A 112,732-nucleotide genomic window follows, 5' to 3' on the forward strand; every position below is an offset into this window, starting at 1 on the left:
GTACGTATAGATACATTACGGCCATCCCAGAGACCCGTCAAAAGCGCGCCACACCCCGGGCGTGTCGGGCCAAACGTGGCTATTTGTCAGTACCTGTAGTGGTCGGCCTTGTACGGTCCGTCAACGGGAACGCCAATGTATGCGGCCTGCTCAGGAGTGAGAATTGTGAGCTCAACGCCCAGAGCATCGAGGTGCAGCCTGGCGACTTTCTCATCGAGGTGCTTCGGCAACACGTACACACCGATCGGGTACTTCTCCGGGGAGCAGTACAGCTCGATCTGCGCCAGCACCTGGTTGGTGAACGAATTGCTCATCACGAACGACGGGTGCCCGGTGGCATTACCGAGGTTCATCAGCCGGCCCTCTGACAACACGAGGATGCTGCGGCCATTCGGCAACCGCCACTCATGCACCTGCGGCTTGATCTCAACCTTCACCGCACCCGGAAGATTCTCCAGGCTCGCCATGTCGATCTCGTTGTCGAAGTGCCCAACGTTGGACACGATCGCGAGGTGCTTCATCTGGAGCATGTGCTCCGTGGTGATCACGTTGACATTGCCTGTGCAGGTGACGAAGATGTCTGCCTGCCCTGCGACGGATTCGATCGTGGCCACCTGGAATCCGTCCATGGCTGCCTGCAGTGCGTTGATGGGGTCGATTTCGCTCACGATGACACGTGCACCCTGCCCACGAAGTGCTTCGGCTGCGCCCTTACCCACATCGCCGTAGCCGGCGACCAACACGACCTTGCCGCCGATGAGGACATCCGTTGCCCTGTTGAGGCCATCTGGCAACGAGTGCCGGATGCCGTACTTGTTGTCGAACTTCGATTTGGTGACCGAATCATTGACGTTGATCGCGGGGAACAGGAGCTGGCCGGAGGCGGCGAGCTCGTAGAGGCGATGCACCCCCGTTGTTGTCTCCTCAGTCACGCCCATGATCTCGGTGGCGATATGCGTCCAACGATCCGGTGCCAGGTCGAGGGAACGGCGGAGCGAGTCAAGGATCACGCGATACTCGTGACTGTCACCGCTCGCAGCGCTTGGCACGGCACGAGCCAGCTCGAACTCGCGCCCTTTGTGCACGAGCAGCGTTGCATCGCCGCCGTCATCGAGGATCATGTTCGGCCCAACCCAGCTTTCGCCGGCCGCGGCCGCTTCTGCACTCCAGTCGAAGATCTGCTCTGTGCACCACCAATACTCCTCGAGCGTTTCCCCCTTCCAGGCGAACACCGGCACACCGGCCGGAGCGTCTGGGGTGCCCGTCGGTCCGACGGCGATCGCAGCGGCAGCCTCGTTCTGCGTCGAGAAGATATTGCAGCTGGCCCAGCGCACCTGCGCACCGAGGGCGACCAGCGTCTCAATCAACACCGCAGTCTGGACCGTCATGTGCAGGGACCCGGCGATCCGCGCACCGGCAAGCGGTGCCGACTGGGCGAACTCGGCCCTGAGCGCCATCAAACCCGGCATCTCGTTTTCGGCCAGCCGCAGCTGATGACGACCAGCTTCGGCAAGAGACAGGTCGGCGACTTTGAAAGAGAAAGGGGCCAACGTGGCCGGATCGGCAGCAGTCATGCGCTCATTCTGTCAGCCAGGGTGGCGATAGTGGAGGGGAGATTTGAGACGATTATCGGCCCAGATATGCCCGCAGCCACCGGGTGAGTTGCCGATACGCGGCAAAGCGCACGGGCTCGGTCGACAGGAAGATATCGTGCAGGGCGTTGTCGATTCGAACAAGGGTGACTGCAGGCCCCAGCTTCGTGGCGCGCACCGCGATGTCGTCCACTCGCAGCACGATGTCGGCCGTCTTCATCTCCGGTGTCCATTTGGGCAGCAGGAGCGAGCGAGCGGACAGCAACATGAAAACCGGGGCGTCGATGGTGAGGCCGTTCGCGACCCTCGTGTGTCCGGCGAGAACCGCGCGCAACCAGGCAGGGTGCGTGGTGAACCCGCGGGGCGGACGCCACTCGAGGCTGTACGTCCACGCGCCATCCTGGGCAGCGGACACCGTTCGGGTGTAGAAACCCAAGTCGACGTTCGGGAGTGGGGCCAGCGGATCGACGATCGCGCCGATCTGCACAATAGGCAGAATAGCGACCCGGCCGACCCCCGTCGCCTGGAACTCAAGCCACGGGCTGTTCAACACCAGCGCCGCAACCCGGCCGGGGTGGCGGTCTACCCACAGGCTGAACGTCAGGCCCCCGGTGGAGTGACCCATCAGGATGAGCGGCCGTTTGTTCGACGAGCCGGGCGCATGCCCCATGGCGGCCAGGGCCGATTCAATGTCCTCGTCGTAGTCGATGAGGTCGGTGATGAACCCCGGCGTCTGATAGTTGCGCAGGCTGCGACCGTATTTCCGCAAGTCGACCGCGTAAAAGCGGGCTCCAGCGTTGTGCCAGTACTCAGCAAGCTCGGTCTGGAAGAAGTAGTCAGACCAGCCGTGCACGTACAGGACGTCGGCATTCATCGCCGGCGGCCGCGAGAACTCCCACCGGATAGGTGGCGAGTAGCGCACCAGCGTCGCGACGACCTCGCCCTCGTTGTCAGGGCGAAGCGGCAGGGTCAGCTGCTCGAAGTGTTCACCCAGGACGTCTGGAACCCAACCGCTTGCCTGTGGAGCCGTCATGCCAGGAGGCTACTCCCCCTGACCCGACTAGTCGGCGCGCGAGACCTTGACCATTTCCTCACGCGGAACGACCTTGATACGGGTGCGCCCCTCAGCCTCACCGAGCGCGAGCTCGTGCTGGTCGAGGTTGTGCCATCCGCTCAGGTCTGTGTAGTGGATGCCGCGTGAATCAAGCATCTCGACGACGCTCTCCTCAGAGGGCGACTCAGGGTGCCACCAGTCGCCGGAGTCATTGATGAGATGGCGAACCGTCTCCATGGCGTCCGACTTGGTGTGGCCGATGAGCCCGACGGGCCCACGCTTGATCCACCCTGTGGCGTAAACGCCATACATCTGTTCGTTCGCGCCGGCCGAGCCAGAGGTGGGGTCGCCCTTGCGCAATACCTGGCCTTCGCGGTTCGGGACAACGCCGCGCTTCTTGTCGAACGGGATGTCGGCCAGCGGAGAACCGAAGTAGCCGACAGCGCGGTACACGGCCTGAATCGGAAGTTCACGGATCTCACCGGTGCCGATGACTCCGCCCTCACCGTCGGGTGCGGTGCGCTCGAACCGGATCGCGCCGACGTGGCCTGAGCCGTCATCGACAATCTCGATGGGCTTTGAGAAGAAGTGCAGGTGCAGGCGACGACTGGCCTGGCCGGTCTCGCGCTTCCGCCACTGGTTCAGCACCTTGTCGATGACGAAGACCTGCTTGTTGCTTGCCACGGCGTTGCGCGCCGCATCGTCGTAGTCGAAGTCTTCGTCGTAGACGATCATGTCAACGTCGCGCAGCTCGCCGAGCTCGCGGAGCTCAAGCGGAGTGAATTTGACGGATGTCGGACCGCGGCGCCCAAAGACGTGCACGTCGGTCACCGGGGAGGCCTTCAGCCCCTCGTAGACGTTGGCCGGGATCTCGGTCGACAAGAGGTCGTCGGCGTGCTTGGCCAGGATGCGGGACACATCGAGAGCGACGTTTCCGTTGCCGATGACCGCGACCTCCTTGGCATCGAGGGGCCATTCGCGCGGGAAATCGGGGTGACCATCGAACCAGCTGACGAACTCAGCTGCCCCATACGAGCCCTCAAGCTCGATGCCGGGAATGTTCAGGTCTGCGTCTCGCACGGCACCCGTTGCGAAGATGACGGCGTTGTAGTGCTTCTTCAGGTCTTCAAGCGTGATGTCTGTGCCGTAGTGGACGTTTCCGAACAGGCGAATATCGCCCCGGTCGAGCACATCGCGCAGCGCGTTGATGATGCCCTTGATGCGGGGGTGGTCAGGCGCTACGCCGTACCGGACCAGTCCGTACGGAGCAGGAAGGTGATCGAAGAGGTCGATCGAAACGTCGAAGTTCCGCTCTGCCTTGAGGAGGATGTCTGCGGCGTAGATGCCAGCGGGTCCTGCGCCGACGATGGCCAATCGCAACTTGGTCATGGGGGTGCCTTTCTAGCTGGATCGTTCGACGATAGTCTCGGCGAATTTGGTGAGCGCCTTCTTGACTGAACCGGACGGCAGCGGAGCGAGGGATGCAACGGCATCCCTGGCCCAGCGGTGCGCCTCTGTCAGCGTCTGGGCGGTGACGTCGTGCTCACGAAGCGCGGTGATCGCGGAGTCAGCGGCGTCTGTACGGCCAGCGCCCGCGAGGGAGCTGCCCATCACGTCTGCGTCGAGACGGGCGAGCAGGTCGGCGGCCAGAGCATCCGTTTCTGCGCGTTCCCGCAAGCGAAGCAGTGGAAGTGTTTCGACCCCTGCGCGCAGGTCGGTGCCTGGCACCTTGCCGGTTGTCTCCGGCTGTGGCGAGAGGTCGATGACATCGTCGATGAGCTGGAAGGCGATGCCGATCTTCTCGCCGAACTCAACGACGGGCGTCTCGAACTCGGCTGGGGCACCTGAGAAGGCGATGCCGGCCTGAGCGGATGCCGCGATGAGCGACCCCGTCTTGTCTGCCAGCACCTGGATGTAGTGCTGGACCGGGTCTTCGCCGTTCTGCGGGCCGAGTGTCTCGTGCAGCTGGCCAAGGACCAGCCGCTCGAACGTGTCGGCCTGGAGGCGGATGGCACGCTCGCCGAGCCGCGCCATCAACTGGCTGGCGCGCGCGAACAGCAGGTCGCCGGTGAGGATGGCAACTGAGTTGCCCCACACGGTCTGTGCACTGGGCACGCCACGGCGTTTGTCTGCGTCGTCCATGACGTCGTCGTGGTACAGCGACGCCAGGTGGGTGACCTCGATGGCTGCAGCTGCGGTGATCACGTCTGGGACGCCGCCGCGACCCAGGTGCGCGGTGAGCAGGGCGAGCATGGGACGCACGCGCTTGCCGCCGGCTTCAAGCAGGTAGCGGCCGGTGACGTTCGCGATCTGGTCAGCGAAGGTGATCTCAGCGTTCAGCGCGTCTTCGACCTTGTCGAGGCCTTGATCGATGTCGGAGGCCAGTCCACGGTCTGATTTCGTGGAGAAAATGCGATCGGTGAGACCGAGCTGCGACGTTATCGACGCACTGCGACGGACCACGGGGACGCTCGGATTCACTCTGTTAGCCTAACGATCGCTACTGGGGAGGGGCTCAGGATGCGGAATTGCTTGGTTTCACGCCGCGGTGCAATGCCGCGATGCCGAATGTCAGATTACGGTAAGCCACCGAGGTATAGCCCGCCCGTCGAAGCCAGGCACTCAGCTCTTTCTGCTTGGGCCAGGCCTTGATCGATTCGCCGAGGTAGTCATACGCCTCGACGTTGGAGGAGGCGAGCCTGACGATTTTCGGCATCACGTACTTCAAGTAGGCGAAGTAGACGGCCCTGAATGGCGCGAATGGCGGAGTCGTGAATTCGCAGATGACGACGCGCCCGCCGGGCTTGGTGACCCGGTAGAACTCGGCGAGTGCCTTCTGCGGTTCGACGACGTTGCGCAGGCCGAACGAAATGGTGACGGCGTCAAACTCGTTGTCGGCGAAGGGAAGCGCTGTGGCATCCGCTTGCACGAACTCAACCCGGGAGTTGCCTGCCTGGCGCTCGCGCCCGACCGAGATCATGCCCGCCGAGAAATCAGCGGCGACCACGTGGGCGCCTGTCTTGGTGAGTGCGGCGCTTGAGGTTCCTGTGCCAGCAGCCACATCGAGGATGCGCTCCCCCGGTTTCGGGTCGACGGCCTTGGTCGTCGCAATGCGCCACAGGCTGTCCTGCCCCACAGACAGCACGGCATTGGTGCGGTCGTAGTGCGTGGAGACCTGGTCAAACATGGCGGCAATCTGCTCCGGCTGCTTGCTGAGGTCTGCTCTATTCACCCCTCCAGTCTAGGTTGCCGCTGCGCGCGCAGCACGCCGCATGATCGCGCGCACGCACGGGCGTAGGCTGAGGGAGTGAATGCACAGGCTTTGACGGTCGAAACCACCCCCCTCGCCGACATCCGCCAGTTGGTACTCCTGCTTGACCAGCACGACCCGCTGCTCTGGATGCGACGCAATCAAGGCCTCGCCGGTATCGGTACAGCGCTGCGCCTGGAGTTCAGCGGACCGACTCGCATGGCGGATGCCGCGGCAGCGTGGCGCGACGTCGTCGAGGCCGCCACGGTGACAGACCCGTTGGCGCGCACCGGAACCGGTCTCGTGGCATTTGGCGCGTTTGCCTTCGACGACACGTCGGCCCAGACCAGCGTGCTCATCGTTCCAGAGGTGATCGTGGGCCGCGAGAACGGTGTCTGCTGGGTCACCCGCGTGTGGCCGACCGGGCAGGCAGCGCCTGACATCCCCCTCGTACTCACCCCACTCGGCGACGAGTACCGCATCTCGCTGCTCCCAGGCGCGCTCAGCCCTGATGGCTACCGCGACGCCGTGGCCAGCGCCATCACGCACATCAGTGACCAGGACGTGAGCAAGGTCGTACTGGCCCGCGACCTCGTCGGCCGTCTCCCCGTCGAATCCGACGTTCGCCGTGCCATCACCGAGCTGGCGCTCGGATACCCGGACTGCTGGACCTACGCGGTCGACGGGCTCATCGGTTCGAGCCCTGAGACGCTGATCCGCGCTGATCACGGCGAGGTGAACGCCCGCGTACTGGCCGGCACGATGTCGCGCGGCGCTGACGCAGAGGCCGACACCGAGGCCGCGCTTGCCCTGGTCACCTCGACCAAGGACGCCGACGAACACGAGTTCGCGGTGCAGAGTGTGCTCGGGTCACTGCGCCCGCACACCTCACACCTCACCGCGAGCGAAATCCCATTCACCCTGAAGCTGCCCAACCTGTGGCACCTGGCCACCGACATCGAGGGCACCCTGAGTGACGGATCGACGTCGCTCGACCTCATCGCGGCCATGCACCCGACGGCCGCCGTCGCTGGCACACCGACGCAGGAGGCGCTCGCGCTCATTCGCGAGCTCGAGCCGTTCGACCGTGGTCGCTACGCCGGCCCCGTCGGCTGGGTGGGAGCGGATGGCGACGGCGAGTGGGCCATTGCCTTGCGCTCTGCCCAGGTCACCCCAGATGGCGACATCACGGCATACGCCGGCTGCGGAATCGTGCTCGACTCGGAGCCAGAGCGGGAGCTGGCGGAGACCAAGATGAAGTTCAGGCCGATCGTCGAAGCATTCGGCTAGCTCGGGCATTCGGCTAAATCACGACGCCGCGACCCGCGCTCTCTCCGCCCGAACGTCGTAGTCGGCGGGCGGCCACGTGAGCTTCATCGCCGTGAACGCATCGATCAGGAGATGCTGCACGGCGAGCCTGGCGTACCACTTCTTGTCGGCGGGAATCACGTACCAGGGCGCGTCTGACACCGACGTGCGTTCAAGGGCGATCTGGTACGCGGCCTGGTAGTCGTCCCAGAGCAGGCGTTCGTCGACGTCGCTGGGGTTGTACTTCCAGTATTTGTCAGGGCGGCTCAGCCTGGCGGCCAGCCGCCGCTTCTGTTCGTCCTTGCCGAGGTGCAGCATCACCTTGATGATCGTGGTGTCGTCGTCGATGAGTTCCTGCTCGAACGCGTTGATCACGCCGTAGCGTTTCTCAATCTCTGCCGGCGGCGCGAGGTGGCGTACCCGGCCGATCAGCACATCCTCGTAGTGCGAACGGTCGAAGACACCGAGCTTTCCTGCGCCAGGAACGCGTCTCCTGATGCGCCACAGGAAGTCATGCCGGAGTTCTGCCTGCGTGGGCGCTTTGAAGGCGATGTGATCGACGCCTTGCGGATCGACTGCCCCGACAACATGGCGCACGATTCCACCCTTGCCTGCCGTGTCCATCGCCTGCAACACCAGCAGGACTTTGCGGTTGTCGCCCGTCGTGCTGTTCGCGAAGAACTGCTCCTGCAGGTCTGAGAGGATGCCTGCTCCCGTGGCGAGTGCCTTCGTTCCGCGTGACTTGCCGCCGTGAAACCCAGGCGACGAGTCGGTTTTCAACGCGGACAGCTGGAATCCCTCCCCCACGCGAAGCAGATCGGACGGATCAGCAGTCCAGAATTGTTCGGTGCGAGAGCTCACGGGATCACCTTTCGTCGCTGGTTAGTCTGACGCCGCCTGCCTCAGTTCACCAGTGGTTGCGCCAGCCAGGGCACCACTGTCGGCGCCGGCCCCTTCATCCTCCTCCGGCTTCCGCGCTGCGGACAGCCGCAGCGTGGCAGCGAGTCCGATCACCAGGAAGCCTGCTGCGGCAAACGCCGAGTAGCGCGTTCCCTCGCTGAAGGCCTCGCGGGCGGCATCCGCTACGGCCGGACTCTGCGCCTCGAGCGCTGGAATGGCGCCGCCGGCACTGTCGACCACTGCATTGACGATCTCGCTGCGCGCCGCCTCTGGCAGGTCGCTGAGCTTCGCGTCGAGCGATGCGCCGACAGAGGTGAACAGCACGGTACCGAGTACCGCGATGCCGAGCGCCGAGCCGATCTGCCTCGACGTGCTCTGCGTTGCAGACCCCTGGCCGCTCTTGTCGACAGGGACATCCTTCAGGACGACGCCGGTGAGCTGTGCCGTGGCCAGGCCGACACCGATGCCGTAGACAAAGAGGAACGGCACAACGATGACCCAGGTCGCCGTGGCTGAGATTGCGAACCCGAGCCCTGCGACACCCAGGATCTCGGCGACGATGCCGATGCGCACCACAACCTCAGGGGCGACCCGACCTCCGAACGCACCGGAGACACCGCTCGCCACGAATGAACCTGCGGCGAGCGCGAGCAGCACAAAGCCGGTCTGCAGGGCGTCATAGCCGAGCACGTTCTGCAGCCACAGCGGCAGGGACAGGATGATGCCGAACTCACCGAGTGAAACGATCATCGCAGCGATGTTGCCGTTGCGGAACGACGGGATGGTGAACAGCGAGAAGGCGAGCAGCGTTGAGCGTCCGGCACGCTGGCGACGGATGCCCCACCAGACGAACGCAATCCCTGACAGCACGGTGATGGCGAACGCGACGGGGATGGGCGACAGCTCGAACGGCCAGGTCCAGTCGCCGATGACGAATGGCGCGCGGTCGCGGCTCAGCCACCACCCATAGGTGCGTCCTTCGATGAGGCCGAAGACCAGGGTTGAGAACAGCACCATAGAGAGGAGAGCGCCGACGACGTCGATGCGGCGGGGTGCGCCATGCTCCTTCGACTCTGCGACGCAGAGCAGCACGCCGGCGATGATGATGATCGCGAAGGGGATGTTGATGCCGAATGCCCAGCGCCAGGAGAACGACGTGGCGAGCCAGCCGCCGAGCAGCGGACCGACGGCAACCATTCCGCCGATCGTCGAGCCCCAGATCGCGAACGCAATGCCGCGCTCCTTGCCCCTGAACGTGGCATTGATGAGCGAGAGCGTCGTCGGGAGCACCATCGCGCCACCCACTCCCTGCAGGAGCCGTGCCGCGATCAACAGGTCGCCCGTTTGCGCCAGGCCGGCGAAGACGGATGCGATGGCGAAGATCACCACGCCGATAATCAGGATGCGCCGACGTCCGTACCTGTCGCTCAGGCTTCCGAACACCAGCAGCAGTGCCGCGAACACGAGCGTGTAGCTCTCCTGCACCCACTGCACCTGGGTCGAGGTGATCGCGAGGTCGTCGACGATCGACGGGATAACGACGTTGACGATTGTCGAGTCAACGATGATCAGCGCGACGGCGATGCTGATGAAGACGAGGCCGGCCCACCGGCGCCGATCCGCGGTCATCGGGCGCCCGCCACGCGGATACGCGTTCCGACCACGATCTTCGCACTGATCATTCGGTAGTTCATTCGGACACCCTTCGGTGGTGGGCGGCTGATCGCCGCGATTCGTTGTGTGTTTCGTCAGCTGTTGTGACAGCCCCGCTCAGGTCGTCGAGGAAGCTGATGATGGCCCTCTGATCGGCTGGCGTGCGGTCGTGGGCGACGGCCAGCATCCGCTCGTGCATATCACCGAGCGTTTTGCGCACCTCGTGATGGGCATCGGGAGACGGATGCACAATTTGGGCACGACGATCGGTCGGATGCGGTTCGCGGGTGATGTGCCCTGACCGCGACAGCCTGGCCAGCAGTTTGGCCGTCGCCGCAGAGCTGATTCCGAGAACGGAGGCGAGCTCTTTCGGCCCGACCTGGTGACCCCTGGCTTCAGCGGCGATGAGATGCCGGAGCGCCAGCAGGTCGGTCTCGTTCATGTCCATGTCTGCCTGCGTTTTAGCGCGCATCGCAGAGTCAGCGGCCTTGAAGCGGCGCAGTGCCCGCAACACCAGGATTGCCCTTTCAACGTCTTCCACGTCTTCGTCATACCAGTACGAATCCGTCGTCTCCGGGGCCTCCCAATCTGTCATGACTCCATGCTAACGTTGATCTACCTAACTTGGTTAGTGATTTCTGATGTGAGGATTCGATCCTTCCCGGGATGGAAGTATCGCGAGAGGATGAGCCCATGCTGAACACGGCACAGCGCGAAGAGCTCGTCATCCTGGTCGATGACGATGGCCGCGAGATTGGCACTGCCCCCAAGGCCAGTGTCCACGGAGCTGATACCTCCCTGCACCTCGCATTCTCCTGTTATGTCTTCAATGAGCGCGGGCAGGTGCTCATCACACGAAGAGCGCTGTCAAAGCTCACCTGGCCTGGCGTCTGGACCAACTCGCTGTGCGGGCATCCGCTGCCGGCTGAACCGCTCATCACGGCCGTGAGCCGACGCGCAGAGTACGAGCTGAACCTGCCGATCTCCGACACCACGATCGCCCTCCCCCTGTTCCGCTACCGCGCAACGGATGCGAGCGGCATCGTCGAGAACGAGCTCTGCCCTGTCTACATCGCGACCACTTCCGCAGAACCGGTGCCGAACCCCGACGAGGTCATGGACTACACCTGGGTCGACCTCGCGAGTCTGCGCACCTCCGTACAGGAGACCCCGTGGGCGTTCAGCCCGTGGATGGTTCTCCAGGTCAACGAGCTGGAGGTGTTCCGTGCCTGAACTAACCTCGGCTGGCGTCGAGACAGAGCTGCAGCGCCTGCTCGCCGCGGCCCGGCTGCGCGCCAGTGACTACGGCGATCACTACGTCGCCCTCTGGGATGCCTTTGCGAACGCAAGCAATGGCGGCAAACGGATGCGCCCTGCTCTTGTCTTTGCCGCATACTCCGGCTTGGGCGGTCGAGACCAGAGCCTCGTCACCCCCGTCGCCGTCAGCTTTGAGCTCCTGCACACCGCGTTCATCATTCACGACGACGTGATCGACCGCGATCTCACCCGGCGTGGCACAGCGAATATAGCCGGCGAGTTCACGGCGCGGGCACTCAGCCAGGGCGCCTCTCCAGACCAGGCCGGCGTCTGGGCCGTAACGGCTGGGATTCTGGCCGGTGACCTCGCCCTCAGCGAGGCACATCGTTCCCTCGCCACCCTTGATACCGACGCTGACACGCGTGGAAAGCTACTCGACCTCCTCGATCGGTCTGTCTTCATCTCCGCGGCCGGCGAGCTGGCTGACGTGACGAACACTGCGTCGCTGACGCCCGTGACGATCGCGCAGGTGCTGGAAACCCTGGAGCACAAGACTGCCGTCTACTCGTTCGAGGCACCACTGCAGGCCGGGGCCATCCTGGCCGGGGCGTCAGCGGAGACGCTCGAGATCCTGGGGCAATTCGGACGGCTCATCGGTGTGGCATTCCAGCTGACCGACGACATCCTGGGTGTCTTCGGCGACCCGGAGATCACGGGCAAGAGTGCACTGAGTGACCTGCGCGAGGGCAAGCAGACCGCGCTGATGGCCTGCGCACGCACCACGAAAGCCTGGCCGGTGATCGCCCCACATCTCGGTGCACCCAACGCCGGCGAGGCCGAGGCCAGTCTTGTCAGGGCGAATCTTCGATCAAGCGGAGCCCTGCAGGCTGTGCACGAACTGACAGAGGACTACGCCGCACGCGCCGTCAGGACTCTCAACTCGCCGCATTTGCCCGACCGGCTGCGCGCCACGCTGGGCGAGCTGGCCGATAGCGCTGTGAATCGTCAGCAATGACAGGCAAGCGAACAACGGACGTCACCGGCATCGCTCAATACAATGCCGCTGCCCTGGCCAGCTCTGCCGTGGTGATCGGCCAGTACTCAACGTCGTTCGGGCTGGCTGCCCGACTCCTCGAGGCCCGCACGCGGGAGCACATCCGCGCCATTTACGCGCTCGTGCGTATTGCAGATGAAATCGTCGATGGCGCCGCGGCCGGTGCAGGTCTCACCACGCACGAGCAGCGCGAACTGCTCGATGACCTCGAACGTGAGACGCAGGCGGCCACCAGGCGGGGCTACAGCACGAACCTTGTCGTGCATGCCTTCGCACTGACCGCAAGGGAAACCGGCATCGACGACACCCTCACCGCACCGTTCTTCGCGTCGATGAGGCGCGACCTCGACCCAGCGCCGTTCACGCCGGCCGGCGTCGCGGAATACATCTACGGCTCCGCTGAGGTCATCGGCTTGATGTGCCTCTGCGCGTTCGAGGTAGGCGAAACCCGTACCCCTGACGAGGCAGCAATTTTGCGCTCAGGGGCGCAGAGCCTTGGCGCCGCCTTCCAGAAGATCAATTTCCTGCGCGACCTCGCCTGCGACAGCGAGATGCTCGGACGCAACTACTTTCCAGGGGTCGATCCAACCCAGATGACCGAAGCGGAGAAAGACGCCATCCTCGACGACATTGACGCCGACCTGCTCGCTGCCGGTAACGCGCTCCCCCTGTTGCCTGGCGGATGCCGGTCGGCCGTTACCGCCGCACATCGCCTGTTCGCCATGCTGGCCAAGCGCCTGCGCGCGACAAGTGCAACCGACTTGCTGGCCACCAGGGTACGGGTACCAGACGCCCAGAAGCTGCTGCTTGCCCTCAGCATCTCGGTCGCAGCCGGCAGTGAGGCGCGCAAGCGATGACCGCAAGCAAGACGGCCATCGTCATCGGCGGCGGCATCGCCGGACTGGCCAGTGCTGCCCTGCTGGCCAGGGACGGACACTCTGTCACGCTGCTGGAGGCGAATCACACGCTCGGCGGTCGGGCTGGGAGCTGGGAGGCCAAGGGATTCCGGTTCGACACCGGCCCGTCGTGGTATCTCATGCCTGAGGTGTTCGATCATTTCTTCCGCCTGCTCGGCACCAGCGCCGCAGAGCAACTCGACCTCACCACGCTCGACCCCGGCTATCGCGTTTACTTCGAGTCAGATCCAGAGCCCGTCGACATTGCGACGGATCGTGCCAGCAACGTCGCCACGTTCGAGAGGCTGGAGCCGGGAGCAGGGGCCGCCCTCGATCGCTACCTGGATTCTGCCGAAGACACCTACCGCACCGCCGTCGACCGCTTCCTCTATACAAGCTTCGCGTCGTTCCGCCCCTTCATCGACCGTGCCGTCACGAGTCGCCTCGGCCGCCTCACCACCCTGCTCACGAAGCCTCTCGACCGCTTCGTTGCCGGCTACGTCACCGATCGTCGACTCCAGCAGATCCTCGGCTACCCTGCCGTGTTCCTCGGGTCCTCCCCCGATCGGACGCCGGCCATGTACCACCTGATGAGCCACCTCGACATGAACGACGGAGTGCTCTACCCACAGGGCGGGTTCAGCACGATCATCGACCGCATTGCGGCGCTGGCGCTGGCAGAAGGCGTGACGATCACGACGAATGCCAGGGTGAGCAGCATCCTCACGCATCCGTCATCCGGTCGCCAGACGAGAGCCGCCGGCGTGCGGTACTCAAGCGCAGACGGCCAGGTTCACGAACTCGCCGCCGACATCGTCGTGTCGTGTGCAGACCTGCACCACACAGAGACAGAGCTGGTGGCCCCAGAACACCGCACGTACCCTGAACGCTGGTGGCAGAAGCGGATGTCGGGGCCAGGTGCCGTCCTCGTCATGCTCGGCGTGCGGGGCGAGATTCCGGACCTGACGCACCACACCCTGTACTTCACGAGCGACTGGGCCACGAACTTCGGGAAGATTTTCGGGAAGCGCCCAGCCGTGCCGACGCCGGCCTCGTTCTACGCGTGCATGCCGAGCTACACCGACCAGAGCGTGGCTCCGAATAATGATTCGAACCTGTTTCTCCTGGTTCCGATCCCGGCCGACCCCAACCTCGGGCACGGCGGCATCGACGGCACCGGCTCGCCCACCATCGAGGCCATCGCCGACAGGGCCATCGCCCAGCTCGCCGAATCTGCCGGGATCCCCGACCTCGTCGATCGCATCGTTGTGCGCCGCACCGTTGGCCCTGCGGACTTTGCCGCCGACCTCAACTCCTGGAAGGGCGGTGCGCTGGGTCCAGCGCATACGCTGCGCCAGAGCGCCTTCTTCCGCGGGTCGAACAAGTCGAAGCACATCGACGGCCTGTTCTACGCCGGCGGAAGCACGATCCCGGGGATCGGCCTGCCGATGTGCCTGATCAGCGCTGAGATCCTGCTCAAGCGCATCCGCTCTGACGCAAGTGCATCACCGTTGCCTGAGCCGCTCACCCCAGCACACCTGAACCCCGCAGCCCAGAATTCTGTGCCCGAGAATACCGAGTCGCGATGAGCGTCCTGTATCTCGCCTGCCTGCTGGGCGGCCTCGGCTGCATGGCGCTGCTCGACTGGCGCTACCGGCTGCTGTTCTGGAACGCCCCTGCCAGGGCCGCGCTGGTGCTGGCCTGCGGGTTGGCCTTCTTCGTGCTGTGGGATCTTGCGGGCATCGGACTGGGTATCTTCTACCGGGGCGAGACGGAGATCATGACCGGGGTGCAGATCGTGCCCAACCTGCCCATCGAAGAGCCGGTCTTCCTGCTCTTCCTCTGCTACCTCACCCTGGTGCTCTACCGCGGGGCGCTGCGCATCCGTGCGAGCCTTGAGCGCCGACCGAGGAGAGCGCAATGACATACGTCGCCCTGAATGCCGCGTTCATCGCACTGTCCGTCGTCGTGCTGGCGATCGCGGTGCTGATGCGACGCCTGACGCGGGAATCGGCGCCCGCGATCATCGGCACGGTCGTGATCGTATTCATCATGACCGCCGTGTTCGACAACCTGATGATCGCCGTCGGCCTGTTCGAGTACAGCTCACAGCACACCTCAGGGCTCAGGATCGGGCTCGCCCCGCTGGAGGACTTCGGTTATCCCCTCGCTGGCGCCCTGCTGCTTCCCGCACTGTGGGCGCTGTTCGGCGGGGTCGAAGAATCCAACCGACCGTACAACTCGCGTGACCTGCAGACGGCGGAGGGCGCCAATGACTGAGCAAACGCTGACCGCTGCGCAGGGCATCCGCCAGATTGTGCTGTCGTCGCGGCCTCTTAGCTGGATCAACACCGCGTTCCCGTTCGCCGCCGCCTACCTGGTGGCCGGCGGCCAGGTCGATGCGCTGCTGATCGTGGGCACCGTGTTCTTCCTGATTCCGTACAACCTGCTGATGTACGGGATCAATGACGTCTTCGACTACGAATCCGACCTGCGGAATCCGCGCAAGGGCGGTGCAGAGGGCGCGCTGCTTGAGCCGGGCATGCATGCGCGCGTGATGCTCACCGGCATCCTCCTCGCCATCCCCTTCCTCATCGCCATGATCATGCTGGCCGGCTGGAGCCACCCGCTGGCCTGGCCGATCCTGGCCGTCAGCCTGTTCGCCGTTGCGGCGTACTCCGTGCCAGGCCTTCGATTCAAGGAGATCCCGTTCCTGGACTCGGTGACATCGAGCATCCACTTCGTGAGCCCCGCCGTCTTCGGCCTTGCGCTGGTGGGGGCCGATGTAACGCCAAGCCTGGTGGCGCTCCTCACGGCGTTCTTCTTCTGGGGAATGGCAAGTCACGCCTTCGGCGCGGTTCAGGATGTCGTGCCAGACCGCGAAGCCGGCATCAGTTCCATTGCAACGGTGTTGGGTGCGGCTGTGACTGTGCGACTGGCGATCGTGCTGTGGCTGCTGGCCGGGGTGCTCATGCTCTTCACTGAATGGCCAGGACCGCTGGCCGCTGTGCTCGCGCTTCCCTACGTGATCACAGCCCTGCCGTGGATCAGCGTGCCAGACGAGCGCTCAGACCAAGCTAATGCCGGCTGGAAGCGATTCCTGTGGTTGAACTTCCTGAGCGGCTTCATCGTGACCATGCTGCTCATTGGCTATTCAATGGCATAGGCGCAGGCCTGGATATGATCAGCACGTGCTAGAGATCCGACCCAACTGCGAGTGCTGCGATCGCGACCTCGCGCCGACAGACGACAGCGTCTTCATTTGCTCGTTCGAGTGCACCTGGTGCGCAGACTGTGTCGACACGTTCGCCGGCCGGCGCTGCCCGAACTGTGGCGGCGTGCTCACACAGCGGCCACCCCGCGCACTCGAGAAGCTCGTCGGAAGCCCGGCGTCGACGATGCGCGTCGTGAAGAAGGATTGCCGCGCCGGCTGAAACCGGTCAGTTTCGGTCGCGTCGCTAGCGCTGTCGTGTACCCCGTTGGTCGAGGAAGCCGTTCGCGGTCGTCCATTGGGTAAATGGAAGCGGATTCAACGCTCCTCCGACATCCGCTCGAGACCCCTTCGCCGCGACCGGTAACGCGGAGATTTCGAGACGCGTCCTCGTTCCTCGGGCGCTCCTCAATCAGCGAACAGCTAGCGCGGCAGCGGTACTTCTAGGATCGACGGCCCTGCCACCGGCGAGGTCAGTGCCCGCTCCAGTTCGCTCCGGTTCGTCGCGCGGGTGTACTCCCAGCCATACGCCGCCGCGAGGGCGGCAATGTCAACCTGGTGCGGCGTGAACAGCACCCGATCGACAGCGCTCTGGGGAGCGGATGCGGCCACCTCAAGACCATCGAAGATCGTTCCGCCGCCGTCGTTGCCCACGATGACCTGCACGCGAGGCTGAGGCTCACCCGGCACCTGCAGGAGCGAACCGACGTCGTGCAACAGGGTGAGATCTCCGAGCAGCACACGCGTCGTGCCCGACGATCGCGGGATGTCACCCGATTGGCTGGCAATGGCGATGCCCATGGCCGTCGCAATCGTGCCGTCGATTCCGGCGAGCCCCCGGTTGGCGTGCACGGAGATCTTCTTGCCTGGCACGCGCTGGTCAGCGACGCGGATGAGCCTGGAGGCGCCGAAAACGAGCCTGTCGTGCGGCCAGGTCGCCCGCCACAGCGCGTCGACCAGGATGCCGCGGGTCACAAGGGCTCGCAGTGCGGCCAGTTCGGACTTGGCGAAGCCGCCACGCACCCGGTAGTCGGGCGATGACGCCGCAGCCACGTCGGGTACCGCGTTCTCCGCTTCGTCGATCGCGTCACGCAGGTGCCGGCTGGCAGCGACCCAACGACCGACCCATGCGCGGCCGTCGCGAGTGTCGGCATCCGCCATCGACGCCTCACTGACGACAATGCGGTCGGCGAAGTGATCGACGCTGTGGCCGGGGTTGTATCGCTCTGCGCCGGACGCAGACACGACGATCGTCTCAATGCCGTCGCGCTGGATGAGCGCGGGAACCTGGCGGCTGAGGGTTGGGTGGCCGAAAACGATGACGCGCTCGATGGCACCGCCCCACTCCGGCTCATCGAGGAGTTCGCGATAGGCGATGACGAGGTTGGGTCCGAACCGGGCGCCGCTGGTGACTTCGGCCAGGAGCGGCCACCCTCCAGCCCTGGCCACGCCTTCGGCCGCCGGGCCAGCTGACGCGCCGGCAACCACGACGGTGCGCTTTCCCGGTTCGACGACGATCACAGACTCTGACTCTGTCGTCGGGGAGAGCTCGGGCACTGGGTGGGGTTCGGAGGCTGGTACTGCGGTAGCATCGGCGTCGAGTTCAACCGGAGCGGACAGGGGCTCCCTGAACGCGAGATTGAGCTGCACTGGACCTGCAGGGCCTGCTGTAGCCGCAGAACCTGGCCCTGTACCCAGCGCGGTCCCGAGCGACAGGGCGGCCAGCCGCAGTGCCTCTCCGGTCTCGTCTGCTGCTCCCGTCGGCGCTGGGACGTCGAGCGACAGCCTTGTCGCACTGCCGTAGATACCGGGCTGGACCGTGGTCTGGTTCGACCGGATGCCGCGAAGCTCTGCTGGCCGGTCGGCCGTCAGGAGGATCATCGGCACGCGTGAATGGTGCGCCTCAAGGACGGCGGGGTGCAGGTTCGCCACAGCGGTGCCGGATGTGGTGATCACCAGGGCGGGAAACCCGCTGTCAACAGCGAGGCCAATGGCCAGGAATCCGGCGCTTCTCTCGTCGGTGCGCACGTGCATGCGCACGGCACCGATCCGTTCGTACTCTGCACTGGCCAAGGCCAGAGCCTGCGAGCGCGACCCCGGGGACACCACAATGTCGCTCACGCCCAGCCGGATGAACTCGCCGAGGAGCGCGATACTGAAGTCTGTCGCCGGGCTGCCGCTGGATGCGATTCCGTTGGCTTCAATTCCGCTCGAGGCGACGCCGCTCTGCACCGACTCAGGCATCCCGTCGGCCAGGCATGTCGCCGTCTGAGGGGTCGGTCTTCCCCGGGGTGCCGTGGCCTGGGCCGCGATCGTCGTGCTTGCCCGGCTTGTCGTTGTCGTCGCCACCCGGGTTATCGAGATCGGCCAGTTCCTGCTCCATGCGGCGGATGCGCTCCTGCTGCGTCGCCTCGTCGCCGAGCCTTCTCAGGAACTCGGGGTCGTCATCCGGCGCCGTGGATCGGCGAATGCCGCGGTCGGTTGCCCCCCGACGCCCACGGCCGACAACCAGCCAGAGCAGGGGCCCGATCACGGGCACGAAGAGGATCACGAGGAGCCAGGCCCAGCGGGGCAGCCCTCGGATTCTGGCGCGCTCCAGCATCGCGCAATCCACCAGGGTGTAGACGGACAGAACGACGACGACGATGACGCCGATGAACAGCAGGCGGGACATAGCCCAAGTCTAGGCCGGTCACCCGTGAGCTCGGTGAGCATGCTCCCATCTGGGTCAAACTAAACTGGCCACATGAAGGCTGTTCCTGCGTGGTTGTTCTACTCGGTACTCCGGGTATTGGTGTTCGCTGTGCCATTGGCGATCTTTCTGATGCTGGCCATTCAGCCGTGGCTGGCAACCGTTCTCGCCGCCATCATCGGATTCTGCCTGTCGTACATCTTCCTCAGGAAGCCACGGAACGAGGTCGCTGCCGGCCTGTACCGTCTGCGCAACCGCACAAGCGAACCTGACGGCGCAGACGAAATGGCAGAGGACGCGGCCGTCACGGCCACGTCCCCCGCGTCAGAACCGCTCGGATCAGAAGGCGAAAGCCGCGCCGAGCAGGATGCTGTAGCCGAGCGCGGCGAAACTGGTGAGCTGAAGCGCAAGGATTAGTTCGCGCGACGTCTTCGCCGTCAGGGCGATCAGGCACGCGGGTAGTGCGAGCAACAGCACGAAGAACGTCAGGTAGGCCGCTGGGTAGAACAGCGTGAAGAAGCCGACGATCACGAACGGCGCGAGGATGAGCACGCAGTAGGCGATGCGCGATGCCCTGTCGCCCAGCAGCACCGCGAGGGTGCGCTTGCCTGCAGCCTTGTCTGGCACGATGTCGCGCACGTTGTTGATCATGAGCACGGCACAGGCGATGAGCCCGATGCCGATGGCTCCCAGCCAGCTTTCGGTGTTGACACGGCCGACCTGCACGTAGGTGGTGCCGAGCGTGGCGACGAGGCCGAAGAACACGAAAACGAAGATCTCACCGAGCCCCGAGTAGCCGTATGGCCTCTTGCCGCCCGTGTAGAACCAGGCAGACACGATGGCCACCGCTCCGACGATCAGTAACCACCATTGCTGGGTGAGGATGACGAGGACCAGGCCGGCGATGGCGCCGAGCCCGAAGAACGCCAATGCAACGTTGAGCACGGCACGCGGATTCGCGCGACCGGATCCGGTCAGCCTGGCCGGTCCGACGCGGTGCACGTCCGTCCCGCGGATGCCGTCTGAGTAGTCATTGGCGTAGTTCACGCCGATCTGCAGGCAGAGAGCGACGACCAGCGCGAGAACCGCCCTGACCGGGTGGTACACGCCGGGGTCACTGGCGACGATGGCCGCTCCCGTTCCCAGGATGACCGGTGAGACGGCCAGCGGAAGCGTACGGAGCCTGGCACCGGAGACCCAGTCGCCGAATGAGGCAGGCTTCATCTTCTTGGGCGGCTGAGCGCCATTCTTCCGCGCCGGATGCCCGGACCTGCCCTCCGTCTTCGACGATTCGGGCTGCTTTCCAGCCCGTGTCGCCTTGCCGAGTTCTTCTGCCGGATTCATCCGCTGCATTTTGGGGCCTGACGGCCGCGTTCCCTGTGCCACTCCCTTATGGTACTTCGAAGCGCTGTGAGCCACAGATCCCTAGTCGGCCAGCGTGTGTGCCAGGCCCTGGCGATCCGCTTTGCCAGAGGCAAGCAGAGGTATCTCGGCCACCACCACGATGCGTGCAGGGCGGGCGGACTTACCGATCGCCTTCGCCACCGCGTCGCGAACCTCTGCCAACCCAAGCGGAGGACTCCCCGTGGTGACGACGACGGGAACCTGTCCCCACTCCGGGTCGGCCGCCATGAGCACCACGGCGTCGGCAAACCCGTTCAGCGTGCGCACCACGCGTTCGACGGCGTCGAGCGACACCTTCAGCCCGCCGGAGATGATCACATTGTCTGCCCGACCGAGCACACGCACCAGGCCGGTTTCGGCATCCACCTCGCCGAGGTCGCCCGTGCGGAACCACCGAACCCCGTGCTCCTCCACGAAACGGGATGCCGTGCGTTCGGCGTCTCCCAGGTACCCCTCTGCCAGCACGGCGCCGGCAATCTCCAACTGCTCGCCCCCGTCATCATTGCCATCCTCGCTGCTGTGCGCGCTGGCGACCCGCACCCTGGTGTTGCCGATGGGAGTGCCGTTGTACACGCATCCGCCCGACGTCTCTGAGGAGCCATAGGTGCGCACAACAGTCACGTCGAGGGCAGCTGCCCGTGCGATGACCTCTGGCGCAATCGCCTGCCCCCCAACCAGGATCGCGGTGAAGCGGCGCAGCACCCGCAGGACGTCGTCGTCATTCTCCGCCGCGTCGATCAATCGGGCCAACTGAACCGGGACCAGCGAGGTGTAACGCAACGGATCGGTGAGCCGCCCCGCCGCCGCCACGAAGGCCGCGGGGTCGAACCGGCCGGGCGCAAGCATCACCGGCGTGCTTTCGGCAGCGATCGACCGCACGAGAACCTGGATGCCTGCGACGTAGTGGGCAGGCAGCGCGAGCAGCCACTGGCCAGGTCCGCCGAGAGCGACGCTCGTGGCGGCAGCGCCCGCGAGCAGGGCGTCGACGCTCAGCATCACCCGCTTCGGCACACCCGTTGATCCTGAGGTCTCAATCACGACAGCAACAGCGCGCGGGACAGGGTCGAACGAGGGGGCGTCACCCTCTTCGGGGAGACCTCCGGCCAGGGGCAGGATCGCCGGCCCCTCCCCCGCCAGCGCGAGGCGCAGCGCAACCATGACCTCTTCGGGAGAGTCGCCTGGCACACCAACCAGTTCTCGCATCACAACCTCAGAACTGCCAGGGGTATGGCGCCCAGTCCGGCTCACGCTTTTCGAGGAACGCATCGCGACCCTCGACGGCCTCATCGGTGCCGTAGGCCAGGCGCGTGGCTTCACCGGCGAATACCTGCTGGCCGACAAGACCGTCGTCGACGGCGTTGAAGGCGAACTTCAACATGCGGATGGCGGTGGGCGACTTGGTCAGGATCTCGTGCGCCCACTCCAGCGCTGTCTCCTCCAGCTGCGCGTGCGGCACGACAGCGTTGATGGCGCCCATCTCGTATGCCCGCTGCGCAGAGTATTCGCGGGCGAGGAAGAACACCTCGCGGGCATTCTTCTGACCGATCTGGCGGGCGAAATATGCGCTGCCGTAGCCGGCGTCGAACGACCCGACGTCGGCATCCGTCTGCTTGAACTTGCCATGCTCCTCGCTGGCGATGCTGAGGTCGCACACCACGTGCAGTGAGTGCCCGCCACCAGCTGCCCAGCCAGGGATCACGGCGATGACGACCTTGGGCATGAAGCGGATGAGGCGCTGCACCTCAAGGATGTGCAGGCGTCCGCCGCGCGCGGCGTCGATACCGGTTGCCGACTCACCGTCGGCATACTTGTAGCCGTCACGCCCGCGGATGCGCTGGTCGCCACCCGAACAGAACGCCCAGCCGCCGTCCTTCTGGCTCGGGCCGTTGCCCGTGAGCAGGATGACGCCGATGCGCGGGTTGGTCCTGGCGTCTTCGAGCGCAGCGTAGAGCTCGTCGACGGTGTGCGGGCGGAAGGCGTTCCGCACCTCAGGCCGGTTGAACGCGACGCGGGCGACGCGACCTGACAGGTCGTGGTGGTACGTGATGTCGGTCATGGCCCCGAATCCGGGTGCCTCGCGCCACTGGCTCTGGTCGAAGATCTCCGAAACCGGGTTTCCCGATGGGTTCTCTGGGGCGTCGGAAGTACCGGATTCATGGGGCGTCATGGTTCCAGCCTACGCGGGGGCCCGTGCGGCCGGCATCCGTTGCACCACTGCTTTTAAACCACACGAAAGTCAACCCCCTTGAGGGGACATGAGGCTGCCGCTGTACTTATGTGCGGGGCTACCCGGGCTCCAGGAACATGAGGGGGGCTCATGACAATTTTTGCCGTGACACAACAGAATGCAACGCGCGACGGAGAAACCGAGAGCTCACCGTCGCCGTTGCTGTCAGACGCAACGGTCGAGGCCTTTAGGCGGCAGGACGCACGCGCAGAGGCCGCCTATGCGAATGACGACCGGGCGGGGCGAGTGACCTCGTCCACCGATATTTTCGGAGACTACCTGCACAAGATCGGCGTGAGCCCGCTCTTGACCGCCGAGGAAGAAGTCACGCTGGCGCGTGACATCGAGGTGGGCGTGCTGGCTCGCGAAAAAATGGAGCACACGAATGACGCGGTGCTTCAGCGAGAACTGGCGTGGCTCGCCCACGCCGGCGATGTGGCGAAACGTCGCTTCATCGAGTCCAACCTGCGCCTCGTCGTCAGCATCGCAAAACGCTATGCAGGCCGAGGCGTTCCGGTGATGGATCTCGTTCAGGACGGCAACCTTGGCCTCATTCGCGCGGTTGAAAAGTACGACTACGCGTCTGGCTACAAGTTCTCCACCTACGGAACCTGGTGGATTCGACAGAGCATCCATCGCGGCCTGGCAGACAAGTCCCGCATGATCCGGATTCCGGTGCACACCGTCGAGAAGATGAACATGGTCAAGCGGATGCGGCGTGAGTTGCTCGGTGAGCTGGAGCGCGAACCCACGGAACAAGAGCTGGCAACGGCAGCACAGCTCTCTGCGGGCGACATTGCGGCCCTGCAGCGCTTCGACAATGAACCGATCTCGCTCTACACGCCGATCGGCGATGGCAGCGGCGACATCTCGGAGATCATCATCGACGACGACACGGTGCAGCCGGAAGACTACGCGGTCGGCACGCTCCAGCACGCCGACATCGAGCACTTCCTCGACTGCCTGCCAGAGCGAGAACATCGCATCCTGAATGCCCGTTTCGGGCTCACCGGTGAAGATCCGCTCACGCTGAACGAGATCGCGAACATTGAGGGCGTGACCAAGGAACGCATCCGCCAGTTGCAAAAGCGTGCACTCAGGCTCATGAACGTGAGCAAGCTACAGCGCTACCTCACCGACTGAACGGCGTGCGTACCGGTGCAGACGATGCGCCGGCGCACCCTCTGCGCCAGACTGGACTCATGCTTCCCACACTGGCAGAGCTCATGTCGACGGCGCAGGTGGTCTCACTCCCCCTCGTCACACGCTTTCGCGGCATTGAGACGAGGGAAGCGCTGGTGTTTGAGGGGCCATACGGCTGGAGCGAGTTCTCCCCGTTCGTCGAGTATGACGACGTGGAGGCCGCCGCCTGGCTCGTGGCGGCCATCGACTTCGGCTGGAACGCGCCGCCTGCGCCGGTCCGCGAGAGCATCAGGGTCAATGCGACGGTGCCTGCCGTCGGGCCAGAGCTGGTCGCTCGCGTCCTCGCCCGTTTCCCCGGATGCCGCACCGCAAAGGTGAAGGTGGCCAACACGGGCCAGACGTTGGCGGAAGACATCGCGAGGGTGCGCGAGGTACGTACCGTGCTTGGACCAGAAGGCTTCATCAGAATCGACGCGAATGGCGCGTGGACCGTCGATGAAGCTGAGCGCGCCATCCACGCCATGGCCGAGTTCGACCTCGAGTACGTCGAGCAGCCATGCGCGAGCGTCGAAGAGCTGGCTGAGATCCGCCGGCGTACGGCCTATCTAGACATTCCCATCGCCGCCGACGAAAGCGTGCGCCGTGCTGAGGATCCGCTTGCGGTGGCCAGGGCCGGTGCCGCTGATCTGCTGGTGATCAAGGCCCAGCCGCTCGGCGGCATCCGATCTGCCCTTGCGATCATCAGACAGACCGGCCTGCCCGTCGTGGTGTCGAGCGCACTCGACACGTCCATCGGCATTTCGATGGGCGCCCACCTGGCCGCCGCGGTTCCTGAGCTCTCCTACGATTGCGGGCTCGGAACCGCGTCACTCCTGGCCGCCGACGTCACGACGCGTCCACTCATCCCGGTCGACGGCGCCATTCCCGTGCGACGCGTTGTAGCGGATGCCGGCCTGCTAACCGCCCACGCCTCCTCCCCCGCCAGGCGCGGATGGTGGCTGGAGCGACTAGCCAGGACGTACGACGTCGTTGCTGCGGGCTGAGCTGGTTTTACAGGCCTGAATTGGTTTACAGGCCTGAGTCGGTTTACAGGCCTGAGTAGGCGTGCAGTCCCTTGAAGAACACGTTGACGATGCCGAAGTTGAACAACACTGCGGCAAAGCCGATGATGGCCAGCCAGGCTGAACGCGATCCGCGCCAGCCGCGCGTTGCGCGAGCGTGGATGTAACCGGCGTAGATGACCCAGATGATGAAGGTCCAGACTTCCTTGGTGTCCCAGCCCCAGTAACGGCCCCATGCCTTCTCAGCCCAGACTGAACCGGCCATGAGGGTGAACGTCCACAGGATGAAGCCGATGATGTTGACGCGGTACGCCAGGTTCTCCAGCGTGAGGGAAGACGGCAGGGTCGCCAACAGGCGCAGACGCATGGACTTGGCGTCGGCCGCGAGGCTCTCGCGGCGGAACTGCAGCAGCTGCGCAACCGACAACCCGAAACCGAGGGCGAAGAAGCCCGTGCCGAGCGTGGCGACGAATACGTGAATGACCAGCCACACCGACTGCAGTGCCGGCGGGAGCGGGACAACGTCAACGTAATAGTTGAGTGCGGCGATGCCGAGCAGCACCAGAACGAGCCCGGTGATGAATGTGCCGAGGAACCGCAGGTCGACGCGGGTCAGCACAACGAGGAACACCAGCATGATGATGGCGGTTCCGGTCATGGCGAACTCGTACATGTTTGCCCACGGCACGCGGCCGGCCGCAATACCGCGGAGCACCGTTGCCACGATGTGCAACACGAACGCCAGCACGGTCAGCGAGACTCCCACACGGAGGCTCGGTGACTTGGTGTACGGCATCGAGGCATCGTTTGTGATGCGCGCGCTGATCCGGGTGAGCGTCTTCGTCGCGCCTGAGCCGGCTTCCGCGGTCGTCGACGCCGTTCCGGCAGCCAGGGCAGCCGCAGCGCCCTCAGCCTCTGTCACGGCAGCCGAGCGCCTCGCCAGGTCGATCGCGAAGGCAATGAACGCCAGCGCATAGACGGCCATCGCCGAATACAAGCTGAGAACGGAAATCTCGTTGAGGGTCACGGTGTAAGCCTAAGTCTGTTGGTCTGTGGGGGCGAGCGAGGCAGCGGGCGCGCTGTCTGCGAGTGTCTCGATGTGTCGGTCGGCCAGGTCGGCCACCGCAGCTTCGAGCGCGGGGTCTTCGCCGCGGGCGAGACCGGCATACTCGAGGCGGAGGGTGCCATCTTCCTGCTCGATGGCCTTCACCCAGACACGACGACGCGGAATGAAGAGCGAGGTCAGCAAGCCGAGCAGCACCAGGACGGCGAAGAGCAGCACCCAGCCCTGGGTCGGATCGTGGTGGATGTCGAAGGACGCGAACCGCAGCACAGAGCCGGAGAAGTCGCCGACAGCGGCATCCGGACTCTCGTTCTCAAGCGTCACAGACCCGAGCCCGTTCGGGAGTTCCTGCGTCTGACCCGGCATGAGCTCGAGCCCCACCGTCCCGCTGGTACCGCCGGCAATTTGGGTCATCGAGTCGGTGTCGAGTGAATAAACGGATGTCGGCACACCGTCGTCGAGGCCGAGGTCACCCGAATACACGCGCAGCGTGAGCATCGGGTATTCAAGGTCTGGGTACGAGGAGTAGTAGGCACCAGAGGACATCGTCGCTTGCGTCGGGTAGAAGAACCCGACCATGCCGACCTGCTCTGCGAGGCCGTCCGGCACCTTCACGACACCGAGAGAGGTGAGGTTGGCATCCTTCGGCAGGAACGGAATCGAGTCGGTGAAGACCACCGTCCCGGCTGGGTCGCGCACGGTGATCGTCGGCGCGTAGCCATTGCCGAGCAGATAGACGTCGGTTCCGCCGGTGCGGAGCGGACCGTTGACCTTGACCTCGGCCTGTTCGGTCTCTTCACCGCGGTGGGTGACGGACACCCCGGCGGAGTAGTCGGTCGCCTGGCCGTATGCCTTGATGTTCTCTGTCTCGTACGTGGTCGTGAAGCTGTTGAGCGTGAGCTTGTACGGGTCGAGGCTGGTGTCGTCGAAGAAGCGCCCAGGGTTGAACGAGTCGAAGGCGCTCACGGTGTTCACGAAGGTCTGACCCTCGACGAGAACCCGCTGGCCACTGAACCCGAAACCGCTGCCGAAGCCGACGGTGATCAGCATGCCGACGAGCGCGCTGTGGAACACCAGGTTGCCGGTCTCCCGCATGTAGCCGCGCTCTGCAGAGACGGAGAACTCGTTGCGCTGGTTGAACAGGGCAACGCGGTAACGACGGGACTTCAGGAGTGTGCGCGCAGAGTCGATGGCCTGGGCGGCGCCAACACCGGCGGGAGCCTCACGGGTGGTGAAGCCGGCCAGGCGGTTCAGGCGCGCCGGCGTCTTCGGTGGCTTCGCACGCAACGCCTTGAAGTGGTGGATGGTTCGCGGGATGACGCATCCGATGAGCGACACGAACAGCAGGAGGTAGATCGAGGAGAACCAGGCAGACGAATAGACGTCGAACGCCTGGATCTTGTCGAGAACAGGTGCGAGGTCCGGGTTGTCGGTGAAGTACTGCGTGACACCGTTCGGGTCTGAGCTGCGCTGCGGGACGAGCGAGCCGGGAACCGCGGCAATGGCCAGCAGGAGGAGCAGGAACAGCGCCGTGCGCATGCTCGTGAGCTGGCGCCAGAACCACCGCAGCCAGCCGACGACGCCCAGCTTCGGCTGGGCGATGGCGGAGTCGGCCTGAGGCGGCCGGGAGTCAATGTGATCAGATGGCCGGGACAAAACCGCCAATCACCCCCTGGAGGTCGAGCAGCCAGGCTGTCCAGATTCCACTCACCATGAGCACACCGATAGCAATGAGGAGCACGCCTCCCAGCAGATTGATGACACGAATATTCCGCTTCAGAAATGACACGGCCCCTGTGGCCCAGTTTAGGCCGAGAGCAATGAGTACAAATGGGATGCCAAGGCCCAGCGCATAGAACAGCGCCAGCAAGCCACCCTGCCACGGGGATCCTGTGGTGAGGCTGAGCGAATTAATGGCGGTGAGCGTTGGGCCGGTGCACGGCGTCCAGCCGACCGCGAAGACGGCGCCAAGGATGGGGGCGCCTGCCAGGCCCATTTTCGGCTTCCACTGGGCTTTCACCGTGCGCTGGGCGAAGCCGAACTGGCCGACGAAGACCAGGCCCATCAGGATGACGACCACACCGGCCAGGCGGGTGATGAGGTCGCGGTACTGGTTGAGCCAGAACCCGGCGAATCCGAAGACGACGCCGGTGAGCACGAAGACGAGCGTGAAGCCGAGGATGAACAGGCCGACGCCGAGGACGAGTCGGTTGCGCCCGCGCTTGTCGCCCTTGTCTGCGCTCGACCGACCATCGGTGAATCCGCCGATGTAGGCCAGGTAGCCGGGGACAAGCGGCAGGATGCACGGGGAGGCGAATGAGATCAGGCCGGCCAGGACAGCCACGGGGATGGCGAGAAGCAGCTGGCCGCTGAAGACGATCTCGCCGAAGGGATTGCCCACGACTAACTGCCCTCAGCGACAGTGTCGCGGATTAGCGTCTCGAGAATCGATGGCGTGGTCACCTGGCCGAGAATGCGCGCCGCAACCCGGCCTGTCTCGTCGACGACTAGCGTGGTCGGCACGGCGTTCGGGGGGATGCTGCCGCTGAAGGCCAGCTGGGCGCTGCCGTCGTTGACGTCCATGACAGACGGATATGTGATGCCGTACGCCGTGTTGAACGCCAGCGCGTTCGCCGCCTGGTCGCGCACATTCACGCCGACGAAGCTGGCGCCTTTGTCGGCGAACTCCTCGTTCAGCTTCTGGAGAGCTGGGGCTTCTGCCCGGCAGGGTGCGCAGCTGGCGTACCAGAAGTTCACGACGACGACCTGGCCGAGGTAGTCGGCAGACGAGAGCGCCTCGCCAGACTCGGTGGTGCCGGCGAAGTCGACGACCTCGCCGCGGCTCTCGATCGGGATCTCGGTCACGCTGCCGTCACCGGCGATGAAGCCCTTGTTGCTGCCCTCGCGATACTGCTCAGCGAGCGTGTCGCTCGACGAGCATCCGGCCAGCAACGCTGCAACAACAGCGGCGCCAACTATCAGCAGGCCAGATGCGCGCTTCATACGGCACCAACATCCTTCGACTTGCCCTGCAGCGACAGGGCGGGGTTCGCGTACCCGACTTCGACAAATCCGTCGCCGCGTCGCTCCAGCGTCGTGATGCTCGACAGCGCACAGCGCCGTTTCCGCGGATCGTGGGCAAGGCTCTGTCCGGCCAGTGTGCGATGCACCATCCAGATGGGAAGTTGATGGCTCACCAGGACAACGTCACCGCTGTCCACTGAGTTGTAGGCATCGTCGATAGCGGCGAGCATCCGCTTGGAGATCGACGCAAATGGTTCGCCCCAGCTGGGCTTCAGCGGATTCACCAGCGACGGCCAGTTACGAGCGTCGCGCAGGGCGCCGCCAGGACCGCGCATCCGCTTGCCCTCGAAGTGGTTCTCCGGCTCGATGATGCGGGGATCAATATCGATGGGCAGGTCAAATGCTGCCGCAATGGGCGCCGCGGATTCCTGCGTACGCTGCAGCGGGGAGGCGATGATTCGGCTGACAGGCCGACCGCGCTCCGCCAGATCAGTGGCAGCGACAGCCGCCATCTGGGCGCCTAAATCGGAGAGGCCAAAGCTCGGCAACCGTCCATAAAGGACGCCATCGGGGTTGTACACCTCTCCGTGACGGACGAGATGAACTTGACTAGCTACCACGCCATCCAGTCTACGGAAGGCAATCCCGCGAATTCGCCGAGAACCGAGCGGCTAAACTCAATGTGTGACTGATCGCGTACTCATCAAAGACCTTTCCGCTCAGGCTGACGGACCCACTACGGTATCCGGCTGGGTTGACACCGTCCGTGACCAGAAGAAGGTGCAGTTCGTCGTACTGCGCGATGAATCTGGCGCGGTGCAGCTGGTCAATCCACGCACAACGGATGACGAGGGCACGGTCGTCGCAGACGACCTCTCGACCACGATCTCCGGCCTCTCGCAGGGCAGCTTCATCACCGTGACCGGTGAGCTGAAGCACGACGAGCGCGTCAAGCTCGGTGGCATCGAGGTGAAGCTCTCGGGTATCGAGGTGCTCTCGCTCGCCATTCCGGAGACGCCGATCGCCGCCGACTCCAGCCTCGACAAGCGACTTGACTGGCGCTTCCTCGACCTGCGCCACCCGAAGCAGAACCTCATCTTCCGCATCCAGACCACGTTCGAGCACGCGCTCCGCACGTACTGGATCGAGCACGACTTCATCGAGCTCCACACCCCGAAGCTCATGGCATCCGCGAGCGAGTCTCGCGCAGAGCTGTTCGAGGTCGACTACTTCGACACCAAGGCGTACCTCGCGCAGAGCCCGCAGTTCTTCAAGCAGATGGCGCAGTCCGCCGGCTTCGGCAAGATCTTCGAAGTTGGCCCCGCGTTCCGCGCAGACCCCTCGTTCACGAGCCGTCACGCCACGGAGTTCACCAGCATCGACTCTGAGATCAGCTGGATCGACAGCCACGAAGACGTCATGAAGCTGCACGAAGACCTCATGGTTGCCGGCTTCAGCGCCGTCAAGGAGAAGCACGGCGAGGAGATCAAGGCGCTCTTCGACGTCGAGGTCACCGTTCCGAGCACCCCGTTCCCCCGCATCCCCTTGGCAGAGGCCAAGGAAATCGTCAAGGAGCGCGGCTACGAGGTTCCCCGCGAAGACGACGACATGGACCCTGAGGGCGAGCGCCAGATCGCCGCGTACGTCAAGGAGACCTACGGACACGAGTTCGTCTTCCTCACCGACTACGCAGCGAGCATCCGCCCGTTCTACCACATGCGCCACGAAGGCGACCAGAGCCTGACGAACAGCTACGACCTGATCTTCAACGGCACTGAGATCTCGACCGGCGCCCAGCGTGAGCACCGCGTTGACGTGCTGATCGAGCAGATGAAGGACAAGGGGATGGAGCCGGAGGAGCTCGACTTCTACCTCGACTTCTTCCGCTACGGTGCTCCGTCGCACGGTGGATTCGGCATGGGCCTCGCCCGCGTGCTGATGCTCATGCTGCACCAGACGTCGATCCGCGAGGTCACGTACCTCTTCCGCGGCCCGACGCGCCTGCTGCCGTAGCCTCAACAGCACCTACACGAAAGAGCCCGTCGAGAAATCTCGACGGGCTCTTTCGTTTCGCTGGTTGAGGAGGCAGCGCAGGCCGTCTCGAAACCATCCGGCTCGCTACACCTCGACGTCGACGCAGGAGCGCGCCGCCACGACCGATTTGATGAAGGCCCCTGCGCGCTGGTGCTCAGGGTGCACCTGGTAGCGGGCAACCGCCGCCAGGTCGTCGAAGTCTGCGATGAGCACGACGTCCCAGTTGCCGTCGCCCACGACATCCGCTCCGACCTGCAGCGCGCGAATCTCGGGGACAACCCCGACAAGGCTGCTGAGCTCGTCGATGATTCGGGCAGCGTGCGCGGCCTTTTCTGTGGCGTCAGCGGATGCGAGTTGCCAGGAGACAACGTGGCGGATGGTCATCGAACCTCCAGGAGAGCGGTGCGGAGGCGCACTGGATCGATGCGCCAATAGTTGTGGACTTTGCCGTTGATGAGGAGCACTGGGATGTCCTCGACATACTTCTCGTGCAGCTGCGCGTCATCGAGGATGGACAGCTCCTCAAGCGCCAGTTGAGGGGCCCCAGGGGCGTCGGACAGGGCTGCCACGACATCCTGGACGACCTCACGGGCATCGTCGCAGAGGTGGCAACCAGGCTTTCCAATGAGGGTGAGCTGAACTGTTGACATTCGTTCAGCCTATAAGCGCCCGCGAGCAACACGCTCAAACTAGAATCGTTCGCACATATGGCTACCGCAACTCTGCCCCGCTCGATCGCGTTCTTCGACGTTGATAACACGTTGCTTCGTGGAGCGAGCCTGTACCACGTCGGCATCGGCGCCTGGAGGAGCAAGTTCATCACGGCACGCGACATCATGTCGTTCGGCTGGAAGCAGGCGCGCTTTGTGGCCGTCGGCGAGAACAGGGCCCATCTCGACATCGTGCGCGAGCGAGCACTTGAGGTGGTCGTCGGGCACAATCGGAGCGAACTCATCTCGCTCAGCCATGAGATCTTCGACAGCCGGCTCACGCAGCGGTTGTGGCCGGAGACCGTCGCCGTCGCGCACGAGCACTTGGATGCCGGGCGAGAGGTCTGGCTGGTCACGGCGACCGCCCAGGAGATCGCCGACGTCATCGCGGCGCGATTGGGCTGCACAGGCGCCGTCGGTACCGTGCTCGAGTCGGTCGAGGGTGTCTTCACCGGTCGACTGGTTGGCAACGTCATGCACGGCAGCCACAAGGCCGAAGCCGCCCAGGCCGTCATGGATGCCAGCGGCGCCTCCCCCGCTGACTGCTGGGCGTACTCAGACTCACACAACGACATTCCGTTGTTGAACCTGGTCGGGCATCCGGTCGTCGTGAATCCAGACGCCACGCTGCTTCGCTATGCCACTGCTCGAAACTGGCCGATCATGCGACTGAAGCCCGCGAGCATCAAGGCCGCCGTGCGGGCAAGCAAAAAGCGCCAGACCACAGGGGCCTGACGCTAATTACGCCAGTAGGCGGTTACTTAACCGTCTACTTCTTGTTGCGACGCTGGTGACGAGTTTTACGAAGCAGCTTGCGGTGCTTCTTCTTCGCCATGCGCTTGCGTCGCTTCTTAATTACAGAACCCACACGGACCTCACAAGATTTGGAATAGTCGCGGGATTCGCGACTGACACGAAAAGCCCATTCTATCGGAAAAAATCACGCGCTTGACGCCTCAGACGAGATTGGCTGGTCGATGACCTTCGCAACGGCCGATTCCGGCACCCGAAAAGAGCGCCCAAAACGGATGGCCGGCAGCTCCCCAGCGTGAACCAGGCGGTACACCGTCATCTTCGAAACACGCATGACGTCGGCAACTTCCGCAACGGTGAGGAATCTCACTTCAGACAGGTCGCGTGGCATTTTCTTGACGTCCCTTGCTTCATCCGGCCGACAGGCCAACAAGCCCGCCAAGGGTGATGTGGGGGCTTGCTGGCAACTCTAGAGCGGGCCTCGGCTAGCGTCTAGTCGTTTTTGCGCCACTTGCGAGGCTTTGCGTCCTTGACGACGTGAGTCACCTGGTACGACGTATCGGCGATCGCCTTGCCGATGGCAGTTGCGAATGCGCGCTGCTCGTCCTTCAGTCCGACGTCGGTGCCCGACAGTGCGGCCGCGGTCTCTGCGTCGAAATCAACGCTGAGGAACGGGATCAACCAGTCTTCGATCGCTTCGAGCGGCGAATAGTCCAGGTGGTAGAAGCGGTGCTGACCCTCTTCGCGCACACCTACGAGACCGGCCTCACGCAGCACCTTCAGGTGCTTGGAAACCGTCGGCTGACTGAGACCAAGCTGGCTGACGATGTCGGAGACACTGATCTCTCCGCCGGCATCTCCACCCTGGTTATATCGCTCGAGAAGAATGTGCAGGATGTCACGCCGCGTCGAGTCCGCCACAACGTCAAATATGTCTGCCATGGCATAAGGCTAGTCATTACCGATGGGGAGTACCATGTCAAGTCGCCGTGGCCACAAATAATGATGGGGGTATCCACCGCACATGAGCGCAATACGCCCCCGAACCGACATACATTCCAACACCTGGTTCGGCCGAATTCGCGACGCGATCGACGGGCTGGTCCGCACCTCACCGTCGCGGTTCGCCATCCTGGTCTTCACCGCGTTGATCCTGCTGTTCACCCTGCTGTTCTCGCTGCCGATCGCGTCGGCCACGGGCCAGGTCACCGCCCTGCACGACGCCGTATTCACCGCCGTGTCCGTGATCTGTGTGACAGGCCTCGCCACCGTTGACATGGCAACGCACTGGTCTCCGTTCGGCAACGCCCTCGTATTCATCGGCGTGAATGTCGGCGGTATCGGTGTGCTGACCCTCGCCTCGATCATGGGCATGGTCATCTCGCGTCGGCTTGGCCTTCGCGCAAAACTGATGGCCGCCAGTGACTCGAACCCGTCACGCCTGCACGTCGGACCCGTCGCTGAGGGCCAGGCCATCCGCTTGGGAGAGGTCGGCAACCTGCTCCTCACCGTCGCGGTCAGTGCATTGGTGATCGAGGTCGGCGTTGCCCTGCTGCTGTTCCCCCGCATGCTCATCGACGGTGTCGGGCTCGGCGAAGCCGTGTGGCACAGCATGTTCTACTCGGCGATGGCGTTCACCAACACGGGCTTCAACCCCAACGTCGAGGGCCTCGGTGCCTTCGCCAACGACTACTGGTTCCTGGGCGCACTCATGCTCGGGGTCTTCCTCGGCAGCCTCGGATTCCCCGTCATCTATGCGTTCGCCCGCGGTTGGCGGAAGCCCCGCCGCTGGTCGCTCCACGTCAAGATGACGCTGCTCACGACCATCCTGCTGATGTTCGCCGGGATGCTGCTCTACATCGTGCTTGAGTTCGACAACCCGAAGACCTTCGGGTCGCTGGGCGTCGGAGACACGATCTTCCAATCGCTCTTCATGTCGGTGATGACACGATCTGGTGGATTCGCGACCATCGACATTGCCGACCTGCATGGCTCCAGCCTGTTGCTCAGCGACATGCTGATGTTCATCGGTGGCGGCTCGGCGTCGACGGCCGGTGGCATCAAGGTCACCACGCTGGCCGTGCTGTTCCTCGCCGCATTCGCAGAGGCCCGCGGCAAGGAGAGCATGGAGGCGTTCGGCCGCCGGATCCCCGGCGACATGCTGCGTCTGGCCGTCAGCGTTGTGCTGTGGGGCGCAACGACCGTCGCGGTCAGCAGCATCCTGATCCTGCAGATCTCCAAGGCACCGTTCGACTTCGTGCTTTTTGACGTGATCTCGGCATTTGCGACCTGTGGTCTCTCCACCGGCCTCACCGCGAGCCTGCCACCAGAGGGGGTCTACGTCATGGCCGCCACAATGTTCATGGGGCGGGTTGGTACAGTGACACTCGCCGCAGCACTGGCGGCAAGCCAGAGCAGGCAACTGTTCAAGCGCCCCGAAGAAAGGCCCATCGTTGGTTGACCGCATAAAGCACGACGCTCCCGTACTCGTTATCGGCCTCGGCCGGTTCGGCGCGGCGACCGCCGGGCAGCTCGACCGCCTCGGCCGCGAAGTGCTGGTCGTCGACTCCAGCGAAGCCCTCGTGCAGAAGTGGTCTGAGCGGGTCACCCACGCCGTGCAGGCCGACGCCAAGTCGATCGATGCCCTGCGCCAGATTGGCGCGCAGGACTTCTCGATCGCTGTCTGCGCCGTCGGGTCATCCGTTGAAGCCAGCGTGCTCATCGTGGCCAACCTCGTCGACCTGAAGGTGCCACAGATCTGGGCGAAGGCGATCTCGCAGTCGCACGGCAAGATCCTGGAACGCATCGGCGCCAACCACGTGATCTACCCAGAAGCAGAGGCCGGCGAACGCGTCGCCCACCTGGTCTCCGGCCGCATGCTCGACTTCATCGAGTTCGACGATGATTTCGCCCTCGTGAAGATGTACCCGCCAAAGCCCATCCGCGGCCTGAACCTCACAGAGTCCGGCGTGCGCACGAAGCACAACGTGACGGTTGTCGGCGTGAAGAGCCCGGGCAAGCCGTTCACGTACGCGACGGCAGAGACCGTGGTCTCAAACCACGACCTCATCATCGTCTCCGGCACAGAGGGCGACATCGAGCGGTTTGCGGCGCTCGGCTCGTAGGTCGCTGCTCGCCGCGTTTTAGCCGGCGGCGAGCTCGCGGGCCCGTGCGAGCGCGGCATCCGTTGCCACGTCGAAGGTGTGCTTGAAGCCGGCCTTCTCGAGTTCCCAGATGGCGCGCTCTGTGGTGCCATGGGGGCTCGTGACCTGCTTGCGCAGCTCGGTGGGGCTCTGGTCAGACGCCGCGAGGAGCATGCTGGCGCCGAGGAATGTCCCGTTGACCATGGTCGCCGCTTCCTCCGGCGTGAAGCCCTTGTCGATAGCTGCAGCGGTCAGCTGTTCGATGAGGTAGAAGACATATGCAGGGCCAGAACCCGAAATGGTGCTGAGCGCATCGAGCTTGTCCTCCGGCACGACGAGCACGTCGCCGACGGTGTCGAAGAGCGCCCGGGCGAGTTCGAGATCAGCGTCGCTTGAACGGGTGCCAACAGAGAGTCCCGTCACTGCTTTGCCGACGACGGCCGGCGTATTGGGCATCGAGCGGATGACCGCGACCGACTCAGGCAGCCGGCTTTCGAAGGTGGCGATGGTCACCCCCGCGGCAACGCTGATGACGAGCGCATCCGGCTCGAGGCTGTCCGCGATCTCGACAAGCAGGTCTGGGACCATGGCCGGCTTCACGGCCACCACCACGATGCGCGCGCCAGCGACGGCTGTGCGGTTCGCTGCGGGGTCATCCTCGGTGGCCAGGGCGGTGACGCCGGAGAGCGTAGCGAGTTCTGCCGCCTTGGCTGCCGTGCGGTTCGTGGCGCGGATGCCGCCCTCCACGGTGACGTGCGGCGCGCGCAGCCCGGAGAGCACGGCTCTTGCCATGGACCCGGCGCCGAGAAAGGCGATAGTTGGCAGGGTGACGGGAGCAGCTGAAGTCATGCGGCAAGTGTACGTTCTGGCCGAATTCCCGTGAGCCGCGGCCATAGGATTGCTCCATGAGTGCATCCGGCGGAAACAAGGCAATCCTGGCCGCATTCGCGGCAAATATGGGCATAGCAATCACCAAGTTGATCGCGTGGTTCTTTTCAGGGTCGGCGTCGATGCTTGCGGAGTCAGTGCACTCCCTCGCCGACTCAGGCAACCAGTTGCTCCTGTTGCTTGGCGGCCGCAAGTCGCGCAAGAAGGCCGACGTTGAACATCCGTTCGGCTACGGTCGTGAGCGCTACGTCTACGCGTTCGTGGTGTCGATCATCCTGTTCTCCGTCGGTGGCGTCTTCTCGATCTACGAAGGCATCGACAAGCTGCAGCACCCGCACGAACTGAGCGTGGTCTGGCTGCCGATCACGGTCCTCGCGATCGCCATCGTGCTGGAGAGCTTCTCGCTCCGCACCGCGATCAAGGAGTCGAACCCGCTGCGGAACGGCCAGAGCTGGGTGAAATTCGTTCGCCACGCGAAGGCGCCAGAGCTGCCCGTCGTACTGCTCGAAGACGTCGCGGCCCTCATTGGCCTCGTCTTCGCCCTGCTCGGCGTCGGCCTGTCGGTACTCACGGGCGACCCGGTGTGGGACGCCATCGGCACACTCTTCATCGGCACGCTGCTCGTGGCCGTCGCCGTCATCCTGGGCATCGAGACCAAGAGCCTGCTCGTGGGTGAAGGCGCCAACATTGAAGACATCACGGCGATCGAAAAGGCCATCAAGGCCGGCCCTGAAACCAAGCGCATCATTCACCTGAAGACCCTGTACCTCGGCCCCGATGAACTGATGGTTGCCGCAAAGCTCTCCTTCGACTCCAACAGCCGGTTCGCCGATGTCGCAAGCTCCATCAACGCCGTCGAAGCACGCATCCGCGCGGTTGTGCCATCGGCCAGGGTCATTTACATCGAACCGGATGTCTATGTCGACCCGTCGCTGGCCAACCCGCCCACCGACGCCATCGTCATCAAGGGACGTGAATGAGCCGCATTGCGGTCGTGCTTCGGCATGAGGACAAGATCCACCTCGGGAACCTGGAGCCGGTGCTGATCGACCGCGGATATCGCATCCGCTACATCGACACCGTCGCCAACGGCGTATCGCCACTGGATGCCGACGACGCAGATCTCGTCGTGGTGCTTGGCGGCGAGATGGGCGTGTACGACGATGAGGAGTTTCCCGTCATCCGCGATGAGGTGGCGCTCATCAAACGCCGGATCGAGGCTGAACGGCCCGTGTTCGGTGTGTGCCTTGGCGCACAGCTGATGGCCAGCGCTCTCGGCGCTGCGGTCTACAAGGGCGACAGCGTCGAGATCGGCTACCGCAGCGTTGAGCCGACTACCGCAGGGACGGAGTCGCCCGTGCGCCACCTGGCCGGTGTTCCGGTCATGCAATGGCACGGCGACACGTTCGACCTGCCGGAGGGTGTGACGAGGCTGGCCGGTTCACCGCAGTACGGCAACGAAGCGTTCGGCATCGACAATTGGGCACTCGCCGTGCAGTTTCACCCGGAGATCACCACCGAGATGCACGAGGAATGGTTGCAGGACGCTCCGGACGAACTGGCTGCCGTCGGCCTGGATGCCAGCGAGCTCAGGGACGACCGTGCGCGTTACTCCGAACCGATGCAGACTGCCTCTGCACGAATGTTCAGCGAATGGCTCGACGGGCTGGATCCTCAAAGAACTGTGTGAGCAGCTCCTTGCACGCCTGCTCGCTGACTCCGGCGAAGACTTCGGCGCGGTGATTCATCCGGCGATCACGAAGCACGTCGTACACAGAACCGGATGCCCCCGCCTTCTCATCCCAGGCACCGAAGACCACTGTCGGCACCCTGGCCGCGAGGATCGCGCCGGCGCACATGACGCAGGGTTCGAGGGTGACGACGAGCGTGCATCCGGTCAAATGCCAGTCATCGAGTGCGGCAGCAGCCTCCCGCAGGGCGACGATCTCGGCGTGTGCCGTTGGGTCCCTATGCAGCTCGCGTTCGTTGCGTCCTCGGCCGATCACGGCTCCTGAGGGGTCGAGCACGACGGCGCCGACGGGCACATCATCGCTCAGGAGAGCCGAACGAGCCTCTGCGAGGGCGATAAGCATCCACTCTTCATGCATCCCAGCGCCCACGCGCCCTCCCAACTCGTAGTATTAACCCTATGCGAGTCCACGTTGCCGACCACCCGCTCATCACTCACAAGCTCACGGTGCTCCGCGACAAAGAGACATCGTCTCCCATGTTCCGCGCACTCGTCGAAGAACTCATGACTCTCCTTGCCTATGAGGGCACCCGCGGCGTTCGCGTCGAGGAGGTCACCGTGCAGACGCCGGTGGCCATTGCCCACGGCGTGAAGATCAGCGACCCAAAGCCGCTGATCGTTCCCATCCTGCGTGCGGGACTTGGCATGCTCGAGGGCATGGTCAAGTTGCTGCCGTCCGCCGAGGTCGGATTCCTCGGCATGGCACGCAATGAGGAGACGCTGCAGCCCACCACCTACGCGGAGCGACTGCCCGACGACCTGTCGGATCGCCAGTGCTTCCTGCTCGACCCGATGCTCGCTACCGGCGGCTCGTTGATCGCTGCGATCGACTTCCTCTTCGAGCGCGGCGCAGTCGACGTCACGGCGATCTGCATTCTGGCTGCCCCTGAAGGTCTCGCCGCGGTTGAGGAGGCTCTCGCAGGACGCGAAGTCACCATCGTTCTCGGTGCAGTCGACGACAAGCTCGACGAGAATGGCTACATCGTGCCCGGCCTCGGCGACGCCGGCGACCGCCTGTACGGACTGGTCTAAGCACCAAAGCACCAAAGCACCACCCCGCACCCGACCGATTACGCAAACCGATCTGCACGGAGCAGATCGGTTTGTGTATTTCCGAGTCGGCCTCCGACGCAGGTTCTTCGACGGGAGACACGCCGAGTCGACCTTCCTTGAATAAACTTTGATAAAACTAGCTTCTGTCGAATAATCCTCTTTGAAATGGCTTCTGGTCGAGGAACCTCCCAGATGGCCACAGGTCTTGTGAACCTGATTCACGTCATAGTGCGTCATTGACTGTCACCGAATTGACACGCGCCGTAACAGTGGGATTTACTCGCTGCTATGACAACCACCGCACGCCCCCTGACCTCCCTCGAGGCCCCTGGGAATGCCGGCATGATGATGCCGAGCATGCGCGTTGCCCTGTGTTGCCGAATGTGTCGCTAACACAGCAAGCCCCCTCGCCGAGCTCCCGCCGCTGAATCCAGCGGACAGGTTGAGCCCCAGAAGCGAACGCATCGCGAACGCTTTCCTTCAGGTCACCGTGCTCCTCCGCACCGAGGCCCTGCGTCTTGCCGAACCCATTTCAGGCCATCGAGCCGGGTTCCCCTACACATCCAAAGGATTCCTCCCATGTCACTCGCACACATCGACACTGCTCGCCAGGTCCGCAACTTCCGCCCGAACCTCAACATCGCCCAGCCCGCACCGACGCCTGCTCCGCGCATTCGCGCCGTTCCAGACGGCACGGAAGCGCGCGGCTTCGTGCTCTACGTCGGCATCGACGAGGCAAAGGCTGCGGCAGCAGGAACCAGCCTGCACCGCCTGGTCGAGGCGCTGAAGAGCCTGGCCGCCGAGGTCGCTCCGTCAGCTGAAACCTACGCAGCAGTTGCTCTTGCCCCAGAGGGCGCCGGCGGCCGTGACGTAGATGTGGTTCGTCTCGCCCTGCAGGACCCGGCTGCGCTGGCCAGGCACCGCAGCGCAGGTGACGAGCTCGACCGTGCCCCAGGCGGGGTCGTCGTCGACATCTCACGCAAGCGCGTCATCCTCGACAACGAGGCTGCGGCACTCACCTACAAGGAGTTCGAACTGCTGCAGTACCTCGTCTTGCGGGAGGGTCGCACCATCGACCGCGCAGAGCTGATCTCGTCACTGTGGAATGCCGCAGACGACGAGGATGCCCCCAACGAGCGCACCATCGACGTGCACGTTCGCCGCCTGCGCGCCAAGCTCGGACGCTACGAGGACATCGTGCGCACCGTGCGCGGCATCGGCTACCGCTTCGACCGTCACGCAGACGTGTCGATCCACCAGGCAACCACGCCTAGCCCCGACCTCTTCTAGATTCAAGGCCGGTTCGTCAGCTAGCGGTTAGCGGTTAGCGGTCGATCGCGTGCGCGAGGTCGTCGACGACGTTCTTCCAGTGGCCAAGCATCATGCGGCGCTCGTCGCGGTCGGCGAGCTGCTCGTGGTGGATGGCGATCGTGGTTCCGCCGGGGGCTTCCTTGACGCTGACCTGCAGGATGGTGTCGTGCGGCCAGTCGTCCGGACGCCAGCTGAGCCTGATCTTCGAGCCGGCCGTCAGGGTGCGAAGCGTGCCACGCACGCCGTCTGCCGTTTCGTACGCTGCGCCCTTACCGGCGGGAAGCGTCGTCTTTCCGAGCCACAATTCGAGGCCGTCTCCGAGCAGGTAGTCCCAGACCACGGCGGGTGACGCAGCGACGGTTCTCCGTACGCCAACCTCCCAGCCGGCATCTTTCGTCTGTCCAGTGGTGTCTTTCGGGTGTGCAGCCATAGCTTCAACTCTATTCGCCGGTCCTGACCGGAAACACCGCCCGGTCTTTAACGTGATTGAGGGCCGGTCGTAGAGGCTAACGACCGACCCTCTTCCCTTGCACCAAGAGTGTCCTGCAATCACATTTCACGTCTTCCGCCACAGCAAACGGTTGACGCACTACGAATATATAACGAACCGATAACGGGCGCTAGTTATCTATTCGTTATTTTTCTAAGAATTTTCTATGAGCCGTTTTTCCGGTGAGGCAAACGGCCGGGACCGGTGGCGGCGTTTCGGTCATCAATCGTCACCTCCATTCCACGCTGCTGTAACCCGTTCGGGGCACGCTCGAAGATATGACATCGATACATCCATCGACTCCACGGCTGGAGCGCCGGCCGGCTGACACGTCGGTCCAGTATCAGAGAATCGCCGCAGACCTCGACGTCAAGATCCGCGCGGGGGTCTACCCCGTTGGCCGTGCGTTGCCGGCGGAAGACGGCCTCGCCGGCGAGTATGAGGTCGCCAGGGGGACGATCCGCCGCGCCCTCGCGATTCTCAACTCCAACGGCACCCTCATTGTCAGGCGCGGATCACGGTGGGTGGTTCGGAGTGCGCCGATGCCGCGTGATCTGACCGTTCTGCGATCGTTCGGCCAATGGGCTCTGTCGACCGGTCAATCTCTCTCGGCGCGGACGGTGTCGCTCAAGCGCGGGCGGGCCGACGCCGTCGAATCGCGCGAACTAGGCGTGCGGCTCTCGAGCCCGGTGTTGCGGATGGTGCGGGTCGAGTCAATCGATTGTCGTCCGATCATGATCAAACGCACGACGTTCCCCGAACGGCTGATTGAGGTGGTTGAGGCGGTGCCCGTCGACGCGCGATCGCTCATGGAGGTGATTGGGCGCACCGTCGGCCTGGCGCTTGCCTCTGGCGAGAATCGCATCAGCGCCGTGATTGCGAGCGCCGCGGATCGGCGGCTGCTTGAGCTGGATGCCCCCGAGCCTTTGCTACAGCTTGTGCGCTCGGCCCACGATTCGACGGGTCGGGCGTTCGAGCTGAGTGACGACCGTTACCTGGCCGACTCGGTGAGCTTCACTCTGATGAATTCTGCCGAGGTGCGCTCCGTTCGAATCGGTTGAACTCGCGGCGCATCTGGCCGCTACGTGGCGAATCTGACGGCTAAGTGACAAACAGGCTCGATCGTCACCGTGAGAGCCCAAACGTTTCGCCGTGCTCCACTGCGAGGCCATGAGGCGGCCTCTCTAGCGACGAGCTGCCCCCCTTGACTGGGCTTCGCCACCCGTGAATTACGCGGGATGAGGCATCCGTTCATCAAGGAAGGCACATCATGAGATCGTTCTCGAAGGCGCGCATTGTGGGCGGGGCCGGAGCCGTTGTCACGGCTATCGGTGTTCTCGTCTCGGCTGTCGGCGTTTTACCGACTGTCGCTGAGGAAGCGCCAGTCGATCGCGTTGTCCTCAGCGAGGACTTCTCAGGTTCAGCTCTGCCTGAGGGTTGGACCTCGGTCGGAGGAGACTGGCGGGTCGAAGACGGCCGACTGGTCGGCAGTGCCACCGCCGGTCAGGCCCGGCTCACGTTCGGCGAACACCAGAAGAACTATCGCTTCGAGGCGACGGTTCGCTTCGAGAGCGTCGCCAACTCGGCCCGCTGGCAGGCTCTCGGCCTCGACATGCCCGCCGACGGGTCGGTGCCCTGGCAGCACGCCGCCATGCGCTCAGGCACCACCTCATCGAACGGCATCGAGTTCGCCCGCAAGACCGCGCAGAACACCTGGAATGTGACGGATGCGGCGGCCGGCCCCACCGACGCGGGCGTCGGCACCGACGTGCGCGTCGCGATTGAGGTCTACGGCAACACCGGCCGTTGGTACTTCAACGATCAGCTGGTGCTCGAGACCAAGCAGCTCGCCCGCACCGCCGATGGCATCTTCGGACTCGTGGTCGACGGTGCAACCGTCTCGTATGACGACATCGTGATCACCGAACTCGACCCACTGCCGCCGATCGAAATGGTCGCAGCGGGTGAGACCGGCATCGTCATCGCCCACCGCGGCAACTCCTCGCTCGCACCGGAGAACACGATGCCCGCGTTCGTTTCGGCCGCGCGCAGCGGCGCCGACTACATCGAAATCGATATCTACCCCACCGCCGACGGTGTTCCCGTTGTCATCCACGACGGCACCGTCGACCGCACCACCGACGGCTCCGGCGCCGTGACCGCGATGACCCTCGAGCAGCTGCGCACGTTGGACGCCGGAAGCTGGTTCGCCGAGTCGTTCACCGGCACCCGCATCCCGACCCTTGAAGAGGTGCTCGCATTCGCGCAGACCTCCGGGTCGAAGATCCTGGTCGAGTACAAGGGCCTGTGGAGCCCTGAACACTCGAAGACCACCACCGACCTGATCGCCCAGTACGGCGTCGGTGAGCAGATCTTCGCGCAGAGCTTCGACATCAACACCCTCGTGAACGTCGGTGCGGCCGACCCCGCGCTGCCGCTCGGCTACCTCGTCGGCGATTTTCCAGCCGACGCCGTCGCTGTCGCCGAGCAGTACGGCCTTGACGCCATCAACCCCGGCGCGGGCGCCGTGCTCGCACACCCGGAGACCCTGAACGCATTGAACGAGGCCGGCTACGGCGTGTTCCCGTACACGATCGATGACGCGGCAACCTGGGCGAGCCTCACCGCGCTCGGCGTCGAGGGCATCATCACGAACCGTCCCGACCGCTTGGCCGGCTGGAACTCCAGCTACAACAACGGTGGACGCCCTGGCGAAGAGGTTCCTGAGGCTGGCGAGAACGAGCAGCTGATCGGCGTCGAGGTGGCCGCGGATGCCGTCACCCCCAGTGGCGAGTTCACCTGGCGATTCTCCTCAGGGGGCGCGGTCACCCTCGGCGAGGCCGCTGTTCTGGGCGACGCCCTCTACGCCCAGGGAGCGATCAACCCGATCCTCGTGACCGACACCCGTCGTTACCCGGCGTCAACCTGGCAGCTCGCTGCGCAGGTGAGCGACTTCGTCGCCGGCGACAAGACAATCTCGGCTGCGAACCTCGGCTGGTCGCCGCGTGTTGACGTCGACGGTGCAGGTGCCGTCGCCGGCCCAGCCGTGACCTCCGGATTCGGTGGCATCGGTGCCGGCCTGTCGGAGCTTGCCGTTCTCGGCGAGTCGGCGAACGACGAGTACAAGGGCACAGGGAGCGCCCAGCTCGGTGCCGCACTCGACCTGCGCATGCCGCTCGACCAGAACTCGGGCTCGTACAGCTCGACGCTGACGATCACAGCCGTTCAGTAGTGGGCTGAACACACGCGTGAACCCGGGCAGGGTGCCGGTGAATCCGGCACCCTGCCTGTCAATCCCTCCGCTGCGGCCACGCTCGCAGACAACAGAAAGCAGAAGACATGTCTTCCCGTCGTACGCGTGGCACCATTGCGGCCATCTTGATCTCGCTCAGCTCAATCGGGCTTCTCCCCCAAGCCGCGAATGCGAACGAGCCGGCGGCGGGGTCCGACACCGCCTGGAGCGTCACGCCGGTTCTGGCCAGCAGCGGCGTTGAAAGGAGCAACTTTGCCTACGAGCTTGAGCCGGGTGCACACGTTGACGACGCCGTGCTCGTGCGCAATTCAGGTGTCGCCCCGCTGACACTCACCGTGAGCGGAGCGGATGCCTTCACCACCGATGCAGGTCGCATCGACCTCGTCACCGAAGAGACCGGCTCTGCCGACCTCGGAACCTGGATCACCCCGGCGGCGGGAGAGATCACGATCGACCCTGGACAGCAGATGAGGGTCGCGTTCAGCGTCGCCGTACCGGCCGACGCGCCGCCCGGCGATCACTCGGGAGCGCTACTCACCGTGCTCGCGACCACTGGTGATCGGGGCATCGCCGTCAACATGCGCTATGCCACCCGGGTCTCCGTTCGTGTGGCCGGCGACCTGAACCCGACGCTCACGGTCGCCGAGCCGACGATCGGCTACACCCCGAGCTTCTGGCCGTGGGAGCCGGGTACCGTGGCGGTCGGCTACGCCGTGTCAAACACAGGCAACATGGCCTTGACGGCGCGGCAGCTGCTGCGGGTCGACGGCCCGCTCAACATCGGACGCACCGAACTCGTTTCCTCGCCCGAGGAAGGCGCCGCATTCGCGGACGTGCGCGAGGTGCTGCCCGGCGACAGCGTCGCGGTCGCTGCCGCGGTCGACGGCGTGGCGTCGTGGTGGCCGGTCGTGACCGTGACTAGCCAGGTGGCCCCGCAGGCCGTCACAAACGGGATCGTCACAAACGCAGACGGCGTCCCGATAGTGTCGACGGTCGAATCGACGGCCGTGGCGTGGGGGATCTCTCCGGGGCTCGTCATCCTGCTGACAGCTCTCGCGGTCGTTGCTTTCATCGTGGTACTGCGCATTCGCCGGGGATTTTCTATGACAAGAAAAACGGCGATTGGCCAACGTGAATGACAAGGGACATTTCCAGAGGGCTTACCACCCAAGGCATTCGAGTGCCTATTGTTGATGTTCAGGGGTCAGCAGACCGCATTCACAGGTCGCCAGGCCCGCAGGAAAGGCAGCAGCGTGGTAGATCGAGCAGTGGCAGTCGCCGCGTGGGAGTCACTCTTTCGGGCACAGGTCGCAATTATGCGCAGCCTCACCGCAGAGTTTCCGTCAAAGGAGATCTCGCTCAACGAGTACGACGTGATGTTCAACCTGTCTCGGCAGCCAGGATGGCGCATCCGCTTGCGAGATCTCAATAAGCACGTTCTGCTCACCCAACCCAGCGTCAGCCGCCTTGTTGACCGGCTGGTGACAAGGGGTTACCTCGAGAAGGAAACCGATCCGTCAGATGGTCGTGGCGCCATCATCGGCCTCACGCAGTCGGGCTACGACCTGTTCAGGCGGGTCGCACGCGATCACATGGGAACGATCTCGGATCGCATCTCCGACACCCTCAGTGAAGACGAGCTCAAACAGTTGATCAACCTCTGCGACCGGCTGCGCGACGGCACGTCCAGTGAAACGACGGCGGCTGGTTAGGACGACGGGTCGCGTTTGGTTGCAGAGCGGCCTTCCCGGCCCTCTGCCCACCCGCTCCCCCGCGGGTCGGCCGGATCATGCTCGCGCAATCTCGACCGGGCAGCGCGCATTGTGTGGATGGCCCGCGGCAGGGCGAGCGGGCGCAGGAGCAGCTTGGTGAATCCTGCCCGCATTCGACCGCGTCGTTCTGGGCCGGCGGGTGCTTCGACAACGTCCAGAAGAGCACGCAGGGTCGGAGTGACATCGTCGACCTTCAGCCGCCATCGCGCGTAGGCCGCTGGCACCACCCGAGGCCCGCGTGCAGACCTCCCCAGCCAGTCCAGTAGTGGCGCCATGGTGATCTCCCCAGTGAGCGCACTGATGAGATCCACGAGATCGTCGATCTCCTCCGGCGTAAGTGCACCCTCAATCTGGTCGAGGAGGAAATCGAACCCATCGCTGCTGACGGGAACGCCGGGTATCCGCCCTGCGCAGTGCACGGCAACCGTGACGATTGCCATCGATCGGTCAAGGCTCGGCACCTGGGCGCCGGCCATCTCGATGGCAACTCTTCTCTCCCACAGGATGTCGAAGGCGACTTCAGCGTCAGTGAACAGGCCGGGGATGGCGTAGTAGACCTCTAGCCCGATCAGTCTTTCCGGATGCCGCAACACGGCTCTGGTCGGTGGCAACACGGCCTTCTCTTCGAGAGGGTCGTGAAAAATCTCCCACCCGGCATCGCGCAACGTGGCGATGAGGTGCGTCGTGGATGAGGGATCGACGAGGATGACGGCTTCCGTTTCAACGAAAGGGGTCACGAGTCCGAAATGGTCGAGGACCGGCCCACACCAGGCCAGGGTGCGGATGCGGTTGGCAGTGGCGTGCGCGGCAACCTCGGCCAGCAGGCTCGCCTTGATTGCGGCGGGATGGAGCGCCCCCGACAGATGCGGGGGCTCAGCGGGTTGCGACATGACAGCTCAGCAATGTGTAGCCCTTCGGGTCGGCTGCCCAGGCGCATGACTCACTTCACGTGCCCCGCCCCCGGGTTTCACGTCCATCCGGAGACCAACGTGAAACGCTAGGTTATCTCACGTTAACTAACGTCAAACAGCACCCAGAACAGGGGGCGGCGCAGAGGGCGGTGGGAGACTAGGGAGCGCTCTCTCCCTGTGGCTGCCCGCCGGGACCGGTCGTGCCACTGTCATCGACCTGCGCACCGCCGATGGCAACTCCAGTCCAGCTGGCCGCCGCCCATCCCGCATCTGGTTGGCCGTCGAGCACGATGACTCCCGTGTTGTGCAGGATGTGTCGCGAAGCAAACGCCGCGTCGACGTTGCTGGCGTGCGCGGCGACCCAGGCGCGGATGATCTGCCCGTGTGCGACCATCGCCACCGTGTCGTGGCCGGAGTTCACTATCTCCGCCACCACCGCGCTGAAGCGAGCGAATACCTCATGTCCGTTCTCCGCCCCCGGCATCCGCCGATCCCGATCGCCGAACGCCCACCCGAAAGAGACGTGATGATAGAGCTCGATCGACGCCCGGTCACGGCGCATCTCCAGGTCACCGGCACCGATCTCACGCGCCCCTTCGCGCACCTCGACCGGGAGGCCAAGCCGCGCTGCGAGCGGAGCGATGGTCAGTTGGGCTCTGGTCTGAACGGATGCATAGAGCGCTCCGATCCCCTCCCCAGCCAGCACGTCGGGAATGGCAGCGGCCTGCGCCACGCCGAGTTCGGTCAGACCGGGCCCCGGCACGACGGTATCCAACGCCCCCATCACATTGGATGGGGTCTGGCCGTGTCTGATCAGCAACAAGCGCATCGTCTCATCCTCGTCGAACTTCTCGTCGGCGGCGAGCAAATTCTGGAAGGATCGGACACATGAGTGAAGCTGCACCAGACGTCGTCGTGATCGCTGTCAGCCGCGACGGAGAGCATCGTTTCTCCAAGCAGCCCCAGGAGCGAATCACCGTGCGCGCCGGCCTCGGCGTCGATGGCGATGCGCACAGCGGCACGACAGTGCAGCATCGGCCGCACGCCGGGGATCCCAACCGGCCCAACCTGCGCCAGGTGCACCTGATCCACAGTGAGCTCTTCGAGGAGGTCGCGCCGCTGGGCTTCACCGTATTGCCAGGGGAAATGGGCGAGAACATCACGACGAGGGGCATAGACCTTCTGTCCCTTCCGCAGGGTGCCGTACTCCGATTGGGCAGCGAGGCCGTCCTCCAGATAACGGGGCTCCGAAACCCGTGCTCACAGATCAACACGTACCAGGCAGGACTCATGAAAGCGGTTGTCGACCGCAATGAGAACGGCGCAGTCATTCGGAAGGCCGGCGTGATGAGCGTGGTCATCGTCGGCGGCGTGATCGAACCAGGAGACCCGATCATTGTCGAATTACCCGACGGACCACATCTGCCACTCGCGCCGGTGTAAATCTGATCACTTGCAGATTCACAAACAAAAAAGGCCCCGTCCGAAGACGAGGCCTTTTTGTTTTTCTCTGTGCGCCCGAAGGGATTCGAACCCCCAACCTTCTGATCCGTAGTCAGATGCTCTATCCGTTGAGCTACGGGCGCAGGTGCTAATCCGAACTAAACGCTCGGAGGCAACTCGAAAACTATACCAGCTATCTGGGGCCCCCTTGTTCACGTTGGCCCGGTTGACCCTCAATCGGGGCAAAAAATGCGTCGAATCAGTCCTTCACGTCGTCGAGTTCGCTGGCCGGCGCCGCATCGGTTCCGAGCAGCTCACTCCGGAAGAATGCGGGTTGCCGCTTGGCGGTGATGAGCATCACAACGACCCCGGAGAGCAGAATCACCATGCCGAGCACGAACACCAAACCAACGCCGGCAATCGATGATCCGCTGCCGTATGCCGGGTCCATGGAGTCGACGAGCGTCGTCACGAACAAGACAGCGAGGATGAGGCCACCCACGAGCGGGAACAGGAAGGTGAAGAAGAAGTTGCGTGCCCTGGTGAACCAGCGGCGCCTGAAATACCAGACGCAGGCGAAGGCGGTGAGGCCGTAGTAGAAGCAGATCATCATGCCGAGGGTTGTGATGGTGTCCCACAGCACGTCCTCGCTGACGAAACGCATCACGGTATAGAACGCGGCCGCGACGATCGCCGAGACGATGGTGGCGTAGCCGGGAGTGAAGAAGCGCGGGCTGACGCGAGCGAACTTCGCCGGGAGTGCGCCGTAGTGCCCCATGGCGAGCAGCGTTCGCGCCGGACCGACAAACGTTGACTGCAGGGACGCCGCAGAGCTGGACAGCACAGCGATGGACATCAGGATGGCCAACGGCCCGAGCACAGGGCCGGCCAGCGCGAAGAACACGTTCTCCTGGATGTCAGGGTTTCCGAGCCCGATGCCGTCTTCACCGAGCCCGGCAAACGACATTGCGGTGATGGCGACGAAGAGGTAGATGACGACGATCAGGATGACCGTGAGCGTCGCTGCGCGTCCGGGGGTCTTCCGCGACCCCTTGGTCTCCTCCGACATGGTCAGCGTGACATCCCAGCCCCAGAAGATGAAGATCGACAGTGAGAGCCCGGCTGCGAAAGCGGAGAACGAGGTGACGGCGAAGGGGTTGAACCAGTCGAGAGTGACGGGTGTCGGGTCTGGTGCAGTGCCGTTCACGATGTGCACGATGGCGGCGACGCCGAAGCCGATGAGCACCAGCACCTGGAAGCCGACGAGCCAGTACTGCACCTTCTGGGTGGTCTGCATGTCTCGATAGGAGATCCAGGTCGCGATCAGGATGAAGAGGAGGCAGGTGGCGACGTTGATGAACGGGTTCGCGGCGAGCGCGGCGATATCGGAATTGTTTCCGAAGATCTGGGACAGCATGAGGTACAGGAAATCGACGGCGATGCCCGCGAGATTGCTCAGCACCACAATGGTCGCCGCAATGAGCCCCCAGCCGGCCATCCAGCCGACCCACGGACCGAATGCCCGCGTCGCCCAGGTGAACGATGTACCGCTGTCTGGCATGGCGTTGTTCAGCTCGCGATAGCCGAACGCCACGAGAAGCATCGGGATGAATCCGACCAGGAAAATGGCCGGCAGCTGCACGCCCACTTCCGCCACAGTCGGCCCGAGCGCACCCGTGAGCGTGTAGGCAGGGGCGATGCAGGAGATGCCGATGACGATTGCGCCGATTAGCCCGACGGATCCTGCGCTCAGGCCTTTCGAGGAGATTCCGGAACCCTTGGCGGGTTCGGCGCCGACGGCAGTGTCAGTGGAAGTCATGGGATTAGCTCTCTACGGTGAGGGTGGATGCCCGCGGCACAACGATCATGGGAACGGGAAGCGAGCGCAGCATTTTTGCCGCGGTGGAACCGATGAAAATCCGGCGCGGCTGTGCGAGGCGACTGGACCCGACGAGCACCACTTCATCGGGGTCCCAGCGGAGGGAAGAGATTGCCTCTTCGATGCTGTCACCGAAGACGACCCCGGCTTTGACGCTCACACCGGGCGGCAGGTGCTCTGTGGCGTAGTCGAGCACGTCCTGCGCATGCAACGCGCTCTGCGTCGACGCCTTGGTGTCGTCTGGGCGCCCAGGCAGGTCGATGGCGACCAGCGACACCAGACGCAGCGGAACTCCGGCACCGCCGGAGAGCTGAATGGCCCCGGCCAGCAGGGCATCAGCGCCCGACCTCGTACCGAGCATGCAGGTGACCCTGCTGAGGTCGACGCTGGTGGGGGCATCCGCTGAACCCTGTGGCGCCAGCGCAACGGGAACCGCGGAACTGTGCAGAAGGTCGTTTGCCACGCTACCGAGGGTGAAACGGCCGAGGATGCCGTCGTGAGCCGCGCCGATCACGATCAGTTCGGCGTCCAACGTTCTGGCGGCATCCATGAGGCCACCAGAGAAAGAATCCGCCCGTACAAGGTGGGTCTCTGCGTTGACACCGGCAGGAACACGCGCCAGAGCGTCGGCCAGCCACGCTTCGGACTGGTCTCGAAGGTACCGTTCATAGCCGGGGTCACTCGGCACGCGCGTCGATCGATGCTCGCGGTGCAGCACCAGCACGATGTCGAGGGCCGCACCCCTGCTGCGCGCCAAGCGGATGCCAAGGGCCAGTGCGTCAGCCCCTGCAGGGGTGGCTGTGTAGCCGACGATGTATCGCATGCATCCTCCTTGATGCGCCCCCTGCTCGGCGTGACAGGGGGCTGGTGTGTTGCTCAGCCGATGGTGCGGAACGCGCCCGGAAGCGTACCCCGCAGGTGAAGTGAAGGCTACCGCGCGGCCGCAATAATCGCCGCGGCGGTTTCACGCCCCACCCGGATTGCGCCGTCGACGTGCTGGTACCCCTTGCCGGCCATGTCGCTGCACGAGAACGAGATCGGGCCGACGTTCGCGCGCAGGTCTGAGCCATATCGGGCCAGGCCTCCCATGTCGAAACTGGCCGCATAGGCGCCGCGGGTCCACTCTTCTGAACCCCAGTCGCTCTCGTAGTAGACGACAGGGGTCAGAGCCTGCTCGCCGTAGTAGTGCGACAGGGAGGTGAGGATGCGCTGCTTGCGCTCGTCGGCGGAGAGCCGGAACACGGCGTCAGCTTCTTCGTCTGCGACGAAGCCCACCAGCGTCCCCCTCGGATCGTCGTGGTTGGTGTTGTCGTAGGCCTCGTGCACGAGCTCGTACGGGCTGAACGCGGTGCCCGACAGGCCGTCTTCCCGCCAGAACGGGGTCTCATAGACGGCGTGCACCTTGATGACGAGGCCCATGGAGAGGTGCTGGTGCAGCTGCTGCTGGCGCCTGGGCAGTGGCGGCTCGTAGCTGATCCGCGAGATCAGGATCGGCGGCACCGCAATGATGGCGAAGCGCGCGTTCACCTCGAGCTCGTCGGTGATGGCCGTGACACTGTTGTCACTCCACCGGAGCGTGCGAACGGCCTGGCCGAGGTGCACATCGTCGCCGAGCTTCTCGGCAAGCAACAGCGGAACCTGCTGCAGCCCGCCGATCACGCGCTCATCGAGGATGAAGTCGGCATCCACCAGGTTGGAGAAGCTGCCGGCGCTGGCGGCCATCAGCAAGGCCTGCAGCGCTGAGAAGGCGTGCGCCGGCTTGGTGAGCATGGCCCCTGCGATGAACATGCCGATGTTGTCGCGCGCCTCCTGGTCATCCGTCTGTGTTTCCAGCCAGCGGCTGAATGACACCTCATCCAGTTCCTTCGCACGCGGGTGCGCCCACGGACGATCCGGGTCGATCTCGGCCACCAGCGCGTCGAGCTTCTCGATCAGCGACACGATCTCGTGCTCGGTCTTCGGCGGCACGGGGAAGATCTCTCCCTCAAACCGACGGAGCTCCCCCGCCGCGCCGATGTAGACGTTCTCGCCTTCGCGGTATCGCGGGTACGTCTGCAATCCGAGCTCGACCAGGGTTTCCTTCAACGCGTCCTGGTCTGGTGAGACCCACTGGCCGCCGATCTCCAACATTGCGCCGTCGATGTCGTCGGTCCACAGACGTCCGCCGACCCTGTCCCTCGCCTCAAGCACCGCAACGCTCAGCCCGGCCTTCGTCAGTTCGGCGGCGGCGGTGAGGCCGGATGCGCCTGCGCCGATGATGACGACGTCGCGGTTGATCTGGTTCATGGTGAAGCTCCTGCGTGCGGGGTTGGGGCGAAGGGTTGGGCTGGTTGGCTCAGGACACCGGAATGAGCGTGTACTTCGTGGACAGGTACTCGTTGATGCCTTCAAGGCCGCCCTCGCGGCCGAGTCCGGACTGCTTCACACCACCGAAGGGAGCAGCGGCGTTCGAGACGAGCCCGGTGTTCAAGCCCATCATGCCGGTGTCGATACGGTCGATCATCCGCTGGCCGCGTGCCAGGTCTGAGGTGTAGACGTAGGCGACCAGGCCGAACTCGGTGGAGTTGGCCAGGCGCACTGCCTCGTCTTCGTCGCTGAAGGTCGTGATGCCGAGCAACGGGCCAAAGATCTCCTCGCTCAGCAGACGGCTGCCGAGCGGGACGTTGGTGACCACGGTCGGGGCGTAGAACGAGCCGGGGCCCTCCGGGCGTGATCCGCCGATGAGGAGCGTGGCGCCGCGGTCGACGGCATCCTGCACCATGGCATCCGTTGTGTCGACGGCTGCATCGTTGACGAGCGGCCCGATGGTGACGCCTTCTTCTGTACCCCGGCCGATCGTGAGGCCCGCGACGCGTTCGGCGACACGACGGGAGAACTCCGGTGCCACGGACTCGTGCACGAAGAAGCGGTTGGCTGCAGTGCAGGCCTGACCGATGTTGCGGAACTTGGCGAGCATGGCTCCGTCGACTGCCTTGTCGAGGTCTGCGTCGTCGAAGACGACGAACGGCGCGTTTCCGCCGAGCTCCATGCTGGTGCGGAGCACTCCGGTCGCCGACTGGGCGATGAGGCGCTGCCCGACAGCGGTTGATCCGGTGAAGCTGAGCTTGCGGAGGCGCGGGTCGGCGATGATCGGCGCCGACACGGTGGACGACTGGGAGGTGGTGATCACGTTGACGACGCCGGCCGGGAGGCCGACTTCTTCCAGCAACCTCACGAAGTACAGCGTGGTGAGCGGGGTCAGTTCGGCCGGCTTCACGACGACGGTGCATCCGGCGGCGAGTGCGGGCGCAATCTTCCGCGTGGCCATGGCCAGCGGGAAGTTCCAGGGCGTGATCAGGAAGCACGGCCCGACGGGGCGCTGAGACACCACCATGTGGCCTGTGCCTTCAGGCGTGAGCCCGTAGCGGCCACTGATGCGCACGGCTTCCTCGCTGAACCAGCGCAGGAATTCGCCGCCGTACGCGACCTCGCCCAGCGCTTCACCGAGGGGCTTGCCCATCTCGAGCGTCATCAGCAGTGCGAACTCGTCCTTGCGTTCCTGCAGCAGGTCGAAAGCGCGGCGGAGCAGCTCACCCCGCTGGCGTGGCGGAGTCTTGGCCCACCCGTCCTGCGCGGCGACAGCAGCGTCGAGGGCAGCCGCACCGTCTTCGACACCGGCGTCGGCGATGCGGGTCAGTTCGAGGCCTGTTGCCGGGTCGAACACCGGCAGGGTCTTCCGCGATGCGGCCTGGCGCCACTCACCGTTGATGAACAGACCGGTCGGCACTTTCGCCAGCAGCGCGGTTTCTTTGTCTGACACTGGAGTTCTCCTTTGCTCACCGGCGGGGCGGTGAATCCATACTCAACGATACGCGGGCACCCGCGCGCCGAGGCTTGGCATCGATGCTTGGTTCAGGGTGATGGGCAGGCGTCAGGCCGCGGCGAGCGCCGCAGCGATCACACTGAGCCCCTCGATCAGGAGCTCGTCGGAGATCGACAGGGGCGGCAGGAACCTGATGACGTTGCCGTAGGTGCCGCAGGTGAGCACGACGACGCCCTGTGCGTGAGCCATGCTCGCGACACGGTTGGTGAGTGCGGCATCCGGTTCGCCCGTTGCCGGGTCGACAAGTTCGATGGCGATGAGCGCGCCTCTGCCGCGGACGTCGCCGATGCGGGGGTCATTCACACGCAGTGCGTTCAGGCGTCCGGTGAGGAGCGTGCCGATGTCAGCAGCGCGCTGCACCAGGCCGTCTTCCTCGTAGCTCTGAATCGTGGCCAGTGCCGCAACACAGGCCAGGGGGTTTCCGCCATACGTCCCGCCGAGCCCGCCGGCGTGTGACGAATCCATGATCTCGGCGCGACCGGTGACGGCCGACAGTGGCAGCCCTCCGGCGATGCCCTTCGCCGTGACGATCAGGTCGGGAACAATGCCCTCGTGGTCGCAGGCGAACATGGCTCCGGTGCGGGCGAACCCTGTCTGCACCTCGTCGGCGATGAAGACAACGTCGTTTGCACGCGCCCAGGCGAGAAGAGTGCCCAGGTAATCTTCGGCGGGAACGATGAATCCGCCCTCTCCCTGGATGGGTTCGATGAGAAGCGCTGCGAGGTTCTTGGCGCCGACCTGCTTCTCGATCATGCTGATGGCGGCCTTGGCGGCTGTCACGCCGTCCTGACCACCGTCGCGGTACGGGTACGACAGCGGCGCGCGGTAGATCTCTGGGGCAAACGGGCCGAAGCCATCCTTGTACGGCATGTTCTTCGCCGTGAGCGCCATGGTGAGGTTGGTGCGGCCGTGGTACGCGTGGTCGAACGCAACGACTGCCTGCTTGCCGGTGTAGTGCCTGGCGATCTTCACGGCGTTCTCCACGGCTTCAGCACCCGAGTTGAACAGCGCACTGCGCTTCTCGTGATCGCCGGGCGTGAGCCGGTTGAGGGCTTCAGCGACCTCAACGTATGAATCGTAGGGAGCCACGGTGAAGCAGGTGTGCGTGAACTGGGCCAGCTGGGCACTGACCGCGGCAACGACGCGCGGGTTGCTGTTGCCGACACCGGTCACCGCGATGCCGGAACCGAGATCGATCAACGAATTGCCATCGGCGTCGACAATGACGCCACCGCCGGCTGCGACGACGAACACCGGAATGGTGGTGCCGACGCCCGCAGAGACGGCCGCCGACTTGCGCGCCAGCCACTCCGTCGACTTCGGCCCGGGAATCGATGTGACCAGCCGACGTTCCTGGGGCAGCGACGGTCCTCCAAGCGGGATGGGGTTCGAGGCGCTGACAACGGTGTCGAGGAGGGTCATTGGACTCCAATTCAGTGAGCGGATGCTTCAGCGTAAAGAGCGCCGCCACCTGCCGGTATCGCCCGACCGTATAGTAGGGACCAGCGTTTTCGCCGTGACGGCCATCCGCTTGCCAGCCCCGCCACCCGCTCGAGGAGTCCAATGCCGCCGCCCCTCCGCCGCCTGCTCAGCCAGGCCGACCTGCAGCTGCGTCTGCTGACCCCGGAATCCGACCTTCCGGGTGACGCCCTCCAGCGCCAGGTGCAGTGGGTACACGCCTCAGATCTGCTCGACCCAACGCCGTTCATCTCTGAGGGCCAGGTGTTGCTGACGACGGGTACCCAGTTCGATGCGGATGCCGCGATGAGCGGTGCCGCTTCGGAGGTCGGCTTCTATGACGACTATGTGGCGCGACTCGTCACCCTCGGCATCGTGGGCCTCGGCTTCGGCACCGAAGTGATCAGGGACGGCACGCCAGACCCGTTGGTCGCGGCCTGCCTGGCCTATGGACTGCCGCTGTTCGAGGTGCCGTATCGCACACCATTCATCGCCATCGCCCGGCTGGCGGCCGAGCTGGTCGCCGAGGAAAGCTATGCCAGACACACCTGGGCCGTGCGTGCGCAGCGCGCGATCTCACTCGCCGCGCTGCGCCCCGACGGGCTGCGAGCCACCCTCGGCGAACTCTCGAACCAGCTCGACCACTGGGTCGCCCTGTTCGACGCCGCTGGGAACCTTGACCGCGTGTTTCCGGCCGATGCTCTCACCGGCGATGCGTTCGGCATCGTGCAGGCCGAAGCGGTGAAGCTGCTCCGTCGCGGACAGCGCGCAAGTAGTTCCGTGGTCACGAGCGGCGAAACCCTCACCCTGCAGACCCTGGGCGGAAGCAATAAATTGCGCGGCGTGCTCGCCCTCGGCGGTGCCGTCGAGCTTGACCACGCCAGTCAGGAACTCGTGACCTCCGTCATTGCACTGGCCGGGCTTGCCCTTGAACAGAACCACGCCTTCGACCGCGCACGCGGCCATCTGCGCACCGGGCTGCTCAATGCGCTCCTCGGCGGCAGTATCGAGCTGGTGTCGTCCATCGCGGCTGAGATGTGGGGCGGTCTCCCTCCCGCCCCTGTACGAATCGTGCTGGCCGCTGTTCCCCACGACAAGATCAGCTCGGTGACAGAGTTGCTGGAGCTTCGCATCGAGGCTCAGCCTGGATCCGTCTTCTACGGGGTGCGCGGAGACCATGTCGTGCTGTGCCTGTCAGAGGAGTCACTCGATGTGGCCGACGAGCTCTGCCAGGCCTTCGACCTGCATGCCGGGGTGTCAGATCCGACCGGCTACGAGTCGCTGCAGCACGCACTCGTACAGGCGGAGCGAAGCCTCGAGCGCGCCAAGGAGGGCGGTCCTGGCGTTGCCCAGTTCGATGCAATCTCCCGTCAGGGGGTGCTTGCGTTCCTCGCACGAACGGATGCCAGGGAGATAGGCAGAGCGACACTTGCCCCGCTCATCGACAACGACGCGGCATCCGGATCCAACCTGCTGGAAACAGTGCGGGTCTGGCTGGAACACAACGGCCAGCTCGACGCGGCGGCCCAGGTGCTTGGCATCCATCGGCACACCGTTCGAGCCCGCATCAAACAGGCTGAGCGTCTCCTCGGCCGGGACATGACGACATTCCACGCCCGTGCCGACATCTGGGCCGCCATCCTCTCCGTCACCTAGCCGGGCGGATAATTCTGTACGCCGCTCGGCGGCGAGCGTAGGATGAGCCGCGTGAGTCAGCATACGGAAGTCACAGAGACGTATTCGGCACCGACCGCGGTCGCTGCACAGCCACATCACGCCTGGCTGCCGCTGCCGGAAGAGCCCATCGTTCGCAGCCTGGCTGGTGAGTTGCCACGGCCAGTAGGGGCAGGCATAGCAACGCTCGTCGTGCTGGTGTCCGCTGTGCTGTTCCTCTGGTGTTTGGTGGAGACCTGGCGATACAACCCCAACGTTCCGCTCCCGCTGTTCCAGGTGACCGTCGCCGGCGCGATCGTCTCCGGAATCGCCCTCTACGCCAGAACCACGTTCAGCTACGTCATTTCCCTCATTGGGGCCGTGGCATGGATCTGGGTGTCGATCTCACCGCTGGAACCCGCCTGGATGTGCGTGCTGCAAGGACTGACCTTCGCCCTGATGATCTGGGGCATGGACATCGCCATCACGGCGGTGCGCTACAACAAGAGGCCTCGCTTCTAGCGCCAGGCACCTACCGCCAGGCACCTACTTTGACCAGCGCCGCCTGATGGCGCGCAGGCCGAGCAGCGATCCCCCGAGCAGAAACAGCACGCCAGCGGCGACAAAAGCGCCAACGGGCAGATCCTGACCGGTGGCTGACAGCGTTGCCGCACTGGCGACGACATCTGCATACATGAGTTATCCCATCGACGAGCCTTCGGGAGCGCATTAAGGGAAACGCCGGCGTCGCGCCGGTCTCGTGATGATAAGACTGCTTTCGCGGACAGACAATGCCCCAGCGCGCAATTGGAACCGCGATCCAGCCGCTTCCCTGCTGCCTCGCCGGTTGAAACAACGCTCAGCTTTGCGCTCTAGTCGTCCTCAGCGGCCGGTGCTTGACTGGTCAAGATGAACGCCAATGGCATCAGCCAGGGTACGGCGGTCTCGGTGAACTCACCGGCCCGGCGCAGTCTGGACGTGCGGGTGACCGGCGGTCTCGTGCGCGGCGTGCGCGAGGGGTCCATCTTCGCCTGGCGCGGAATCCCATACGCCGCCTCTCCTGAGGGGGAGTTACGTTTTCGTGCGCCGCAGCCGGTCACACCCTGGTCGGGAGTGCGCGATGCATCGCGATACGGCCATGTCGCTCCGCAGGTGTATCGGGGACAGTTCAAGGGCACATCGCCCAAGGTGCCGGCCAGTGAGGATTGCCTGAGCGTGAACGTGCTGGCCGCTGCCGTCCCCGGCCGGCGTCGGCTGGGAAAGCCCGTGATGGTGTTCATCCATGGCGGCGCCTACAGCGTCGGGTCATCCCAGGATTTCTCCGGACAGGGCACCGGTCTCGTGTCGAGTGGGCGCGTCATCTACGTGAGCTTCAACTATCGACTGGGGGCGCTCGGATACCTGGACTTCAGCCGCTACTCAACACCGGAGCGTCCCATCGAGAGCAACCTCGGGCTGCGGGACCAGGTTGCCGCGCTGGTGTGGGTGAGGGACAACATCCGCTCATTCGGAGGAGACCCGAACAACGTCACCCTGTTCGGGGAATCGGCGGGAGGCAACGCGGTCACCACGCTGATGACAACGCCGTCGGCCGCCGGGCTGTTTCACCGGGCCATCGCGCAGAGTCCGCCGCCGAACGCGGTCTACTCGAAGGAGCTGGCAGGGCGGTGGGCCGCAGACTTCGTCGAACTCCTCCAGACGAGCGCACCTTCGCGTGGATTGGCTCTGCCCGCGTCCGCCGGCTCCTCCACCCAGCGGGTGATCGAGCAGCCAGGCGAGATCGGGCAGGTGCTGGCGACAGCGGATGTCACTCGCCTCAATGCTGCTGCGCTTGAGCTGCAGGCACGCGTTCCCGACGATTACCCCGGCACGTTCTGCCTGGCGCCGGTCGTCGACGGCGACTTCCTGCCCGAACGGCCCATCGATGCGTTCCGGGGCGGCAGGGCACACAGGGTGCCACTCATTCTGGGTACCAACGATCGTGAGGGCTCCGCGTTCCGCGGCAGGGTTGAGATTCTTCCCTCCTCGATTTCGCGCATTGATGCATTGTTCGAGCGGGCACCTGAGTCGTCATGGGAAGATCTGCGCCTGGCGTACACCGGGCTGCCGCTCCCCCGCCCAGCGGCGGACTTCGCCGGCGATTCCGCTTTTTGGTTTCCCACCGTGAAGGTGGCCGAATACCACTCGAACTTCGCCCCCGTGCACCTCTACCGGTTCGACGTTGCACCACGCCTGATGCGCATGCTCGGCTTCGACGCCACCCACGGCATCGAGATGCTCGCCCTGTTCGACCGGTCAAACACCAGCGCTGGCCGCACGATGACGGCACTCGGCGGCCGCACGCCCTTCATGCGCGCAGGCGAGCGGATGCGACGCCACTGGCTCCACTTCGCCTGCACGGGGGCCGTCGAGTCGACCTGGCCGCGGCATTCGACGACCAACAGGTTGACCCTGATCATCGACAACATCGACCACGTCGAGTCAGACCCGCGGGGCGACCGGCGGCGAGCCTGGGAGGCGTTCCTCACGGACTTCTGAGCGGCAGGCACCAGGCAGATGGCAAAGAAAAACCCCCGCCGAGGCGAGGGTTTTGTGTGCGGAGCCGGTGGGATTTGAACCCACGGTACCCTGTAAAGGGTACTCCACCTTAGCAGGGTGGTGCACTAGGCCGAACTATGCGACAGCTCCTGAGTGCTCGCTAACGCGAACACGCCACAGTAATCATAACCGAACTCGTAGCGTCATTTCGACCACCGGCCGAACGACGCACTAATCAGCCCTGGTCGTCGAGCGTGCGGCCCACCGAGCAGGTGTACTGGCCGGCCGTCTGGCCGGTCGCGGTGTCTGGCAACACCGTTGCGCCGGTTCCCGCGGATGGGTCAACGGGTGCGGCCGGGTCGGCTGCGGCATCCGTCGTGGTGTCTGCGGCTGGAACGTCGGCGGCAGGCGCATCGGTGACGGGTGCGTTCGGGTCGACGGTCGCGCCACGACCGGTGGTGCCACCCAGCGCCACAGGCTGGTCGGCAGCGATGGCCGCGAAGAGGTCGTCGAAGTCGGGCTGCAGGGGCAGCACGCCGCCCTCTGTGCTTCCGGTCGGAACCTGGATGAAGGTCACGTCGTTGAGGTCGATGTCCTTCAGTGCGATCGCGATCGAGGCGATGCGGTCAACGTTGTTGAGAGAGTCGGAGAGCACCATGTTGCCGGTGACTGCCTTGGCCAGCGAGTAGACCTTCAGCGGATCCGACAGGGTAGAGGCGCTCTTGATCGTGCGCACGAGCGACGACATGAACACCTGCTGGTTGTTGATGCGGGTGAGGTCGCTGCCGTCACCGACACCGTGCCTGGTGCGGAGGAACTGCAGGGCGTCGACGCCAGCCAGTGTGTGCTCGCCCGGGTCGAGGAAGGTACCGGTGTACTCGTCCTCAATGCGCTCCGCCACACAGACCGGCACGCCGCCGACTGCAGTCGACATGGCGATGACGCCGCTGAACTGCACCTCGGCCGCGAAGGGAACGCTGAGGCCGGTGAGCTCCTCGACCGTCGCGACGGTGCAGGAAAGCCCGCCGTAGGTGAGGGTGGTGTTGATCTTCTGGCGACTCATGGCATCCGAGGTGTAGCCCGTTTCCGGGTCGGTGCACTCTGGAATCGGCACGAACATGTCGCGAGGGAAGCTGATGATGGACGCGTTGGAGTGGTCCTGCGAAATGTGCAGCAACATCGTCACGTCGTTGAGGTCGCCGGTGTCGTCTTCGTCACCGAATGCGGCATCCTGGCCGACACGGCTGTCACTGCCGACGAGCAACAGGTTCACACCGCCATCGATGGCGCCGATCTGCGGCACGGGGCCCTCTGTCTCATTGGCGAGGTGCACACCCGGCTGGACACTGGCGGCCACGTCGAACGCGGCGATGCCGGCAATCGAGACGGTGCTGATGAGCACGACGGCGAGAGAGGCGCCGATGATGCGCATGACGGCAGCCCAGGGATTCGACTTCTTCAGCCGGCCGTGACGGGCAATGCTGCCCAGTTTGCGTGATCTATTGGAGCGGGGGCGCAGTGTGTCGCTCACTCAGATCCTTTCACGTCATGTGCTTGCCAGGCACCTAGTGCGGAGGGCGTGGGATTCGAACCCACGAGACATTTCTGCCCACCAGTTTTCAAGACTGGCTCCATCGGCCGCTCGGACAGCCCTCCTCGTTCGGCCAGCCTACGTCACGTTCAACGCGGGTAAATCAGACGAACAATGACCGATTCTAGCCGATAGCAGAATCTCCACAGTGCCAGCGCTTCCTGAAAAGGTGCTGGGGGAAGGTTATGAGGCACCCGCACTAGTTGCCAAGCGACTGTCCAACCGTGCACGTTTCTTCGGCTGCGGTCTGCCCAGAAATGGTTGGCGGCAGCGTGACGGGCCCCTCTCCGGCGTCGAGTGTCGGGGCCTCTGCGGTGGCATCTGGCGCGGCATCCGTCGACCATGGCGCAGGCGTATCCTCCGGCGTCGCCGACTCGCTTGGCACAGTGGATGGCGTCACCTGAGTCGCCTCACCGACGGTGCCGCTGAGGGTGATCGGCCGGTCATTTTCGAGGGCATCGAACAGTGCAGCCGCATCGTCGGTGAGCGGCTCGATGCCCTTGTACGTGCCCGCAACCGGGTACTGCACGAACGTCACGTTGGCCAGGTCGATGTTCTGGAGCGTCATCGCGATCGCCACCATGGTGTCCAACGGCTGCAGGCTCGTGGAGAGCACCATATTGTCGCCGGCGGCCTTGGCCAGGCTGTAAAGCGTGAGCGGATCGCTCAACGTGCCCTCACTCTTGATCGTGCGCACCAGGGACGCCAGGAACGCCTGCTGGTTGCCGATTCTGGCCAGGTCGCTTCCGGAGACCAGCCCATGACGCGTGCGCAGGAATTGCAGAGCCTGCACGCCTTCCAGCTCATGCACGCCAGGCTCAAGGATGAGCCCGGTATACGGATCGTCGATCCGCTCTGCCACGCACACGGGCACGCCGCCGACGGCGTTCGACATCTCAATGACGCCGTTGAACTCAATCTCGGCTGCGTATGGGATGGTGATCCCGGTGAGCTGCTCGATCATCGTCACCGTGCAGGCCAGCCCGCCGTACGACAGGCTCGTGTTGAGCAGGTCGGTGAAGCCGCCGTCTGTACCGGGGGTCGTGCCGTCCGCCGACGGCGCGCACCAGGGAATCTCCACCAGCATGTCGCGGGGGAAGCTCACCACCGTTGCCGAGCTGTGGTCCTGTGATACGTGCAGCAGGATTGTCACGTCATTCAACGTTGCGCTGCGTTCGCCGTACGCCGGGTCGCCTCCCCCGCTGTCGCTTCCCACCAGCAGCAGGTTGATGGCGCCATCCTTCGGTTTGACCACGGGGCCCGCGTCATTCGGCAGCGAGACGCCCGGCTTCAGGCCGGCAGTCACGTTCCAGATCGCAATTCCGACAACGGATGTCACGCTCACCAGCACGACGACGAGCGCGACTCCCACGAATCGAAGGATCGCGAGCCGCAGCGGTTCAACCGGCAGGCGGCCATGCCTGGCCAGCGGCAACGCCTTCGGCGAAGCGACCGCAGGCGTCGTCGCCGCGGAAAGCCCTCCGGGCACGGGACCAACTGCGCCATCGCGTGGTGCGGTGACGTCGTCTCCCGTTGCTCCGGCATCAACCATTCCCCACCAAGTCTTGGCTCGACGCGGCCGCCTCATCCAGGCCAGCGGCGGCCATGGCTGCGGCCGGTTCGACGGCGACGGGCGCCCCAGACAGTTCGACGAACACCTGGTCGCCGATCATGGTGCGGTCCCTGGCGCTGTGCTGCACCGACAGGGTGGTGCCATCTGGAAGCTCGACCCTCGTGCGGCGCAGCGACCCGAGAAAGCTCGAGAGAATCACCGTGGCGCTGATGCCGCTCGTCGCCAGTCGCAGGTCTTCTGGTCGGAGGAAGACCCGCACCGGGCCGTCTGGCGTGCCAGGTATGGCGATGGGCAACGAGCGGCCGAGGACACGCACCGTTCCGGCATCCGCTATGCCATCGATGCGGTTGCTGAGCCCAACGAACTCGGCCACGAATGGTGTTGACGGTTTGCTGTAGAGCTCTTCAGGCGTGCCGATCTGCTCGATGCCGCCCGCGCGCATGACGGCCACGCGGTCGGCGACGGCCAGCGCCTCCTCCTGGTCGTGCGTCACGAAGAGCGTGGTGATGCCGAGCTCGGTCTGGATGCGACGGATCTCGTCGCGCAGCTGCAGGCGCACCTTGGCGTCGAGGGCTGACAATGGCTCATCGAGCAGCAACACCCGCGGCCGGGTGACCAGGGCCCTGGCCAGGGCCACCCGCTGCTGCTGGCCGCCGCTGAGCTCGTGGGCGAAGCGGTGGACGTAGGCGGAGAGACCGACCATGTCGAGTGCTTCAGCCGCCCGACTGGCCCGATCGGCTGCAGGCACCTTGCGCATCCGCAGCCCGAATTCAACGTTCTGCCCCGCTGTCATATGCGGAAACAGTGAGTACGACTGGAAGACCATGCCGAGGTCACGCTTATTCGTGGGTTGCCACGTGACGTCGACGCCGTCGATGGTGATGGAGCCGCTGTCGACGGATTCCAGCCCGGCCACCGAGCGCAGTGCCGTCGTCTTGCCGCAGCCTGACGGGCCGAGCAGCGCAACGAACTCCCCCGGTCGCACATCAAGGCTGAAATTGTGCAGCGCCGATTGACCGCCGAACGACTTGGCGATGTCGACGAGAACGACTCCGGCTCCGGTGGGGGTCATGGGTTGGTCCTGTTCTTTCCACGGCGTCGGAGTCCGGGTTCGCCCACTTTGCCGATGACCAGCAACAGCACGAACACGAAGATGAGGGAGAGCAACGCAAAGATGATGGCGGCGTACGGGTCGGTTTGCGAGACCGCAAGCAATGCCGTCTGCAGGTTCTGCCTGCTGAGCAGCGATGCGATGGTGAACTCGCCAAGCACAACGGCCACGGAGATGAAGGATGCCGCCAGAATGCCGCGGCGCAGGTTCGGCAGGATCACGCGCCAGAGCACCGTGAACCAGCCGGCACCGAGCGACCGCGCCGCCTCGCTGAGAGTGTTGACGTCGACGGCGCCGAGGTTGGATTGCAGCGTGCGATACGCGTACGGCAACACGGTGATCCCGTAGGCGAACGAGAGCGTCCAGACCGAACTGCCGAAAATGGATGCCACCACCGAGTAGACGGGTGCCAATCCGACGACGAGCACGATCGCCGGCACCGTGATCGGGATGATGCAGATGAACTCGAGCACGCGGCGCAACCGCGGGAAGCTGAGCTGCACGAGGATCATTGTCGGCAGCACGATGACGAGCACAATGGCGACGGTGACGACGGCCAACACCAGGGAGTTGGTGAGGCCGGTGAAGAGCGTGGCGTACTGGCTCGACAGGGCAGGGTCGAAGACGGCTGTCCAGTGCGAGACGGTGTATCCACCCGCCAGGCCAGCCCGCAGGCTGAACTCGATCATCGACAGGATCGGAATCGCGAACAGCACGCCGACCACGCCGAGAATCACCCAGCGCACGGTGCGACTCGGTGCAATCCCCCCGCTGCCGCGCGTATTGGCGGGGGTGGCGGTGACGCTGCTGCGGTTGACCGCGGCCATCTCGGTCATCGTTGCCACCTCGTGGTGCGTGATTGCAGGAACGAGTAAGCCGTCATGACGATCACCATCACGATGATCATGCCGAGGGCGAGTGCTCCTGCCATGTTCTGCCGACCGAGCAGCGTCTCACTGACCAGCGCAGCGCGAATCTGCAGCGGCACGATCTGCGATCCCTGGCTGATGAGAGCCGCGGCCGTCGCATAGGCCGAAAAGGCGTTGGCGAACAACAGCAGCAGGCTGCCGAAGAACGCCGGAGCGAGCACGGGCGCCCCGATCGTGCGCCAGTACGTGAACGTGCTGCCGCCCAGCGTGGCATTGGCCTCAGCCCACTGCGGCTTCAGCCCGTCGAGCGCCGGCATGAAGGTGATGATCATCAGCGGCACCTGGAAGTAGATGTACGGCAGGATGAGCCCCGGCAATTGGTACAGCCAGACGCCGTCTGCGTAAATATCGATCCCGACGCTGGTCTCGAGGAACACGGTGATGAGGCCCTGCACGCCGATCGTGGCGATGAAGGCGAACGCAAGCATGACGCCACCGAATTGGGCAAGCACGCTCGACGCCGACTCGATGATGAGGCGGAGCCGACTGCCGGCCCGCGTGCCGATCAGGGCATAACAGACCAGGGCACCGACAACAGCTCCAACTACCGCGGTCAGCGCAGAGACCCAGAACGAGGCAAAGAACGTGTTCAGGATGACGGGATCACCCAGGGCGGCCACATTGGCGAATGTGAGGCTGCCGTCGTCGTCGAAGAACCCGGTGGCCAGCGCCAACACCGTCGGCAACGCGAGGAAGAGCAACACGTAGAACGCGAAAGGTGCGAGCCCGAGATACGGCCCCCAGCGCACGCGGCGCCTGGCCGGCGGGGCGTCGGCCGGCGCGTCTACTCGATGCCTGGCCGCCGAGCGCGGGGGGTGATCCCCCGCGCCGACGGTCGGCGCGGCTGACGCTGCAGCGCCAGCCTGGTTAGCCAACGGCTGCGGCCCAGTTCTGGGCGAGCAAAGCGTTCGCCGCATCGGATTGTTCGGTGGTGGGGCTGACGCGGTCAGCAGGCAGCTCACCCACGGTGTCCAGCGCATCCTGGTCGACAGTGCCGGCGGCGATCAGTGCGTCGAGCGTCACCGGGTACGCGCCGGCGGCCAGGTACAGGTTCTGCACCTCTGGGCTGAAGATGAACTCCTGCCACAGTCGGGCTGCTGCGGGGTGCGGGGCATCCTTGTTGATCGCCTGGTTGTAGTAGCTCGTGTACGCGACACCGGGGAGGGTCGTGACCTTCCAGCCGTCGACGGCACTGGCGTTGGCGAGGTTGTTGTAGCTCCAGTCGAAGACGACCCCGGTTTCACCAGATGCGATGGTTGCCGGCGTCGGGTTGACCGTCAGGAAGTTGCCCGCCTTGTTCAGCTGCGAGAAGAAGTCGATGCCCGGCTGGAAGTCGTCGAGCGTTCCACCGCTTTGCACGGTGGCGAGGCCGACCGCCGCGAAGGCAGCGCCAGCCTGCGTCGGGTCACCGTTGATCGTGACGGCGCCCTTGTAGTCGGCGCTCAGCAGGTCGTCGAGCGACGTGGGTTCCGGATACTTCGCCGAGTTATAGCCGATCGACATGCTGCCGGTGTAGTCGTTGACCCACAGGCCGCTGGCTTCCTTGTTGTCGGCCGGGATCTCATCCCAGTTCTCCACCTTGTACGGGGCGAAGTACTTCGTGCTGTCGAGCGCGACAGCCGTGCCGAGGTCGAAGACGTCTGGTGCGGTGTCTTGTCCCTTGTTGTCGTCCGCTGCCTTGATCTCGTCGGCGCTTGAGCCCTCCGGGTTGGCCGAGTTCACGGTCAGGCCGTACTTCTCCTTGAACAACGCGATGATCTTGCCGTAGTTCGCCCAGTTGTCCGGCAGCGCGATGACGTTGAGGGTGCCTTCCTTCTTCGCCGCATCGACCAGCGCATCAAGCCCCCCGAAGTCCGCAGCGCTCGTGGCAGTCGCCGCATCGACGCCGGAAGCGGATGTCGTAGACGTGCCCCCAGAATCGCTCGTGCACGCCGTGAGGGTGAGGGCAAGAGCCGCGATGGCCAGAACGGCCGTCGGCTTGCGTCGTAGGAACACAATTCCTCCAAGGGACCAGCCGATGGTCGTTCGCGCCATTGCGAACTGTTGGGTGCCCGAGGCCGATCACTGCGAGTGTATCCAACGAGATGCTCGCGAGCGAGAGCCTTTGTGTCACAATGCAGCACGAATTTACAGGGTTGCAATATTCCGGCTACAGCGTGCGAAGCACCGCGGCGAGACCGTCGTCGTGCACGGACCCTGTCGTCTCGTTCGCGGCGGCGATGACCTCGGCGGGAGACGCTCCCATGGCGATGCCACGCCCTTCGACGCTCGCCCACTCGAGCATGTCGATATCGTTGCGTCCGTCGCCGACAGCCATGATTCTGCTGCGTGGAACATTGAGGGCTGAACGCACCCGTTCCATTGCCGTTGCCTTGTTGACGCCGTCTGGCGCGATATCAATCCAGGCCGTCCAGCCGATGGCGTAGCTGACCTTGTGCAGGCCCATCCGCTCGACCACGCCGAGGAAGTCCTCCATGTCGTGGTCGGGTGAGATGACGACAACACGGGTTGCCTTGTGGCGCAACAGCTCATCGAAGTCGACGTGTTCGCTGTCGAGTCCGATGGTGGCGTCGGGGAACGGCTCTGTGTACCGGTAGAAGCCCTGCTCGTCTTCGACGGCATAGCGAGCATCGGTCAGGTGGGAGCGGATGGAGGTGAGCACGTCGGTCGGGTCGAACGACTCGATCCAGGCTCGCCGGTAGCCCGCAGGGGCGTTCGGGTCTCGGTGCAGGGTGATCGCGCCGTTGGAGCACACCACGTAGCGCGGGGTGATCCCGAGGCGATCAAGCACGGGCAGCGTCGCCGACTCCGACCGCCCTGTTGCCAGCATGACCTCGTGGCCGGCATCCGCCAGTCGTGTGATCTCCGCCAGCACAGCTGGGCTGATGCCGCCGTCTTCATGCATGGTGGTGCCGTCGATGTCGAGAGCGACGAGCCACCGGGGCTCGACAGACTCTCTGTCGATCGTCGAGTCCGGCCCGATTTCGACAGGCTCTAGCGAGTCGGAAACCGTCATTTGATCGGCTCGAGGACGTCGATGCCGCCGAGGTAGGGACGCAGCGCCTCAGGGACCACGACAGAGCCGTCTTCGCGCTGGTGCGTCTCGAGAATCGCGACGATCCAGCGGGTGGTGGCCAGGGTGCCGTTGAGCGTGGCGACAGGCGACGTCTTGCCCGACTCAGTGCGGTAGCGGATGTCGAGGCGGCGCGCCTGGTACGTGGTGCAGTTACTGGTGCTGGTGAGCTCGCGGTACGCGTTCTGGGTGGGAACCCAGGCCTCGATGTCGAACTTGCGGGCCGCGCTCGAGCCGAGGTCGCCGGCGGCAACGTCGATGACACGGTAGCTGAGACCGAGGGCCTGCAGCATCTGCTCCTGCAGGGCGACCAGGCGGTCGTGCTCTGCTTCGGCGTTCTCCGGAAGAACGTAGGTGAACATCTCCAGCTTGTTGAACTGGTGAACGCGGATGATGCCGCGGGTGTCTTTTCCGCCAGATCCGGCTTCGCGGCGGTAGCAGGTCGACCAGCCGGCGTAGCGGAGCGGTTCTGCGGACAGGTCGAGGATCTCGTCCTTGTGGTACCCGGCGAGCGCGACCTCGCTGGTGCCCGTGAGGTAGAGGTCGTCGGCCGGGAGGTAGTAGATCTCGTCGGCGTGCTCGCCGAGGAAGCCGGTGCCGTCCATGATCTCAGGGCGCACGAGCGTCGGGGTGATCAGCGGGGTGAATCCGGCGTCAAGCGCATGGTCGAGTGCCATGTTCATCAGGGCGATCTCGAGGCGGGCGCCGATGCCGCGCAGGAAGTAGAAGCGCGAGCCAGACACCTTGGCGCCACGCGTCATGTCGATCGCGCCGAGCAGCTCACCGATTTCGAGGTGGTCACGCGGCTCGAAGTCGAAGGTCGGCGTCTCACCGTGCGTGCGCAGCGTGATGAAGTTGTCTTCGCCGCCGGCTGGCACGCCGTCGATGATGGGGTTCTGGATGGTGCGCACGATCGTCGTGAAGCGTTCCTCGGCCTCCGACGCCGCAGCACTGGCTGCCTTGACCTGTGCGGCCAGGGCCTGCGCCTCTGCGACGAGCGCCTTCTTCTCCTCCTTGGGAGCAGCGGCCACCTTCTTGCCGAACAGGTTCTGTTCGGCGCGCAGCGCCTCAAACGCCGAAATGGAGGCGCGACGCTCAGCGTCAGCCGCGAGCGCAGCATCCACGGCGTCGACAGACGAGCCGCGGGCCTCCTGCGAACGCTTGATGAGGTCAGGGTTTTCGCGTAACAGCACCGGATCAATCACGCCCGCCAGTCTACAAGCGCAGCATCCGCACGCTTGCTAGCCTTGGCGCGTGCCCGCCAATGGTAAGACCACCCTCCCGTACGCCGCCGTCGTCTATAACCCAATCAAGGTAGACCTGCAGAAGCTTCGCGCGAGCGTGAACGCCGCCCAGATCGGGGCGAAGTGGGCCGACACGTTGTGGTTCGCGACCACGGAGAAGGATGCCGGCCAGCAGGCGACGAGGCGTGCCGTGCGCCAGGGGGCATCCGTCGTGCTTGCCGCCGGCGGCGACGGCACGGTGCGCGCTGTCGCAGAAGCGCTCCGCGACACCGAAGTGGGACTGGCTGTCGTTCCCCTTGGCACGGGGAACCTGCTCGCCCGCAACCTGCAGCTGCCCCTGAACAACCTCGATGACGCCGTGCAGATCGCCTTCGCCGGCATCGACCGCGCCATCGACCTCGGGGTCGCGACGGTCACGACGGACACCGGCGATACCGACGATCACGTCTTCCTTGTCATGGCGGGTGTCGGCCTCGACGCCCAGATGCTCGCCGCCACCAGGACGGACCTCAAGAAACAGGTCGGCTGGCTGGCCTATGTGGATGCCGGTGTTCGGGTCATTCAAAAGTCGAAGCCGTTCCGCATCCGTTACAGCGTGGATGGCCGCCCTGACCGCTCAACCCACATCAGCACCATCCTCATCGCCAACTGCGGCCTGCTGCCTGGCAACCTGCAGCTGCTGCCTGAGGCGCTGCTTGACGACGGCATCCTCGACATCGCCGTCATTCGCCCGAAGGGCATGCTCGGCTGGCTGCAGCTCTGGCGCAAGGTGAGCTGGGAGAACGGCGTGCTGCGCCGCTCAGAGGTGGGACGCAGCATCATTCGCCTCACAGAGTCGAGCGACGAACGCCACATGCTGACGCTGCGAGGCGGCAGCATTCGGCTGGTGCCGGACGAGCCGCGTGAATTCGAGCTCGACGGTGACGAGTTCGGACTCGTGCAGTCGGTGTACTTCCGTGCCGACAGGCGCGCGCTCATCGTGCGAGTGCCGGCTCCGGTGGAGTAGCCCCGCAGGCTGCTCAGCGCACGTGTGCTCGCTGCCAGCGCACGGCGCTCACGAAGAGCAGGCCGATGATGGCAGCCAAGGCCAGGATCAGGAACTGGGAAGCCAGGCTGGCGAATCGGGTCATGATCTCGCTTACGGTCATAGCGCTGATCCCCAGCTGCCTGAAGAACGTGTACGCGTCTGACGCGTTCACCCCGCCCCAACTGTTTACGTTGGCCCACGCCCCTGCAGCCCAGAGCATCATGGCGACGATGCCGATCACCAGCAACACCACCCAGACCCGGTTCACCCGGTTGCGGGCCGGTCGGCCCTGTCTAGGCTGCATCGGTTCACTCATTCGAGTGGCCCACTGGCACTCGTGCGGAACCAGTGCCATTCCGCTCCTGCCACCGCAGTGCTTTCCAGACGATGAGGCTGACAATCGTGAGTATGCCGGCCGAGATCATCGGCGGCGTGACGCTCCAGGAGAGCTGCTGCAGCACAAATTCAATGGGCATTTCTGAGGTTGTGCCGCTGTAGCTGTTGCTCTGCGAGAGCCCCCACCACTGGAACGACACCGCCACCACGATGAGCCCGATGCCGATGATCCACAGGGCCACGATGAACGGGTTGTGGGCCGGTACATCGTCTGTCCAGTCCTCGGCGGAGTCGACGGTCGACTGCTCAGCCTCAACGGGGATGGGCAGCGGTGCGACCGGGTGATCGACAGCGCGATCGTGGCCGGACCCATGCTCGCGCCCAGAGAAGAGCCGAGCGGATGCCCGCCGCGTCGACGCTGCAGGCACCACTACAACGTCGGCCTCTGGGTCATAACCGCGCTGGAAAACCGGCGAATGCCTCGGATCGAACAGGGGCGTGTCAGCGTGCCCTGAATCAGTGTGCTGGTCGTGGCTCATTCGGTGTCCCCCCGGTGATGTCCGCCAGCCAGGCACGCGCCTCGCGGAAGATTCCGTCATCATAACGCGACGTGAATTCAACCTGCTGCTTGTCGGCACGCGGATACGAGCCGAGGAAGATGACACTGGGGCTGAACCGGCGGAGGCCGAGCAGGGCGTCCGCCATCCGCTCGTCTGAGAGGTGGCCGTCGGCGTCGATGACGAAGCGGTAGCGCCCGAGCGCGTCGCCGATCGGACGGGACTGGATGAGGCTGAGGTTCACGCCCCTGGTTGCGAACTGCTCAAGCATCTCGAGCAGGGCTCCAGCGTGATCCTCTGGCAGCTCGACGATGAGGCTGGTCTTGTCTGCACCTGTCGGTGCGGGCAGGGCGCTCGTGCGACTGACCAGCACGAACCTCGTCACTGCGTTCGGGTTGTCGCCGATGTTCTCGGCCAGCACGACGAGATCGTGGTGCTTCTCGATGCCGGGGGGCGCGATGGCGGCATCCGCCTGGCTGTTTTCGAACAGCGAGGCGGCCGCTGCGACGTTGCTGGAGGCTGGGATGTGCCCGTGGCTCGGCACAGCGGCTTCGAGCCAGGTCCTGCACTGCGCGTAGGCGACCGGATGCGCGTTGACGACATGCACGTCGGCCAGCGTCGTGCCGGGGCGCGCCACCAGCACGAAGTTCACCGGCACCAGGTACTCACCGACGATGCGGAGATTCGGCACGCTGGCGAGCGCGTCCTGCGTCGCCGACACTCCCCCGTCGACGGAATTCTCGATGGCGATCATCGCGGCGACGCTGCGGCCACTCACGACGTCGGCCAGCGCTTCGCCCACGTTGTTCACAGAACGCCACGGTTTGCCTTCTGCCGCCGGCACCTGGGCCAGTGCGGATTCGGTAAATGTGCCGGCCGGCCCGAGGAAGCTATAGGTGTCAATTGGTGAAGCGTCAATTGGCGTCTCAGCAGGAATCGGGGTGTCTGGCATGGCTCACAGCCTAGTTGCAGTGCCAAACTGAGTTCATGAGTGAACGCGCGGGAACACCAGCACAAGATACTGATCTGATCGACGTCGACGCCCTGGTGCGTGCGTACTACGACATAAAACCGGATGTAGCCATCCCAGAACAACGCGTGGTCTTCGGCACGTCAGGACACAGGGGCAGCTCCCTGAACGGCGCGTTCAATGAGGATCACATCATTGCGACAACGCAGGCGATCGTGGAATACCGCGCAGCGCAGGGCATCACGGGCCCGCTCTTCATCGGAGCAGACACCCACGCGCTGAGCGCCCCCGCATACACGACGGCGCTCGAGGTTCTCGTGGCCAATGGCGTGCGTGCGCTGGTCGACGAGTTCGACGACTACGTGCCGACGCCCGCCCTCTCACACGCGATCATCCGCTACAACAGCGGTGGGAACGACGACCAGGCCGACGGCATCGTGGTGACCCCGAGCCACAACCCGCCCACAGACGGCGGCTTCAAATACAACCCGCCGCACGGCGGACCCGCAGACAGCGATGTCACCGGGTGGATCGCCGCCAGGGCCAACGAACTGCTCGTCGACGGCCTGAACAACGTGCTGCGGAGCGAACCCAGCGCGGTCGAGACCTACGACTTCCGCGGTACGTACATTGACGATCTCGAGAACATCATCGACATGGCTGCGATCAAGAAGAGCGGCATCCGCATCGGCGCAGATCCGCTTGGGGGCGCGAGCGTCGGCTACTGGGGCGCGATCCGTGACCGCTATGAACTCGACCTCACCGTGGTCAACCCGCACGTCGACCCGACCTGGCGCTTTATGACGCTGGACTGGGACGGCAAGATCCGGATGGACCCGTCGAGCCCGAATGCGATGGCATCCGTTCTCGCCCACAAGGACGAGTACGACATCCTCACCGGCAACGACGCGGACTCCGACCGCCACGGCATCGTGACACCGGATGCCGGACTCATGAATCCCAACCACTTCCTGGCCGTTGCGATCGACTACCTGTACAGCCACAGGGCTAGCTGGCGCGGCGATGCGAAAATCGGCAAGACGCTGGTCTCCTCGACCATGATCGACCGCGTTGCCGGTTTCCTCGGACGCGATCTGTGGGAGGTTCCGGTCGGATTCAAGTGGTTCGTCCCCGGCCTCATCGACGGCTCTGTCGCCTTCGGCGGCGAAGAGAGCGCCGGCGCCAGCTTTGTGCGCTTCGACGGCACGGTGTGGACGACTGACAAGGACGGGATCCTGCTCGCGCTGCTCGCCTCAGAGATCCTGGCCGTCACCGGGAAGACGCCGAGCCAGCGCTACGCGGAACTTGCAGAGAAGTTCGGCTCCCCCGCATATGCCAGAGTGGATGCCGCGGCAACGCCAGAGCAGAAGGCCAAGCTCGGCAAGCTCGACGGCGACGCGATTGACGCAACAGAGCTGGCCGGCGAGAAGATCATCGCCAAGCTCAGCCACGCGCCGGGCAACGGCGCAGCCATCGGCGGCGTGAAGGTGGTCACGGAGAACGCCTGGTTCGCCGCCCGCCCGAGCGGAACCGAAGACGTCTACAAGATCTACGCAGAGTCGTTCCTCGGCGACGAGCACCTGCGCCAGGTGCAGGCGGAGGCCAAGGCCATCGTCGACGCCGCTATCGCCTAGTCGATGCTCGGGCCGCTGCCGTCTACTCCGGAATGCTCCAGTAGTAGGCGGTGGCCCCCGGGTGGTTCACATCGATGGCCCAGTCGACTGAACGGAAGTCGGTGTCATCGGTGTGGCCACCGTAGTAGATCGTGATGTTGCCGTCGGTGTTCTCGATGCGGGTGACGACGGCCGTGTGGTCGCGGTCGCCGGAGTTATCCCAGTCGAACTGGGCAACATCGCCGAGCTTCACCTGATCGCGCTGGTCATCGGTCAGCGCCGTGGCGCGCCCTGAATCGGCGAGATAGTCACGGAATGCCGTTGAGCTCACCCACGGCTTGGAGTAGTCGAATGCTGTGCTTGGGCCATCAGACCACCACTCGTCGTCCATCTCCCAGCCGCGCTGCACGAGTGACTGGCTGGTGAAGTTCACGCAGTCGTTGCCGGTGATGACGCCGTAGTCGTCGTTGTAGTTCAGCCAGTACGTGTTCACGTAGTCCAGCTGCGCCAGAATCTGCGGGTTGTCTGTCGTGGCGGTGACAACGCTGGCGGCATCCGCTTCGCCTGTCTCGTCCTGCGCGACCCTGGCGTCGCCGGTGGCAGCTGGGGTGGCTGCGCCCTGTGCTTCTGGCGCGTTGTCATTGCCGAGGTTGACGATGAGAATAATCACGCCTGCCACAACGACGATGGCAAGCACGAGTGCGGTCAGCCGCCGGCGTGCCTTCTTCGAACGACGTTCATTCTTGCGGGCGCTTGTTGCCATTTACTGGTGCTCCAATGTAAAACCGTGTCCCCCGCGGCGACGAGAGTTTCGCCGCCAGTGTGGTCCCGATTGCGGAAGCAATCCATGGCCACTCGTGCATACGCGCGGCAACTCAGGGCTGCCACGGTCGCGTGAAACCGTTCTCCCAATTGGGAGTGGGGGATTAACCAGAGAACCACACTCGCGTGGCAGAAACCTGTGTAGAGCATATGAAGCTCATGCACCGGAGGTGGAGAGGATGACCCCTATCCGTAGTTCGGCGCGGCAGGCAACGCGAAGAACTCTTCGAGCGTTGTCGTGGCCGTGTTGTGCATTTCTGCCGCCAGGTCTGTGCCGATGTAGCGATAGTGCCAGGGCTCGAATGCATAGCCAGTGATGTCAGGCTTGTCGGCCGGGTAGCGCAACAGAAACCCGAATCGCCAGCCATTGGCAGCGAGCCAGATTCCCTCTGGGGTGTCCCCAAAACAGGTGCTCAGAGAGCAGTTTCCTGACGAGGCACCGATGTCCATGGTGAGCCCTGTCTGGTGCTCGCTCGTGCCCGGCCTCGCCGTGCTCGTGTCGGCAAAGGCCTGACCGTTTGCCGCGACATCCTGGTTGTACACGTCAACCTGCGAGTCGTAGCTGCGATACGCGCTGTTCGAGGCGAGCGTCAACCCGGCCTCGGCGGAGGCTGCGGAGAACATACTGACAATGGCGTTGGCGGCTTCCGCGCGCATGCGCGGAGCCCACGTGTGCGGCACGGGCACATCAACCAAATCCGTTGGTTCGAAGTTCGTGGGATTCAGCGGCCTGGTCTTGTTCACGACGACCCAGAGGCTGTTCGGATCGTCGATCGATTGAGCCGCCTTGTTGAACGTTGGCACGACGGTGGGCACAGGCGAATCTGTCGGGCTCGGCCGTGGGGTCTTGTCTGGCAGCGGAGTCGCGCTCGACTTCGGAGCGATGGTGGCCGTTGACGCGACCGGTGACGCATCAGAGGAGTCGCGCGCGGAGGCTATGCCGGAAGCGATTGCAACGATCGCGAGCACGACGAATCCGCCCACCAGGACGAGGGCGCGGCGGCGGCGAACACGCTTCGAGACACCGGGATGCCGGCCAGGTTCAGACACGATTTCGAGCATAGCCCCGCAGGGCATCCACGCCGGGAGCAACCCGGCATCGCCCCAAACTCATTGTCATCCGGGTGAACGAGGCGTAGTTTCGCGTTCGATGAACGCCACGTCAACAACGGGCTCTCCAGCGCCCATCATGACTCACAGGCAGATCCTTTTAGTGATCTTTGGCCTGATGGCAGGCATGTTCCTTTCCGCCCTCGACCAGACAGTGGTCGGCACATCGATGCGCACAATCGCGGACGACCTCGACGGATTGGCCCTGCAGGCGTGGGTGACAACGGCGTATCTGATCATGTCCACGATCAGCACACCGATCTACGGCAAGTTGAGCGACCTCTTCGGGCGGCGCGCGCTGTTCATCATCGCCATCACGATCTTCCTCATCGGCTCGTTGCTGTCTGGCATGGCCACGTCCATGTACGGCCTCGCCCTCTCGCGCGCGGTGCAGGGACTCGGTGCAGGCGGCCTGATGGCGCTGCCGCTCACGATCATGGGCGACATCCTGGCACCGCGTGAGCGCGCCAAATACCAGGGATATTTCCTTGCCGTCTTCGGCATCTCCAGCGTGATCGGGCCACTGCTCGGTGGGCTGTTCGCTGGGGCGACGCAGATCCTGTGGATTCCTGGCTGGCGCTGGGTGTTTCTGATCAACATCCCTGTCGGACTCGTCGCGCTGGTCATGGTGCTGCGGTTCCTGCATATTCCCCGCTTCAAACGGGATGTGCGCATTGACTGGTGGGGCGCCGCGACGGTCATCGTCGCGACGGTTCCCCTCCTGCTCGTGGCGGAACAGGGCCGCAACTGGGGGTGGGGCTCTGCGGATGCGATCACCTGTTACGTGGTCGGCGCGCTCGGCATTGTGGCATTCATCATCGCCGAGAAGCTCATGGGTGACGACGCGCTCATCCCACTCAAGCTCTTCCGGTCGCCCACATTCTCGGTGGCAACCGTACTCGGCGTGCTCGTCGGTTTCGGAATGTTCGGCGCCATGATGACGCTGCCGCTCTACCTGCAGCTGGTCAACGGGGCGACGCCGACCGAGAGCGGCCTGCTCCTGCTTCCGATGATTCTCGGGCTCATGATCTCGTCGATCGTGAGCGGTCAATTGATCGCGCGCACAGGCCACTACAAGAAATTCCCCGTGATCGGCACGGCGTTCATGTCACTCGGGTTCGGCTGGATGACATTTGCCACAGCCGACCGCCCTGTCACCTTCATGATGGTGGGGATGCTGTTTGTCGGCCTTGGCCTCGGCCAGCTCATGCAGACGCTCACCATTGCAAGCCAGAACTCTGTTGGCGCACCAGACATTGGGGTGGCGACGGCTGCATCGACCTTCTTCAGGCAAATCGGTGGAACTCTCGGCACTGCCGTGCTGTTCTCTGTGCTCTTCACCCGAATTCCAGACACTATGAGGGCCGTCTTCAGCGAACCATCGACCATCGAGAGCCTGAGGGCTGCCGCAGAGAATCCGGCGATTCGGGATGATCCGAACAACGCAGAGGTGCTCAAGCTGCTGCAAAACCCGAGCGGGCTCGGTACCGCACTCGATGGCGACACGGCGTTTCTCGACTCGGCCAGCCCGGTGCTCAAGCATCCGTTCCTGGTGGCGTTCAACGATGCATCGGTGACGGTGTTCTGGGTGAGCTTCGTAGTGGTGTTTGTCGCGTTCATCGTCAGTTGGTTCCTCAAGGCACCGCCGTTGCGGAAGACGTCTGCCCTGCAGGAAGCCGCAGATGAGGCGGCCAAGTCTGAGAAAGCAGAAGCTGAGGCTGGGTTAGAAGCTGCAGTGGCGGAGGCCGCGGTGGCTGAGGGCGCCGGCGAGGGCGACGACATGGGTGTCGGCGCAGAAATTGATGAGGAAGTGGGCGCGGAGGAAGTCGGCGCTGAACACGTGGGTGCCACGGTCGGTGCCGGTGCTCGTGCCGATGTGGGGACGGGAGCTAATGCAGGTCCAGTCGGGGCGCGTCCGGGTCGTCCGGTTCGCCCAGACCAGGAAATCACCGAAATGTCCGGCCATGCCAGGGGTGCAGCCGACTCGATGGGCGCGCTCGTGGAACCGGGAACGCACACCAGGGACGTGAAACTTCCGGGGCAGGCCACCAAGTCTTGACCGGCATCCGTTGCTGGTGGTACCCGGATCCAAAGTGGAAGCGCTTACGTGAGAGCGCTCTCTTGACAGCATGATGCAAGGCACCCTATGTTGTCATCTGTAATACGTGAGAGCGCTCTCACAGCTGATGAGAGAGCGCTCTCATACTCTCCCATCACGCACACACACAAAGGAGTGACCGTGAAGCTCTCACGACGCACCACCGCTGTCGCTGCCGTTGCCGGCGCAGCAGCTTTCGCGCTCGTCGCAACCGGCTGTTCAGCAAACAGCAGCGACGCAGGCTCGACCGACAACCCGATCGAACTCTCCGTAACCACGTTCGGAACGTTCGGCTACGACGACCTCTACAAGGAATATGAGGCCGCCAACCCGGGCATCACCATCAAGGCCACGAACATCGACACCGGCGGAAACGCCCGTACCGACCTGTTCACGAAGCTCGCCGCCGGCACCGGCCTCAGCGACGTCGTCGCCATCGAGGAAGGCTGGCTTGGCTCCGTCATGGAGGTCTCCGACCAGTTCACCGACCTCAAGGAGTTCGGCGCAGACGACATCAGCGACCGCTGGGTCGACTGGAAGCTGGCCCAGGGCACGGATGCCGACGGCCGAGTCATCGGCTACGGCACCGACATCGGCCCGCAGGGCCTCTGCTACAACGGCGCACTGTTCGAAGCTGCTGGCCTCCCCAGCGACCGCGAGGAAGTTGCCGCCCTCTTCGGTGGCGCCGACGCAACCTGGGACCAGTACTTCAAGCTCGGCAACGAGTACAAGGCTAAAACGGGCAAGGCCTGGTTCGACCAGTCCAGCTTCGTCTGGAACTCCATGGTCAACCAGCTGGACGAGGGTTACTACACCGCCGACGGTGAACTCAACGTCGACGGCAATGCCGACCTCGAAGAGCGTTGGGGCTGGATCACCCAGGGCATCTCAGATGGCCTCTCGGCCAAGCAGGCCCGTTGGGACTGGGGCGGCGGCAAGGGCTTCGTTGATGGCAGCTTCGCCACCTTCGTTTGCCCAGGCTGGATGCTCGGAGTCGTACAGGGCAACACCGAGTCCGGCGGCGGCGACGCCAGCACCGGCTGGGACTTCGCTGATGTGAACCCCGGTGGAGCATCGAACTGGGGCGGCGCGTTCCTCTCCGTTCCGACCACGTCGAAGCACCAGGCCGAGGCAGCCGCGCTGTCAGCCTGGCTCACCGAGCCTGCCCAGCAGGTCAAGCAGTTCGAGGCAGCTGGAACCTTCCCGAGCACCACCGAGGCGCAGGAAACCCTTGCGGCAGATGCCACCCCGAACGAGTTCTTCCAGGGAGCGCCGGTTGGCGCCATCCTCGCGGAGCGCGCAAAGGGTGTTACCGCCCAGTTCAAGGGTCCTGACGACTCGGTCATCCAGGAGAACGTCTTCCAGGCCGTGCTCGACCGCGTCGAAGCCGGCGAATTGAACGCGAAGACCGGCTGGGATGAAGCCCTCAAGCTGATCGACGAACTCGTCGTCAACAACTAGCACTCCCCCGTTCTCGCCAGGCTCGCACCGTACAGGTCGGGCCTGGCGGGAGCTGTCCAGCCCGCTCGAAAGAAAGCATCACCATGTCTCTCAGCACCAGCCCGCCGGAGGTGGAAGAGGTGACCACCCCAGCGATGGCACCGACGCCCCGGCATGAACGTTCAGCGCTTCGCCAACGCTTCAGCCGCCTCGACGTCAAGGCGTCTCCCTACCTGTACATTGCGCCGTTCTTCATCCTCTTCGCGCTCATCGGGCTGTTCCCGCTGGTCTACACGTTCGTGGTCTCCCTCTTCGACTGGCACCTGCTCAAGGGCCAGGGCGACTTCGTGGGACTCGACAACTTCGTCGCAGTGCTGAACGACAGGTTCTTCTGGAACTCGTTGTTCAACACCTTCAGCATCTTCCTGCTCTCGTCTATCCCGCAGCTCATCGCAGCCATCGCCATTGCAGCGGTGCTCGACCAGAACATTCGGGCGAAGACCTTCTGGCGCATGAGCGTGCTGCTGCCGTACATCGTTACGCCCGTCGCCGTCTCGCTCATCTTCACCAACATGTTCAATGAGCAGTACGGGCTGATCAACAACATCCTCGGCTCGTTCGGCCTCGACGCTGTCATGTGGAAGACCGAGACCCTCCCCAGCCACATCGCGATCGCCACCATGGTGAACTGGCGCTGGACGGGCTACAACGCCCTCATCCTGCTCGCCGCCATGCAGTCTGTGCCTCGCGACATCCACGAGTCTGCCGCGATCGACGGCGCAGGCGCCATCCGTCGCTTCTTCAGCATGACCGTGCCCAGCATCCGCCCGACCATGATCTTCGTCATCATCACGGCCACCATCGGCGGACTGCAGATCTTCACGGAGCCGCGCCTGTTCGACCCGGTGACCGCGGGTGGCTCTGCGCGCCAGTTCCAGACCACGGTGCTCTACCTCTGGGAAATGGCGTTCTTCCGGCAGAACTTCGGCGAGGCATCCGCTATCGCCTGGCTCCTGTTCCTCATCATCGTCGCGTTCGGCGTGCTGAACTTCCTGATCTCAAAGCGAATCGCCTCGACAGAAGCCCGGGTGACGAAAAAACGCACCCGACGAAAGCTGGACGCGCTCAGCGCCGATAAAGGCAGTGCCGGTATAGGCAGCGCAGATAACGGCAGCGCAGATAACGGCAGCACAGATTACGACAGTGCAGAGCAGAGGGGTACGTCAGCGAAACTCGCCCTCGACGCGAGTGCAGAGGAGTCACGACTATGAGCCAGGCAATCGCAACCCCGCCCATCGAGGCGCCTGCCAGCGGCAACGCCCCGGCATCCGCTTCCAGCTCCTCCCGCCTTCCGAAGCGGCGCAAGCAGATGGGTATCGACGCCAGGCCAGGATTTTTGGTCTACGGCCTGCTGACCGCTTTCCTCGCCGCATCGGCGTATCCGCTCTGGTGGTCGTTCGTCATGGGATCGAGCGACAACTCGGCCAGGGGCGAGACCTGGCCACCGCTCTTGCCCGGCGGCCGGTTCTGGATCAACGTCGGTGAAGTTCTCGACAGCATCCCGTTCTGGCAGGCACTCGGCAACAGCATTCTGATCTCGAGCATCATCACCATCTCCGTCGTTTTCTTCTCGACGCTGGCCGGCTACTCGTTCGCGAAGCTGCGCTTCAAGGGGAACAACTGGCTCATGGTCTTCGTCGTCGGCACCATGGCGATTCCCACCCAGCTCGGCATCATCCCGCTCTTCATGCTCATGCGGCAGTGGGGCTGGACGGGCGAGATCGGCGCGGTCATCGTGCCGACGCTCGTCACGGCATTCGGCGTGTTCTTCATGCGCCAGTACCTCGTCGACGTCATCCCAGATGAGCTGATCGAGGCCGCCAGGGTTGACGGGGCCAGCATGATCGGCACGTTCTGGCACGTCGCACTTCCGGCAGCCCGGCCTGCCATGGCGATTCTCGGCCTGTTCACGTTCATGATGGCCTGGACGGACTTTCTCTGGCCGCTTCTCGTTCTCAACTCGTCGAACCCGACACTGCAGACAGCGCTCTCGCAGTTGCAATCGGCTCGATATGTTGACTACCCGGTGGTACTGACCGGGGCAATTCTCTCGACTATCCCGCTGCTCGTGCTGTTCATCATCGCGGGCAAGCAGCTAATTTCAGGAATCATGCAAGGAGCGGTGAAGGGCTAATGCCACAGCAGGAACTCGCACAGGCCAACTGGCCGGAAGGCTTCATCTGGGGCTCGGCCACCGCCGCGGCACAGATCGAAGGCGCTGCACACGAAGACGGCAAGGAAGATTCGGTCTGGGATGCGTTCGCGCGCGTCCCAGGCGCTATCGCCAACGGTGACAACCTGAACGTGGCTGTCGATCACTATCACCGGATGCCGGATGATGTGCGCCTGATGAAGGAGCTCGGTCTCGGTTCATATCGGTTCTCCACCAGCTGGGCGCGGGTGCGTCCAGGGGACCGCGCCGTGAACCCTGCCGGACTCGACTTCTACTCACGGCTCGTCGACGAGCTGCTCGAGGCCGGCATCCTGCCGTGGCTCACCCTGTACCACTGGGACCTGCCTCAGGCCCTTGAGGAGAAGGGCGGCTGGGCGAACCGCGACACCGCATACCGCTTCGCGGAATATGCAACGGATGTCTACGCCGCGCTCGGCGACAGGGTCACGCACTGGACCACCTTCAACGAACCGTTCTGCTCGTCGCTGATCGGGTATGCGTCCGGCGTTCACGCCCCTGGCCGCACCGAGCCGCGCGCCGCCATAGCCGCCGTGCACCACCAGCACCTGGCACACGGCCTGGCCGTCACCGCGCTGCGAGAGCTGGGCGCCGAGAATCTCGGCATCACGCTCAACCTGAGCAACGCCATCCCGCTGGATGCGACCGACCCAGTCGACCTGGAGGCGGCCCGCCGCTTCGACTCGCTGCAGAACCGGATCTTCCTCGACCCGATCCTGCGCGGCGAGTACCCGGCGGATTCGCTCGAGGACCTGGAACCGTTCGGTCTCAGCGAGGTCATCGAACCCGGTGACCTGGAGATCATCTCAGCCCCGATCGACTTCCTCGGCGTGAACCACTATCACGACGACGTCATCAGCGGGCATCCAGACGACACAGGCGCGGACGGACACTCCGGCGGGGCTCTTCGCCAGGCAGCATCCCCGTGGGTTGGCTCTGAGTACATCACCTTCCCGAGTCGCGGACTGCCGCGCACCGCCATGAACTGGGAAGTGAACCCTGGCGGGCTCCGCACGCTGCTGGTGCGCCTCACGGCCGAGTATGACACCCTGCCGCCGCTGTACATCACGGAGAACGGCGCGGCATACGAGGACGTCGTGAGCGAGGTCGGCCGCGTGCATGATTACCAGCGGGCGGCGTTCATCATGGATCACATTGCGGCCGTCAAGAACGCCATTGATGACGGCGCCGACGTGCGTGGCTACTTCGTGTGGTCGCTGCTCGACAACTTCGAGTGGTCGTGGGGCTACGGCAAGCGCTTTGGAATTGTGCGGGTCGACTATGACACGCAGGTTCGCACCGTCAAGGACAGCGGGCTTGCCTATGCGGAGCTCATCAAGTCGATCAACTCCGCCGTTGCGGTGCCTCTACACTGAACCCAGCAGTCAGACACTGCAGTCAGACGCTTGCTCAGGTTCTCGGAGATCACAGTGACACCAGATTCATCGACCCCCCGGCCCGTACCGACACTTGAAATGGTGGCGGCGCTGGCCGGGGTCTCTCGGGCCACGGTCTCACGCGTGGTCAATGATTCACCCACGGTGAACCCTGAAGTTGCCAGCGTCGTGCGGGAGGCCATCGCCGCCCTCAACTACGTTCCGAACCGCGCAGCCAGGTCGCTGGCCAGCAGGCGCACCCACGCCATCGCTCTCGTGGTACCTGAGTCGCTGGCGAAGGTGTTCACCGACCCGTTCTTCGCCTCCGTCGTGCAGGGCGTCGCACTGAGCCTGGCCGAGACCGACTACACGCTCACCATGCTCATCTCGTCGGAGAACCACCCGGAGAAGACGAGACGCTACCTGCTCGGCGGCAACGTCGACGGGGCAATCGTTGTCTCGCACCACACCGGAGACCACTCGTTCGCCCACCTCGGGCATGCGCTGCCCACCGTGTTCGGTGGCCGGCCGCTGGCCCTCAATGAGGGTGACATCTACTACGTGGACGTCGACAACGCTGCCGGTGCACTGACCGCCACCACACACCTGATCGCGCAGGGCCGCCGGAACATCGCCACAATTGCCGGTCCGCAGGACATGCCGCCCGGCGTCGACCGGCTGGCCGGTTGGCGCACCGCTCTCGCCGACGCTGGGCTCGATGACACCCTGGTGGAATTCGGGGACTTCTCGCCGGCATCCGGTGCCGAAGCCATGCGGAGGCTCCTGGATCGCGGCGTGCCCATCGACGGGCTGTTCGCCGCCAACGACCAGATGGCCGCCGGGGCGTACACCGTGCTGCACGAGCGGGGCCTGTCGATTCCCGGCGACATCGCCGTTGTCGGGTTCGACGATGACTATTTCGGAGCCGGAGCGACCCCAGCGCTCACCACGGTGCACCAGCCTGCCGTGGAGATGGGCACCACCATGGCAGAGATCGTGGTCAGACTGATTGAGGGCGCACCCGTAGAGCACGTCACGTGCCTGCCGACGTCTCTCGTGGTGCGCGACTCGGCGTAAGCGCCGCGCGACGAAGGGTCTCGAGACGCGACCTCGTTCCTCGGGCGCTCCTCGACCTGCGGAGCCTAGGCCAGCTGCGGCACGATCTCGCGGGCGATGAAGTCCAGGTGGTCGAGGTCGGCGAGGTCGAGAACCTGCAGGTAGACGCATTCGACGCCATCCGCTTCGAGCGCACCCAGGCGGTCGACGACCTCTGAAGCCGTTCCCGCGAGGCCGTGCTCGCGCAGTTCGGCCGGTTCCCGCCCGATGGCGGCAGCGCGCCGGGTGAACTCTGCCTCATCTGCACCGGTCGCGACCACGAGAGCCGCCGAGTAGACGAGTTCGTTCGGATCGCGCTCGATGGCCTCGCAGGCTGCCCGAACACCGGCGTACTTGGCCGGGATGTCGGCGAAGTCGGGGAACGGCAGGTTGAACTCTGTCGCGAATCGCGCTGCCATCGCCGGGGTGCGCTTTGCGCCGCCACCGCCGACGATCACCGGGATGCGCTCCTGCATCGGCTTCGGCAGCGCAGGAGAGTCCACCAGCTCGTAGTGCTGGCCGGTGAAGCTGTAGCGCTCCCCGAGCGGCGTGCTCCAGAGGCCGGTCACGATCTCGAGCTGCTCCTCCAGCATGCCGAAACGCTTGGCGGGGAACGGGATGCCATAGGCGGCGTGCTCCTCGGCGAACCAGCCAGTGCCGAGGCCAAGCTCGACGCGGCCGCGCGACATCTGGTCGACCTGGGCCACCTGGATCGCGAGGATTCCCGGCGGCCGGTAGGTCACGCTCGACACCAGGGTGCCCAAACGGATGCGCTCGGTCTCGCGAGCGAGGCCGGCCAGCGTGGTCCAGGCATCCGTTGGGCCAGGGTAGCCGTCGCCACCCATGGCGAGGTAGTGATCTGAGCGGAAGAAGGCGTCGAAGCCCAGCTTCTCGGTCGCCTGCGCCACGGCAAGCTGATCGTCGTACGTGGCACCCTGCTGCGGTTCAGTGAAGACGCGGAATCTCATGAGTCCAGTCTTCCAGACCGCGGCTGGACGTGCGCTCAGCCGACGGGAGCTGGTGAGGGTTCGAGCACGAACTCCACGTCGGGCAGATGGTCAAATCGCTCGCGGATCACCGCGATGGATTCTGGATTCTGGTCGATGAGCACGAAATTTCTGCCCAGCGACGCCGCCACGGCGCCGGTCGTGCCGCTGCCGGCGAAGAAGTCGAGCACCCAGTCGTTCTCCCTGGACGACGCCTGGATGATCCGTCGCAGGATGCCGATCGGCTTCTGCGTTGGATAGCCGGTCTTCTCTTTGCCGGTGGGCGACACGATGGTGTGCCACCAGACATCCGTTGGCAGCTTTCCCTTTGCTACCTTCTCTGGCGTCACGAGGCCGGGCGCCATGTACGGCTCGCGGTCGACCGTTGCCGAGTCGAAGTAGTAGGTGTCGGGGTTCTTGACGTACACGAGGATGGTGTCGTGCTTCGTCGGCCAGCGGTTCTTCGACTTGGCGCCGTAGTCGTACGCCCAGATGAGTTCATTGAGAAAGCACTCACGGCCAAAAAGCGCGTCAAGCAGTACTTTTGCGTAGTGTGCCTCGCGGTAGTCGAGGTGCAGGTAGAGGGTTCCATCGTCGGCGAGCAGGCGCCAGGCCTCGATCAGCCGGGGCTCGAGGAACGCCCAATAGTCTTCGAACTGGTCGTCGTATCCGAGCAGGTCGCCCTTGATCCGCTCGTAGCGCTGGCCCTTGAACCCGGTGATCGTCCCGACGGCGTGGGCGCCGTCTTTCGCGACAGCGCGCTTGGACGTGGTGGCCTGGCGCTTCTGGACTCGCCCGGTGTTGAACGGTGGATCCAGGTAGATCAGCGTGAAGGAACCGTCGGGAATCGTCGGGAGCACGTCGAGGTTATCGGCGTGGATGACACGGCTGGGAGACGTCTGTGACCACGCAATTGGCATTCCTTCATTCTGTCAGGCGGAATACTCTCTCAAGATGACTTCCGAATTGTCAGCGAACGAATCGACCGCCCCAGAGCACTCAGCACACACAGTGCACTCAGCGCACACCGGGCACCCAGCGCACACAGAGCAGTCAGCGCACACCGTCGAGGTGCGGCACGAACCCGCGCTCGCGCGGTACACAGTCTGGCTCGACGATGACATGGCTGGACTGCTCGACTACGTGACCAACGGTCACGAGATCCGGTTCACCCACACCGAAGTCGACCCGTCCAGGCGGCACGCCGGGCTGGCCAGCGCCCTCGTTGAACAAGCGCTGGATGACGTGCGCGTGCGAACGGCGCTTCCCGTCGTGGCCGAGTGCCCGTACGTCACGTTCTGGATCGACAAGCACGCCGAATACCAGGACCTCCTGACGCGCGGGCGCTAACGCGCGCAGTGCAGTGGGCAGAAGCGGGTCAGACCGATTCGGAGTAGCTAGTCGCGAGGCGGCGGAGTCCTTCGTCCACGGAGACGGCCGGTGTCCACTGCAGCTCTGTGCGGGTCTGGCGCTGGTCGAACCAGTGTGCCGTCGACAGCTGCTCGGCCAGGAACCTCGTCATGGGAGGCTCGTCGACACCAGGGCGGATGCGCCACACCGCTTCGATCGCGGATCCGGCGGTTCTGGCCAGCCCGGCCGGCACGCGCCAGCCAGGGGCGCGCACGCCGGCCGCGGCACAGATTCCGGCCAACAGTTCGGCAACAGGGCGCGGCTCACCGTTGGTGATCACGTACGACCTGCCGTGCACGTCTTCTGCTCGTTCGAGGGCAGCCACGATTCCGGATGCCGCGTTGTCGATGTACGTCGAGTCGATCAGTGCCGCGCCGTGGCCGAGCAGGGGAAGCCGGCCGGAACGCGCCCGATCGACGACGCGAGCGACCAGCTGGGTGTCCCCAGGGCCCCAGACCAGGTGGGGGCGAACGGCGACAACGCGCAGACTCGGCGAATCGGCGGCCAGCGCGAGCAGTTCAGCTTCGGCCTTCGTGCGGGCGTAGTCTCCCCTGGCCTGAGCCGGGTCCGCCGGCATCGCGCGATCTCCAACAATGGAGTCGCCAGAATGCGCGACCGACGGCGACGACACGTAGACGAGGCGCCGGTTACCGGCATCCGCTGCCGCTGCTGCCGTGAGTGCCGCGATCAATCCGCGGGTGCCCCCGACGTTGACCGTGTCGAATTCGGCTGGGTCGCCGGCCAGTGACACCTTCGCGGCGAGGTGCACGACAGCGTCCATGCCGTCGACGGCACGAGCGAGCGCATCGGGATCGGTGACGGAGCCCAGCACATCGCTGACCCCCGGCACGCCGGACGGCCGCCGCTGGAAGGTGCGCACCTCATGCCCTGCGGCCAGAGTTGCTGCGGCGACCGCGCGACCGAGCAGGCCGCTGGCACCGGTGACGAGAACTCTCACGGTCGCACCATGCGTCCGCCGGAGAGAATGTCGGCAGCCCAGCGAGCGAGATGAGAGCGATCGATCTTCGAGTTGTGACGGATGTCGGTGGGCAGCCTCGGCACGACAAGCACCGCGGCGACGGGCTCGGTTGCGGCGCTGCGAACGGCGGCGGCCAACTCCGGAGAGGCCAGGCCGACGCGGCGTGCAGCTGGTTCGGTTTCGACGATCGCAACCAGCTGCTGCACACCGGCAGGGCCAACGCCGACGGCGGCCGCGCGCGCGACACCGGGCACCGATTCGATCCGCTGCTCAGGGCCGACAGGGGTGAGCACTCCGCCAGGCGTGGTGATGACGTGCGGGAGGCGCCCCTCCACCCAGAGCCGGCCTGCGGCGTCGAGGTGTCCGACATCACCCGTGCGATGCCAGCGCTGGCCGCTCGTGGTGCCGAGCGCCGACGCCCGGTTGGTGAGCCACAGCCGGTCGTAGTGGTCTTTGATGTGCGGGGCGGAGATGACGATCTCCCCGGTCACGCCCGGCAGTTCTGCGGGCTCCCCCGTGGCTGCGCCGTGCTCGTCGAGCGCGCTGATCCGCACCAGGGTCGTGGCTGCCGGCACCCCGACGCAGACGCCGCCAGCGGTGGCGGTGTCGTCGTGCTGGGCTGCATCATCGGACGCAGCATCCGCTGAGGCCGAACGGATGCCGTCAAGCGAGATGTCCGTCATGAGCAGGCCCTCGGTCATCCCGTACGGCGTGTGCGCGCTCGCGCCGGGCATGAGCCTGGCCGCTGCGCTGAGCAGCCGTTCTGACACCGGTGCACCGGCGGAGAGGAAGGTGCGGACTCCGTCGAGCGCACGATGATCCGACGGGGTGAGCCTGTCGGACGTGGCCACGACGTTCGTGAGCGCGGCCGGCGAGAGGAAGACGACCGTTGCGTCGACCGCGGCCACCGCAGCGGCGACGGCCGTGGCGGTGAGCGTCTTCGGGCTCGTCACGTCCATGTCTGGGGTCACCGACCTGGCTCCGAGCGCCGGGCCGAGCAGCGCGAACGGCGCGAATCCGGCAACCAGCCCGGTTCCGACGCCGACGCCGTACTGCGCGGAGAGGGCGTCGCGCACGGCCGACAGCTGCGCGTGGGTGTACACGACGCCCTTCGCCGGCCCCGTCGACCCTGAGGTGAACAGGATGGCGGCGGTGTCGTCTGGGGACGGCTCCGGTGGCAGGGTCGCGGCGCCATCAGTGTCCGCGCCGAGTGCGGCGACATCGGCGAGCACATACGAGATACCGAGCGCGCGGGCGGCAGCAGAGGGAAGGCGGACGGTAGAGATCTTCTGCCCGGGCCAGCTGAGGGCGCGTGCGGCGACGAGCCCCGGCAGAGCACCGATGACATGGTCTGGCCGGGCGCCGCGCACGGCCCTGGTCAGGCCACGGAGGCCAAGACCCGCGTCGGCGACAACGACGATCGCGCCGATGCGGATGCAGGCATAGAGCACCGCGGTGAGGTCGGCTCCCGGCTGCACAAGCAGGGAGACCCTGTCGCCCTTCTTCACGCCGATGCGGGCGAGCCCGGCGGCGATCTGGCGCACCCGGGTCGACAGGAGTCGCCAGCTGACCACGCGCGGAGCGGCGCCAGAGGACGGCACCATCTCGATCAATGCCGTCTCGGTGCTGTGACCCAGCTCGTCGAGGTAGTGCCAGAGCGGACGGAACTCGGAGTCAGAGTCGGACTCGGATCGCGTCGCGGCCGGTTCTGCAGCGTCGTCCGCTGAATGCTGTGCAGAGGCGGCGTCGACGCCCGGGCGGTGGTCGCCCAGCCAGGTCAGGGTCGCTGCCGCGTAGTCGACGTCTTCGGCGATGAGGTGGCCAGCGCCCTCGAAGCGGTGCACATCGGCGTGCGGCATCCGCTCAATGAGGTCGTCGAGGTAGCGGTCGCTGAAGATGGGGTCGCGCGGGCCCCAGAGGAGCAGTGCCGGCACGTTGAGATGCCGCACTCCCTCTGCGATCCGGTCGAGTTCAGCAGCGCTCTCCTGTTGGGCGTCGACCGGGATGTCGGCGACGAATGTGCCGATACCGCCGCGACGAGCCGCACCACGGTATGGCGCCCGATAGCCGCGCTTGACGTCGGCAGGCAGTGGCGGATGCGCCAGGGCGAGCGTCGTCTCGAGGAACGCCGGCGTGCCGACCGTCGCCAACCCGTGCACACCCTGGCGCAGGGCGAGCCGCAGGGGGGCGGGAATCGGGGTGCCCTCCGGCTGGTGGATAGCCGTGTTCAGCAGCATGACACCGGCCAGCAACTCGGGGTGGTCGACGGCCCAGCCCATGGACACAACACCGCCCCAGTCGTGCCCGAGGGTGACGACAGGGCCGTCGAGTTCGATGGCGGCGGTGAAGTCGGCCAGGTCGAGAACCCGACGCTCGAGTGCGCGCGGCTGCCCGGTGCGCTCCGAGAAGCCCATCTCCAGCTGGTCGACTGCGATGACGCGCCAGACGTCGCCGACCGGAGTGGCGGCATCCGTTGTAGTCGCGGCGGTACTCGCTGCGGTAGTCGCCGCAGCCGTCGCCGCGGCGACCATGCGCCGCCAGAGGTACGACCAGGTCGGGTTGCCGTGCACGCAGAGCACGGTGCCGACGGGCTGAACGCCGAGCCGGTCAAGCTCCGCGGCGTTGTCGAGTACGTGCCAGCGTCGCGTTGCGCCGGTGTTCTGCCCATCCTTGTCGCGCTCCGGCACATCGACCAGGCGCGAGAAGGCCGGGTCGAGCCCGGAGAGCCCGGCGGGCGGGCGTGAGGCCGGGGCCGGTGTGGAGGTGGAGGTGGAGCGTGGCAGGGAAGACGTCACCAGACGATTTCCATCATGGCCGTGTTGAGACCGGAGCCGACGCCCATCAGGAGTACCCGGTCGCCAGGCTTCAGGCTCTCGGCTTCTGCCGCGAGCGTGATGGGGATCGATGCCGGTCCGACGTTGCCGAACTTCGGGTAGGTGAGCGGCACCCGTGAGCGGTCGATGCCCGTGGCCTTCAGGATCGCGTCGGTGTGCACATCGGAGACCTGGTGCAGGATATAGCGGTGCATCCCAGACCAGTCCCAGTCTGGCTTGGCCTCGGTCCACGCCGAGACGACGAGCTCCATTCCGCCCTTGAGCAGTGCCTTGGCGTCGGTGAACATTCCGTCGACACTGCCGACGCAGAGATCGTTGAACTGGGTAGCGGCGCGGCTGACGCCCCCGAGCATCCGGTGCCCTGTTGGATGTGCGTCTGCCCGGCCGAGGACCGCGGCGGCCGCGCCGGAGCCCAGGGTCAGGCTGGCGAACTCACTCATGAAATCCTTGCGGCCGATCTCGGAGCTGCGGAGCCGCTCGATCGTGTTGGTCTGGATCTCGTCGGCGTCCTCGCCGTCGATGACGACCGCGTAGTCGATCTGTCCGGCGTCGATGAGCTGGCCGGCAAGCGTCATCCCGTTGACGAACCCGAGACAGGCGTTTGCGATATCGAAGTTGCTCGCCGACGACGGCAGACCAAGACCGTGGTGGATGCGCACGGCGACCGACGGCTCAAGATGCTTGCGCGTCACAGAGGTGTTGATCAACAGCCCGACCTGGCCAGGCTCGATGCCTGCAGCCTGGAGGGCGCGCTTGCCGGCTGATACCGCCGCGTCGTCGAACTTCTGGCCTTCGTCCCAGTTGCGACGCTCGTGCACACCGGCGACGCGCTGGAGCAGGCCTTGTGGCAGTCGCAGCCGTTTCAGGGCAGGGGCAAGTCGGTGGTCGATCTCTTCAGAGGTCGTAATTCTCGGTGCGATCGTGCTCGCTACCGACAACAGGGCGACATTCTGGTGCCTCGTCGTGGCATTTCCGTTCAACGGAGCTCCCTGTCAAATTGCGTGGGACGGTGAAGTTGCCCCACGGCAATTATCCTCCTCGATTGGCTGTGAATTAAATGGGCGCCCGCTGGGCGTCTCAAACTGGGGCCCATCGCTGCACGGGTCACGTCGAATGGGGGCTACGGAACACGGGTCAACCACGCCTCTGTGGCAAATTTCTCTTCGACCAGGCGTTCGGCCCTGGCATATTCCTCCGAAGTAATGTCTCCCTGCGTCGCGCCGTACAGGCCGACGAAGGTCTGCTTCATCCGCTCAATGATCTCGGCGCGTGAGAGTCCGGTCTGGCTGCGCAGCGGATCGACGCGCTTGGCTGCGCTCGTGATGCCCTTGTCGCTCAGCTTCTCGCGACCGATGCGCAGCACCTGCACCATGATCTCGCCGTCCATGTCGTAGCTCATCGTGACGTGGTGCAGCACTCCACCGTTTCCGAAACGCTTCTGGGCGGCGCCGCCGATCTTTCCCTTCGGGCTGGTGATGTCGTTGAGCGGCTGGTAGCTGGCCTCGATGCCGAGCGACTTCAGTGCGACGATCACCCACTCGTCGAGGAACGCGTATGAATCGGCGAAGCTCATGCCCTGCACGAGTTCGGCCGGCACGTAGAGCGAGTATGTGATGACCGCTCCCTTCTCCATCATCATCGCGCCGCCGCCGGAGATGCGCCTGACGACGTCGAAGCCGTACTTGCGCGCCCCTTCTGGGTCGACCTCGTTCTTCAGCGATTGGAAGCTGCCAATGACGACGGCCGATTCCTCCCACTCCCAGATGCGCAGCGTTGGGTTGCGGGTGCCCTCCCCCACCTCAGTGGTGAGCACCTCATCGAGGGCGAGGTGCATGGCAGGGGAAACCGACTTCGTGTGGACGATGTTCCAGTCGTAGTCCTGCCATCCGCTGGCATGAGCCAGTGAGCGGCGGATCGCCACAGCAACAGCCTCAGGGCTGAACCCCAGCAGCGTCGCGCCCTCAGGCAATGCGGCGCGCACGGCCGCCGCGAGCGACGCAGCGTCACTGGTGGCCGGCAGCCCGTTCACAGCCTCGTTGATCGCCTCAAGCGCCTCGTCGGGCTCCAGGAAGAAGTCCCCGGCCAGCCTGAAGTTCGCGATCGTGTCATCGACGACATCGAGGTCAACGACAACGAGCTTGCCGCCTGGAACTTTGTATTCACCATGCATGACGCAAGCCTATGCCTCGCCGCCGAAGCCACCGCCGGACGAGAATGAAGACATGACTACCCTTGAGACGGTCGATCGCGATGATCTGCGCGGTTTCCTGCACCGGCCTGACATCGACCCGATTGCGACCCTGGCTCTCACCCACGGCGCAGGGAGCAACTGCGACACAGTGCTTCTGAAGGCCATTGCCGACGGGTTTGCCGATGCAGGGGTGCAGGTCCTGCGGTTCGACCTCCCGTTTCGGGTGCGTCAGCCCAAGGGCCCACCAGCGCCGGCGCGCGCCGCAGAGGATCGGGCGGGCATCGCGGACACTGTTGCGGCACTGCGCCGTGACTACGCAACTGCCGGCCCGCTCCTTCTCGGTGGCCATTCGTATGGCGGGCGGCAAGCCTCGATGCTTGCGGCCGAGAACCCGGGGGTGGTCGACGGGCTGATCGTGCTCTCCTACCCGCTGCACCCACCTCAGAAGCCGGAGAAGTTGCGCATCGAGCATCTCCCGCAGCTGCGCACCCCAACGGTGATCGTGCATGGCTCTAAAGACGGGTTCGCAACCACGGATGAGATGCAGGCAGCGCTCGCACTCATCCAGGCGCCGACCAGGTTGGTGGAGTTCGAGGGAGCACGACACGACCTGACTGGAGCCAAATTTCCGGTGGTCGAGCAGACCGTCGCGGCGGCCTTCGACCTCTTCGAGCTTTAGGCTGCGGCCGTTCGCGCAGGAGGCAGGTGCTCGTCGAGCCACGCGATGAGGTCTGCCCGCACAGCCTCACGGTTCGTCTCGTTGTAGATCTCGTGGCGAGCGCCGGGGTAGACGATCAGGTGGATGTCGCGCAGTCCAGACCGCTTGGCATAGGCATCCGCTAGTTTGAGCGCGCTCTTCTCGCCGCCGACGGTGTCGTCGCTGCCCACCTGGATCAGGAGGGGCAGGTTGCTCGGCAAGTTCTTCGCTGGGCGACCAAAGAGACGGATGCCGTCACGAATGCCAAATAGTTGGGCAACCGACGCCGAGGTGGTCAGCGGGTCGGCCACGAATTCCTCTGCGACGCTCGGGTCGCGGCTCAGCCACTCCATGCCCGTGGTGCCGAGGTGCTTGTGCCTGCGATTGAGGTCGCCGGTGTCGAGTGACCCCGGCCAGCGGTACGCCGTGCCGCTCAGCACAACGGCGTCGTACTCTGCCGCGTGGTCATTGACGATGATCTGCACCATGAACGATCCCCAGCTGTGGCCGAACAACACGAGCGGCACGCCGGGATTCTCGGTGCGGATGATGCCGCTCAGCTGGTGCACGCCCGCGATGGCAGCGCGCAGGCCGCCGGGACCCAGCCTGCCCATGAGGCTCGTGTTCCCGCCGTGCTGCGCGTATCCGGTCTGTCCGTGGCCCCGATGATCGTCGGCATAGACGGTGTAGCCGGCCTCGTTGAGCGCCTGGGCCAGCTCCACGTAGCGCATGGCGTGTTCACCGACGCCGTGGGCAATTTGCACCAACGCCCGCGGCTGCGCGACCGGCCAGACGTAGTAGGTGATCTCAACGCCATGGGCATCCGTGTAGGTAGGCACGGTGCCCATTCTGGCGTAGGCCGCGCGAAATCGGCAGGAAGCTGGGAGCACTAACACTTAGCCAAGCTAATTTGTTACGCTAACGAAATATCGAAAGGTTCACGATGTCATCTTCGTCAGACGCAACAGCGCCAGGCAGTGAAACCACACTCACCCTGCACGATGCCGTCGCAGAGTTGAGCCACGACTTTCGCCTGGCGAACGGGCGGCTGGCCAGGCGCCTGCGCCAGCAGCAGGCCGACAACGAGGTGACCCCAGGCCAGTTCTCGGCGCTCTGCACGCTGGTCAGCCGGGGGCCGCTGACCCTGGGCGAGCTCAGCGACCAGGAGCGGGTGACCCCGCCGTCCATGAACCGCACGGTGAATGCGCTTGTCGAGTCCGGCCTGGTGCTCAGGGAGAGCTCAGCGGATGACGGTCGGAAGGTTCGGCTGTCCCCCAGCGATGTCGGCAGTGAACTCGTGTTCAAGACCAGGGAGCGTCGGGATGCCTGGATCGCGCAGCGTGTGGTGAAGCTCACCCCGCACCAACAGCAGGTTCTTGCAGAGGCGACCATCATCATGAAGGGGATTGCAGAGAGTTGAGTGCCATGTTCCGCTCATTGAGCGGCATCAACTATCGGATCTGGTTCGCCGGGGCGCTGGTTTCGAACATCGGCACCTGGATGCAGCGCACGGCCCAGGACTGGATCGTGCTCACCCAGCTCACCGACCACAACGCCACCGCCGTCGGCGTCGTGATGGCCCTGCAGTTCGGGCCACAGCTGCTCCTGATGCCGTGGAGCGGCCTGATCGCCGACCGGTTTGACCGGCGCAAACTGCTCATTCTGACCCAGTCACTGATGGGCGTGCTTGGACTTGGCCTCGGCCTCATCACGGTGTTGGGCGTTGTCGAACTCTGGCAGGTTTACCTTTTTGCCTTAGCCCTCGGAGTGGTCTCGGCCATCGATGCCCCTGCCCGCCAGACGTTCGTCGGCGAACTCGTCACCACAGAGAACATGTCAAATGCCGTCGCGCTCAACTCGGCCTCGTTCAACGGCGCCCGCCTGATCGGCCCCGCCGTCGCCGGCGTGCTGACTGCGGCGGTCGGCGCTGGTTGGGTGTTCATGATCAACGCAGGGACGTTTGCCTTCACCGTGCTCGCCATGTTCTTGCTGCGGAAGTCCTTGCTGCGCCCGCAGCCGCGCGCCTCCCGTGAACGCGGGCAACTGATGGCCGGTTTCCGCTATGTGAGGAGCCGGCCCGACATCATCGTCGTGCTCATCGTGGTCTTTCTCGTCGGAACCTTCGGCTTCAACTTCGCCATCTTCACCTCGACCATGGCCACCGTCACATTCGGCCTCGGGGCAAGCGAGTTCGGTTTCCTCAGCTCGATCATGGCCATCGGCTCCGTCGCTGGGGCGTTGATGGCCGCCCGCAGAGCCGAGGCCCGCCTGCGCCTCGTCCTGGTCGGCGCCGCCGCCTTCGGCGTGTTCTGCGCAGTCGCCGCCTTCATGCCGACCTACAACTTGTTCGCCTTCTCGCTGGTCTTCGTCGGTTTCTCCTCACTCACCCTGATGACCACGGCCAATGCCTACGTGCAAACGACGACAGAGCCGGCCATGCGCGGCCGCGTGATGGCCCTCTACATGGCAATCTTTGCCGGCGGCACCCCGCTCGGCGCCCCACTCGTCGGCTGGGTGGCCGACCAGTTCGGTCCGCGCTGGGCGGTCGGAGTCGCGGCAGCCTCCGGAATTCTCGCCGCCATTGCCATCCTGATCTGGATGGTGAAGTACCGCGACCTGCGCGTGCGCCTGCGCCTGCGCGGCGCCCAGCTCTCCCGGGTGCGTTACGCGGGCGACGGGCTTCCGGCGACGGCAGCCGTGCGCGTCGTCAGAGTGGATGCAATCGGAGCGGATGCCATCAGAGCGGATGCCGGCGGCACGACACTCACTGACGACCTCGAGGCCGAAGACCGCGAGACGGCAACCAGGGAGATCGCCATCGTCGAGGCGACGGCACCGCGCTAGTCGAGCACCGCGAGCTAGTCGAGCACCGCGAGCGAGCCGAGCACCGCGAGCGAGCCGAGCACCGCGAGCTGGCCGAGCACCGCGAGCTGGCCAGGCAGCTCGCTAGCTGCGCTGACCGGAGAGGTTGATTGGGTGACTCACTCGCCCCGACCGTGCACCGGTCTGGCGTTCGCTGGGGGTTCTCCGACTTCCTGGACGGTATGGTCGCCGCAGGCCGTCTTGGTTACGCTGGCCCGCTCGATGCGCGACACGGTGAACCATCGCATTGCGTTGCGCAGTCGGCACCACCCAACGAGGTACCAGTTGCCGTTCGTGGAGGCGAACAGCACGGGTTCGACGTCGCGGGTGGTCGTGGTCCCGTCTCCCGATGTGTAGCGAATACGGATGACTCGCTGCTCGGCCATCGCCTCCTCCAGTGCCGACCTGATTGTGCGCGAAGCGGAGGAGGGAATCGCGTTGACCCAAACGCGGCCGGCCAGCTCGTCGGCTCTTGCTCGGGTTCTGGGATCGAGGACGTCCAGGATCTTCTGGATCCCGGCTGCTGCCAGATCGGCGTATGGGGCATCTGGGGCAGCGGACACGGCCGCCATGAGCGCCACGGCCTGCGCTGGGGACAGGCTGACAGGCGGCAGGGATGCGCCTATGGCCAATCCATAGCCACCGCCAGGACCTGGGCGCGACCATACGGGCGCGCCGCTGTTCTCGAGGGCAGCGAGGTCTCTCTTGACGGTGCGCACGGACACGCTGAACTCTCTCGCGAGCCGCTCGGCGGAGCACCCCCGTGATCCGTTCCGGCGCAGCATCTCGGACAGGGCATGGAGTCGTTCTGCTCGTTTCACCGTTCTGCCCGCATCAAATTCATGACACAAATAGTGACACACACCTGCCCGTAGCGCCTACGAAGGTAGTGACATGACAACAACTACGAGCAGTCCGACCATCATTCTCATCGCCGGCCACTGGCTGGGCGCTTGGGCGTGGGATGACGTCCTTGAACACCTGAAAACCGACCACTCTCGTGCAATCGCGATGACGCTGCCTGGTCTCGATGGGGACGATCCTGAGCGTGCGGCGAAGACTCTCGACGATCAAGCCGCAGCGGTCCTGGACGTCTTCGCTCGACTCGGAGTCTCCGAGGATCAGCCCGCGACTATCGTCGCTCACAGTGGGGCGAACGCCCCCGTCAGCCTTGTCCTTGACCGGCACCCTGAGCTTGTTCATCGGGTGGTGTGGGTCGACTCCGGCCCTGTGGCGACGGGAAGCGTCTTCGCCCCAGACCTCCCGGAGGGGTTGGAGGAGCTTCCGCTGCCGTCCTTCGACGTCCTCGCACAGCAGGCGAGTCTCGAAGGCCTGAGCAGAGAGGTCCTTGAGCGTTTTCGGGCACGGGCCGTCCCTGAGCCGGGCCCCGTGCTTCGTCAGCCCGTCGAGCTCACGAACGATGCACGCCGCACGGTCAAGACCACCCTGGTGTGCTGCTCGATCCCGAGCGCGCAGGTGCTGGAGCTGGCCCGCGCAGGCCATGCCATGTTTGCCGAAGTCGCGAACCTCGAGCACCTCGACGTCATCGACCTCCCGACGGGGCATTGGCCCATGTGGAGCCGTCCCCGCGACCTCGCCACGGCCATTCAGTCAGCGGCTTCTCGAACCAACTGAACTGCCCGTACAACCTGAAGGCGTCAGCCAACCTGAAGGCGTCAGCCAACCTGAAGGGGCCAGCCGAATCCGGCTGGCCCCTTTCCGTCTCCACCGCACCCTGGTCTAGCGAACCCCGCTCATCAGGCGCAGGATCGGGCGGGTGAACAGGCCGAGGATGAGGCCGAGCACGATCGCAATGCCGCCAAGCACCCCGAAGTACAGCTGTTCAGGGGCAGTCGCGTACCACTCGGCCAGCCGACCAGAAATGGCCGTGCCGAGGGCGACAGACAGGAAGAACAGTGCGACCATCTGGGTCTTGAACAGCTCTGGGGCGAGCTTCGTTGACACCGACAGTCCGACTGGCGACAGCAACAGCTCGGCGATTGTGAAGACCAGGAGGATGCCGACCATTGCCAACAAGGGGGTTGAATTCGCTCCTCCCCCGGCGAACGGCAGGAAGAGCAGGAAAGCCACACCCATGATCGCGGTGCCGAAGGCGAACTTCACCGGGGTCGACGGCTGCTTCGAGCCCCACTTGGTCCAGAGGGCCGCGAACGCTCCCGACAGCACGATGATGAAAATCGGGTTGATCGACTGCACCCACGACACCGGCATGGTCCAGCCGAGGAGACCGCGGTCAAGGCGCAGGTCGGAGTAGATCGTCACCACCGTGAACTGCTGCTGATAGAGCGACCAGAACGCCACACTCGCAATGAAAAGCGGGATGAACGCATAGACGCGCTTCCGCTCCACCGGCGAGATATGCCTGTTGGTCAGGATCACAACGAAGTACGAAATGGATGCCAGGATCGTCACGACGATCACGATGGTCACCAGGTTCGTTGCCGTAATGATGCCCGTGAGCGCCAGCACCACGATGATCACGATGACGGCGACCGCGATGAGCCCGTATGGCAGGTACCTGCTGCGCGGCAGCGGGTCTGGGACCTCGCGGGACGAGTCCGGCAGGCGCTTCCGCCCGAACGAATACTGGGTGAGACCGATGGCCATTCCGACGGCGGCCAAACCGAATCCCCAGTGGAAGCCGACGGTCGACTGCAGGAGGCCGGTGAGGATGGGGCCAAAGAACGCGCCCAGGTTGATGCCGAGGTAGAACAGCGAGAACCCGGCGTCGCGCCGGGGATCTTCCTTGCGGTACAGCGTTCCGACGACGGACGTCGCGTTGGCCTTGAGGCCACCGCTACCGAACGCAATCAGGATCAACCCGACGATGACGCCAGCGACGCCCGGGATGAGTGCCAGCCCGATGTGCCCGAACATAATCACGAACGCGCTGATGTAGAGCACACGCTCAGAGCCCGCCAGCCTGTCTGCGATCCAGGCGCCGAGAATCGTCGACAGGTACACAGCGCCGCCGTACGCGCCCACGATGCCGGCCGCCGTCACCTGCGGAATACCGAGGCCGCCCTCTGCCGCCGAGTAGTACAAGTAGAGCAGCAGGATGCCCTGCATCCCGTAGAACGAGAAGCGCTCCCACATCTCGACGCCGAAAATACTCGCTAGCGCGCGAGGCTGCCCGAAGAACTTGTGGTCGTCCTGGGGGGTGCCAGAATCCGGCTCCGCGATCCTAGTCATACATCGACGATACCCCCGCTCTCGGCGAATGGACGACCCCGGTACCGCTGAAAAGCGAGGCTCAGCTAGCTATCCAGATACCCCTCACGGCGCAGCTCGGCCAGGAAGAGGTCGTAGCGATCGCTGAGCCCGGCAACCTGCGCGGGGTCGGGTTCAATGACACTCGATGAGCCCGCCATTCGGGACGTGACAGCTGGCAGACCCTCAGCCACCAGACCGTTCGCCGCAAGGATCGCCGCACCAAACGCGCTCGATCTATTGAGCGGGACGACAACTTCGCGACCGAGGATCGACGCCCTGATGACGTTCCAGGTCGGGCTGGAACTGCCTCCACCGCTGAGGTGGTGTCGACCGAGCGGCACTCCAAGCCCGCGAAGTCGTGTCAAGCCGAGCCGCTCGACAAAGCCGACACCTTCCAGCACTGCTCGGTGCCGTTCGGTCGGATCCGTCGTCGTCAACGATGCGCCACTGTGGTCTATCGAGAATCCCTGCAACGTACTGTCTGCCACGGGGAACCGCTCACCAACCCCTGGCAGCGGGTACATGACAACGGACGCCCCGCCGAGTGCTGCCGCACGCCGATCAGATTCCCGCACATCGAGGGTGGCCGCAGCTTCGCGCCCGAGCACACCGGCACCGGAGTTGGAGGCACCCCCCACCCAGAAGGATCCATCAGGAGCCACATGCGAATAGACGCCGAACGATGGCTCAGTGATCTCGGTCTCGCACACGGCTTTCAGCACCAGAGTGGTGCCGAGTACCCCCACGGTATCGCCCGCGCTGACCGCTCCCGTCGCCAGCTGAGAGGTGCAGCCATCGGTCATCCCAGACACAATGACCACACCTTTCGGCAGCCCGAGCGAGCGCGCGATCGAATCCGTCACAGTACCTATCGCTCGGCCGGGGGCCACGACGTCTGGCATCCGCTTCACATCCAGCCCTAGCGTGGCCAGCGCCTTGTCATTCCAGGTTCGAGTGACGGGGTCGATCCCACTCTTCAGAGCGTGGGAGGTATCACTCGACACAATTTCGCCGGCAAGCGCCGCCGCGACGCAATCGGGTGTGAAGAGGTAGCGTGCCGCCGGCCGATTCCGGTCAAGCCATGCGGTGCGGGCTAAAGCGGTCGACGGTCGCACGGCTTGTCCCGTTCGTGCCAGTTCGGCCAGTTCTGCGGCGCCTCGTGCGTCGTTGTAGAGCAGAGCAGGACCCGCTGGACGCCCGCGATCATCCGTTGGAACGATCGTGCCGCTCGTACCCGTGATCGACAGAGCGCTGATGCCACGCGCGTTCCGCCCGAGATCGGCCATCAGCATGGCGATCAGCCGCTGTGCCACCTCAGCGTATGCTGGCGCCTGCTCACGCACACCGTTGCAGCCCTGAGGTTCGGGCAGCGACGCCGTTCTCTCAGCGATGGTGACGCCCGTCTCCGCATCAACCGCGATCACCCGGGCGTTCGCAGTAGCAAGATCAATGCCGAGGACGATGGCACGACCGCTGATCCCGGTCACATCACTCAGCTCTTTGCAGCGACGGCGAGGTGCCGAACGGATCGGTGGATAGCAGCCGCTCAGCGAGTCCGCCAAGCGAGTACACGGCGAGGTCGGGTTCGGCGAGCTGCTCGATGCTCGGCTCGTCGGGCGCCTCACCGCGCAGCACCCACACAGCGCGAAGGCCGACAGCCTTCGCCGGCCGAACATCGGTGTCAAGGCGGTTGCCAATGTGCACCGCCTCGCCAGGCGCCACTCCAGCTTCGTTCAGGCACCAGCGAAAGAGCTCTGGTGACGGCTTTTCAAAGCCGACAACTGCCGAGACTCCCCAGACGTCGATCAGCTCACCGAGTCCGTCGCGATGTAGCGCATCAATGACCGGCGCTTCCTGGTTGGCCAGCACGCCGATCCTCACCCGACCCGCTAGCTGCCGAAAGAATGGCAGGACATCGTCGTACATCGTCCCAGGCGGGTGGGACCAATACGTGCGGGTGAGCTCGTGTAGTTCGTGCTTGCGATCGACGCTCCCCAGGAAATCTGCAGCGAGCGCCTCTCGCAGGGACCCACTTTGCTGCGCACGGATTCTGTTGTAGACCTGACGGAATTGTGATCGATCGACTGCCCCGTTACCATCGCGCTCCCTCAGCTCATCGAGGGCGGTGAGCACAGCGGCGACGAAGTTTTCGTCGTCGTAGATCGGACCGCCGATGTCGCAGAAGACCCCACGCACCACCGGCGGCACTAGTTCGTTCCCGCCAGCGCCTTGCGTCGTTCTGCGAAGTCTTCCCTCTCGAAATACTTGGCTACGACGTCAGCACCGAGTCCGGCCACTCCGCCGATCGCGTAGGCATTCAGGCGCACGCGAGCACCCTTGACGGCCATCAACGAGATGGCCTCCGCCCCAGCGGTGCTGGATGCAATTGCGACGATTCCGTGGTTGCCGAGGAGCACGAGCGACGGCAGCGTGCCGTGCTTGTCCACGTACGCCTGCAGGTGGCTGTAGAACAACCGGCCCAGATCAATGCCGGGCTGCGCGTATGGCACGAACAACGGCACGCCGAGCACGACGGCCTCGTCTGAGTACACCGCTTCGTCGAATGCCGTCGCCGCGTGCACGCTGGCGAGCAACGACACCACAGCAGTCGGATGCGTGTGGGCCACGAACGCTACCGGCGAAATGGCCTGCACCGCAACGTGGATGAGTGTTTCGATCGAACCGCGCCGGTGGACACCCCCATGCTCGCCAGCGTCGAGCGCGGTCGTGAGGTCGGCCTGGGCCGTAGCTGGTTCGTTCATGAGCGCGACCAGCGGAGCAACGTCAACGATGACGAATTCGTCGCTCGTTGATGTCGCCATATTCGACCCCGACGTTTTGACCGCCATACGGCCGTCGGTTAGGCGCTGGGAGGTGTTCCCTTCCGCGAGGATCACGAGGTCTTTCGCTGGTTCTCCCAGTGAGCGGGTCAGGGTGACGAGCTCATCGGTGACGAGGGTGGGATTCCATTCGGTTGCCATTTAGATACCTCCATACTTGCGCTTGGTGATTCCGTTCAGCAGCGAGGCGAAGATCAGCACGAGTCCGAGCGCGAGCAGCTGGAACTGCGTGCCGTCGTTGCCGGGCAGCGCCAACAGGATGCCGGCGTTGATCCAGACGATCAGCAAGGTGGAAAGCACGATGCCGGACACTCGGCCGATGCCGCCGGTGATCGCCACACCGCCGAGCACCGCGATGGTAATCGATGGCAGTGCCATGCCGTTGCCGCTTGTGCCGGCATCCGGTCTGGCCGATGCGAACTGGGCGACGGTGACCACCGCGACGAGCCCGGAGATCACTCCGGAGAGGATGTACACGGTCATACGGTTCGACTTCACGTCGATCCCAGACCACGTGGCAGCAATATCGTTCGTGCCGAGCGCGTAGAGACGTCGACCGAAGGTGGTCTTATTCAGGAGCACCCAGACGATCACGATTGTGGGGACGAGGAAGGTGAAGATGCCGAGCGGCACGAGAGGCAGAGAGCCACCGATCAAGGGAAGCTCGATCGACTGCGCTGCGGAATAGAAGTCCTGGATGACCGGCGAGTTCACGGGCTTCTGATCGCTGACAACCAGTGCGAGTGAGCGGAACGCGTAGTAGGTGGCCAGCGTTGCAATCAGCGGCGGGAAGCCGACGTATGACACCAGGACGCCGTTGACGGCGCCACACGCTCCGCCGACCACGACGGCCAGGACCAGTGCCGCCAAGAGGCTCCAACCCCAGATTCCGTATGCCAGCCCGAAAATCACGCTGGTGAGCGACACGATTGACCCGACTGACAGGTCAATGCCGCCCCGGCCAGAGAGGATCACCAAGAGCTGGGCAAGCCCGAGCATCGCCAACGGAACCGCGCTGATCAACGCTGACGCCATGTAGTCGGCGTCGAAGGCACCGCTCAGGGCGCCTGCTGCATCCAGCACAGACATGACGACAACGACGATGACAATGAGTACGGCGAGCAGGACGACCCGCTGCGTGAGCAGCGCTTCCAGTGCGCGAGCGACCAGAGGGCGTCCCGCTGGGCTCTTTCCCTGCGGCGATGCGCCGGGCGAGGTTGATGGGCGATCCGTTGTGATGGTCATGCTTTTCTCCTGGCTCGCTCGCGGAGTAGGTCGGTGCCGACGGCGATGATGATGAACAACCCCACGAAGAGGTTTGCGAGCTGTGAGGGCCATCCGATCTGAGTCACGCCCGAGGTGACGGTCTGCACCAGGATGGCGCCGAGTAAGGTGCCGATCACTGAACCGCGGCCCCCGAGGATCGAGGTCCCTCCGATGACGACGGCGGCGATCACTGCTAGTTCCCGTCCTGATCCGACTGCCTGGTCGAGCGTCGCGGTTCCCGCAGCGATGAAGAAGCAGGCCGCGAGCCCCACGAGGGCTCCGGTGAGGCCGTATGCGATCATCACCCGTGGCTGGACCTTGATTCCGGCCAGACGCGCAGCCTGCGCATTGCCACCAATTGCAAACAGGTTACGGCCGCCGGACGTGTGCCGCAGGTACCACCAGGCGATAGCCACGACAACGATCGTGATGGCGAAGCTGTGCGGGATCCCGAAGGTGCGTCCGGCCTCGCCTCGCCCGAATACATCGAGGGTCGACGGGATGCCGTTGACAGTGGATGACCCGAAGACCCGCAGCGCGAGGAACTGAAAGATGTTCGCCGTTCCAAAGGTGATGATGATGGCGTGAACTCGACCGTAAGCGATGAGCACGCCGTTCAGTACGCCGAGCACGATACCGAGGCCGACCGAGATAGCGATGGCCGCGATGAGGGGAACGTCAAGGTTCACCAGGAACTTCGCAGTGACCACTGCGCAGAGCATGATCGCGCCACCGACAGAGACATCGATCCCGGCCGTGATGATGATGAAGGTCATCCCGACGCCGATCAGGGCGATGGGTGCGACGGATACCAGGAGCGGCTGAATCGATCCCGGGCTGAGGAAAGCAGGGGTGAAGAGCCCGAGCAGGATCCACAGTGCCGCAATGACGCCGAGCAACACAAATTCCTGACCGGTCACCGGAGAGGGCAGAATGCGCCGAGCAGTTGCCCGCGCAGGGGTAGGCGGAGCGGTGCGCTGGTCGATGGTCATGCGATCTCCTCCGAAGCGGGGGTCATGGGCTGCGCCGTGTCGGCTGTGGAGCCTGCACTCGGCTCGTCGGACCAGACACCGGCTGCCGCTGCAAGAATCTCGACCTGGGTTGCATCTGCTCCAAATTCCGCGGCAATTTTGCCGGCCCGAATGACGAGAATGCGGTCGGAGATGCGGAGCACCTCTCCGAGGTCGCTGGTCACCACAAGCACTGCCGTGCCCTGATCGGCCAGCCCAGAGACGATGCGGTGAATCTCTTCTTTCGCACCGACGTCCACGCCCTGCGTCGGCTCGGCGAGCACGAGAACCTCGGGACGCTTGACGAGTTGTCTGGCGAGCACGACCTTTTGCGCATTGCCCCCCGACATCGCACTGATCGGCTGGCTCTGGCTCGGCGTCTTGACCGCGAGGCGCTTGATGAAGTCCTGCGCTATTTCACGTTCGCGGCGTTTGGTAACCCAACCGGGAATCCGGCTGAGCAGTGACAACTCGCCGACGGTGATGTTGAATGCGATGCTCTGAAAGGAGAAAGATCCCTGGGCTGAGCGGTTGGCCGGCAGCAGGTGGATGCCGAGTCGCTTGGCCTGGGTGGGGTTCTTCACTGTGACTGGCTTGCCAGCCAGCAGCATCTTGCCAGACGTCGCCCTGTCGACACCATAAATGACGCTGGCGATGTCGCCGGCGCCGGAGCCGACCAGCCCGTACAGGCCGACGATCTCACCGGAACGGACACTGAGGTCGATGTCCGAGAATCGTCCATCTCTGGTGAGCCCGTCGAGTTCGAGCACGACGGGGCCGGGGGTGGAGTCCTCCTGCGATCGGGTCTCCCCGAGCACGCCACCGACCATGAGTTCGGCTATCTGCCGCACGGAGAGTTCCCCGATCGGCTGGGTGGTGATGGTCTGGCCGTCGCGCATAACGGTAACCTCGTCAGCGATCCGGAAGAGCTCATCGAGTCGGTGGGAGATGTAGATGACCGCGACTCCCGACGCGGTCAACCGACGGATGACGGTGAAGAGCACTTCGATCTCTGAGTCAGTCAGGATGGCTGACGGTTCGTCGAGAATCAGCACTGACGCGTCGCCGGCGAGCGCCTTGGCGATGGAGACCTGCTGTTGCGCGGCGATGGATAGAGTGCCGACCGGGGCGGTTGCAAGGCTCTCTGGTAGCCCGACCGTATCGAGGAGGCCATGCATCTGATCAGCCTGGCCCGACCAGTCGACCCTAATTCCGCGCTTGATCTCGCGGCCGACGAACACATTCTCGGCCACACTGAGCTCAGGAAACAGCTGCGGCTCCTGGTAGACCGTCTGCACGCCGAGATCGAGGGCGTCGGTTGTCGATGTGATCGTGGTGGGGACGCCGTCGAAGGTGATCGTGCCGGCGTCGGCCCGCTCTGCACCGGCGATGATTTTGATCAGGGTGGATTTGCCGGCGCCATTTTCACCGACGAGGGCGTGCACGGTGCCGGGTCGGATGGCGATCTCTGCGTGCCTGATCGCGCGCACGCCACCGTAGCTCTTGACGATGTCCCGCATTTCGAGTCGATACTCCGACCCTGCTTGCGGTGTGAGGTCTGGGCTCATGGCCGACTCACTCCTTGCTTGTCTCATGATGACTATCAGTGGAGCTGTTCGGGGGTGCCACACTGGGCGCCCCCGAACAGCTCTGGGGGGTGAACCTGCCGACTAGTAGTCGAACGTGTCGACGTTGTCCTTGGTGATTTCCAGCGCCGGACCGAGCAGGAGCACCTTGGTAGCCGAATCGAACTCGACGGCTGGGAGGTCGGCGCTCACATTGTTCGTTGCTTCAAACGCGTTCCCTTCGGCCAGCTGCAGACCCGTCCATGCGGTCAGGTAGCCGAGCGCCTGGACATCCCAGAGGATGGAAGCGCTGGACGAGCCGTCCTTCAGGTACGGAGCCATCGACTGCGGTGTACCGAGACCGTCAGTGAAGACGGTGCCGATCTTGCCGGCGTCCTTCACCGCCTGGGCGACACCGGGTGCCGACGAGGTGCACTCGCCGACGAGGCCGGTGAGGTCGGGGTTGGCGTTCATCAGGTCGGTGGCCATGGAGGTAGCTGCCGCCTGGTCTTCGCCTGCGTAGACGACATCGACGATCTCGGCTTCTGGGTACTTCTCGGCCGTGTACTTCTTCTGCACGTCAATCCAGGCGTTCAGGTTCGCTGCCGTCTCACCACACGAGACAATCGCATACTTTCCCTTGCCGCCCATGGCCGTCATGATCGAGTCGGTGAGTGCCTGACCGATACCCTCAACGGATGCCTGGTTCACGAAGACTTCCCGCACCGAGTTCGGGGCGTCGGTGTCTGCGGTGGCAACCTTGATACCCTTGTCCGCAGCTTCTTTGAGCAGCGGTGCCATCGAATCAGGGTCGTTCGGGGCGACGATCAGCGCGTCCACACCCTGCTGGATGAAGGAACGGACAATGTCGGCCTGAGCGGCGGCATCCGCCGTCGTCGGTCCCTGATAGAGCCATTCGATGCCGAGTTCTTCCGCGGCCTGCTTGCCGCCGGCGTTCATGGCCTCGAAATAGGGAATGCCCTGGAGCTTGGGGACGAACGCCACCTTGATCTTGCTGTCGCCATCGCCGCTGCCTGCTGTGCTGCCGGCGTCGTCGTTGCGGCTGGTGCAACCAGAGAATGTCATGACGGCTGCGAGCGCTAGCGCGCCGACCATCAGAGTCTTCTTTGCTTTGATCATTGTGTTGCCTCCTTCTGTGCTGTGCGGGGCCACTTTGCCCTCACGTCCTGGTGCGCGAACGATGTCGCGTTGGGTTCCTCGAGACCGCGGCGGCGCGACTCTGCGCGCTCGAGCCCTCGAAGCTTCTCGGCCGCATCACTCCAGCGACCATCGGAGCGTGGTTCGAAGGAGTGCGTCTGTGTACTCGCCCGAACCACCTCCCAAATCTGTTCAATCGAGCCGATTTCGCCCACGGCGCGCAACTGGCTGGCCGCATTGCCAAGCGCGGTTGCCTCTTTCGCCCAGCAGACAACGGGAAGCCCGGTCGCGTCTGCCGTTGCTTGCTGCAGAAGGGCGTTCTGGCCACCCCCACCAACGACGGCAACCGACGTCAGGGGCACACCGGTCACGGCAGCGATGTCCTCGGCGGTGAGTCGGTAGCTGAGGGCAAGAGAGTCGAACACCGTGCGCGCGATTTGGCCGATGGTTTCCGGCACCGGAATCGCATGTGCGCGGCAGTAGTCCTGAATGCGCCGTGGCATGTCACCGGGGGTCAGGAACTCCGTCGCGTTTGGATTGATCAGGCTGACGAGAGGAACCTCGGCGGCGGCGCGCGTCACCAGGGTGTCGTAGTCGACACTCAAGCCATCTCGCTCCCACTGACGGCGGCACTCTTGAAGCACCCAGAGACCCATCACATTGCGGAGGAACCGCACTGTGCCGTTGTATCCGCCCTCGTTGGTGAGGTTGGCCTGCTGCGACGCTGCCGTGACCACAGGGGAATCGAGCACGACACCAACGAGCGACCAGGTTCCCGACGAAATGAAGAGAGTCTCTGGCGACGCATCCGGTATCGCCAAGACAGCACTCGCGGTGTCATGCGCCGCCGGCAGAATCACGCGAGTCCCTGCCAGTCCCCCGACGGCGAGCTGGCCAATCACAGGGCCGACATCGGTCCCGGACGCTACGACGTCGGGCAAAATGCCGACAGGCACACCAACGCGCTCAAGGAGTTCCGTCGCCCAGCGACCGGCGTTCATGTCATACATGCCAGATGTGGAAGCGGCGGAGAATTCGGTAACCGTGCTGCCAGAGAGCAGCCGGTGGAAGACATCCGGCATCATCAGCATGCTCCGGGCGCGGGCGAGGAGTTCATGACGGAGCCTGGCATCGGTGGCGAGCCCGAAGAGCGAGTTGATCTCCATCAGCTGAGTGCCGGTAGCGTCGTAAATGGTCGAGGCTCCAACGGCGCTCACAATTTCGCTGAACACCTCAATCCGGTGCTTGTCACGGTACGCAGTCGGAGCTTCGAGCAGCTGCCCCTCGTTGTCGTAGAGGCCGTAGTCGAGTCCCCAGGTATCTACACCTACCGACGCAATCCGCGTTGACGCTGCCAGGGATGAGAGCCCGTCTGAAACCTCTCTCCACAGCCCGTCGATGTCCCAGCGGAGCCAACCGTCGACGACGGAGGGCTGATGCGGGAATCGGTGATGAATGTTGAGGCTCAGTCGTGATCCGTCGAACTGCGCGGCTCCAACGCGCCCGCTCTCTGCACCGAGGTCCACCGCGGCCACGGTGAGCGTGCTCATCCTGCTGCCCGTGAACTCTGGGCGCGTTCGGCCGCTTGAACAACGGCACGCTGGCCACTTTCCAGAATTGCCCCTGTGCCCTCGACCCGAGTGACAGGCACGCCATGCGCAGCCCAATCGGCGACAAATTCGTCATCAGCGTGCTCATCGGTGAAGAGTCCGGAGATCTCGGCCGGCTCGGCAAAGGAGTGCAGGCCGAATCCACCGATCTTCGATGACGTGAACAGGCCGTAGACCGAGTCGCACGCGCTGACCAGACTCTTTTTGGTCGCCGCCTCTTCGCTCGAGAGCTCAAGCAATCCCAAATGTGTCGAGAGTGTGGCGAGGCCGAAGAACCCCGTCGTTATCCGGCCGCGGCCTTCCAGTACGTTCGCGAATGCACCGATCAGAGAGCCGGATGCGCGGCGCAGGACACCGCCCGGCATGATGACCGTCGCGCTGGAGTGGTCCATGAACAGGCTCGCTACCCGCATGCCATACGTGACAACCACGAGATCGCGTCGGTCAAGGATTTCTTGTGCCAGGTAGTAGCACGTCGTTGACGAATCGATGGCGATGACGTCGCCGTCGGAGACCAGGGCGGCCGCGTTGCGAGCCAGCGCACGTTTCGCGTTTGAGTCCTGGCGCAGCCGCTCGCTGAACGCCCCCTCATCGCCGGCAGAGGAGACGACGGCGCCACCGCGCACCCTGCGAAGCAGCGACCGTTGTTCCAGCGAGTCGAGGTCCTTGCGAATCGTGACGGCGGAGACGCCGAACTGTTCAACGAGGTCGTTGACGAGTACGCGACCACTCGAATTGAGTTCGAGTAGAATGCCCTCTTCGCGAACGAAGTCATAGCGTTCGGACATCTCTCTCCTAATCGACAACCCTGGCGACAACGCGGTCCGAAGTGCTCCGGACGTCACGTAACTGGAAACCTAACTCAACGACAACTTCACGTCAATGATTGAAACCAAAACGTAAGTGAAACGGGTTTCGAACGAAAGTTAATGTCTTGACAGGGACGAAACTGGCCTCTTAGAGTGACTGCACCAGAGCTCGTTAGCTGATCGGAATTCCTTCCGTCCGGCACGAGCCTCCTCGAGGGAGAGGCCAGCGGCACGCTGGAGCGGCACTGATCCTTCGCCACACCAGGAAAGGCCGGGACTCATGCTGATTGGATGCCACGGGCTCGTATGGACCGGACACTTCGATGAGCCCGGCTTCGATCGGGCCGTCACCCAGAGCCTTGAGGCGGGGTTTACCCTCCTTGAGATCCCGCTGCTCGAACCGGACTCCTTCGATGTGGCCGCGGCGAAACGCTGCCTGGCCAGGAACCCGATCGCCATCTCCGCTTCGCTCGGGCAGAGCGCCGACACTGACATCAGCAGCGAAGACCCCGACGTCGTGGCCGCAGGCGAACGCAAACTGAACACGGCGCTGGAGATACTGAGCGAACTCGGATCCGAGTACTTCGTCGGTGTCCTCTACAGCCAGCTCGCCAAATACGATGCCCCAGCCACCGCACTCGGTCGGCAGAACAGCCTCGACGTGCTGCGTCGGGTTGCCGAACGCGCCGGCACGCTGGGAATCCGTGTCGGGCTTGAAGTCGTCAACCGCTACGAGACCAACCTGTTCAACACAGCCAACCAGGCTCTGGCCTACCTCGACGACCTTGGCCACCCGAACGTCGGCGTCCACCTCGACACGTACCACATGAACATCGAGGAATCGGATATGGTCGGGCCCGTTCTCGCTTGCGGCGACCGACTCAGCTACGTGCATATCGGCGAAAGTCACCGTGGCTACCTCGGCTCTGGAACCGTCGACTTCGACGGGTTCTTCCGCGCTCTGTCGCTCATCGACTACACAGGGCCGATCGCTTTTGAGTCGTTTTCCAGCGCCGTCGTGAACCCGGATCTCAGCCGGAGCCTCGCCGTCTGGCGGAATCTCTGGAACGATTCGGCCGACCTCGGAGCGCACGCCAACGCCTTCATTCGCGGCAAGATCCGCGCCGTCGAAACCATTGCGCTGCATTGATTGCGACTGGAACTCAATGACGAGCACAGGTGTATCTGAACGGGTGTGTTTTCAGCTGCAGGTCAAGCCGGATCGCATCGCTGAGTATCGCGAGCGCCACAAGGCTGTGTGGCCGGACATGCTCCGCGCATTGCGACAGACGGGCTGGAACAACTACTCGCTGTTCATCCGCGACGATGGCCTCCTCATCGGGTACGTCGAGACCGAAAGCCTCACCGCCGCCCAGGCGGGAATGGCCGCCACGGCAGTCAACGCACGGTGGCAGGCCGAGATGGCCGAATTTTTCGTCGATCTCGACGGCGCACCAGACACCGGCTTCATCCATTTGTCTGAAGTCTTCAACCTCGACGATCAACTCGCCGCATCTGCATCTGCTCCTGCCGGACAGGCGTCGGCTCAACCAAAAGAAGGAACACACTCGTGAGCATCAGCGCTGCCGTCCTCACCCGGCTCGAGGCCCAGGCCATCGAACTGCCCTCCTGGGCGTTCGGCAACTCCGGTACCCGCTTCAAGGTCTTCCAGACCCCAGGCACTCCCCGCACCATCCAGGAGAAGATCCAGGATGCGGGCAAGGTCAACGAATTGACCGGGCTGGCACCGGCCGTGGCGCTGCATATCCCGTGGGACAAGGTCGACGACTACGCGGCGTTGCGATCATTCGCCGAAGATCTCGGCCTCGCCCTCGGAACGGTCAACTCCAACACCTTCCAGGACGATGACTACAAGTTCGGCAGCCTCACCCACACCGATGCCGCCATTCGCCAGAAGGCCATCGATCACCACTTCTCCTGCATCGACGTGATGGATGCCACCGGTTCGCGCGACCTCAAGATCTGGCTCGCCGACGGCACCAACTATCCGGGCCAGGGCGACATCCGCGGCCGCCAGGATCGCCTCGCCGACTCCCTCAAGCAGATCTACGCCCGCCTCGGCGACGAGCAGCGCATGGTGCTGGAGTACAAGTTCTTCGAGCCGGCTTTTTACCACACGGATGTCCCCGACTGGGGAACCTCGTACGCCCAGGTCAGCGCACTCGGCGACAAGGCCATGGTCTGCCTCGACACCGGTCACCACGCGCCGGGCACCAACATCGAGTTCATCGTCATGCAGCTGCTGCGCCTCGGCAAGCTCGGCTCGTTCGACTTCAACTCCCGGTTCTACGCGGATGACGACCTCATCGTGGGCGCCGCAGACCCGTTCCAGCTCTTCCGCATCCTCTACGAGGTGAACCGGGGCCGCGGCTTTGACGCCGACAGCCCCGTCGCCTTCATGCTCGACCAGTGCCACAACGTCGAAGACAAGATTCCAGGCCAGATCCGCTCCGTGCTGAACGTGCAGGAGATGACGGCCAGGGTGCTCCTCGTCGATGCGCCAGCGCTGGCCGCCGCCCAGGATGCCGGCGATGTGCTCAGCGCCAACGGCATCCTCATGGACGCCTTCTACACGGATGTGCGCCCCGACCTCGCCGCCTGGCGCGAGTCCCGCGGCCTCCCGGCCGATCCGATGTCCGCCTATGCGGCATCCGGTTACCAGGCGAAGATCGCCGCCGAGCGCGCGGGCGGCCAGCAGGCGAGCTGGGGCGCGTAACCCGTCGGGTTTGCCGTCCTGGCACACCACATTCTTTCCTCGAGGAGCAACTATGACCATCAACAACGCAGCCGCAGAACTGATCGCGCGATCCAACCGCCTCGGCAGCAACCCGAAGAACACCAACTACGCGGGCGGCAACACGTCGGCCAAGGGCAGCGAGATCGACCCGGTGACCGGTGAGCCCGTCGAACTGATGTGGGTCAAGGGCTCCGGCGGCGACTTGGGCACCCTCACCGAGAACGGCTTGGCCGTGCTGCGCCTCGACCGGATGCGCTCGCTCGTGAACGTCTACCCCGGTCTCGAGCGCGAAGACGAGATGGTGGCGGCTTTCGACTTCACCCTGCACGGCAAGGGCGGCGCGGCCCCGTCGATCGACACCGCCATGCACGGCCTCGTCGACGCGGCGCACGTCGACCACCTGCACCCGGACTCCGGCATCGCGATCGCGACGGCAGCCGACGGCGAAGAACTCACGCGCACCATTTTCGGCGAGAAGGTCGTCTGGGTGCCATGGCGTCGGCCAGGCTTCCAGCTCGGCCTCGACATCGCCGCCATCAAGGACGCACACCCAGAGGCCATCGGCTGCATCCTGGGCGGCCACGGCATCACGGCGTGGGGTGACACCAGCGAGGAGG

At 64.6% G+C, this 112,732-nt stretch carries 110 protein-coding genes and 3 tRNA genes (1 of these 113 cut by a window edge); 45 read left to right on the top strand and 68 right to left on the bottom strand.

The annotated features are described in order from the left end of the window. Window positions 1–86: 86 nt before the first annotated feature. The 5 genes from ahcY to AC25Y4_RS16230 are packed head-to-tail and all read right to left on the bottom strand — an operon-like array spanning window position 87 to window position 5,878. Window positions 87–1,574, bottom strand: coding sequence for an adenosylhomocysteinase (gene ahcY / locus AC25Y4_RS16210; RefSeq protein ID WP_488121476.1), 1,488 nt, complete (start codon window positions 1,572–1,574; stop codon window positions 87–89). A 52-nt stretch (window positions 1,575–1,626) separates the two neighbouring features. Next, entirely contained in the window at window positions 1,627–2,625 is a 999-nt protein-coding gene (locus AC25Y4_RS16215; protein WP_488121477.1) for an alpha/beta hydrolase, read from the bottom strand. Window positions 2,626–2,652: 27 nt separating this feature from the next. Then, the gene (locus tag AC25Y4_RS16220) at window positions 2,653–4,035 is read right to left on the bottom strand and encodes an FAD-dependent oxidoreductase (protein ID WP_488121478.1); all 1,383 of its coding nucleotides are present in this window, start codon (window positions 4,033–4,035) and stop codon (window positions 2,653–2,655) included. A 12-nt stretch (window positions 4,036–4,047) separates the two neighbouring features. Then, window positions 4,048–5,127 carry a polyprenyl synthetase family protein gene (locus AC25Y4_RS16225; RefSeq protein WP_488121479.1) on the bottom strand — a complete coding sequence of 360 codons (1,080 nt, stop codon included), beginning with the start codon at window positions 5,125–5,127 and terminating at the stop codon, window positions 4,048–4,050. Window positions 5,128–5,161: 34 nt separating this feature from the next. Next, window positions 5,162–5,878 (bottom strand): demethylmenaquinone methyltransferase, encoded by a 717-nt coding sequence (locus tag AC25Y4_RS16230; RefSeq protein WP_488121480.1) that lies wholly within the window; start codon window positions 5,876–5,878, stop codon window positions 5,162–5,164. A 75-nt stretch (window positions 5,879–5,953) separates the two neighbouring features. Here AC25Y4_RS16230 and AC25Y4_RS16235 point away from each other — a divergent pair, with 75 nt between their 5' ends. Then, the gene (locus tag AC25Y4_RS16235; RefSeq protein WP_488121481.1) at window positions 5,954–7,186 is read left to right on the top strand and encodes an isochorismate synthase; all 1,233 of its coding nucleotides are present in this window, start codon (window positions 5,954–5,956) and stop codon (window positions 7,184–7,186) included. Window positions 7,187–7,204: 18 nt separating this feature from the next. Here AC25Y4_RS16235 and AC25Y4_RS16240 read toward each other — a convergent pair whose 3' ends face one another. The 3 genes from AC25Y4_RS16240 to AC25Y4_RS16250 form a co-directional block, all read right to left on the bottom strand. Beyond that, complete coding sequence (locus AC25Y4_RS16240) at window positions 7,205–8,065, bottom strand: PPK2 family polyphosphate kinase (protein WP_488121482.1); 861 nt, start codon at window positions 8,063–8,065, stop codon at window positions 7,205–7,207. Window positions 8,066–8,086: 21 nt separating this feature from the next. After that, window positions 8,087–9,733, bottom strand: a complete 1,647-nt coding sequence (locus AC25Y4_RS16245) for an MFS transporter (RefSeq protein ID WP_488121483.1) — start codon at window positions 9,731–9,733, stop codon at window positions 8,087–8,089. A gap of 61 nt (window positions 9,734–9,794) precedes the next feature. Then, window positions 9,795–10,352, bottom strand: a complete 558-nt coding sequence (locus tag AC25Y4_RS16250) for a MarR family winged helix-turn-helix transcriptional regulator (RefSeq protein WP_488121484.1) — start codon at window positions 10,350–10,352, stop codon at window positions 9,795–9,797. Window positions 10,353–10,450: 98 nt separating this feature from the next. Between AC25Y4_RS16250 and idi the strand changes: the two genes are divergently transcribed. The 8 genes from idi to AC25Y4_RS16290 are packed head-to-tail and all read left to right on the top strand — an operon-like array spanning window position 10,451 to window position 16,398. Further along, entirely contained in the window at window positions 10,451–10,990 is a 540-nt protein-coding gene (gene idi / locus AC25Y4_RS16255) for an isopentenyl-diphosphate Delta-isomerase (protein WP_488121485.1), read from the top strand. Further along, window positions 10,983–12,029: a polyprenyl synthetase family protein gene (locus tag AC25Y4_RS16260; protein ID WP_488121486.1), complete on the top strand. Its 1,047-nt coding sequence runs from the start codon at window positions 10,983–10,985 to the stop codon at window positions 12,027–12,029. The genes idi and AC25Y4_RS16260 overlap by 8 nt, the downstream gene beginning before the upstream one ends. Further along, a complete protein-coding gene (locus AC25Y4_RS16265) occupies window positions 12,026–12,925 on the top strand; it encodes a phytoene/squalene synthase family protein (protein ID WP_488121487.1) in 900 nt (299 codons plus the stop codon). Before AC25Y4_RS16260 ends, AC25Y4_RS16265 begins: the two co-directional genes overlap by 4 nt. Further along, the gene (gene crtI / locus AC25Y4_RS16270; protein WP_488121488.1) at window positions 12,922–14,553 is read left to right on the top strand and encodes a phytoene desaturase family protein; all 1,632 of its coding nucleotides are present in this window, start codon (window positions 12,922–12,924) and stop codon (window positions 14,551–14,553) included. The genes AC25Y4_RS16265 and crtI overlap by 4 nt, the downstream gene beginning before the upstream one ends. Further along, the gene (locus AC25Y4_RS16275) at window positions 14,550–14,888 is read left to right on the top strand and encodes a lycopene cyclase domain-containing protein (protein WP_488121489.1); all 339 of its coding nucleotides are present in this window, start codon (window positions 14,550–14,552) and stop codon (window positions 14,886–14,888) included. Before crtI ends, AC25Y4_RS16275 begins: the two co-directional genes overlap by 4 nt. Further along, a complete protein-coding gene (locus tag AC25Y4_RS16280; RefSeq protein ID WP_488121490.1) occupies window positions 14,885–15,244 on the top strand; it encodes a lycopene cyclase domain-containing protein in 360 nt (119 codons plus the stop codon). The genes AC25Y4_RS16275 and AC25Y4_RS16280 overlap by 4 nt, the downstream gene beginning before the upstream one ends. Further along, the gene (locus tag AC25Y4_RS16285; RefSeq protein WP_488121491.1) at window positions 15,237–16,130 is read left to right on the top strand and encodes a prenyltransferase; all 894 of its coding nucleotides are present in this window, start codon (window positions 15,237–15,239) and stop codon (window positions 16,128–16,130) included. The genes AC25Y4_RS16280 and AC25Y4_RS16285 overlap by 8 nt, the downstream gene beginning before the upstream one ends. Window positions 16,131–16,155: 25 nt before the next feature. Then, window positions 16,156–16,398: a DUF1272 domain-containing protein gene (locus AC25Y4_RS16290; protein WP_488121492.1), complete on the top strand. Its 243-nt coding sequence runs from the start codon at window positions 16,156–16,158 to the stop codon at window positions 16,396–16,398. Between the two features lie 200 nt (window positions 16,399–16,598). Here the strand turns inward: AC25Y4_RS16290 and menD are convergent, their stop codons facing one another. Further along, window positions 16,599–18,419, bottom strand: a complete 1,821-nt coding sequence (gene menD, locus AC25Y4_RS16295) for a 2-succinyl-5-enolpyruvyl-6-hydroxy-3-cyclohexene-1-carboxylic-acid synthase (RefSeq protein ID WP_488121493.1) — start codon at window positions 18,417–18,419, stop codon at window positions 16,599–16,601. Then, window positions 18,412–18,849: a PLD nuclease N-terminal domain-containing protein gene (locus AC25Y4_RS16300; RefSeq protein WP_488121494.1), complete on the bottom strand. Its 438-nt coding sequence runs from the start codon at window positions 18,847–18,849 to the stop codon at window positions 18,412–18,414. The genes menD and AC25Y4_RS16300 overlap by 8 nt, the downstream gene beginning before the upstream one ends. 72 nt (window positions 18,850–18,921) lie before the next feature. Here AC25Y4_RS16300 and AC25Y4_RS16305 point away from each other — a divergent pair, with 72 nt between their 5' ends. Continuing rightward, entirely contained in the window at window positions 18,922–19,284 is a 363-nt protein-coding gene (locus tag AC25Y4_RS16305; RefSeq protein WP_488121495.1) for a DUF4229 domain-containing protein, read from the top strand. On the opposite strand, the gene AC25Y4_RS16310 is transcribed toward AC25Y4_RS16305, so the two are convergent. From AC25Y4_RS16310 to AC25Y4_RS16320, 3 genes are all read right to left on the bottom strand, one after another. Next, window positions 19,207–20,211, bottom strand: coding sequence for a 1,4-dihydroxy-2-naphthoate polyprenyltransferase (locus AC25Y4_RS16310; protein ID WP_488121496.1), 1,005 nt, complete (start codon window positions 20,209–20,211; stop codon window positions 19,207–19,209). The genes AC25Y4_RS16305 and AC25Y4_RS16310 overlap by 78 nt on opposite strands. An 81-nt stretch (window positions 20,212–20,292) precedes the next feature. Further along, a complete protein-coding gene (locus tag AC25Y4_RS16315) occupies window positions 20,293–21,474 on the bottom strand; it encodes an AMP-binding protein (RefSeq protein ID WP_488121497.1) in 1,182 nt (393 codons plus the stop codon). Window positions 21,475–21,481: 7 nt separating this feature from the next. After that, window positions 21,482–22,438: a 1,4-dihydroxy-2-naphthoyl-CoA synthase gene (locus AC25Y4_RS16320; protein WP_488121498.1), complete on the bottom strand. Its 957-nt coding sequence runs from the start codon at window positions 22,436–22,438 to the stop codon at window positions 21,482–21,484. A gap of 150 nt (window positions 22,439–22,588) precedes the next feature. Between AC25Y4_RS16320 and AC25Y4_RS16325 the strand changes: the two genes are divergently transcribed. Then, window positions 22,589–23,641 carry a sigma-70 family RNA polymerase sigma factor gene (locus tag AC25Y4_RS16325; protein ID WP_488121499.1) on the top strand — a complete coding sequence of 351 codons (1,053 nt, stop codon included), beginning with the start codon at window positions 22,589–22,591 and terminating at the stop codon, window positions 23,639–23,641. A 59-nt stretch (window positions 23,642–23,700) separates the two neighbouring features. After that, window positions 23,701–24,684 carry an o-succinylbenzoate synthase gene (locus tag AC25Y4_RS16330; RefSeq protein WP_488121500.1) on the top strand — a complete coding sequence of 328 codons (984 nt, stop codon included), beginning with the start codon at window positions 23,701–23,703 and terminating at the stop codon, window positions 24,682–24,684. 43 nt (window positions 24,685–24,727) lie between these two features. Here the strand turns inward: AC25Y4_RS16330 and ccsB are convergent, their stop codons facing one another. The 5 genes from ccsB to AC25Y4_RS16355 are packed head-to-tail and all read right to left on the bottom strand — an operon-like array spanning window position 24,728 to window position 29,409. After that, window positions 24,728–25,687 (bottom strand): c-type cytochrome biogenesis protein CcsB, encoded by a 960-nt coding sequence (ccsB, locus tag AC25Y4_RS16335; RefSeq protein WP_488121609.1) that lies wholly within the window; start codon window positions 25,685–25,687, stop codon window positions 24,728–24,730. 51 nt (window positions 25,688–25,738) lie between these two features. Continuing rightward, window positions 25,739–27,421: a cytochrome c biogenesis protein ResB gene (gene resB, locus AC25Y4_RS16340; protein ID WP_488121501.1), complete on the bottom strand. Its 1,683-nt coding sequence runs from the start codon at window positions 27,419–27,421 to the stop codon at window positions 25,739–25,741. Beyond that, window positions 27,405–28,166, bottom strand: a complete 762-nt coding sequence (locus AC25Y4_RS16345; RefSeq protein WP_488121502.1) for a cytochrome c biogenesis CcdA family protein — start codon at window positions 28,164–28,166, stop codon at window positions 27,405–27,407. Before AC25Y4_RS16345 ends, resB begins: the two co-directional genes overlap by 17 nt. A gap of 2 nt (window positions 28,167–28,168) precedes the next feature. Further along, entirely contained in the window at window positions 28,169–28,768 is a 600-nt protein-coding gene (locus AC25Y4_RS16350) for a TlpA family protein disulfide reductase (RefSeq protein ID WP_488121503.1), read from the bottom strand. After that, the gene (locus AC25Y4_RS16355) at window positions 28,765–29,409 is read right to left on the bottom strand and encodes a histidine phosphatase family protein (protein WP_488121504.1); all 645 of its coding nucleotides are present in this window, start codon (window positions 29,407–29,409) and stop codon (window positions 28,765–28,767) included. The genes AC25Y4_RS16350 and AC25Y4_RS16355 overlap by 4 nt, the downstream gene beginning before the upstream one ends. 64 nt (window positions 29,410–29,473) lie before the next feature. On the opposite strand from AC25Y4_RS16355, the gene aspS reads away from it, so the two are divergent. Continuing rightward, a complete protein-coding gene (gene aspS / locus AC25Y4_RS16360; RefSeq protein ID WP_488121505.1) occupies window positions 29,474–30,802 on the top strand; it encodes an aspartate--tRNA(Asn) ligase in 1,329 nt (442 codons plus the stop codon). A gap of 105 nt (window positions 30,803–30,907) precedes the next feature. On the opposite strand, the gene AC25Y4_RS16365 is transcribed toward aspS, so the two are convergent. Next, complete coding sequence (locus AC25Y4_RS16365) at window positions 30,908–31,207, bottom strand: Dabb family protein (RefSeq protein WP_488121506.1); 300 nt, start codon at window positions 31,205–31,207, stop codon at window positions 30,908–30,910. Then, entirely contained in the window at window positions 31,204–31,473 is a 270-nt protein-coding gene (locus AC25Y4_RS16370; protein WP_488121507.1) for a glutaredoxin family protein, read from the bottom strand. Before AC25Y4_RS16370 ends, AC25Y4_RS16365 begins: the two co-directional genes overlap by 4 nt. A gap of 57 nt (window positions 31,474–31,530) precedes the next feature. On the opposite strand from AC25Y4_RS16370, the gene AC25Y4_RS16375 reads away from it, so the two are divergent. Further along, window positions 31,531–32,268, top strand: coding sequence for an HAD family hydrolase (locus AC25Y4_RS16375; protein ID WP_488121508.1), 738 nt, complete (start codon window positions 31,531–31,533; stop codon window positions 32,266–32,268). Between the two features lie 34 nt (window positions 32,269–32,302). Here AC25Y4_RS16375 and AC25Y4_RS16380 read toward each other — a convergent pair whose 3' ends face one another. The 3 genes from AC25Y4_RS16380 to AC25Y4_RS16390 form a co-directional block, all read right to left on the bottom strand. Beyond that, window positions 32,303–32,401, bottom strand: a complete 99-nt coding sequence (locus AC25Y4_RS16380) for a 30S ribosomal protein bS22 (protein WP_003792170.1) — start codon at window positions 32,399–32,401, stop codon at window positions 32,303–32,305. Between the two features lie 72 nt (window positions 32,402–32,473). Beyond that, on the bottom strand, window positions 32,474–32,677 hold the full coding sequence (locus AC25Y4_RS16385) for a helix-turn-helix domain-containing protein (RefSeq protein ID WP_488121509.1): 204 nt from the start codon (window positions 32,675–32,677) through the stop codon (window positions 32,474–32,476). A 101-nt stretch (window positions 32,678–32,778) separates the two neighbouring features. After that, window positions 32,779–33,228, bottom strand: a complete 450-nt coding sequence (locus tag AC25Y4_RS16390; protein WP_488121510.1) for an ArsR/SmtB family transcription factor — start codon at window positions 33,226–33,228, stop codon at window positions 32,779–32,781. A gap of 82 nt (window positions 33,229–33,310) precedes the next feature. On the opposite strand from AC25Y4_RS16390, the gene AC25Y4_RS16395 reads away from it, so the two are divergent. After that, window positions 33,311–34,747, top strand: coding sequence for a TrkH family potassium uptake protein (locus AC25Y4_RS16395; protein WP_488121511.1), 1,437 nt, complete (start codon window positions 33,311–33,313; stop codon window positions 34,745–34,747). Next, window positions 34,740–35,411: a potassium channel family protein gene (locus AC25Y4_RS16400; RefSeq protein WP_488121512.1), complete on the top strand. Its 672-nt coding sequence runs from the start codon at window positions 34,740–34,742 to the stop codon at window positions 35,409–35,411. The genes AC25Y4_RS16395 and AC25Y4_RS16400 overlap by 8 nt, the downstream gene beginning before the upstream one ends. A gap of 18 nt (window positions 35,412–35,429) precedes the next feature. On the opposite strand, the gene proC is transcribed toward AC25Y4_RS16400, so the two are convergent. After that, complete coding sequence (proC, locus tag AC25Y4_RS16405) at window positions 35,430–36,278, bottom strand: pyrroline-5-carboxylate reductase (protein ID WP_488121513.1); 849 nt, start codon at window positions 36,276–36,278, stop codon at window positions 35,430–35,432. 56 nt (window positions 36,279–36,334) lie between these two features. Between proC and AC25Y4_RS16410 the strand changes: the two genes are divergently transcribed. Then, on the top strand, window positions 36,335–37,297 hold the full coding sequence (locus AC25Y4_RS16410; protein ID WP_488121514.1) for a cation diffusion facilitator family transporter: 963 nt from the start codon (window positions 36,335–36,337) through the stop codon (window positions 37,295–37,297). Beyond that, window positions 37,294–38,007 (top strand): glutamine amidotransferase, encoded by a 714-nt coding sequence (locus tag AC25Y4_RS16415; protein WP_488121515.1) that lies wholly within the window; start codon window positions 37,294–37,296, stop codon window positions 38,005–38,007. Before AC25Y4_RS16410 ends, AC25Y4_RS16415 begins: the two co-directional genes overlap by 4 nt. Here the strand turns inward: AC25Y4_RS16415 and AC25Y4_RS16420 are convergent. After that, complete coding sequence (locus AC25Y4_RS16420) at window positions 37,964–38,410, bottom strand: nucleoside deaminase (RefSeq protein WP_488121516.1); 447 nt, start codon at window positions 38,408–38,410, stop codon at window positions 37,964–37,966. The two genes, AC25Y4_RS16415 and AC25Y4_RS16420, sit on opposite strands and share 44 nt — an antisense overlap. Window positions 38,411–38,466: 56 nt before the next feature. Here AC25Y4_RS16420 and upp point away from each other — a divergent pair, with 56 nt between their 5' ends. Together upp and AC25Y4_RS16430 are read left to right on the top strand one after the other, a co-directional pair. Further along, a complete protein-coding gene (gene upp / locus AC25Y4_RS16425; protein WP_488121517.1) occupies window positions 38,467–39,099 on the top strand; it encodes a uracil phosphoribosyltransferase in 633 nt (210 codons plus the stop codon). Between the two features lie 600 nt (window positions 39,100–39,699). Beyond that, on the top strand, window positions 39,700–40,410 hold the full coding sequence (locus AC25Y4_RS16430; protein WP_488121518.1) for a winged helix-turn-helix domain-containing protein: 711 nt from the start codon (window positions 39,700–39,702) through the stop codon (window positions 40,408–40,410). 34 nt (window positions 40,411–40,444) lie between these two features. Here AC25Y4_RS16430 and AC25Y4_RS16435 read toward each other — a convergent pair whose 3' ends face one another. Beyond that, entirely contained in the window at window positions 40,445–40,861 is a 417-nt protein-coding gene (locus tag AC25Y4_RS16435; RefSeq protein WP_488121519.1) for an SRPBCC family protein, read from the bottom strand. A 338-nt stretch (window positions 40,862–41,199) separates the two neighbouring features. Between AC25Y4_RS16435 and AC25Y4_RS16440 the strand changes: the two genes are divergently transcribed. From AC25Y4_RS16440 to AC25Y4_RS16455, 4 genes are all read left to right on the top strand, one after another. Then, window positions 41,200–41,982: a GntR family transcriptional regulator gene (locus tag AC25Y4_RS16440; RefSeq protein ID WP_488121520.1), complete on the top strand. Its 783-nt coding sequence runs from the start codon at window positions 41,200–41,202 to the stop codon at window positions 41,980–41,982. Between the two features lie 209 nt (window positions 41,983–42,191). Beyond that, a complete protein-coding gene (locus tag AC25Y4_RS16445; protein WP_488121521.1) occupies window positions 42,192–44,153 on the top strand; it encodes a glycerophosphodiester phosphodiesterase in 1,962 nt (653 codons plus the stop codon). Between the two features lie 107 nt (window positions 44,154–44,260). Next, window positions 44,261–45,313, top strand: coding sequence for a hypothetical protein (locus AC25Y4_RS16450; RefSeq protein WP_488121522.1), 1,053 nt, complete (start codon window positions 44,261–44,263; stop codon window positions 45,311–45,313). A 114-nt stretch (window positions 45,314–45,427) separates the two neighbouring features. Beyond that, on the top strand, window positions 45,428–45,886 hold the full coding sequence (locus AC25Y4_RS16455) for a MarR family winged helix-turn-helix transcriptional regulator (protein ID WP_488121523.1): 459 nt from the start codon (window positions 45,428–45,430) through the stop codon (window positions 45,884–45,886). Here the strand turns inward: AC25Y4_RS16455 and AC25Y4_RS16460 are convergent. Both AC25Y4_RS16460 and AC25Y4_RS16465 read right to left on the bottom strand, forming a co-directional pair. Then, window positions 45,883–46,836: a hypothetical protein gene (locus AC25Y4_RS16460; protein WP_488121524.1), complete on the bottom strand. Its 954-nt coding sequence runs from the start codon at window positions 46,834–46,836 to the stop codon at window positions 45,883–45,885. The genes AC25Y4_RS16455 and AC25Y4_RS16460 overlap by 4 nt on opposite strands. Before the next feature lie 178 nt (window positions 46,837–47,014). Then, a complete protein-coding gene (locus tag AC25Y4_RS16465; RefSeq protein ID WP_488121525.1) occupies window positions 47,015–47,686 on the bottom strand; it encodes a histidine phosphatase family protein in 672 nt (223 codons plus the stop codon). Between the two features lie 59 nt (window positions 47,687–47,745). Between AC25Y4_RS16465 and AC25Y4_RS16470 the strand changes: the two genes are divergently transcribed. After that, the gene (locus AC25Y4_RS16470) at window positions 47,746–48,300 is read left to right on the top strand and encodes an MOSC domain-containing protein (RefSeq protein ID WP_488121526.1); all 555 of its coding nucleotides are present in this window, start codon (window positions 47,746–47,748) and stop codon (window positions 48,298–48,300) included. A 70-nt stretch (window positions 48,301–48,370) separates the two neighbouring features. Here AC25Y4_RS16470 and AC25Y4_RS16475 read toward each other — a convergent pair. The 6 genes from AC25Y4_RS16475 to gabT all read right to left on the bottom strand — a co-directional run bounded on the left by AC25Y4_RS16475 (window position 48,371) and on the right by gabT (window position 55,463). Then, window positions 48,371–48,443, bottom strand: a tRNA-Arg gene (locus AC25Y4_RS16475). Between the two features lie 116 nt (window positions 48,444–48,559). Next, window positions 48,560–50,119, bottom strand: coding sequence for an APC family permease (locus AC25Y4_RS16480; RefSeq protein ID WP_488121527.1), 1,560 nt, complete (start codon window positions 50,117–50,119; stop codon window positions 48,560–48,562). A gap of 4 nt (window positions 50,120–50,123) precedes the next feature. Then, window positions 50,124–51,002, bottom strand: a complete 879-nt coding sequence (locus tag AC25Y4_RS16485) for a universal stress protein (protein ID WP_488121528.1) — start codon at window positions 51,000–51,002, stop codon at window positions 50,124–50,126. A 107-nt stretch (window positions 51,003–51,109) separates the two neighbouring features. Continuing rightward, the gene (locus AC25Y4_RS16490) at window positions 51,110–52,465 is read right to left on the bottom strand and encodes a flavin monoamine oxidase family protein (RefSeq protein WP_488121529.1); all 1,356 of its coding nucleotides are present in this window, start codon (window positions 52,463–52,465) and stop codon (window positions 51,110–51,112) included. 49 nt (window positions 52,466–52,514) lie between these two features. Further along, window positions 52,515–53,978 (bottom strand): NAD-dependent succinate-semialdehyde dehydrogenase, encoded by a 1,464-nt coding sequence (locus AC25Y4_RS16495; protein WP_488121530.1) that lies wholly within the window; start codon window positions 53,976–53,978, stop codon window positions 52,515–52,517. Window positions 53,979–54,089: 111 nt separating this feature from the next. After that, entirely contained in the window at window positions 54,090–55,463 is a 1,374-nt protein-coding gene (gene gabT / locus AC25Y4_RS16500; protein WP_488121531.1) for a 4-aminobutyrate--2-oxoglutarate transaminase, read from the bottom strand. Window positions 55,464–55,604: 141 nt separating this feature from the next. On the opposite strand from gabT, the gene AC25Y4_RS16505 reads away from it, so the two are divergent. Both AC25Y4_RS16505 and AC25Y4_RS16510 read left to right on the top strand, forming a co-directional pair. Then, window positions 55,605–57,155 carry a PucR family transcriptional regulator gene (locus tag AC25Y4_RS16505; RefSeq protein WP_488121532.1) on the top strand — a complete coding sequence of 517 codons (1,551 nt, stop codon included), beginning with the start codon at window positions 55,605–55,607 and terminating at the stop codon, window positions 57,153–57,155. Between the two features lie 383 nt (window positions 57,156–57,538). Beyond that, window positions 57,539–57,721: a hypothetical protein gene (locus AC25Y4_RS16510; RefSeq protein WP_488121533.1), complete on the top strand. Its 183-nt coding sequence runs from the start codon at window positions 57,539–57,541 to the stop codon at window positions 57,719–57,721. On the opposite strand, the gene AC25Y4_RS16515 is transcribed toward AC25Y4_RS16510, so the two are convergent. Beyond that, complete coding sequence (locus AC25Y4_RS16515) at window positions 57,699–57,848, bottom strand: hypothetical protein (protein ID WP_488121534.1); 150 nt, start codon at window positions 57,846–57,848, stop codon at window positions 57,699–57,701. The genes AC25Y4_RS16510 and AC25Y4_RS16515 overlap by 23 nt on opposite strands. A 213-nt stretch (window positions 57,849–58,061) precedes the next feature. On the opposite strand from AC25Y4_RS16515, the gene AC25Y4_RS16520 reads away from it, so the two are divergent. Next, entirely contained in the window at window positions 58,062–59,690 is a 1,629-nt protein-coding gene (locus tag AC25Y4_RS16520; RefSeq protein ID WP_488121535.1) for a carboxylesterase/lipase family protein, read from the top strand. 59 nt (window positions 59,691–59,749) lie between these two features. On the opposite strand, the gene AC25Y4_RS16525 is transcribed toward AC25Y4_RS16520, so the two are convergent. From AC25Y4_RS16525 to serS, 10 genes are all read right to left on the bottom strand, one after another. Beyond that, window positions 59,750–59,840: transfer RNA gene (locus AC25Y4_RS16525), tRNA-Ser, on the bottom strand. Window positions 59,841–59,925: 85 nt separating this feature from the next. Continuing rightward, window positions 59,926–61,221, bottom strand: a complete 1,296-nt coding sequence (locus tag AC25Y4_RS16530; RefSeq protein WP_488121536.1) for an LCP family protein — start codon at window positions 61,219–61,221, stop codon at window positions 59,926–59,928. Window positions 61,222–61,261: 40 nt separating this feature from the next. Then, a tRNA-Ser gene (locus AC25Y4_RS16535) sits at window positions 61,262–61,346 on the bottom strand. 134 nt (window positions 61,347–61,480) lie between these two features. Continuing rightward, on the bottom strand, window positions 61,481–62,833 hold the full coding sequence (locus AC25Y4_RS16540) for an LCP family protein (RefSeq protein WP_488121537.1): 1,353 nt from the start codon (window positions 62,831–62,833) through the stop codon (window positions 61,481–61,483). Further along, window positions 62,826–63,926, bottom strand: coding sequence for an ABC transporter ATP-binding protein (locus tag AC25Y4_RS16545; protein WP_488121538.1), 1,101 nt, complete (start codon window positions 63,924–63,926; stop codon window positions 62,826–62,828). The genes AC25Y4_RS16540 and AC25Y4_RS16545 overlap by 8 nt, the downstream gene beginning before the upstream one ends. After that, complete coding sequence (locus AC25Y4_RS16550; RefSeq protein ID WP_488121539.1) at window positions 63,923–64,801, bottom strand: ABC transporter permease; 879 nt, start codon at window positions 64,799–64,801, stop codon at window positions 63,923–63,925. The genes AC25Y4_RS16545 and AC25Y4_RS16550 overlap by 4 nt, the downstream gene beginning before the upstream one ends. Then, entirely contained in the window at window positions 64,798–65,769 is a 972-nt protein-coding gene (locus tag AC25Y4_RS16555; protein WP_488121540.1) for an ABC transporter permease, read from the bottom strand. Before AC25Y4_RS16555 ends, AC25Y4_RS16550 begins: the two co-directional genes overlap by 4 nt. Then, entirely contained in the window at window positions 65,762–66,889 is a 1,128-nt protein-coding gene (locus AC25Y4_RS16560; RefSeq protein WP_488121541.1) for an ABC transporter substrate-binding protein, read from the bottom strand. The genes AC25Y4_RS16555 and AC25Y4_RS16560 overlap by 8 nt, the downstream gene beginning before the upstream one ends. Before the next feature lie 154 nt (window positions 66,890–67,043). Further along, complete coding sequence (locus AC25Y4_RS16565) at window positions 67,044–67,910, bottom strand: HAD family hydrolase (RefSeq protein ID WP_488121542.1); 867 nt, start codon at window positions 67,908–67,910, stop codon at window positions 67,044–67,046. Beyond that, a complete protein-coding gene (gene serS / locus AC25Y4_RS16570) occupies window positions 67,907–69,172 on the bottom strand; it encodes a serine--tRNA ligase (RefSeq protein WP_488121543.1) in 1,266 nt (421 codons plus the stop codon). Before serS ends, AC25Y4_RS16565 begins: the two co-directional genes overlap by 4 nt. Window positions 69,173–69,221: 49 nt before the next feature. On the opposite strand from serS, the gene AC25Y4_RS16575 reads away from it, so the two are divergent. After that, a complete protein-coding gene (locus AC25Y4_RS16575) occupies window positions 69,222–70,217 on the top strand; it encodes a diacylglycerol/lipid kinase family protein (protein ID WP_488121544.1) in 996 nt (331 codons plus the stop codon). 13 nt (window positions 70,218–70,230) lie between these two features. On the opposite strand, the gene AC25Y4_RS16580 is transcribed toward AC25Y4_RS16575, so the two are convergent. Genes AC25Y4_RS16580 through pheA form a run of 3 tightly spaced genes read right to left on the bottom strand, consistent with a single transcriptional unit; the run spans window position 70,231 to window position 72,083 of the window. Then, a complete protein-coding gene (locus AC25Y4_RS16580; RefSeq protein ID WP_488121545.1) occupies window positions 70,231–70,542 on the bottom strand; it encodes a hypothetical protein in 312 nt (103 codons plus the stop codon). A 4-nt stretch (window positions 70,543–70,546) separates the two neighbouring features. Continuing rightward, window positions 70,547–71,113, bottom strand: coding sequence for a hypothetical protein (locus tag AC25Y4_RS16585; protein WP_488121546.1), 567 nt, complete (start codon window positions 71,111–71,113; stop codon window positions 70,547–70,549). Next, complete coding sequence (gene pheA / locus AC25Y4_RS16590; RefSeq protein WP_488121547.1) at window positions 71,091–72,083, bottom strand: prephenate dehydratase; 993 nt, start codon at window positions 72,081–72,083, stop codon at window positions 71,091–71,093. The genes AC25Y4_RS16585 and pheA overlap by 23 nt, the downstream gene beginning before the upstream one ends. Window positions 72,084–72,118: 35 nt before the next feature. Here pheA and pgm point away from each other — a divergent pair, with 35 nt between their 5' ends. Next, complete coding sequence (pgm, locus tag AC25Y4_RS16595) at window positions 72,119–73,735, top strand: phosphoglucomutase (alpha-D-glucose-1,6-bisphosphate-dependent) (protein WP_488121548.1); 1,617 nt, start codon at window positions 72,119–72,121, stop codon at window positions 73,733–73,735. Between the two features lie 22 nt (window positions 73,736–73,757). Here pgm and AC25Y4_RS16600 read toward each other — a convergent pair whose 3' ends face one another. Then, complete coding sequence (locus tag AC25Y4_RS16600) at window positions 73,758–74,477, bottom strand: amidase domain-containing protein (RefSeq protein WP_488121549.1); 720 nt, start codon at window positions 74,475–74,477, stop codon at window positions 73,758–73,760. A 245-nt stretch (window positions 74,478–74,722) separates the two neighbouring features. Next, window positions 74,723–75,586: a M15 family metallopeptidase gene (locus tag AC25Y4_RS16605; RefSeq protein WP_488121550.1), complete on the bottom strand. Its 864-nt coding sequence runs from the start codon at window positions 75,584–75,586 to the stop codon at window positions 74,723–74,725. Between the two features lie 100 nt (window positions 75,587–75,686). Here AC25Y4_RS16605 and AC25Y4_RS16610 point away from each other — a divergent pair, with 100 nt between their 5' ends. The 6 genes from AC25Y4_RS16610 (at window position 75,687) to AC25Y4_RS16635 (ending at window position 83,888) form a co-directional block, all read left to right on the top strand. Continuing rightward, entirely contained in the window at window positions 75,687–77,705 is a 2,019-nt protein-coding gene (locus tag AC25Y4_RS16610; protein WP_488121551.1) for an MDR family MFS transporter, read from the top strand. A gap of 174 nt (window positions 77,706–77,879) precedes the next feature. Then, window positions 77,880–79,205, top strand: coding sequence for an ABC transporter substrate-binding protein (locus tag AC25Y4_RS16615; RefSeq protein ID WP_488121552.1), 1,326 nt, complete (start codon window positions 77,880–77,882; stop codon window positions 79,203–79,205). A 134-nt stretch (window positions 79,206–79,339) separates the two neighbouring features. Further along, on the top strand, window positions 79,340–80,455 hold the full coding sequence (locus AC25Y4_RS16620) for a carbohydrate ABC transporter permease (protein WP_488121610.1): 1,116 nt from the start codon (window positions 79,340–79,342) through the stop codon (window positions 80,453–80,455). Between the two features lie 98 nt (window positions 80,456–80,553). Then, the gene (locus AC25Y4_RS16625) at window positions 80,554–81,378 is read left to right on the top strand and encodes a carbohydrate ABC transporter permease (RefSeq protein ID WP_488121611.1); all 825 of its coding nucleotides are present in this window, start codon (window positions 80,554–80,556) and stop codon (window positions 81,376–81,378) included. Continuing rightward, the gene (locus tag AC25Y4_RS16630) at window positions 81,378–82,811 is read left to right on the top strand and encodes a GH1 family beta-glucosidase (RefSeq protein WP_488121553.1); all 1,434 of its coding nucleotides are present in this window, start codon (window positions 81,378–81,380) and stop codon (window positions 82,809–82,811) included. Before AC25Y4_RS16625 ends, AC25Y4_RS16630 begins: the two co-directional genes overlap by 1 nt. A gap of 54 nt (window positions 82,812–82,865) precedes the next feature. Beyond that, window positions 82,866–83,888 carry a LacI family DNA-binding transcriptional regulator gene (locus AC25Y4_RS16635; protein ID WP_488121554.1) on the top strand — a complete coding sequence of 341 codons (1,023 nt, stop codon included), beginning with the start codon at window positions 82,866–82,868 and terminating at the stop codon, window positions 83,886–83,888. Window positions 83,889–83,953: 65 nt separating this feature from the next. On the opposite strand, the gene AC25Y4_RS16640 is transcribed toward AC25Y4_RS16635, so the two are convergent. Together AC25Y4_RS16640 and AC25Y4_RS16645 are read right to left on the bottom strand one after the other, a co-directional pair. Then, window positions 83,954–84,874: an LLM class F420-dependent oxidoreductase gene (locus AC25Y4_RS16640; RefSeq protein WP_488121555.1), complete on the bottom strand. Its 921-nt coding sequence runs from the start codon at window positions 84,872–84,874 to the stop codon at window positions 83,954–83,956. Window positions 84,875–84,909: 35 nt separating this feature from the next. Then, complete coding sequence (locus AC25Y4_RS16645; RefSeq protein ID WP_488121556.1) at window positions 84,910–85,812, bottom strand: DNA-methyltransferase; 903 nt, start codon at window positions 85,810–85,812, stop codon at window positions 84,910–84,912. A gap of 34 nt (window positions 85,813–85,846) precedes the next feature. Here AC25Y4_RS16645 and AC25Y4_RS16650 point away from each other — a divergent pair, with 34 nt between their 5' ends. Continuing rightward, window positions 85,847–86,242, top strand: coding sequence for a GNAT family N-acetyltransferase (locus tag AC25Y4_RS16650; RefSeq protein ID WP_488121557.1), 396 nt, complete (start codon window positions 85,847–85,849; stop codon window positions 86,240–86,242). A 28-nt stretch (window positions 86,243–86,270) separates the two neighbouring features. Here the strand turns inward: AC25Y4_RS16650 and AC25Y4_RS16655 are convergent, their stop codons facing one another. The 4 genes from AC25Y4_RS16655 to lplAB all read right to left on the bottom strand — a co-directional run bounded on the left by AC25Y4_RS16655 (window position 86,271) and on the right by lplAB (window position 92,285). Then, window positions 86,271–87,260 (bottom strand): NAD-dependent epimerase/dehydratase family protein, encoded by a 990-nt coding sequence (locus tag AC25Y4_RS16655; RefSeq protein ID WP_488121558.1) that lies wholly within the window; start codon window positions 87,258–87,260, stop codon window positions 86,271–86,273. Further along, window positions 87,257–90,076 carry an alpha/beta fold hydrolase gene (locus AC25Y4_RS16660; RefSeq protein WP_488121559.1) on the bottom strand — a complete coding sequence of 940 codons (2,820 nt, stop codon included), beginning with the start codon at window positions 90,074–90,076 and terminating at the stop codon, window positions 87,257–87,259. The genes AC25Y4_RS16655 and AC25Y4_RS16660 overlap by 4 nt, the downstream gene beginning before the upstream one ends. Next, on the bottom strand, window positions 90,073–91,095 hold the full coding sequence (locus AC25Y4_RS16665) for a 3-oxoacyl-ACP synthase III (protein WP_488121560.1): 1,023 nt from the start codon (window positions 91,093–91,095) through the stop codon (window positions 90,073–90,075). The genes AC25Y4_RS16660 and AC25Y4_RS16665 overlap by 4 nt, the downstream gene beginning before the upstream one ends. A gap of 140 nt (window positions 91,096–91,235) precedes the next feature. Then, entirely contained in the window at window positions 91,236–92,285 is a 1,050-nt protein-coding gene (gene lplAB / locus AC25Y4_RS16670) for a lipoate-protein ligase LplAB (protein ID WP_488121561.1), read from the bottom strand. A gap of 52 nt (window positions 92,286–92,337) precedes the next feature. Between lplAB and AC25Y4_RS16675 the strand changes: the two genes are divergently transcribed. Beyond that, the gene (locus AC25Y4_RS16675) at window positions 92,338–92,985 is read left to right on the top strand and encodes an alpha/beta hydrolase family protein (protein WP_488121562.1); all 648 of its coding nucleotides are present in this window, start codon (window positions 92,338–92,340) and stop codon (window positions 92,983–92,985) included. On the opposite strand, the gene AC25Y4_RS16680 is transcribed toward AC25Y4_RS16675, so the two are convergent. Further along, window positions 92,982–93,851, bottom strand: coding sequence for an alpha/beta fold hydrolase (locus AC25Y4_RS16680; protein WP_488121563.1), 870 nt, complete (start codon window positions 93,849–93,851; stop codon window positions 92,982–92,984). The genes AC25Y4_RS16675 and AC25Y4_RS16680 overlap by 4 nt on opposite strands. A 95-nt stretch (window positions 93,852–93,946) precedes the next feature. On the opposite strand from AC25Y4_RS16680, the gene AC25Y4_RS16685 reads away from it, so the two are divergent. Together AC25Y4_RS16685 and AC25Y4_RS16690 are read left to right on the top strand one after the other, a co-directional pair. After that, window positions 93,947–94,423, top strand: a complete 477-nt coding sequence (locus tag AC25Y4_RS16685; protein WP_488121564.1) for a MarR family winged helix-turn-helix transcriptional regulator — start codon at window positions 93,947–93,949, stop codon at window positions 94,421–94,423. Between the two features lie 5 nt (window positions 94,424–94,428). Next, on the top strand, window positions 94,429–95,847 hold the full coding sequence (locus AC25Y4_RS16690) for an MFS transporter (RefSeq protein ID WP_488121565.1): 1,419 nt from the start codon (window positions 94,429–94,431) through the stop codon (window positions 95,845–95,847). Window positions 95,848–95,984: 137 nt separating this feature from the next. Here the strand turns inward: AC25Y4_RS16690 and AC25Y4_RS16695 are convergent, their stop codons facing one another. Beyond that, entirely contained in the window at window positions 95,985–96,686 is a 702-nt protein-coding gene (locus tag AC25Y4_RS16695; RefSeq protein ID WP_488121566.1) for a helix-turn-helix transcriptional regulator, read from the bottom strand. Between the two features lie 73 nt (window positions 96,687–96,759). Between AC25Y4_RS16695 and AC25Y4_RS16700 the strand changes: the two genes are divergently transcribed. Next, window positions 96,760–97,500, top strand: a complete 741-nt coding sequence (locus AC25Y4_RS16700; protein ID WP_488121567.1) for an alpha/beta fold hydrolase — start codon at window positions 96,760–96,762, stop codon at window positions 97,498–97,500. Window positions 97,501–97,605: 105 nt separating this feature from the next. On the opposite strand, the gene AC25Y4_RS16705 is transcribed toward AC25Y4_RS16700, so the two are convergent. From AC25Y4_RS16705 to AC25Y4_RS16750, 10 genes are all read right to left on the bottom strand, one after another. Beyond that, the gene (locus tag AC25Y4_RS16705) at window positions 97,606–99,078 is read right to left on the bottom strand and encodes a peptide MFS transporter (protein ID WP_488121568.1); all 1,473 of its coding nucleotides are present in this window, start codon (window positions 99,076–99,078) and stop codon (window positions 97,606–97,608) included. Window positions 99,079–99,143: 65 nt separating this feature from the next. Continuing rightward, window positions 99,144–100,586 carry an FGGY-family carbohydrate kinase gene (locus AC25Y4_RS16710; protein WP_488121569.1) on the bottom strand — a complete coding sequence of 481 codons (1,443 nt, stop codon included), beginning with the start codon at window positions 100,584–100,586 and terminating at the stop codon, window positions 99,144–99,146. Between the two features lies 1 nt (window position 100,587). Further along, complete coding sequence (locus tag AC25Y4_RS16715) at window positions 100,588–101,307, bottom strand: HAD family hydrolase (protein WP_488121570.1); 720 nt, start codon at window positions 101,305–101,307, stop codon at window positions 100,588–100,590. Beyond that, the gene (locus AC25Y4_RS16720; RefSeq protein WP_488121571.1) at window positions 101,307–102,080 is read right to left on the bottom strand and encodes a class II aldolase/adducin family protein; all 774 of its coding nucleotides are present in this window, start codon (window positions 102,078–102,080) and stop codon (window positions 101,307–101,309) included. The genes AC25Y4_RS16715 and AC25Y4_RS16720 overlap by 1 nt, the downstream gene beginning before the upstream one ends. Beyond that, window positions 102,081–103,184: an ABC transporter permease gene (locus tag AC25Y4_RS16725; protein ID WP_488121572.1), complete on the bottom strand. Its 1,104-nt coding sequence runs from the start codon at window positions 103,182–103,184 to the stop codon at window positions 102,081–102,083. It abuts the gene before it with no gap. Then, window positions 103,181–104,197: an ABC transporter permease gene (locus AC25Y4_RS16730; RefSeq protein WP_488121573.1), complete on the bottom strand. Its 1,017-nt coding sequence runs from the start codon at window positions 104,195–104,197 to the stop codon at window positions 103,181–103,183. The genes AC25Y4_RS16725 and AC25Y4_RS16730 overlap by 4 nt, the downstream gene beginning before the upstream one ends. After that, entirely contained in the window at window positions 104,194–105,783 is a 1,590-nt protein-coding gene (locus AC25Y4_RS16735) for a sugar ABC transporter ATP-binding protein (RefSeq protein ID WP_488121574.1), read from the bottom strand. The genes AC25Y4_RS16730 and AC25Y4_RS16735 overlap by 4 nt, the downstream gene beginning before the upstream one ends. 102 nt (window positions 105,784–105,885) lie before the next feature. Next, the gene (locus tag AC25Y4_RS16740; RefSeq protein ID WP_414805234.1) at window positions 105,886–106,920 is read right to left on the bottom strand and encodes an autoinducer 2 ABC transporter substrate-binding protein; all 1,035 of its coding nucleotides are present in this window, start codon (window positions 106,918–106,920) and stop codon (window positions 105,886–105,888) included. Then, complete coding sequence (locus tag AC25Y4_RS16745) at window positions 106,917–108,488, bottom strand: rhamnulokinase (RefSeq protein WP_488121575.1); 1,572 nt, start codon at window positions 108,486–108,488, stop codon at window positions 106,917–106,919. The genes AC25Y4_RS16740 and AC25Y4_RS16745 overlap by 4 nt, the downstream gene beginning before the upstream one ends. Next, the gene (locus tag AC25Y4_RS16750) at window positions 108,485–109,336 is read right to left on the bottom strand and encodes a DeoR/GlpR family DNA-binding transcription regulator (protein ID WP_488121576.1); all 852 of its coding nucleotides are present in this window, start codon (window positions 109,334–109,336) and stop codon (window positions 108,485–108,487) included. Before AC25Y4_RS16750 ends, AC25Y4_RS16745 begins: the two co-directional genes overlap by 4 nt. Before the next feature lie 301 nt (window positions 109,337–109,637). Between AC25Y4_RS16750 and AC25Y4_RS16755 the strand changes: the two genes are divergently transcribed. The 4 genes in view from AC25Y4_RS16755 to AC25Y4_RS16770 are tightly spaced (at most 52 nt apart) and all read left to right on the top strand, a layout consistent with a single transcriptional unit that may run on beyond the window. Further along, window positions 109,638–110,507, top strand: coding sequence for a sugar phosphate isomerase/epimerase family protein (locus AC25Y4_RS16755; RefSeq protein WP_488121577.1), 870 nt, complete (start codon window positions 109,638–109,640; stop codon window positions 110,505–110,507). A 16-nt stretch (window positions 110,508–110,523) separates the two neighbouring features. After that, window positions 110,524–110,931: an L-rhamnose mutarotase gene (locus AC25Y4_RS16760; protein WP_488121578.1), complete on the top strand. Its 408-nt coding sequence runs from the start codon at window positions 110,524–110,526 to the stop codon at window positions 110,929–110,931. After that, window positions 110,928–112,094, top strand: coding sequence for an L-rhamnose isomerase (gene rhaI / locus AC25Y4_RS16765; protein WP_488121579.1), 1,167 nt, complete (start codon window positions 110,928–110,930; stop codon window positions 112,092–112,094). The genes AC25Y4_RS16760 and rhaI overlap by 4 nt, the downstream gene beginning before the upstream one ends. A gap of 52 nt (window positions 112,095–112,146) precedes the next feature. Then, window positions 112,147–112,732: the beginning of a bifunctional aldolase/short-chain dehydrogenase gene (locus AC25Y4_RS16770; RefSeq protein ID WP_488121580.1), read on the top strand. Its footprint extends 1,454 nt past the window's final position; the window shows 586 of its 2,040 coding nt (coding positions 1–586); the start codon lies at window positions 112,147–112,149; the stop codon falls past the right edge of the window.

Source organism: Leifsonia sp. Y878 (assembly GCF_057669685.1).

Coding starts and splice junctions, on each gene's coding strand:
- AC25Y4_RS16515 (WP_488121534.1), bottom strand. CDS start 57,848: ATGTATGCAGATGTCGTCGCCAGTGCGGCAACGCTGTCAGCCACCGGT.
- AC25Y4_RS16315 (WP_488121497.1), bottom strand. CDS start 21,474: ATGCGAGAACTGGTTGGTGTGCCAGGCGACTCTCCCGAAGAGGTCATG.
- AC25Y4_RS16350 (WP_488121503.1), bottom strand. CDS start 28,768: ATGAAGCGCGCATCTGGCCTGCTGATAGTTGGCGCCGCTGTTGTTGCA.
- AC25Y4_RS16700 (WP_488121567.1), top strand. CDS start 96,760: ATGACAACAACTACGAGCAGTCCGACCATCATTCTCATCGCCGGCCAC.
- AC25Y4_RS16740 (WP_414805234.1), bottom strand. CDS start 106,920: ATGATCAAAGCAAAGAAGACTCTGATGGTCGGCGCGCTAGCGCTCGCA.
- AC25Y4_RS16485 (WP_488121528.1), bottom strand. CDS start 51,002: ATGCGATACATCGTCGGCTACACAGCCACCCCTGCAGGGGCTGACGCA.
- AC25Y4_RS16650 (WP_488121557.1), top strand. CDS start 85,847: ATGACTTCCGAATTGTCAGCGAACGAATCGACCGCCCCAGAGCACTCA.
- AC25Y4_RS16410 (WP_488121514.1), top strand. CDS start 36,335: ATGAGTGCATCCGGCGGAAACAAGGCAATCCTGGCCGCATTCGCGGCA.
- AC25Y4_RS16470 (WP_488121526.1), top strand. CDS start 47,746: ATGAGTGAAGCTGCACCAGACGTCGTCGTGATCGCTGTCAGCCGCGAC.
- AC25Y4_RS16725 (WP_488121572.1), bottom strand. CDS start 103,184: ATGACCATCACAACGGATCGCCCATCAACCTCGCCCGGCGCATCGCCG.
- AC25Y4_RS16440 (WP_488121520.1), top strand. CDS start 41,200: ATGACATCGATACATCCATCGACTCCACGGCTGGAGCGCCGGCCGGCT.
- AC25Y4_RS16505 (WP_488121532.1), top strand. CDS start 55,605: ATGCCGCCGCCCCTCCGCCGCCTGCTCAGCCAGGCCGACCTGCAGCTG.
- AC25Y4_RS16735 (WP_488121574.1), bottom strand. CDS start 105,783: ATGAGCCCAGACCTCACACCGCAAGCAGGGTCGGAGTATCGACTCGAA.
- AC25Y4_RS16215 (WP_488121477.1), bottom strand. CDS start 2,625: ATGACGGCTCCACAGGCAAGCGGTTGGGTTCCAGACGTCCTGGGTGAA.
- pgm (WP_488121548.1), top strand. CDS start 72,119: ATGAGTGAACGCGCGGGAACACCAGCACAAGATACTGATCTGATCGAC.
- AC25Y4_RS16420 (WP_488121516.1), bottom strand. CDS start 38,410: ATGCTTATCGCCCTCGCAGAGGCTCGTTCGGCTCTCCTGAGCGATGAT.
- AC25Y4_RS16730 (WP_488121573.1), bottom strand. CDS start 104,197: ATGACCATCGACCAGCGCACCGCTCCGCCTACCCCTGCGCGGGCAACT.
- AC25Y4_RS16250 (WP_488121484.1), bottom strand. CDS start 10,352: ATGACAGATTGGGAGGCCCCGGAGACGACGGATTCGTACTGGTATGAC.
- AC25Y4_RS16675 (WP_488121562.1), top strand. CDS start 92,338: ATGACTACCCTTGAGACGGTCGATCGCGATGATCTGCGCGGTTTCCTG.
- AC25Y4_RS16445 (WP_488121521.1), top strand. CDS start 42,192: ATGAGATCGTTCTCGAAGGCGCGCATTGTGGGCGGGGCCGGAGCCGTT.
- AC25Y4_RS16435 (WP_488121519.1), bottom strand. CDS start 40,861: ATGGCTGCACACCCGAAAGACACCACTGGACAGACGAAAGATGCCGGC.
- AC25Y4_RS16640 (WP_488121555.1), bottom strand. CDS start 84,874: ATGAGATTCCGCGTCTTCACTGAACCGCAGCAGGGTGCCACGTACGAC.
- AC25Y4_RS16430 (WP_488121518.1), top strand. CDS start 39,700: ATGTCACTCGCACACATCGACACTGCTCGCCAGGTCCGCAACTTCCGC.
- proC (WP_488121513.1), bottom strand. CDS start 36,278: ATGACTTCAGCTGCTCCCGTCACCCTGCCAACTATCGCCTTTCTCGGC.
- AC25Y4_RS16510 (WP_488121533.1), top strand. CDS start 57,539: ATGGATCTGGGTGTCGATCTCACCGCTGGAACCCGCCTGGATGTGCGT.
- AC25Y4_RS16610 (WP_488121551.1), top strand. CDS start 75,687: ATGAACGCCACGTCAACAACGGGCTCTCCAGCGCCCATCATGACTCAC.
- AC25Y4_RS16680 (WP_488121563.1), bottom strand. CDS start 93,851: ATGGGCACCGTGCCTACCTACACGGATGCCCATGGCGTTGAGATCACC.
- gabT (WP_488121531.1), bottom strand. CDS start 55,463: ATGACCCTCCTCGACACCGTTGTCAGCGCCTCGAACCCCATCCCGCTT.
- AC25Y4_RS16600 (WP_488121549.1), bottom strand. CDS start 74,477: ATGGCAACAAGCGCCCGCAAGAATGAACGTCGTTCGAAGAAGGCACGC.
- AC25Y4_RS16385 (WP_488121509.1), bottom strand. CDS start 32,677: ATGCCACGCGACCTGTCTGAAGTGAGATTCCTCACCGTTGCGGAAGTT.
- ahcY (WP_488121476.1), bottom strand. CDS start 1,574: ATGACTGCTGCCGATCCGGCCACGTTGGCCCCTTTCTCTTTCAAAGTC.
- AC25Y4_RS16370 (WP_488121507.1), bottom strand. CDS start 31,473: ATGTCAACAGTTCAGCTCACCCTCATTGGAAAGCCTGGTTGCCACCTC.
- AC25Y4_RS16550 (WP_488121539.1), bottom strand. CDS start 64,801: ATGACCGAGATGGCCGCGGTCAACCGCAGCAGCGTCACCGCCACCCCC.
- AC25Y4_RS16630 (WP_488121553.1), top strand. CDS start 81,378: ATGCCACAGCAGGAACTCGCACAGGCCAACTGGCCGGAAGGCTTCATC.
- AC25Y4_RS16280 (WP_488121490.1), top strand. CDS start 14,885: ATGACATACGTCGCCCTGAATGCCGCGTTCATCGCACTGTCCGTCGTC.
- AC25Y4_RS16365 (WP_488121506.1), bottom strand. CDS start 31,207: ATGACCATCCGCCACGTTGTCTCCTGGCAACTCGCATCCGCTGACGCC.
- AC25Y4_RS16685 (WP_488121564.1), top strand. CDS start 93,947: ATGTCATCTTCGTCAGACGCAACAGCGCCAGGCAGTGAAACCACACTC.
- lplAB (WP_488121561.1), bottom strand. CDS start 92,285: ATGCATGGTGAATACAAAGTTCCAGGCGGCAAGCTCGTTGTCGTTGAC.
- AC25Y4_RS16245 (WP_488121483.1), bottom strand. CDS start 9,733: ATGACCGCGGATCGGCGCCGGTGGGCCGGCCTCGTCTTCATCAGCATC.
- AC25Y4_RS16275 (WP_488121489.1), top strand. CDS start 14,550: ATGAGCGTCCTGTATCTCGCCTGCCTGCTGGGCGGCCTCGGCTGCATG.
- AC25Y4_RS16330 (WP_488121500.1), top strand. CDS start 23,701: ATGCTTCCCACACTGGCAGAGCTCATGTCGACGGCGCAGGTGGTCTCA.
- AC25Y4_RS16585 (WP_488121546.1), bottom strand. CDS start 71,113: ATGAGCCACGACCAGCACACTGATTCAGGGCACGCTGACACGCCCCTG.
- AC25Y4_RS16310 (WP_488121496.1), bottom strand. CDS start 20,211: ATGAATCCGGCAGAAGAACTCGGCAAGGCGACACGGGCTGGAAAGCAG.
- crtI (WP_488121488.1), top strand. CDS start 12,922: ATGACCGCAAGCAAGACGGCCATCGTCATCGGCGGCGGCATCGCCGGA.
- AC25Y4_RS16620 (WP_488121610.1), top strand. CDS start 79,340: ATGGCACCGACGCCCCGGCATGAACGTTCAGCGCTTCGCCAACGCTTC.
- AC25Y4_RS16415 (WP_488121515.1), top strand. CDS start 37,294: ATGAGCCGCATTGCGGTCGTGCTTCGGCATGAGGACAAGATCCACCTC.
- AC25Y4_RS16645 (WP_488121556.1), bottom strand. CDS start 85,812: ATGCCAATTGCGTGGTCACAGACGTCTCCCAGCCGTGTCATCCACGCC.
- AC25Y4_RS16480 (WP_488121527.1), bottom strand. CDS start 50,119: ATGACTTCCACTGACACTGCCGTCGGCGCCGAACCCGCCAAGGGTTCC.
- AC25Y4_RS16220 (WP_488121478.1), bottom strand. CDS start 4,035: ATGACCAAGTTGCGATTGGCCATCGTCGGCGCAGGACCCGCTGGCATC.
- AC25Y4_RS16625 (WP_488121611.1), top strand. CDS start 80,554: ATGGGTATCGACGCCAGGCCAGGATTTTTGGTCTACGGCCTGCTGACC.
- AC25Y4_RS16325 (WP_488121499.1), top strand. CDS start 22,589: ATGACAATTTTTGCCGTGACACAACAGAATGCAACGCGCGACGGAGAA.
- AC25Y4_RS16755 (WP_488121577.1), top strand. CDS start 109,638: ATGCTGATTGGATGCCACGGGCTCGTATGGACCGGACACTTCGATGAG.
- AC25Y4_RS16760 (WP_488121578.1), top strand. CDS start 110,524: ATGACGAGCACAGGTGTATCTGAACGGGTGTGTTTTCAGCTGCAGGTC.
- idi (WP_488121485.1), top strand. CDS start 10,451: ATGCTGAACACGGCACAGCGCGAAGAGCTCGTCATCCTGGTCGATGAC.
- upp (WP_488121517.1), top strand. CDS start 38,467: ATGCGAGTCCACGTTGCCGACCACCCGCTCATCACTCACAAGCTCACG.
- AC25Y4_RS16390 (WP_488121510.1), bottom strand. CDS start 33,228: ATGGCAGACATATTTGACGTTGTGGCGGACTCGACGCGGCGTGACATC.
- AC25Y4_RS16520 (WP_488121535.1), top strand. CDS start 58,062: ATGAACGCCAATGGCATCAGCCAGGGTACGGCGGTCTCGGTGAACTCA.
- AC25Y4_RS16395 (WP_488121511.1), top strand. CDS start 33,311: ATGAGCGCAATACGCCCCCGAACCGACATACATTCCAACACCTGGTTC.
- AC25Y4_RS16750 (WP_488121576.1), bottom strand. CDS start 109,336: ATGTCCGAACGCTATGACTTCGTTCGCGAAGAGGGCATTCTACTCGAA.
- AC25Y4_RS16565 (WP_488121542.1), bottom strand. CDS start 67,910: ATGACGGTTTCCGACTCGCTAGAGCCTGTCGAAATCGGGCCGGACTCG.
- AC25Y4_RS16300 (WP_488121494.1), bottom strand. CDS start 18,849: ATGTCCCGCCTGCTGTTCATCGGCGTCATCGTCGTCGTCGTTCTGTCC.
- AC25Y4_RS16450 (WP_488121522.1), top strand. CDS start 44,261: ATGTCTTCCCGTCGTACGCGTGGCACCATTGCGGCCATCTTGATCTCG.
- AC25Y4_RS16465 (WP_488121525.1), bottom strand. CDS start 47,686: ATGCGCTTGTTGCTGATCAGACACGGCCAGACCCCATCCAATGTGATG.
- AC25Y4_RS16690 (WP_488121565.1), top strand. CDS start 94,429: ATGTTCCGCTCATTGAGCGGCATCAACTATCGGATCTGGTTCGCCGGG.
- AC25Y4_RS16545 (WP_488121538.1), bottom strand. CDS start 63,926: ATGACCCCCACCGGAGCCGGAGTCGTTCTCGTCGACATCGCCAAGTCG.
- AC25Y4_RS16490 (WP_488121529.1), bottom strand. CDS start 52,465: ATGAACCAGATCAACCGCGACGTCGTCATCATCGGCGCAGGCGCATCC.
- AC25Y4_RS16305 (WP_488121495.1), top strand. CDS start 18,922: ATGAAGGCTGTTCCTGCGTGGTTGTTCTACTCGGTACTCCGGGTATTG.
- menD (WP_488121493.1), bottom strand. CDS start 18,419: ATGCCTGAGTCGGTGCAGAGCGGCGTCGCCTCGAGCGGAATTGAAGCC.
- AC25Y4_RS16285 (WP_488121491.1), top strand. CDS start 15,237: ATGACTGAGCAAACGCTGACCGCTGCGCAGGGCATCCGCCAGATTGTG.
- AC25Y4_RS16540 (WP_488121537.1), bottom strand. CDS start 62,833: ATGGTTGATGCCGGAGCAACGGGAGACGACGTCACCGCACCACGCGAT.
- AC25Y4_RS16720 (WP_488121571.1), bottom strand. CDS start 102,080: ATGGCAACCGAATGGAATCCCACCCTCGTCACCGATGAGCTCGTCACC.
- AC25Y4_RS16745 (WP_488121575.1), bottom strand. CDS start 108,488: ATGAGCACGCTCACCGTGGCCGCGGTGGACCTCGGTGCAGAGAGCGGG.
- ccsB (WP_488121609.1), bottom strand. CDS start 25,687: ATGGCCGTCTATGCGCTGGCGTTCATTGCCTTCGCGATCGACCTGGCG.
- AC25Y4_RS16320 (WP_488121498.1), bottom strand. CDS start 22,438: ATGACGCCCCATGAATCCGGTACTTCCGACGCCCCAGAGAACCCATCG.
- AC25Y4_RS16460 (WP_488121524.1), bottom strand. CDS start 46,836: ATGTCGCAACCCGCTGAGCCCCCGCATCTGTCGGGGGCGCTCCATCCC.
- AC25Y4_RS16580 (WP_488121545.1), bottom strand. CDS start 70,542: ATGCAGCCTAGACAGGGCCGACCGGCCCGCAACCGGGTGAACCGGGTC.
- AC25Y4_RS16265 (WP_488121487.1), top strand. CDS start 12,026: ATGACAGGCAAGCGAACAACGGACGTCACCGGCATCGCTCAATACAAT.
- AC25Y4_RS16375 (WP_488121508.1), top strand. CDS start 31,531: ATGGCTACCGCAACTCTGCCCCGCTCGATCGCGTTCTTCGACGTTGAT.
- AC25Y4_RS16705 (WP_488121568.1), bottom strand. CDS start 99,078: ATGACTAGGATCGCGGAGCCGGATTCTGGCACCCCCCAGGACGACCAC.
- pheA (WP_488121547.1), bottom strand. CDS start 72,083: ATGCCAGACACCCCGATTCCTGCTGAGACGCCAATTGACGCTTCACCA.